Annotated in this window: 87 protein-coding genes, 2 pseudogenes and 1 riboswitch (1 of these 90 cut by a window edge); of the genes and pseudogenes, 37 read left to right on the forward strand and 52 right to left on the reverse strand. The window is 73.0% G+C overall.

The genetic code is table 11. The features are described from left to right. The 6 genes and pseudogenes from ACIG3E_RS26395 to pulA all read left to right on the forward strand — a co-directional run. Positions 1 to 429, forward strand: the end of a protein-coding gene (locus ACIG3E_RS26395) for a carbohydrate ABC transporter permease (RefSeq protein ID WP_399621121.1). 582 nt of this gene lie to the left of the window's left edge; the window shows 429 of its 1,011 coding nt (coding positions 583–1,011); its start codon lies off the left edge, out of view; its stop codon occupies positions 427 to 429. Then, positions 426 to 1,283 (forward strand): sugar ABC transporter permease, encoded by an 858-nt coding sequence (locus ACIG3E_RS26400; RefSeq protein ID WP_399621124.1) that lies wholly within the window; start codon positions 426 to 428, stop codon positions 1,281 to 1,283. Before ACIG3E_RS26395 ends, ACIG3E_RS26400 begins: the two co-directional genes overlap by 4 nt. A gap of 35 nt (positions 1,284 to 1,318) precedes the next feature. Then, complete coding sequence (locus ACIG3E_RS26405; RefSeq protein ID WP_399621126.1) at positions 1,319 to 2,974, forward strand: glycoside hydrolase family 13 protein; 1,656 nt, start codon at positions 1,319 to 1,321, stop codon at positions 2,972 to 2,974. After that, positions 2,962 to 4,032: a LacI family DNA-binding transcriptional regulator gene (locus ACIG3E_RS26410; RefSeq protein WP_399621130.1), complete on the forward strand. Its 1,071-nt coding sequence runs from the start codon at positions 2,962 to 2,964 to the stop codon at positions 4,030 to 4,032. Before ACIG3E_RS26405 ends, ACIG3E_RS26410 begins: the two co-directional genes overlap by 13 nt. A gap of 126 nt (positions 4,033 to 4,158) precedes the next feature. After that, a pseudogene (locus ACIG3E_RS26415) lies at positions 4,159 to 5,562 on the forward strand (alpha-amylase family protein); the annotation flags it as partial. Further along, a complete protein-coding gene (gene pulA, locus ACIG3E_RS26420) occupies positions 5,559 to 8,240 on the forward strand; it encodes a pullulanase-type alpha-1,6-glucosidase (protein WP_399621133.1) in 2,682 nt (893 codons plus the stop codon). The pseudogene ACIG3E_RS26415 and the gene pulA, both read left to right, overlap by 4 nt. Positions 8,241 to 8,275: 35 nt before the next feature. On the opposite strand, the gene ACIG3E_RS26425 is transcribed toward pulA, so the two are convergent. Next, positions 8,276 to 10,630, reverse strand: a complete 2,355-nt coding sequence (locus ACIG3E_RS26425; RefSeq protein WP_399621136.1) for a WD40/YVTN/BNR-like repeat-containing protein — start codon at positions 10,628 to 10,630, stop codon at positions 8,276 to 8,278. An 82-nt stretch (positions 10,631 to 10,712) separates the two neighbouring features. Beyond that, positions 10,713 to 12,605: pseudogene (locus tag ACIG3E_RS26430) on the reverse strand (glycoside hydrolase family 48 protein); the annotation flags it as partial. Between the two features lie 340 nt (positions 12,606 to 12,945). Here ACIG3E_RS26430 and ACIG3E_RS26435 point away from each other — a divergent pair. From ACIG3E_RS26435 to ACIG3E_RS26445, 3 genes are all read left to right on the forward strand, one after another. Next, a complete protein-coding gene (locus ACIG3E_RS26435) occupies positions 12,946 to 14,127 on the forward strand; it encodes a glycoside hydrolase family 5 protein (protein WP_399621139.1) in 1,182 nt (393 codons plus the stop codon). 48 nt (positions 14,128 to 14,175) lie between these two features. After that, a complete protein-coding gene (locus tag ACIG3E_RS26440; RefSeq protein WP_399621142.1) occupies positions 14,176 to 15,543 on the forward strand; it encodes a glycoside hydrolase family 6 protein in 1,368 nt (455 codons plus the stop codon). Between the two features lie 176 nt (positions 15,544 to 15,719). Continuing rightward, positions 15,720 to 16,727 (forward strand): LacI family DNA-binding transcriptional regulator, encoded by a 1,008-nt coding sequence (locus ACIG3E_RS26445; protein ID WP_399621145.1) that lies wholly within the window; start codon positions 15,720 to 15,722, stop codon positions 16,725 to 16,727. Between the two features lie 13 nt (positions 16,728 to 16,740). Here ACIG3E_RS26445 and ACIG3E_RS26450 read toward each other — a convergent pair whose 3' ends face one another. From ACIG3E_RS26450 to ACIG3E_RS26470, 5 genes are read right to left on the reverse strand one after another with little or no spacing between them, the layout of a single operon-like run. Beyond that, complete coding sequence (locus ACIG3E_RS26450; RefSeq protein WP_399621149.1) at positions 16,741 to 17,475, reverse strand: hypothetical protein; 735 nt, start codon at positions 17,473 to 17,475, stop codon at positions 16,741 to 16,743. A 51-nt stretch (positions 17,476 to 17,526) separates the two neighbouring features. Continuing rightward, entirely contained in the window at positions 17,527 to 19,539 is a 2,013-nt protein-coding gene (locus tag ACIG3E_RS26455) for a beta-galactosidase (protein WP_399621152.1), read from the reverse strand. A gap of 7 nt (positions 19,540 to 19,546) precedes the next feature. Continuing rightward, the gene (locus ACIG3E_RS26460; RefSeq protein WP_399621154.1) at positions 19,547 to 20,473 is read right to left on the reverse strand and encodes a carbohydrate ABC transporter permease; all 927 of its coding nucleotides are present in this window, start codon (positions 20,471 to 20,473) and stop codon (positions 19,547 to 19,549) included. Continuing rightward, positions 20,470 to 21,519, reverse strand: coding sequence for an ABC transporter permease (locus ACIG3E_RS26465; RefSeq protein WP_399621157.1), 1,050 nt, complete (start codon positions 21,517 to 21,519; stop codon positions 20,470 to 20,472). The genes ACIG3E_RS26460 and ACIG3E_RS26465 overlap by 4 nt, the downstream gene beginning before the upstream one ends. Before the next feature lie 2 nt (positions 21,520 to 21,521). Then, the gene (locus ACIG3E_RS26470; RefSeq protein WP_399621160.1) at positions 21,522 to 23,198 is read right to left on the reverse strand and encodes an extracellular solute-binding protein; all 1,677 of its coding nucleotides are present in this window, start codon (positions 23,196 to 23,198) and stop codon (positions 21,522 to 21,524) included. A gap of 382 nt (positions 23,199 to 23,580) precedes the next feature. Between ACIG3E_RS26470 and ACIG3E_RS26475 the strand changes: the two genes are divergently transcribed. Genes ACIG3E_RS26475 through ACIG3E_RS26490 form a run of 4 tightly spaced genes read left to right on the forward strand, consistent with a single transcriptional unit; the run spans position 23,581 to position 30,324 of the window. Continuing rightward, entirely contained in the window at positions 23,581 to 26,544 is a 2,964-nt protein-coding gene (locus tag ACIG3E_RS26475; protein WP_399621163.1) for a glycoside hydrolase family 3 C-terminal domain-containing protein, read from the forward strand. Further along, positions 26,541 to 28,811 carry an alpha-xylosidase gene (gene yicI / locus ACIG3E_RS26480; protein ID WP_399621165.1) on the forward strand — a complete coding sequence of 757 codons (2,271 nt, stop codon included), beginning with the start codon at positions 26,541 to 26,543 and terminating at the stop codon, positions 28,809 to 28,811. Before ACIG3E_RS26475 ends, yicI begins: the two co-directional genes overlap by 4 nt. After that, entirely contained in the window at positions 28,808 to 29,374 is a 567-nt protein-coding gene (locus ACIG3E_RS26485; RefSeq protein ID WP_399621169.1) for a SigE family RNA polymerase sigma factor, read from the forward strand. Before yicI ends, ACIG3E_RS26485 begins: the two co-directional genes overlap by 4 nt. 44 nt (positions 29,375 to 29,418) lie before the next feature. Continuing rightward, complete coding sequence (locus ACIG3E_RS26490; RefSeq protein WP_399621172.1) at positions 29,419 to 30,324, forward strand: hypothetical protein; 906 nt, start codon at positions 29,419 to 29,421, stop codon at positions 30,322 to 30,324. A gap of 22 nt (positions 30,325 to 30,346) precedes the next feature. On the opposite strand, the gene ACIG3E_RS26495 is transcribed toward ACIG3E_RS26490, so the two are convergent. The 8 genes from ACIG3E_RS26495 to ACIG3E_RS26530 form a co-directional block, all read right to left on the reverse strand. Next, on the reverse strand, positions 30,347 to 32,179 hold the full coding sequence (locus tag ACIG3E_RS26495) for an FAD-dependent oxidoreductase (protein WP_399621174.1): 1,833 nt from the start codon (positions 32,177 to 32,179) through the stop codon (positions 30,347 to 30,349). Positions 32,180 to 32,277: 98 nt separating this feature from the next. After that, positions 32,278 to 33,189: a dihydrodipicolinate synthase family protein gene (locus ACIG3E_RS26500; protein ID WP_399621178.1), complete on the reverse strand. Its 912-nt coding sequence runs from the start codon at positions 33,187 to 33,189 to the stop codon at positions 32,278 to 32,280. 61 nt (positions 33,190 to 33,250) lie between these two features. Beyond that, complete coding sequence (locus ACIG3E_RS26505; RefSeq protein WP_399621181.1) at positions 33,251 to 34,570, reverse strand: aminotransferase class I/II-fold pyridoxal phosphate-dependent enzyme; 1,320 nt, start codon at positions 34,568 to 34,570, stop codon at positions 33,251 to 33,253. Between the two features lie 96 nt (positions 34,571 to 34,666). Next, positions 34,667 to 36,124: a flavin-containing monooxygenase gene (locus ACIG3E_RS26510; protein ID WP_399621184.1), complete on the reverse strand. Its 1,458-nt coding sequence runs from the start codon at positions 36,122 to 36,124 to the stop codon at positions 34,667 to 34,669. 55 nt (positions 36,125 to 36,179) lie between these two features. After that, positions 36,180 to 36,947: an enoyl-CoA hydratase-related protein gene (locus tag ACIG3E_RS26515; protein ID WP_399621187.1), complete on the reverse strand. Its 768-nt coding sequence runs from the start codon at positions 36,945 to 36,947 to the stop codon at positions 36,180 to 36,182. A gap of 81 nt (positions 36,948 to 37,028) precedes the next feature. Next, on the reverse strand, positions 37,029 to 38,312 hold the full coding sequence (locus ACIG3E_RS26520) for a hypothetical protein (RefSeq protein WP_399621446.1): 1,284 nt from the start codon (positions 38,310 to 38,312) through the stop codon (positions 37,029 to 37,031). Positions 38,313 to 38,344: 32 nt separating this feature from the next. Next, on the reverse strand, positions 38,345 to 39,889 hold the full coding sequence (locus tag ACIG3E_RS26525; protein WP_399621190.1) for an amino acid adenylation domain-containing protein: 1,545 nt from the start codon (positions 39,887 to 39,889) through the stop codon (positions 38,345 to 38,347). A gap of 293 nt (positions 39,890 to 40,182) precedes the next feature. Further along, positions 40,183 to 41,448, reverse strand: coding sequence for an FAD-binding protein (locus ACIG3E_RS26530; RefSeq protein WP_399621193.1), 1,266 nt, complete (start codon positions 41,446 to 41,448; stop codon positions 40,183 to 40,185). A 282-nt stretch (positions 41,449 to 41,730) separates the two neighbouring features. On the opposite strand from ACIG3E_RS26530, the gene ACIG3E_RS26535 reads away from it, so the two are divergent. Together ACIG3E_RS26535 and ACIG3E_RS26540 are read left to right on the forward strand one after the other, a co-directional pair. Then, positions 41,731 to 42,792: a family 43 glycosylhydrolase gene (locus tag ACIG3E_RS26535; RefSeq protein ID WP_399621448.1), complete on the forward strand. Its 1,062-nt coding sequence runs from the start codon at positions 41,731 to 41,733 to the stop codon at positions 42,790 to 42,792. Between the two features lie 63 nt (positions 42,793 to 42,855). Next, complete coding sequence (locus ACIG3E_RS26540; RefSeq protein WP_399621196.1) at positions 42,856 to 44,358, forward strand: alpha-N-arabinofuranosidase; 1,503 nt, start codon at positions 42,856 to 42,858, stop codon at positions 44,356 to 44,358. A gap of 132 nt (positions 44,359 to 44,490) precedes the next feature. On the opposite strand, the gene ACIG3E_RS26545 is transcribed toward ACIG3E_RS26540, so the two are convergent. Beyond that, a complete protein-coding gene (locus tag ACIG3E_RS26545) occupies positions 44,491 to 44,937 on the reverse strand; it encodes a protein-tyrosine phosphatase family protein (RefSeq protein ID WP_399621199.1) in 447 nt (148 codons plus the stop codon). Positions 44,938 to 45,042: 105 nt separating this feature from the next. Between ACIG3E_RS26545 and ACIG3E_RS26550 the strand changes: the two genes are divergently transcribed. Further along, positions 45,043 to 45,219 carry a hypothetical protein gene (locus ACIG3E_RS26550; protein ID WP_399621202.1) on the forward strand — a complete coding sequence of 59 codons (177 nt, stop codon included), beginning with the start codon at positions 45,043 to 45,045 and terminating at the stop codon, positions 45,217 to 45,219. Positions 45,220 to 45,260: 41 nt separating this feature from the next. Here the strand turns inward: ACIG3E_RS26550 and ACIG3E_RS26555 are convergent, their stop codons facing one another. From ACIG3E_RS26555 to ACIG3E_RS26585, 7 genes are all read right to left on the reverse strand, one after another. Beyond that, a complete protein-coding gene (locus tag ACIG3E_RS26555; protein WP_399621204.1) occupies positions 45,261 to 46,409 on the reverse strand; it encodes an aldose epimerase family protein in 1,149 nt (382 codons plus the stop codon). A gap of 235 nt (positions 46,410 to 46,644) precedes the next feature. Beyond that, positions 46,645 to 47,874 carry a multiple monosaccharide ABC transporter permease gene (gene mmsB / locus ACIG3E_RS26560; protein ID WP_399621207.1) on the reverse strand — a complete coding sequence of 410 codons (1,230 nt, stop codon included), beginning with the start codon at positions 47,872 to 47,874 and terminating at the stop codon, positions 46,645 to 46,647. A 31-nt stretch (positions 47,875 to 47,905) separates the two neighbouring features. After that, entirely contained in the window at positions 47,906 to 49,450 is a 1,545-nt protein-coding gene (mmsA, locus tag ACIG3E_RS26565) for a multiple monosaccharide ABC transporter ATP-binding protein (protein WP_399621451.1), read from the reverse strand. A gap of 17 nt (positions 49,451 to 49,467) precedes the next feature. Next, the gene (chvE, locus tag ACIG3E_RS26570; RefSeq protein ID WP_399621209.1) at positions 49,468 to 50,574 is read right to left on the reverse strand and encodes a multiple monosaccharide ABC transporter substrate-binding protein; all 1,107 of its coding nucleotides are present in this window, start codon (positions 50,572 to 50,574) and stop codon (positions 49,468 to 49,470) included. Positions 50,575 to 50,577: 3 nt separating this feature from the next. Continuing rightward, positions 50,578 to 51,555, reverse strand: a complete 978-nt coding sequence (locus ACIG3E_RS26575) for a hypothetical protein (RefSeq protein WP_399621211.1) — start codon at positions 51,553 to 51,555, stop codon at positions 50,578 to 50,580. Between the two features lie 114 nt (positions 51,556 to 51,669). Next, entirely contained in the window at positions 51,670 to 52,698 is a 1,029-nt protein-coding gene (locus ACIG3E_RS26580) for a zinc-binding dehydrogenase (protein ID WP_399621213.1), read from the reverse strand. Then, positions 52,695 to 53,849: a mandelate racemase/muconate lactonizing enzyme family protein gene (locus tag ACIG3E_RS26585; protein ID WP_399621215.1), complete on the reverse strand. Its 1,155-nt coding sequence runs from the start codon at positions 53,847 to 53,849 to the stop codon at positions 52,695 to 52,697. Before ACIG3E_RS26585 ends, ACIG3E_RS26580 begins: the two co-directional genes overlap by 4 nt. Positions 53,850 to 54,085: 236 nt before the next feature. Between ACIG3E_RS26585 and ACIG3E_RS26590 the strand changes: the two genes are divergently transcribed. Together ACIG3E_RS26590 and ACIG3E_RS26595 are read left to right on the forward strand one after the other, a co-directional pair. Continuing rightward, positions 54,086 to 54,856 carry an IclR family transcriptional regulator gene (locus ACIG3E_RS26590; RefSeq protein WP_399621217.1) on the forward strand — a complete coding sequence of 257 codons (771 nt, stop codon included), beginning with the start codon at positions 54,086 to 54,088 and terminating at the stop codon, positions 54,854 to 54,856. Next, complete coding sequence (locus ACIG3E_RS26595; RefSeq protein WP_399621220.1) at positions 54,853 to 55,704, forward strand: SMP-30/gluconolactonase/LRE family protein; 852 nt, start codon at positions 54,853 to 54,855, stop codon at positions 55,702 to 55,704. Before ACIG3E_RS26590 ends, ACIG3E_RS26595 begins: the two co-directional genes overlap by 4 nt. A gap of 42 nt (positions 55,705 to 55,746) precedes the next feature. Here the strand turns inward: ACIG3E_RS26595 and ACIG3E_RS26600 are convergent, their stop codons facing one another. Next, a complete protein-coding gene (locus ACIG3E_RS26600; RefSeq protein ID WP_399621222.1) occupies positions 55,747 to 56,187 on the reverse strand; it encodes a MarR family winged helix-turn-helix transcriptional regulator in 441 nt (146 codons plus the stop codon). A gap of 112 nt (positions 56,188 to 56,299) precedes the next feature. Here ACIG3E_RS26600 and ACIG3E_RS26605 point away from each other — a divergent pair, with 112 nt between their 5' ends. Then, entirely contained in the window at positions 56,300 to 57,784 is a 1,485-nt protein-coding gene (locus tag ACIG3E_RS26605; protein ID WP_399621224.1) for an MFS transporter, read from the forward strand. Positions 57,785 to 57,819: 35 nt separating this feature from the next. Here ACIG3E_RS26605 and ACIG3E_RS26610 read toward each other — a convergent pair whose 3' ends face one another. The 8 genes from ACIG3E_RS26610 to ACIG3E_RS26645 form a co-directional block, all read right to left on the reverse strand. Then, the gene (locus ACIG3E_RS26610) at positions 57,820 to 58,623 is read right to left on the reverse strand and encodes a thioesterase II family protein (protein WP_399621226.1); all 804 of its coding nucleotides are present in this window, start codon (positions 58,621 to 58,623) and stop codon (positions 57,820 to 57,822) included. A gap of 193 nt (positions 58,624 to 58,816) precedes the next feature. Further along, the gene (locus ACIG3E_RS26615) at positions 58,817 to 59,344 is read right to left on the reverse strand and encodes a PadR family transcriptional regulator (RefSeq protein WP_399621228.1); all 528 of its coding nucleotides are present in this window, start codon (positions 59,342 to 59,344) and stop codon (positions 58,817 to 58,819) included. A 276-nt stretch (positions 59,345 to 59,620) separates the two neighbouring features. Continuing rightward, complete coding sequence (locus ACIG3E_RS26620) at positions 59,621 to 60,637, reverse strand: DUF5954 family protein (RefSeq protein ID WP_399621230.1); 1,017 nt, start codon at positions 60,635 to 60,637, stop codon at positions 59,621 to 59,623. Positions 60,638 to 60,798: 161 nt separating this feature from the next. Further along, positions 60,799 to 61,551: a class I SAM-dependent methyltransferase gene (locus ACIG3E_RS26625; RefSeq protein ID WP_399621232.1), complete on the reverse strand. Its 753-nt coding sequence runs from the start codon at positions 61,549 to 61,551 to the stop codon at positions 60,799 to 60,801. A gap of 170 nt (positions 61,552 to 61,721) precedes the next feature. Next, entirely contained in the window at positions 61,722 to 63,017 is a 1,296-nt protein-coding gene (locus tag ACIG3E_RS26630; RefSeq protein ID WP_399621234.1) for a cation:proton antiporter, read from the reverse strand. Positions 63,018 to 63,081: 64 nt separating this feature from the next. Further along, positions 63,082 to 64,500: a cytochrome P450 gene (locus ACIG3E_RS26635; RefSeq protein ID WP_399621237.1), complete on the reverse strand. Its 1,419-nt coding sequence runs from the start codon at positions 64,498 to 64,500 to the stop codon at positions 63,082 to 63,084. Next, entirely contained in the window at positions 64,497 to 65,606 is a 1,110-nt protein-coding gene (locus tag ACIG3E_RS26640) for an alpha-hydroxy acid oxidase (RefSeq protein WP_399621239.1), read from the reverse strand. The genes ACIG3E_RS26635 and ACIG3E_RS26640 overlap by 4 nt, the downstream gene beginning before the upstream one ends. Further along, a complete protein-coding gene (locus ACIG3E_RS26645) occupies positions 65,606 to 67,213 on the reverse strand; it encodes an NAD(P)-binding domain-containing protein (RefSeq protein WP_399621242.1) in 1,608 nt (535 codons plus the stop codon). Before ACIG3E_RS26645 ends, ACIG3E_RS26640 begins: the two co-directional genes overlap by 1 nt. A gap of 277 nt (positions 67,214 to 67,490) precedes the next feature. Between ACIG3E_RS26645 and ACIG3E_RS26650 the strand changes: the two genes are divergently transcribed. Further along, a complete protein-coding gene (locus ACIG3E_RS26650; protein WP_399621245.1) occupies positions 67,491 to 69,068 on the forward strand; it encodes a class I adenylate-forming enzyme family protein in 1,578 nt (525 codons plus the stop codon). Here ACIG3E_RS26650 and ACIG3E_RS26655 read toward each other — a convergent pair. Beyond that, complete coding sequence (locus ACIG3E_RS26655; protein WP_399621248.1) at positions 69,061 to 70,083, reverse strand: GlxA family transcriptional regulator; 1,023 nt, start codon at positions 70,081 to 70,083, stop codon at positions 69,061 to 69,063. The genes ACIG3E_RS26650 and ACIG3E_RS26655 overlap by 8 nt on opposite strands. A gap of 179 nt (positions 70,084 to 70,262) precedes the next feature. Here ACIG3E_RS26655 and ACIG3E_RS26660 point away from each other — a divergent pair, with 179 nt between their 5' ends. Together ACIG3E_RS26660 and ACIG3E_RS26665 are read left to right on the forward strand one after the other, a co-directional pair. Beyond that, positions 70,263 to 71,141 (forward strand): NAD(P)-dependent oxidoreductase, encoded by an 879-nt coding sequence (locus ACIG3E_RS26660; RefSeq protein ID WP_399621251.1) that lies wholly within the window; start codon positions 70,263 to 70,265, stop codon positions 71,139 to 71,141. Between the two features lie 516 nt (positions 71,142 to 71,657). Continuing rightward, a complete protein-coding gene (locus ACIG3E_RS26665; protein WP_399621254.1) occupies positions 71,658 to 73,880 on the forward strand; it encodes an MMPL family transporter in 2,223 nt (740 codons plus the stop codon). Positions 73,881 to 74,047: 167 nt separating this feature from the next. Here the strand turns inward: ACIG3E_RS26665 and ACIG3E_RS26670 are convergent, their stop codons facing one another. After that, a complete protein-coding gene (locus ACIG3E_RS26670; RefSeq protein ID WP_399621256.1) occupies positions 74,048 to 74,782 on the reverse strand; it encodes a class I SAM-dependent methyltransferase in 735 nt (244 codons plus the stop codon). Positions 74,783 to 75,143: 361 nt separating this feature from the next. Between ACIG3E_RS26670 and ACIG3E_RS26675 the strand changes: the two genes are divergently transcribed. From ACIG3E_RS26675 to ACIG3E_RS26685, 3 genes are all read left to right on the forward strand, one after another. Then, the gene (locus tag ACIG3E_RS26675; protein WP_399621258.1) at positions 75,144 to 77,468 is read left to right on the forward strand and encodes a PEP/pyruvate-binding domain-containing protein; all 2,325 of its coding nucleotides are present in this window, start codon (positions 75,144 to 75,146) and stop codon (positions 77,466 to 77,468) included. Further along, a complete protein-coding gene (locus ACIG3E_RS26680) occupies positions 77,465 to 78,373 on the forward strand; it encodes a hypothetical protein (protein WP_399621260.1) in 909 nt (302 codons plus the stop codon). Before ACIG3E_RS26675 ends, ACIG3E_RS26680 begins: the two co-directional genes overlap by 4 nt. Positions 78,374 to 78,562: 189 nt before the next feature. Continuing rightward, the gene (locus tag ACIG3E_RS26685) at positions 78,563 to 79,324 is read left to right on the forward strand and encodes a tyrosine-protein phosphatase (protein WP_399621263.1); all 762 of its coding nucleotides are present in this window, start codon (positions 78,563 to 78,565) and stop codon (positions 79,322 to 79,324) included. Here the strand turns inward: ACIG3E_RS26685 and ACIG3E_RS26690 are convergent. Continuing rightward, a complete protein-coding gene (locus ACIG3E_RS26690; RefSeq protein ID WP_399621265.1) occupies positions 79,308 to 80,573 on the reverse strand; it encodes a tyrosine-protein phosphatase in 1,266 nt (421 codons plus the stop codon). The two genes, ACIG3E_RS26685 and ACIG3E_RS26690, sit on opposite strands and share 17 nt — an antisense overlap. 165 nt (positions 80,574 to 80,738) lie before the next feature. Next, the gene (locus ACIG3E_RS26695; RefSeq protein WP_399621268.1) at positions 80,739 to 81,536 is read right to left on the reverse strand and encodes an arylamine N-acetyltransferase; all 798 of its coding nucleotides are present in this window, start codon (positions 81,534 to 81,536) and stop codon (positions 80,739 to 80,741) included. A 242-nt stretch (positions 81,537 to 81,778) separates the two neighbouring features. Between ACIG3E_RS26695 and ACIG3E_RS26700 the strand changes: the two genes are divergently transcribed. After that, a complete protein-coding gene (locus tag ACIG3E_RS26700; protein WP_399621271.1) occupies positions 81,779 to 82,939 on the forward strand; it encodes a hypothetical protein in 1,161 nt (386 codons plus the stop codon). Positions 82,940 to 82,979: 40 nt separating this feature from the next. On the opposite strand, the gene ACIG3E_RS26705 is transcribed toward ACIG3E_RS26700, so the two are convergent. Beyond that, positions 82,980 to 83,534 carry a TetR/AcrR family transcriptional regulator gene (locus tag ACIG3E_RS26705; RefSeq protein WP_399621274.1) on the reverse strand — a complete coding sequence of 185 codons (555 nt, stop codon included), beginning with the start codon at positions 83,532 to 83,534 and terminating at the stop codon, positions 82,980 to 82,982. A gap of 101 nt (positions 83,535 to 83,635) precedes the next feature. On the opposite strand from ACIG3E_RS26705, the gene ACIG3E_RS26710 reads away from it, so the two are divergent. Then, complete coding sequence (locus tag ACIG3E_RS26710) at positions 83,636 to 84,094, forward strand: nuclear transport factor 2 family protein (protein WP_399621277.1); 459 nt, start codon at positions 83,636 to 83,638, stop codon at positions 84,092 to 84,094. A 10-nt stretch (positions 84,095 to 84,104) separates the two neighbouring features. Here ACIG3E_RS26710 and ACIG3E_RS26715 read toward each other — a convergent pair whose 3' ends face one another. The 4 genes from ACIG3E_RS26715 to ACIG3E_RS26730 all read right to left on the reverse strand — a co-directional run bounded on the left by ACIG3E_RS26715 (position 84,105) and on the right by ACIG3E_RS26730 (position 88,063). Continuing rightward, positions 84,105 to 85,094 carry an ABC transporter substrate-binding protein gene (locus ACIG3E_RS26715; protein WP_399621280.1) on the reverse strand — a complete coding sequence of 330 codons (990 nt, stop codon included), beginning with the start codon at positions 85,092 to 85,094 and terminating at the stop codon, positions 84,105 to 84,107. Between the two features lie 76 nt (positions 85,095 to 85,170). After that, positions 85,171 to 85,941 (reverse strand): amino acid ABC transporter ATP-binding protein, encoded by a 771-nt coding sequence (locus tag ACIG3E_RS26720; RefSeq protein ID WP_399621283.1) that lies wholly within the window; start codon positions 85,939 to 85,941, stop codon positions 85,171 to 85,173. Continuing rightward, positions 85,938 to 86,915, reverse strand: coding sequence for an amino acid ABC transporter permease (locus tag ACIG3E_RS26725; protein WP_399621286.1), 978 nt, complete (start codon positions 86,913 to 86,915; stop codon positions 85,938 to 85,940). Before ACIG3E_RS26725 ends, ACIG3E_RS26720 begins: the two co-directional genes overlap by 4 nt. Beyond that, on the reverse strand, positions 86,912 to 88,063 hold the full coding sequence (locus ACIG3E_RS26730) for an LLM class flavin-dependent oxidoreductase (RefSeq protein WP_399621289.1): 1,152 nt from the start codon (positions 88,061 to 88,063) through the stop codon (positions 86,912 to 86,914). Before ACIG3E_RS26730 ends, ACIG3E_RS26725 begins: the two co-directional genes overlap by 4 nt. A 534-nt stretch (positions 88,064 to 88,597) precedes the next feature. On the opposite strand from ACIG3E_RS26730, the gene ACIG3E_RS26735 reads away from it, so the two are divergent. Then, complete coding sequence (locus tag ACIG3E_RS26735) at positions 88,598 to 89,590, forward strand: GlxA family transcriptional regulator (protein WP_399621292.1); 993 nt, start codon at positions 88,598 to 88,600, stop codon at positions 89,588 to 89,590. A gap of 99 nt (positions 89,591 to 89,689) precedes the next feature. Continuing rightward, positions 89,690 to 90,313 (forward strand): cysteine hydrolase family protein, encoded by a 624-nt coding sequence (locus ACIG3E_RS26740; RefSeq protein ID WP_399621295.1) that lies wholly within the window; start codon positions 89,690 to 89,692, stop codon positions 90,311 to 90,313. A gap of 87 nt (positions 90,314 to 90,400) precedes the next feature. Here the strand turns inward: ACIG3E_RS26740 and ACIG3E_RS26745 are convergent, their stop codons facing one another. Both ACIG3E_RS26745 and ACIG3E_RS26750 read right to left on the reverse strand, forming a co-directional pair. Then, positions 90,401 to 91,792 carry an SLC13 family permease gene (locus ACIG3E_RS26745; protein ID WP_399621298.1) on the reverse strand — a complete coding sequence of 464 codons (1,392 nt, stop codon included), beginning with the start codon at positions 91,790 to 91,792 and terminating at the stop codon, positions 90,401 to 90,403. A 299-nt stretch (positions 91,793 to 92,091) separates the two neighbouring features. Beyond that, positions 92,092 to 92,850, reverse strand: coding sequence for an IclR family transcriptional regulator (locus ACIG3E_RS26750; RefSeq protein ID WP_399621300.1), 759 nt, complete (start codon positions 92,848 to 92,850; stop codon positions 92,092 to 92,094). Between the two features lie 202 nt (positions 92,851 to 93,052). On the opposite strand from ACIG3E_RS26750, the gene ACIG3E_RS26755 reads away from it, so the two are divergent. After that, the gene (locus ACIG3E_RS26755) at positions 93,053 to 94,219 is read left to right on the forward strand and encodes a pyridoxal-phosphate-dependent aminotransferase family protein (protein WP_399621302.1); all 1,167 of its coding nucleotides are present in this window, start codon (positions 93,053 to 93,055) and stop codon (positions 94,217 to 94,219) included. An 81-nt stretch (positions 94,220 to 94,300) separates the two neighbouring features. Next, complete coding sequence (locus ACIG3E_RS26760; protein ID WP_399621305.1) at positions 94,301 to 97,222, forward strand: FAD-binding and (Fe-S)-binding domain-containing protein; 2,922 nt, start codon at positions 94,301 to 94,303, stop codon at positions 97,220 to 97,222. A gap of 18 nt (positions 97,223 to 97,240) precedes the next feature. On the opposite strand, the gene ACIG3E_RS26765 is transcribed toward ACIG3E_RS26760, so the two are convergent. The 4 genes from ACIG3E_RS26765 to ACIG3E_RS26780 all read right to left on the reverse strand — a co-directional run bounded on the left by ACIG3E_RS26765 (position 97,241) and on the right by ACIG3E_RS26780 (position 102,186). Next, positions 97,241 to 98,419, reverse strand: coding sequence for a trypsin-like serine protease (locus tag ACIG3E_RS26765; protein WP_399621308.1), 1,179 nt, complete (start codon positions 98,417 to 98,419; stop codon positions 97,241 to 97,243). A 133-nt stretch (positions 98,420 to 98,552) separates the two neighbouring features. Beyond that, a complete protein-coding gene (locus tag ACIG3E_RS26770) occupies positions 98,553 to 99,431 on the reverse strand; it encodes a bifunctional 5,10-methylenetetrahydrofolate dehydrogenase/5,10-methenyltetrahydrofolate cyclohydrolase (protein WP_242715052.1) in 879 nt (292 codons plus the stop codon). 21 nt (positions 99,432 to 99,452) lie between these two features. Next, positions 99,453 to 99,539, reverse strand: a riboswitch (ZMP/ZTP riboswitch). 76 nt (positions 99,540 to 99,615) lie between these two features. Continuing rightward, positions 99,616 to 100,212: a TetR/AcrR family transcriptional regulator gene (locus tag ACIG3E_RS26775; protein ID WP_399621454.1), complete on the reverse strand. Its 597-nt coding sequence runs from the start codon at positions 100,210 to 100,212 to the stop codon at positions 99,616 to 99,618. Positions 100,213 to 100,329: 117 nt separating this feature from the next. Continuing rightward, positions 100,330 to 102,186 (reverse strand): trypsin-like serine peptidase, encoded by a 1,857-nt coding sequence (locus ACIG3E_RS26780; RefSeq protein ID WP_399621311.1) that lies wholly within the window; start codon positions 102,184 to 102,186, stop codon positions 100,330 to 100,332. Between the two features lie 206 nt (positions 102,187 to 102,392). Between ACIG3E_RS26780 and ACIG3E_RS26785 the strand changes: the two genes are divergently transcribed. Further along, positions 102,393 to 102,866 (forward strand): hypothetical protein, encoded by a 474-nt coding sequence (locus ACIG3E_RS26785; protein WP_399621313.1) that lies wholly within the window; start codon positions 102,393 to 102,395, stop codon positions 102,864 to 102,866. 65 nt (positions 102,867 to 102,931) lie between these two features. Here ACIG3E_RS26785 and ACIG3E_RS26790 read toward each other — a convergent pair whose 3' ends face one another. Further along, positions 102,932 to 103,360: a nuclear transport factor 2 family protein gene (locus ACIG3E_RS26790; RefSeq protein WP_399621316.1), complete on the reverse strand. Its 429-nt coding sequence runs from the start codon at positions 103,358 to 103,360 to the stop codon at positions 102,932 to 102,934. Between the two features lie 281 nt (positions 103,361 to 103,641). Here ACIG3E_RS26790 and ACIG3E_RS26795 point away from each other — a divergent pair, with 281 nt between their 5' ends. After that, positions 103,642 to 104,559: an alpha/beta hydrolase gene (locus ACIG3E_RS26795; RefSeq protein WP_399621318.1), complete on the forward strand. Its 918-nt coding sequence runs from the start codon at positions 103,642 to 103,644 to the stop codon at positions 104,557 to 104,559. 155 nt (positions 104,560 to 104,714) lie between these two features. After that, positions 104,715 to 105,965 carry an MFS transporter gene (locus ACIG3E_RS26800; RefSeq protein WP_399621321.1) on the forward strand — a complete coding sequence of 417 codons (1,251 nt, stop codon included), beginning with the start codon at positions 104,715 to 104,717 and terminating at the stop codon, positions 105,963 to 105,965. Between the two features lie 49 nt (positions 105,966 to 106,014). Here the strand turns inward: ACIG3E_RS26800 and ACIG3E_RS26805 are convergent, their stop codons facing one another. After that, positions 106,015 to 106,692, reverse strand: coding sequence for an AIM24 family protein (locus ACIG3E_RS26805; protein ID WP_399621323.1), 678 nt, complete (start codon positions 106,690 to 106,692; stop codon positions 106,015 to 106,017). 315 nt (positions 106,693 to 107,007) lie between these two features. Further along, on the reverse strand, positions 107,008 to 108,501 hold the full coding sequence (locus ACIG3E_RS26810; protein WP_399621326.1) for an FG-GAP repeat protein: 1,494 nt from the start codon (positions 108,499 to 108,501) through the stop codon (positions 107,008 to 107,010). Positions 108,502 to 108,770: 269 nt separating this feature from the next. Between ACIG3E_RS26810 and prcB the strand changes: the two genes are divergently transcribed. Then, positions 108,771 to 109,616, forward strand: a complete 846-nt coding sequence (gene prcB / locus ACIG3E_RS26815) for a proteasome subunit beta (protein WP_399621329.1) — start codon at positions 108,771 to 108,773, stop codon at positions 109,614 to 109,616. A gap of 198 nt (positions 109,617 to 109,814) precedes the next feature. Next, positions 109,815 to 110,459 (forward strand): dihydrofolate reductase family protein, encoded by a 645-nt coding sequence (locus ACIG3E_RS26820; RefSeq protein ID WP_399621331.1) that lies wholly within the window; start codon positions 109,815 to 109,817, stop codon positions 110,457 to 110,459. Positions 110,460 to 110,524: 65 nt separating this feature from the next. Here ACIG3E_RS26820 and ACIG3E_RS26825 read toward each other — a convergent pair whose 3' ends face one another. Together ACIG3E_RS26825 and ACIG3E_RS26830 are read right to left on the reverse strand one after the other, a co-directional pair. Beyond that, positions 110,525 to 110,881, reverse strand: a complete 357-nt coding sequence (locus ACIG3E_RS26825) for a MerR family transcriptional regulator (protein ID WP_399621333.1) — start codon at positions 110,879 to 110,881, stop codon at positions 110,525 to 110,527. A gap of 156 nt (positions 110,882 to 111,037) precedes the next feature. Continuing rightward, the gene (locus tag ACIG3E_RS26830) at positions 111,038 to 112,060 is read right to left on the reverse strand and encodes a proline racemase family protein (RefSeq protein ID WP_399621336.1); all 1,023 of its coding nucleotides are present in this window, start codon (positions 112,058 to 112,060) and stop codon (positions 111,038 to 111,040) included. Positions 112,061 to 112,278: 218 nt separating this feature from the next. Between ACIG3E_RS26830 and ACIG3E_RS26835 the strand changes: the two genes are divergently transcribed. Next, positions 112,279 to 115,011: a discoidin domain-containing protein gene (locus ACIG3E_RS26835; RefSeq protein ID WP_399621339.1), complete on the forward strand. Its 2,733-nt coding sequence runs from the start codon at positions 112,279 to 112,281 to the stop codon at positions 115,009 to 115,011. The last annotated feature ends 332 nt before the right edge of the window (positions 115,012 to 115,343 follow it).

Here is a 115,343-nt window from a genome sequence, read left to right on the forward strand (position 1 = left end):
ACCTGGGCGAAGCTCTCGGTGATCGCCGTGAACGTCTGGCTCGGCGTGCCGTTCATGCTCGTCGCCATGCTCGGCGGACTCCAGTCCATCCCCGGCGAGCTGTACGAGGCCGCCGAGATGGACGGCGCGAGCGCCTGGCAGCGCTTCCGTTACGTCACCCTGCCGGGGCTGCGGTCCGTCGCCACCACCGTGGTCCTCATCAGCGCCATCTGGACCTTCAACATGTTCCCGGTGATCTTCCTGCTCACCCGGGGCGGACCGGGGGACGCCACCGAGATCCTGGTGACGTACGCCTACCGCCTGTCGTTCGTCGTCAGCCCGCGCGACTTCGCCGGGTCCGCGGCCTGGGGCGTGCTCATCCTGCTGCTCCTTTCGCTCTTCGCGGTGGTCTACCGCCGCGCGCTCCGCAAGCAAGGAGAGGTGTGGTGACGTCACAGACCCCGAAGAAGGTCAGGGCGCGCGGCGAGCGCGGCCCGCTCGCCTCCGTCGCGCTGCACGCCACCCTGCTGATCGCCAGCCTCATCGCGGTGCTCCCGCCGCTGTGGCTGCTCGTCACCTCGTTCAAACCGGAGAGCGAGGCGTTCTCGACCGCCCTGGTCAAGGACTTCACCTTCGGCAACTACGACCACGTCCTGAACGAGACCAAGTTCCTCGACTGGGTCGGCAACTCGCTGTTCGTCGTCGGCCTGACCACGGTCATCGGCGTGTTCATCGCCGCGACCACCGGGTACGCGGTCAGCCGGTTCAAGTTCCCCGGCATGCGGCCCCTGATGTGGCTGCTGCTCATCACCCAGATGTTCCCGGTCGCGGTGCTCATCGTGCCGCTGTACAACCTGCTCGCCCGCCTGGAGCTGCTGAACCAGCCCATGGGCCTGGTCCTCACGTACCTGACCATCGCGGTGCCGTTCAGCGCCTGGATGATGAAGGGGTACTTCGACACCATCCCCGTGGAGATCGACGAGGCGGGACGCGTCGACGGGCTCAACCCGTTCGGCACCTTCTGGCGGCTCATCCTGCCGCTCGCCAAGCCCGGCCTGGCCGTCACCGGCTTCTACAGCTTCATCACGGGGTGGGCCGAGGTCGCCTACGCCTCCGCGTTCATGACCGGCGAGGAGAACCTCACCCTCGCGGGCGGCCTGCAGACCTTCGTGAACCAGTACACCAGCGACTGGGGTTCGCTGACGGCCGCCGCCGTGATCGTGGCCGTGCCCGCCGCCGTGATCTTCGGCCTCGTCCAGCGGCACCTCGTCTCCGGGCTCACGGCCGGCGCGACGAAGTCCTGACACCCCAGCACCCGCCACCACTCCTCAGGGAAGACATGACCCAGCATCTCGCTGCCCCCGCCGCCGACCACACCTCCGGTACGCGTACGGACTGGTGGCGCGAAGCGGTGATCTACCAGGTCTATCCGCGCAGCTTCGCCGACGGCGACGGCGACGGCATGGGCGACCTCACGGGCGTCCGCGCCCGCCTGCCGTATCTGAAGGACCTCGGTGTCGACGCCGTCTGGCTCAGCCCGTTCTACGCGTCGCCGCAGGCCGACGCGGGCTACGACGTCGCCGACTACCGGGCCATCGACCCCATGTTCGGCACCCTGGACGACGCCGACGCCCTGCTCCGCGAGGCGCACGACCTGGACCTGCGCGTCATCGTCGACCTGGTGCCGAACCATTCCTCCGACCGGCACGACTGGTTCCGGCGCGCCCTGGCGGAGGGCCCGGGATCCCCCCTCAGGGAGCGCTACCACTTCCGGCCGGGCAAGGGCGCCGACGGTGAACTGCCGCCCAACGACTGGGAGTCCATCTTCGGCGGACCCGCCTGGACCCGCACCGAGGACGGCGCGTGGTACCTCCACCTGTTCGCCCCCGAGCAGCCCGACTTCAACTGGGACCACCCGGCCGTCCGCGACGAGTTCCGCTCCATCCTGCGCTTCTGGCTCGACAAGGGCGTCGACGGCTTCCGCGTCGACGTCGCCCACGGCCTGGTCAAGGCCGCGGGCCTGCCCGACATCGGCCACCACGACCAGCTCAAGCTCCTCGGCAACGACAGCATGCCGTTCTTCGACCAGGACGGCGTGCACGCGATCTACCGCAGCTGGCGGCAGGTCCTCGCCGAGTACGCGGGCGACAAGGTGCTGGTCGCCGAGGCCTGGACCCCCACCGTCGAGCGCACCGCCCTGTACGTGCGCCCCGACGAAATGCACCAGGCCTTCAACTTCCAGTACCTGGGCACCCACTGGGACGCCGCCGAGCTGCGGGCGGTCATCGACTCCTCGCTCGCCGCGATGCGGCCCGTCGGCGCCCCGGCCACCTGGGTCCTCTCCAACCACGACGTCACCCGGCACGCCACCCGGTTCGCCAACCCGCCGGGCCTCGGCACCCAGCTGCGCACCCCCGGCGACCGCGCGCTCGGCCTGCGCCGGGCCCGCGCCGCCACCCTCCTGATGCTGGCCCTGCCCGGCTCCGCCTATCTCTACCAGGGCGAGGAGCTCGGCCTGCCCGACGTCACCGACCTGCCCGACGAGGCGCGCCAGGACCCGTCGTTCCACCGCGCCCAGGGCCAGGACGGCTTCCGCGACGGCTGCCGGGTGCCCCTGCCGTGGACCAAGGACGGCTCGTCGTACGGCTTCGGCGCGGGCGGCAGCTGGCTGCCGCAGCCCGAGGGCTGGGGCGAGCTGAGCGTCCAGGCGCAGACCGGCGACCCGGCGTCGACCCTGGAGCTGTACCGCGAGGCCCTGCGGGTGCGCCGCGCCCGTCCCGAACTCGGCGCGGGCGACGCCCTGCGGTGGCTGGACGCGCCCGAGGGCGTGCTCGCCTTCCGCCGCGAGGGGTTCGTGTGCACCGCCAACACCACGGGCGCCGCCGTACGCCTGCCCGCGCCCGGCCGGGCGCTCCTCGCCAGCGCGGACGTGGAGACGGCGGACGGCGGCGTGGTCGAGCTGCCCGCCGACACCACCGTCTGGTGGGCGGTGTGACGACCTCCCCGCCGCGGGGCCCACGGGACGTGGACCGCGGTGCCCCGCGGCTCGCGGACATCGCCGCGCAGGCCGAGGTCAGCGAGGCCACCGCGAGCCGTGTCCTCAACGGCAAGGCGGGTGTCGCCGCGGCGACCCGGCGGCGGGTGCTCGCCGCCCTCGACGTGCTCGGCTACGAGCGCCCGGTGCGCCTCAAGCGCCGCAGCGCGGGCCTGGTGGGCCTGGTCATCCCCGAGCTCACCAACCCGATCTTCCCGGCGTTCGCGCAGGTCGTCGAGCAGGTGCTCGCCGGGCACGGCTACACGCCCATGCTCTGCACCCAGCTGCCGGGCGGCGCCACCGAGGACGAGCTGGTCGAGCAGCTGGAGGCGCGCGGCGTCAGCGGCATCGTCTTCCTGTCCGGGCTGCACGCCGACACCACGGCCGACCCCGGGCGCTACCTCGAACTGGCGGGCCGGGGCGTGCCGTTCGTGCTCATCAACGGCTACAACCCGCACGTGCCCGTCTCCTTCGTCTCGCCCGACGACCGGGCCGCCGTACGGATGGCCGTGCGCCATCTGGCGGAGCTGGGCCACGAGCGCATCGGCCTCGCCATCGGCCCGAGCCGCTACGTGCCCTCGCGCCGCAAGGCGGAGGGCTTCACCGCGGCCCTGCACGAGCACGTCGGCCTGGCGCGGGGGGAGGCCGAACTGCTCGTGCGGAACACGCTGTTCACCGTCGAGGGCGGCCACGCGGCGGCCAGCGCGCTCCTGGACGCGGGCTGCACGGCGGTGGTGTGCGGCAGCGACATGATGGCGCTCGGCGCGGTGCGGGCCGCCCGGCAGCGGGGGCTCGCGGTGCCCGGTGACGTGTCGGTGGTCGGCTTCGACGACTCGCCGCTCATCGCCTTCACGGACCCGCCGCTGACCACGGTGCGCCAGCCCGTGCAGGCGATGGCGTCGGCGGCCGTCGGCGCCCTCCTGGAGGAGATCGACGGAAACCCCGTGCAGCGCACGGAGTTCGTCTTCCAGCCCGAGCTGGTCGTGCGCGGCTCCACGGCGGCCGCGCCCCGCGCCTGAGCTGTTTCCGCCCGGTGACGGGAGTGTGTCCGAAGGGTTGACCGGGGTTGTTGAGCGCCGTACGGTCACGGCGCAAACGGTGTTGCAAGTTTTCTGCAACAACCTTCAACCCCCCCAGGAGGACCCGTGACATCCCCGAGCAGCGGCGCGCGCCGCGGACGGCCACGCACCGCGACCCTGGCGCTCCTCGCGGCCGTCGTCGGCGGCGTCGTGGGCGCCGCCCCGCAGGCCCAGGCGGCCCCGCCCGGCGGCAAGGACGTCACCGCGGTGCTCTTCGAGTGGACGTTCGACGCGGTCGCCAGGGAGTGCACCGGCCGCCTCGGCCCCGACGGCTACGGCTTCGTCCAGGTCTCGCCGCCGCAGGAGCACATCCAGGGCCCGCAGTGGTGGACCTCCTACCAGCCCGTCAGCTACCGGATCGCCGGGCGCCTCGGGGACCGCGCCGCCTTCAAGAAGATGATCGACACCTGCCACGGCGCGGGCGTCAAGGTCGTCGTGGACACCGTCATCAACCACATGGCGGCGGGCAACGGCACCGGCACCGGCGGCTCGTCCTACACGAAGTACGACTACCCGGGCGTCTACGCGCGCCCCGACTTCGACAACTGCACCGCGCAGATCAGCAACTACCAGGACCGCTTCAACGTCCAGGAGTGCGAGCTCGTCGGCCTCGCCGACCTGGACACCGGCGAGGACCACGTGCGCGGCCGCATCGCCGCGTACCTGAACGACCTGCTCTCCCTGGGCGTCGACGGCTTCCGCGTGGACGCGGCCAAGCACATGGCCGCCGCCGACCTGAAGGACATCAAGTCGCGCCTCAGCGACCCGCACGCGTACTGGAAGCAGGAGGTCATCCACGGCGCGGGCGAGGCCGTCTCGCCGGACGAGTACCTGGGCACCGGCGACGTGCAGGAGTTCCGCTACGCCCGTGACCTCAAGCGCGTGTTCCAGAGCGAGAAGCTCGCCTACCTGAAGAACTACGGCGAGGGCTGGGCCTACCTGCCCTCCGACAAGGCAGCCGTGTTCGTCGCCAACCACGACACCGAGCGCGGCGGCGACACGCTCACCTACCAGGACGGCGCCGACCACACCCTGGCGCACGTGTTCATGCTCGCCTGGCCCTACGGATCGCCGGACGTGCACTCCGGCTACGAGTTCACCGACCGCGACGCGGGCCCGCCGAACGGCGGCCAGGTGACCGCCTGTTACCGCGACGGCTGGAAGTGCCAGCACGCCTGGCCCGAGATCCGCGGCATGGTCAAGCTGCGCAACACCGCCCGGGGCACGGGGGTGACCGACTGGTGGGACAACGGCGACGACGCCATCGCCTTCGGCCGCGGCGACAAGGCGTACGTCGTCGTCAACCACGAGGGGGCGGAGCTGAACCGCACCTTCCAGACCTCGCTGCCCGCGGGCGGCTACTGCGACGTGCAGAGCGGCCGGAACGTCACCGTGAACGGCTCGGGCCAGTTCACCGCGTCCGTCGCGCCGAACACCGCCCTCGCGCTGCACACGGGGGCGAGGAAGTGCTGACCTCCCGCTCCTCGCTGACGGCGGCCGTGGCCCTCGCGCTGCTCGCCGCCGCCGTGCCCGTCACTACCTCCTCCGCTTCGGTGGCACCCGGCGCCGCCGACCTCGACCTCACGAAGTCAACGGCGCAGTGGATAGAGCGTTCTACTCTCGCCTGGGACATCTCCGGCCAGGACGCCGAGGTCCTGTACGCGCGCGACGGCGGCCTCACCACCGACGGCGACGACGTGCGCGGCCCGGCCCACCGGATCCGCCTGACCCGGGTCCCCGGCGGCCTCACCGCCACCCAGCGGGCCGCGTATCCGCACCTGAAGGACTACGCCGCCTTCCGCGTCGACCCGCGCGACCGGGGCCGCGTGCGCACGGCCCTCACCGGGCAGCTCGCCGCCGTCGTGCGCGACGCCGACGGCACCGCGCGCGCCGCGACGGGCGTCCAGATCCAGGGCGTCCTCGACGACCTCTACAGCCGCGCGGCCACCAGGGCCGACCTCGGCCCGGTCTTCAGAGGCGGCCGCCCCCGGCTCGCCGTGTGGGCGCCCACCGCCCAGGACGTCCGCCTCGACATCGGCGGCCGCAGCGTCCCGATGCGCCGCGACGCGGCCTCCGGCGTGTGGTCGGCCGCGGGCCCGAAGAGCTGGACGGGCAAGCCGTACCGGTACGCCGTGAAGGTCTGGGCGCCCAGCGTGCGCGAGGTGGTCACGAACAAGGTCACCGACCCGTACGCCACCGCCCTCACCGCCGACTCCCGGCAGGCCCTGGCCGTCGACCTGGACGACCCGAAGCTCGCGCCCGAGGGCTGGAAGGACCTGCGCAAGCCGGCCCCCGTTCCGCTGCGCTCCGCGCGCATCCAGGAGCTGCACGTGCGGGACTTCTCCGTCGCCGACCGCACGGCCGAGCACCCGGGAAAGTACCGGGCGTTCACCGACACGCGCTCCGCCGGGATGCGGCACTTGCGCGACCTGGCCCGCGCCGGGACGTCGTACGTCCATCTGCTGCCCGTCTTCGACTTCGGCACGGTCCCCGAGCGCCCGGGCGACCAGGCGGACCCCGGCTGCGACCTGCCCGCCGCCGCGCCCGACTCCGAGACCCAGCAGGCCTGCGTGGCACGGACCGCCGCGAAGGACGCCTACAACTGGGGCTACGACCCGCTGCACTACACGGTGCCCGAGGGGAGCTACGCCGAGGACCCCGAAGGGCCCGGGCGCACGGTCGAGTTCCGAGAGATGGTCCAGGGCCTCAATCGCGCCGGACTGCGCACCGTGATGGACGTGGTCTACAACCACAGCGTGGCGAGCGGTCAGGCCCCCACGTCCGTGCTCGACAGGATCGTGCCCGGCTACTACCAGCGGCTGCTGGCCGACGGCTCGGTGGCCACGTCCACGTGCTGCGCCAACACCGCGCCCGAGAACGCCATGATGGGCAAGCTCGTCGTCGACTCCGTCGTCACCTGGGCCCGCGCGTACAAGGTCGACGGCTTCCGCTTCGACCTCATGGGCCACCACCCGAAGGCCAACATCCTCGCCGTCCGCAAGGCCCTGGACGCCCTGACGGTCGCGAAGGACGGCGTCGACGGCAAGAAGGTCGTCCTGTACGGGGAGGGCTGGAACTTCGGCGAGGTCGCCGACGACGCCCGCTTCGTGCAGGCCACGCAGAAGAACATGGCGGGCACGGGCATCGCGACGTTCTCCGACCGGGCCCGTGACGCCGTGCGCGGCGGCGGCCCCTTCGACGCGGACCCGCGCGTGCAGGGCTTCGCCAGCGGCCTGTACACCGACCCGAACTCCTCGCCCGCGGGCGGCGACCGGGCCGCGCAGAAGGCCCGCCTCCTGCACTACCAGGACCTCATCAAGGTCGGCCTCACCGGCAATCTGGCGGCGTACTCCTTCACCGACTCCTCGGGCCGCGCGGTCAAGGGAGCGGACGTCGACTACAACGGGGCCCCTGCGGGCTACGCGGCCGCCCCGGGCGACGCCCTCGCCTACGTCGACGCCCACGACAACGAGACCCTGTACGACGCCCTCGCCTTCAAGCTCCCGCCGTCCACGTCCGCCGCGGACCGGGCCCGCGCCCAGGTCCTCGCGATGGCCACGGCCACCCTGGCGCAGGGACCCGAGCTCTCCCAGGCGGGCAGCGACCTGCTGCGGTCCAAGTCCCTGGACCGCAACTCCTACGACAGCGGCGACTGGTTCAACGCCATCCACTGGGACTGCCGCGACGGCAACGGCTTCGGCCGCGGCCTGCCCCCGGCCGCCGACAACAAGGACAAGTGGCCCTACGCGAAGCCGCTGCTCGCCGACCGGGCCCTGGCGCCCGGCTGCGCGGAGATCAGCGGCGCCTCGGCCGCCTACCGCGACCTGCTGCGGCTGCGCACCACAGAGCCGGTGTTCTCCCTCGCGACGAGCGCGCAGGTCCAGGCGCGGCTGGCCTTCCCGCTGTCCGGCACGGCGGAGGAGACACCCGGGGTGATCACCATGCGCCTCGGCGACCTGGTGGTGGTCTTCAACGCGACACCCCAGGAGCAGGCGCAGCGCGTCACCGGCCTCACGGGCACGCCGTACGCCCTGCACCCCGTACAGGCGCACGGCGCGGATCCGGTCGTCAAGTCCTCCACGTACGCGCGGACGTCGGGCACCTTCCAGGTTCCGGCCCGCACGGTCGCGGTCTTCCGGCGCGGCTGAGATCCGTACGCGGCGGGGCTCTCGCTCGTGTACGGCTATTCGGCCGCGGTGTCGCCATAGACGATGCCGCGGCCGTTCGTCGAGACGTACACCCGCCCGTACACCTTGGGGTCACCGGTGATCGCCGCGCCGGTCCAGCCCCACTGGTGCGCCGCGTCGTTGACGCGCACCCAGCTCGCCCCGGCGTCCGTGGAGCGGAAGATCCCGCGCACGCCGCCGATCCTCGCGCTGGTGTAGAGCGCCTGGTACGAGGCGCCGGGAGCCGCCTTGCCGAAGCCGATGGTGTCGGCCTCCTGGACCCCGGTCACCTTGGTGAAGCTCGTACCGCCGTCGGTGGAGTGCCACAGGCCGTACGTGCCGCCCGCCTTGCCGCCCGCGAGCCAGATGTCGCCCTTCCTGCCCGGCACGGCCTGGAAGCGCACCTCGCCCTCGGCGGGCAGCCCGGACGACGCCTTCGCGGTGAAGGTCGCGCCGCCGTCCGTGCTGACGTAGAAGGTGCCCGACCTGAAGCCGTAGAACGTCTTCGGATCGGCCCGGTCGGCCTCCACGGTGGCGCCCTTCGGGATGCCGGACGAGGCCACCCACGACGAGCCGAACCCGGACGCCGTGTGCACGCCCGCGCCCTCGGGGCTCCACACGAAGCGGCTGCCGTCGGCGGCCGCCGCGACCGTCCCGCCGCCCGTGACGCCCGCCGGTTCCTGCCCGCCCCACCAGTGCGCCCCGTTGTCCGTGGAGAAGGCGATGCGTGGCGCGGCGTCCGCGGTGCCGACCCGCACCACGGTGTTCGGGTCGGACGCGGCGTAGTCCAGGCTCGTGGTCGTGGTGAGGTTCGGCGAGGTGTACATCAGCGGCGGGACCTTGGCGAGGTCGGTGTGCCGGAAGCCGCCGATGTCGCCGAGCGCGCTGAGCAGCGGCGCCCCGGACGGGGGAGCGGCGAGGTCGTTGACCGCCGTCTCCTCCAGGCCCTTCACCATCGGCCTGATGCTGATCTTGGCCCCCGCCTTGTCCCAGTCGGTGAGGTTCTCCGTGCCGAAGACGGTCGCTCCGGTGCCGTACATCATCCGGTCGGAGTCGAACGGGTCGATCTCCAGGGCCTCCGTCATCCACCCGAGCTTCGGGGTCTGTTCGGGCGGCTGCGGGTGTGCGCCCCAGGACAGCCAGGGCACGGACGAGACGTCCATGGTGTAGCGGTTCTCGCGGGTCGGGTACGAGGAGTAGCTCCAGGCCCGCGTCCAGGCGGCGCCGCTGTCCGTGGAGCGGAAGATCTGCGTGTCCGGCCACCAGGAGCTGTAGCCGGTGACCATGACGGTGCCCGGGTGCTGCCGGTCGACGGTGAGCCCGCTGAAGCCGTAGGGGGCGTCGGCCTCGGCGACCGGGCTGATGTTCTTCCACGCGCCGGTCTTCGTCGCGTACCGCCACACCTGGCCCTTGCCGCCGTCGTACGGGCCGCCCTTGTCGCTGTAGGCGAGGTACAGATAGCCGTTCTCGGCGTCCAGGACGCCCTTGTGGGCGAGGTAGCCGGTGGGCTGGCCCGCGACGCGGGACCAACTGGCGCCCGCGTCCGTCGACTTGTAGACGGCGTTGTCCTTGTCGGCGACGCCCACGTAGATCGTCCGTGTCTTCCGCTTGCCGCCCGCGCCCGTCCCGGTGGACTCGTCGAAGGTGACCCAGACGATGCCCTGGTTGTCGGAGGCGTAGCCGCTGGAGTCGTTCGGGTTCTCTTTGTAGGTGCCGACGTTGGGGAAGTTCGCGACCTGCGACCAGGTGGCGCCGGAGTCGGTGGAGCGCCACAGGCCCTTGCCGCTGGGCGCGCCCAGGTACAGGACGCGGTTGTCGTGCGGGTCGACGGCGAGGCGCTCGCCCATGCCGCGGCCGGGCATGTTGCCGCCGAGCTTGAACGGCAGGTCCGCCTTCTTCCAGGTCGCGCCGCGGTCGAAGGAGCGGAGCACGGCGCCGTTGCCGGGGTCCCAGTCGTTGGTGTACGTGCCGACGGCCGCGTACACCTTGTCCGGGTCGACGGAGTCGGAGGCGAGGCTGACCACGCCGGTGTGTCCCCAGTCGTCCCAGCCGATCGAGTCGAGCAGGGGCGTCCAGGACGCGGTGGACCGCTGCCAGCGGTAGGCGCCGCCGATGTCGGTGCGGGCGTAGGCCAGGTCGCGCTCGGTGCGGTTGAAGACGATGCCGGGGACGAAGCCACCGCCGTCGACGCGCACGTTCTTCCACGTGTACGGCGCGGCGGCGGTGGCGGATGCGGCGGTGGCGGTGAGCGGTCGGGCGGCGGCCCGCTCGGGGGAGGAGAGCGGGCCGCCCGCGATCAGCCCGGCCAGGAGGCCGAGGAGGGCCGGGACGGCACGCGCTCTGTGCGCGCGGGGCACGGGCACTTCAGGCATGGGGGGTCCTTGAGGGTGTGGGGGTGCGCGGGGAGCCCCGGCCCGTGGCGGGGCCGGGGTTCCCCGCGCGGTGCGGGGCGCCTCAGCGGGTGCCTTCGAGGAGTTCCGCGTACGCGCCCAGGGCGAGGGCGATGTCCACCTGCGCCCAGAACCGGTGGTAGGTGAGCGTGGGGGCGGCGCCGCCGGCCAGATAGGCCTCGACCTTCGGCCAGTCGGGGTCCTTCTTGTAGAAGGAGCGGATGGAGGTGAAGGTCGACGACGGGCTGATCGGGTCGCCGTTCGGCATCCGTCCGCTCCAGCCGCCCGGTACGTACACGCCGTCGTCGAACCGGTCGTAGTCGGCGCGCCGCTCCGGCACCGCGATGCCCTTGGCGTCCTGGTGGTGCGTCCACATGCCGTCGAGCAGCGCCTTGGCGGTGGTCTTCGCCCGGGTGTGGCCGGACTTCGCCGCGTAGTAGACCAGGGTGCGCGCGAACGCGCCCGCCACGCCCACGTCGTTGGTGCGGTCCACGACCGAGACGTGCAGGTTCGGGTTGGCACCCGGGTTCGACGGGTTCCAGGTGTCGGGCTTGCCGGACCAGCTGAGCGTGGAGGGGACGGCGTACGTGCCGTCGGCGGCGATGGTGGTGTTCGCCAGCGCCCAGTTCACCCACCTGTCGAGGACGGCCTTGGCGTCACCGGAGCCCGTCTGGTGGTAGTACGCGGCGACCCGCTCCATCGACCAGGCCTGGAAGCCGAACCACTGGTTCGACGGCGGGTCGTGGTAGACGGGCTTCTCGTCGTAGTACATGCCGTAGAACGTGGGCGTGCCGGACGGCGGCGTCGCGTAGCGGCCCTGCCAGCTGTTGGTGGCGCCGCCCGCGATCGCGCCTTCGGCGGACTGCAGCCAGCGGTAGAACTCCAGCTGGCGCTTGAGGCTCAGCGCCCAGTCCGCCTTGCCCGTGGCCGACTTGGGCGTCAGGGCCGCGTACGAGCTGAGCGCGTGGGCGGCGAGCGGGTTCTGGTAGCCGCCGTGGCTGTGGCTGCAGCCGATGCGCCACGCCCAGCCCGACGAGGTGTCGAGGGCGCCGCCCCACGCGTAGTACCAGGACAGCAGGTAGTGCGCGCTGTTCTTGCCGCTGCCCGGCGCGCAGCCGGAGGCGCCCACGCAGTCGCCGATCTTCTTGAAGTACTTGTCGAACATGGCGTAGCGCAGGTAGTCGCCCATCTTCGCGGCCTTCGCCACGGTCGCGGCGACCTGCGCCTGCTTGCCCTGCGCGGTGGCCCACTTGTGCGCCCAGTAGGCGGCCTGGATGGCGCGCGCGTCGGCGTCGGGGGCGTTGGTGTACTTCCACTGCTTGGCATAGGAGTTGTCGCCGGTGAACAGGTCGAGGTAGCCGTTCGTGCCGCCGTGTGTGAAGTCGTCATGGCACGGCTGCGTGATCGTCTCCCAGACCGACTCCTGAGAGCCGCGCTGGAAGGTGTTGATGTACGTCGGTGTCTGCCCGGAGCCGCCGAAGCCGTAGGTGTTGTCGACGTCCTGGAGCCAGTGCATGCCGTAGATGTCGTCGGTGCCGTACGTGCTCTTCAGCTCGGCGGCGAGGGGGTCGGAGCCTACGCTGACGCCGGGGTCGAGGCGGGCGGGGTACTGCGACGGCTGGTCCCATTCGGGGGCGTACGTGGCGGGCTTCGAGGCATTGTAGAAACTGTTCGTCGGCTGCTGGTCACGCGTGGGGATCATGTATTTCTCCATGGTTTCCCACGCCTGGTTGAACCGGGACCAGTCGCCCGTCACCCTGCCGTACATGGCCTGCAGCCAGATCAGATAGCTGTACGTCTCCGAGGTCGACTCATGGCCGTGATCGGGCGCTTCCACGATGAGGGTTTCCACGGAGTGGTACGGAATGCCCGCCGGGGAGAAATAGCCGTTCGCCGGGTTGGTGATCTTCGCGTGCAGATCGAGGAAGCGCTGTTCGTACGGTGTCGCCGCAGCCGCCCCTGGAGCAGCGTAGGCGCTGTGACCTGGAGTCATCAGCGAATCCACGACGGGGGACGTGATCGCTGCGGCGCTGAGCGCGAGGAGGTGACGGCGGCTCAGTCGTGATCTGGATTCGTGGTGATCAGGTAAAGCGCACATACGAGTGCCCTTCTTGCAGGCGAGTGGGAGCGCTCCCAAAGTCGTTGGACGGCATGGACTTGTCAAGGGTTCCCGCGTGAAGTGAGTTGTCGAATCAATTCGACGCAGAAATCTCCTGTTAACGCGGCAACCCTTTCCGCGCACGGCGGCGACTGCACTCCACAAGCCCGGACTTGAGCCGATCTCGAAGGAGTCGCTCATGCGGCAACCCCCACGGCCCGGACCGTCTCCGAAGCCGCGACGGCGGCCTTCCCGCGCGCTCGCCGTACTGGCCGGTTTCCTGCTGGCCGCCGCCGGTCTCGCGGCCCCCGGCGCCCTGTCGACGGCGGGCGCGACACCGCCCCCGAAGGCCGACGCGCGGGCGGCCTCGCCACCCGTCCTGACCGTCAAGGGCAACCAGCTCGTGACGGCGGACGGCACTCCCCACCGGCTGCTCGGAGTCAACCGCTCCGGCGGCGAGTTCGCCTGCGTCCAGGGCTGGGGCATCTTCGACGGGCCCGTCGACGACGCCGCCGTCAAGGCCATCGCGGACTGGAAGGCCAACGCCGTACGCATCCCGCTCAACGAGGAGTGCTGGCTCGGCACCGCCAACATCGAGCCCGAGTACGCGGGCGCCCCCTACCGCTCGGCCGTGGACGCGCTCGTGCGGCGCGTCAAGAGCCACGGCATGACGCCCGTGCTCGAACTGCACTGGACCCACGGCCAGTACACCGGGAACTCCTCCGGCTGCGCGGACGTCCACGCCAGCTGCCAGAAGCCGATGCCGAACACCCGGTACACCCCCGCGTTCTGGTCCTCGGTCGCCCAGACCTACAAGAGCGATCCCACCGTCGTCTTCGACCTCTTCAACGAGCCCTACCCCGACCGCGCGACACCCACCAACGACCAGGCCTGGGCCTGCTGGCGCGACGGCGGCACCTGCCCCGGCATCGGCTACGACGTCGCCGGGATGCAGGACCTGGTGGACGCCGTGCGGGCCGCCGGAGCGAAGAACCTCGTCCTGGTGCCCGGCGTCGCCTACGCCAACGACCTGAGCCGCTGGCTGGAACACGCGCCCAAGGACCCGGCGGGCCGTCTCGCCGCCGCCTGGCACGTATACAACTTCAACGCCTGCGCGAACGACGACTGCTGGAACCGCACCCTCGCTCCCGTCGCCGCGAAGGTCCCGCTCGTCGCGGGTGAGATCGGCGAGAACACCTGCGCGCACGCCTTCATCGACCGCGTCATGAAGTGGTTCGACGACCGCGCGCTCTCGTACCTCGGCTGGACCTGGAACGCCTGGGACTGCTCCTCAGGTCCGGCCCTGATCAGCGACTACGACGGCACACCCACCGCGTTCGGCATCGGTCTGCGCGACCACCTGCGCGCCCTTGACGGCTGAGACACAGCTGACCACCCCGTCCCTCCACACCTGAGAGGCCCTTCCAGTATGAGCCGCACCCATCGCAGCCCACGCACGCTCCTGCTCGCCCTGTCCACCCTGCTCGCGGTCAGCGGCGGCACCGCCGTCGCCTTCGCCGGTGACAGCGGCGACAGCGGCGCCAAGGCCGCCGTCGCCCGCGTCGACAACCCCTACGCGGGCGCCAAGGTCTATGTGAACCCCCAGTGGTCGAAGAACGCCGCCGCCGAGCCGGGCGGCAGCGCCGTCGCCAACCAGCCCACCGGCGTCTGGCTCGACCGGATCGCCGCCATCGCGGGCAGCGGCGGCAAGATGGGCCTGCGCGCCCACCTCGACGCGGCCCTCCAGCAGCACGCGGACGTCGTCCAACTGGTGATCTACAACCTGCCCGGCCGCGACTGCTCCGCCCTCGCCTCCAACGGCGAACTGGGCCCGACCGAGATCGACAAGTACAAGACGGACTACATCGACCCGATCGCGCGGATCCTCGCCGACCCCAAGTACGCGAACCTGCGCATCGTCAACGCGGTCGAGATCGACTCGCTGCCCAACCTCGTCACCAACACCGGCGGCCGCCCCACCGCGACCCCCCAGTGCGACGTGATGAAGGCCAACGGCAACTACGTCAGGGGCGTCGGCTACGCCCTGAACAAGCTGGGCGCCGTGCCCAACGTCTACAACTACGTCGACGCGGGCCACCACGGCTGGCTCGGCTGGGACGACAACTTCGCCCCCTCCGCGCAGGTGATGTACCAGGCCGCGACCGCCGAGGGCAGCACCGCCGACAAGGTGCACGGCTTCATCACCAACACCGCCAACTACAGCGCCCTGAAGGAGGAGAACTTCAAGATCGGCGACACGGTCGGCGGACGCTCCGTGCGCGAGTCGAAGTGGGTTGACTGGAACCGCTACACCGATGAGCTGTCCTACGCGCAGGCGTTCCGCAACCAGCTGGTGTCCACCGGCTTCAGGTCCGACATCGGCATGCTCATCGACACCTCCCGCAACGGCTGGGGCGGCACCGCCCGGCCCACGGGCCCCGGCCCCACCACCGACGTCAACACCTACGTGAACGGCGGCCGCTACGACCGCCGCATCCACATCGGCAACTGGTGCAACCAGTCCGGCGCGGGCCTCGGCGAACGCCCCAAGGCCGCACCCGAGCCCGGCATCGACGCCTACGTGTGGATGAAGCCGCCGGGCGAGTCCGACGGCGCCAGCAAGGAGATCCCGAACGACGAGGGCAAGGGCTTCGACCGGATGTGCGACCCGACGTACACGGGCAACCCGCGCAACGGCTACAGCATGTCCGGCGCGCTGGCGAACGCCCCGCTGGCCGGGCAGTGGTTCTCCGCCCAGTTCCAGGAGCTCCTGAAGAACGCGTACCCGAAGCTGTAGGGCCTGGCGCCGCATGCCCTGAGCAGCCCACGGCTCGCCCCGCGGCCCCAGGGGCACCGCCTCCTCGGGCCGTGGGGTCCCGTGTCTTTCGAAGCGCTTCGACACTTCTTCTGGACAGGCCGGAGATGCCCCCATAGGGTCCCTTCAGGATGCAGCGCCGAGTCCGGGAGAACTGAATGGTCACCCTCGCCGAGGTCGCCAAGCACGCCGGAGTCTCGGCCAGCACGGTGAGCTACGTCCTCAGCGGCAAGCGCTCGATATCCGCGGGCACCCGCGAGCGCGTCGAGCGCAGCATCCAGGAGCTCGGCTACCACCCGAACGCGGGCGCCCGCGCGCTGGCGAGCAGCAAGTCCAACGTGATCGCCCTGATGATGCCGCTGCGCACCGACATGTACGTCCCCGTGATGATGGAGATCGCCGTCGCGGTCGCCACCACGGCCCGCGGCCACGGCTACGACGTCCTGCTCCTGACCCGCGAGGAGGGCCCGGCGGCCGTGCGCCGCGTCACCGGCAGCGGGCTCGCCGACGCCATGATCCTGATGGACGTCGAGCTGGCGGACGAACGCCTTCCGTTGCTCCGCGAGGCCCTCCAGCCCGCCGTGCTCATCGGTCTGCCCGCCGACACGACCGGGCTCACCTGCGTGGACCTCGACTTCGTGGCGACCGGTGCGCTGTGCGTCGAGCATCTGGCCGCGCTCGGGCACCGTGAGATCGCCGTCATCGGCGAGGCGCCCGCCGTCTACGAACGGCACACCGGCTTCGCCGAGCGCACCCTGGAGGGACTGCGGGCCAGCGCCCGTGAGCTGGACGTACGCCTTCTGCACCGGCCGTGCGAGGTGGGCTACGGCGCAGCAGCGGCCACGCTCGCCCGGATCTTCGACGAGCGCCCCGGCACGACGGGGTTCGTGGTGCAGAACGAGTCCGCCGTGGAGCCGCTGCTCGGCCTGCTGCGCCAGCGCGGCCGCGCGGTGCCCGAGGACGTCTCGGTGGTCGCGATCTGCCCGGACCAGGTGGCGCTCCAGGCGTCCGTGCGGCTCACCTCCGTGTCCTTGCCGGCCGAGGAGATGGGCCGCAGGGCGGTGGAGCGGGTCGTGGCCAAGCTGGCGGGGCACGGCGCGGACGAGGTGGTGCTGCTTCCGCCCGAGCTGACCGTGCGGGCCAGTTCGGGACCGGCTCCGAACTGACCCGCGCGTCTCCTCAGCCGCCGGACACCGTCAGGGAGTTGGTCCTGAAGCCGAGCCCGCCCGCCGAGCCGCTGATCTCGTAGCCGAACTGCACGTCGCCGATGGTCTCGTTGCCCATCCAGCCCTGGGTGTTCTTGATCCACTTCAGGATGGGCAGGATGTCGACGCTACCGGCCGACGAGTCGGAGGTGCGCAGGAACGAGAAGACCTCGTTGCTGCCGTTGGTGCCCTTGTGGACGTCCCAGCTGTGCCCGCCGAGGCTGACGCGGCCCTGCGGGGTGCCGAGCGGCCCCACGTTGCCGTGGTGGTTGACCCACAGCATGATCTCGTAGTCGTGGTCGGTGTCCCAGATGTCGTACGAGGAGTTGTAGTCGCCCGCCGCCGGAACGGTGACGTCGTACGAGCTCTTGAGGGAGGACAGCGAGTCGACGGGCTTGCCGATCACCTTCGTGGCGTTGGGGTAGGACTTGATGCCGCTGGTGTTCGGGTGGTCGGCGTCGACGCTCCACCGGGTGCCCGAGTCGGCGGAGACGCACTGGCGGCCCGCGCCCGAGCCCCAGACGTTGTTGTAGAGGGTGTAGCCGTTCAGGCTGGTGTTGCCCCAGCGGTCACAGGAGCTCCAGACAGCGCCGGAGGCGGCCGCGGCGGGGGTGGCGCCGAGGGCCAGCGCGAGGGCGGCGCCCCCGGCGGCGACGGGCGCCGCCAGGCGGCGGGTCGGGGTGTGGGGGGTGCGGTGCTTGTCTGCCATGCGGGTTTCTCTCCTCGGTGAGGTGGGGGGATGTGGGGGGATGTGGAGGGATCACCCGGGGCTCAGGGTGAGCTCGCGCGCCTCCGGCCGGTGCGGCGTCGCCTCCAGGACGGCCGCGCCGTAGCGGCCGAGGGTGAGCCAGCCCCCGACACGCTCGCCGGTGAGCACGTCGCGGTGGTGCCCCGGCACCGGCACGGCCACCGCGGTGCGGCGATGGTTGAGGACGAAGAGCAACGCGCCGCGGCGCACCGCCTCCACCCCCTGGGGCAGGCCGTCGAGCACGGGCCGCACCCCCGCCTCCGTGGCGACCCGGGAGAGCAGGTCGCGCAGGGCCTCGGGGCGCGGCAGCGTCGACACGTACCAGGCGCGGCCGCGGCGCAGTACGGCGGGCAGCCCGTCGAGCTCGCCGCCGCGGTAGGCGGCGCACACCGTGGCGCTCTCGGCCGCCGCCAGCTCCTCCGACCAGAGCGTGCCGGTGAACGTGGAGCAGTCCACGGTCTCGTCGGCGTCCAGCGGCCACCACTCGTGGAGGGTGTGGATGCCGAGGAGCTCCCGCAGGCGGGCGTCCATCGTGCCGGGCCGCACCCGGCCGACCTCGTCGGCCACGCCCGTCAGGAAACCGGCGACGAGCGTGCCGCCCCGCTCCACGTACCCGAGGAGGTTGTCGATCGCCGCGTCGGTGAGGAGATACAGCTGGGGGACGACCACGAGGCGGTAGCCGGACAGATCGTGTTCGGGGTGGGCGAAGTCGACGGTGGTGTGCGCCTCCCACAGGCCGCGGTGCCAGGCGCGCAGGATCCGCGGACAGTCGACGAGGCCGGAGGGGCGGCCGTCCTGCTCGCTCGCCCACCAGGAGTGCCAGTCGTGCAGGACGGCGGCGTCGGCCCGCACCCGGGTGCCGCTCACCTTGGGGCCGAGTGCGGCGAGTTCGGCGCCGACCTCCTTGACCTCCTGGAACGTGCGGCCGTGCTCGCCCGCGTGGGAGAGCATCCCCGAGTGGAACGACTCGGCGCCCTGCCGGGACTGGCGCCACTGGAAGTAGCAGACGGCGTCCGCGCCGCGTGCCACGGCTTGCAGGGACCACAGCCGGTTCAGGCCGCGCGGCTTGGGGTGGTTGACGCCGCGCCAGTTGACCGGGCCCGCCGCCTGTTCCATCAGGACCCAGGGGCCGCGGGCCTGGGAGCGCGTCAGGTCCTGCACGAGCGCGCCGTACTGGCCGCCCAGCGGGTCCTTGGGGTCCGGGTAGAGGTCGACGGAGACGACGTCCTCGTGGGCCGCCCACTCCCACGCGTCCACCCCGCTGAACAGCGGCAGGAAGTTCGTGGTGACGGGGACGTGCGGGCTGTGCGCCGCGACGATGGCCCGTTCGGCCAGGTAGCACTCCTTGAGCGCGTCGGACGTGAACCGCTTGAAGTCGAGGACCTGCGCGGGGTTCTTCAGGTAGGGGGCGCGGCGCGGCGGCAGGATCTCGTCCCAGGCGTCGTAGCCCTGTCCCCAGAAGGCCGTGCCCCAGGCGGAGTTGAGGGCGTCCAGGGTGGCGTACCTGATCTGGAGCCAGCGGCGGAACGCGGCCGCCGTCTCGTCGCCCCAGTCGTAGGTGCGGTACTCGTTGTTGATGTGCCACATCATCAGCGCGGGGTGGCGGCCGTAGCGGGCGGCCAGGTCCTCGGTGATGGCGGCGGCATAGCGCCGGTAGGCGGCGCTGGAGTGCGCGAAGTGCTGGCGCGAGCCCCACCACTCGGTGCGCCCGTCCTCGTCGCGCGGCAGCGTCTCGGGGTGCAGCTTGCCGAGCCAGGGCGGGGGAGCGGCGGTCGGCGTGGCGAGGACGACGCCGATGCCGTTCTCGTGCATCAGGTCCATCAGGCGGTCGAGCCAGCCGAACTCCCGGGCTCCGGGCCGCGGTTCGAGCCGGGCCCAGGCGAACACGCCGAGCGTGACGGAGGTGACCGATGCCTCTTTCATCAGCCGTACGTCGTCGGGCCAGACCTCCTCGGGCCACTGCTCGGGGTTGTAGTCGCCGCCGAAGAGGACGCGGCCGCGGGTGCTGTCGTCGAGTGTGGGCATGGGGGTGTCATCCCTTGACGGCGCCGGTGAGCATGCCTTGTTTGAAGTGCCGCTGGACGAACGGGGCGAGGACGGCGACCGGGAGCAGCGCGAGGACCATCACCGCCATCTGGATGGCCAGGGGCGAGAGATGGCCGGTGTTGATGGCCTGCGCCAGGCCCGTCGGCCGCTGCTGCTTGATCACCAGCTGCTGCATCACGTTCTGCAGCGGCAGCATGTCCGGGTCGGTGAGGTAGATCGAGGCGTTGAACCAGGCGCTCCAGTAGCCCACCGCGTAGAAGAGCGTGATCACCGCGATGACGGCGCGGGACAGCGGCATCACGATCTGCCACAGGATGCGGAAGTCGCCCGCGCCGTCGATCCGCGCGCTCTCGACCAGCTCCCGCGCCGTGCTCATGAAGAACGCCCGCAGGACGAGGATGTTGAAGACGTTCACGGCGCTCGGCAGGATCAGCGCGAGGTAGGTGTCGGTGAGACCGAGGCCCTGCACCACCAGGTACGTGGGGATGAGACCGGCGCCGAAGAACATCGTGGCGATCAGGAGCAGCAGGATCGGCCGGTGCAGGACGGAGCCCGGGCGCGAGAGTCCGTACGCGCACAGGATCGACACGGCCATGCTGAACAGCGTCCCGAAGAAGGTGACTCCGGTGCTGACCAGGGCGGCCCTGCTGACCTGGCCGCCGCTGAGCAGCTCCCGGTAGTGGATGAAGGTGATGTCGCGGGGAAGCACCACGAGACCGCCGGTGTCGGTGATCGTCTCCACCGTGGACAGGCTGGTGACGACCACCACCCAGAGCGGGAAGAGCACCGCGAGGCACACCAGGACCAGCGTGACGCCCTTGACGGCGAGCCCGGCGCGACTCGGCTCCTCGTCCCAGGCCGGGCGCAGGCCGGTGCGGCTGCCGGGCTTGAGCCCGAAGGTGAGCAGGCTCATTTCTTGTACACCCCCTGCTCGCCCATGAGATGGGCGACCTTGTTGGCCGCGAGTACGAGCACGAGTCCGAAGATCCCCTTCACGATGCCGACGGCGGCCGCGTAGCTGAAGTTGCCGTTGTCCAGGCCGACGTTCCACACATAGGTGTCCAGGACCTCGGAGGTCGACGGCCCCACGGCCGTGCGCTGGAGCAGGATCTGCTCGAAGCCGACGGTGAGCGCGTTGCCGACCTGGAGGACGAGCAGCAGGGCGAGCACCGGGCGCAGCGCGGGCAGCTGGATGTGCCACATGCGCCGCCAGCGGCCCGCGCCGTCCATGGCGGCGGCCTCGTACAGGTCCGAGCTGATCGCGGACAGGGCGGCGAGGAAGACGATGACGCCCCAGCCCGCGTCCTTCCAGATCAGCTCGAAGGTGATCAGGAACTTGAAGAAGGCGGGGTCGGTCATCAGGTCGAAGCCGTCATGGCCGTGGTCCCGCAGGACCTGCGCGACCAGGCCCGCGCCGCCGAACATCTGCTGGAAGACGGTGATGACGAGCACCCAGGAGAAGAAGTGCGGCAGGTACAGGATGGCCTGGGCCACCGCCCGCACCCGGGGCCGCACGAAGCTGTGCAGGAACAGCGCGAGCAGGATCGGCACCGGGAAGAACAGCGTCAGCTGGATCAGGAAGATCGCGAGGGTGTTCCTGACGGCCTGCCAGAACAGCCGGTCCTCGGCCATGTGCCGGAAGTGCTCGAAGCCGACCCAGGGGCTCTGGGAGATCGCCCGGAAGGCGTTGTCGGCGATGTAGGGGTCGTAGTCCTGGAAGGCGACGACGTTGCCGATCAGCGGTACGTAGTGGAAGACCACCAGCAGCAGGAGGGCGGGCAGCACCATCAGGAGGACGGCGCGGTCGCGGCGCAGCCGGTGCCGCAGCGGGACGCCGTCCGGTGCCTTCGCCCTGCGGGCCCTTCCGGTGCGCTTCGTTGAGCCGGGTGCTGTGCGGGGGGCGGCTGCCTCGGGCTCCGGGGCCGTGGCGCCGCGCGCGTCCGTCGTGCTGTGGGCCATGGTCAGGACACCGAGCCGCCGGTCTCGTCGAGCAGCTTCTTGTACCAGTCGCGCAGCTTGTCGCCGCCGCCCGACCTCCAGTCGGCTGCCGCCCGCCGCATGTCGCTGACCTTCTTGCGGCCGCGCACGATGTCCTTCTCCAGGTCCTCCATCTCGGCGTCCAGCTCGGTGTAGCGGTTGGGCTCCTGGATCTGCATGCCGTGGAAGAGCGGCTTGCGGACGTGCACGCCCTGGCGCTGCTGCCACGCGACCATGCCCTTGACGACGTCCGGGTAGTCGGGCTGGGCGACGTAGGGCGCGGCCGACGCGATGTACTCGTACGTTCCGAAGACCTCGTTGTTGCCCTTGCCGTTCTTGACGAGGACGCCGTCCTCGAACGTGTGGTGGACGCCCTCGACGCCGTACTGGCGAAGGCGCTGCTCCTTCGTGCCGTACGGCGCCGCGCAGAAGTTGGCGAGGGCGAGGATGTCGCGGACCTTCTCCTCGCCCGCCTTCTCGCTGACGAAGGTCCACATGTCGGAGGGCGGGCGCGCGTACAGGGTGGGCGCGCCGCCGTCGGGCGCGAAGTAGTCGATGGCGCCCATCGTGAACTTCTTGTCGTCCACGCGCTGGACGGCGGTCTTGCCGTACCAGTCGGACAGGTCGGCGTTGTAGATGAAGAGCTTGCCGGAGGCGCAGAGGTCGCCCGCGTTGCCGGACTCGGCCTTCACGTCCGGGTGCACGAATCCCGCCGAGTACAGCGTGCGCGACCACTCCAGGGCTTCCAGGTGCTCGTCGGTCTCGTAGCGGTTGACGAGCTTGCCGTCGACGAGCTTCCAGTAGAACGGCTTCTCGGGCAGCACCCCGAAGATCCCCCACGCCGCCCACGACATGTCGCCGCACGCCCACACCCCGCTCCTGGGGGCGTTGAGCTCCTTGCACAGGTCGAAGAACTCCCGCGTGGTCGTCGGCGCTTCGATGTGCTCCCTCTCGAAGAGGTCGGCGCGGTAGAGCATCGCGATGTTCGGGGTGGTGGCCGCGGGCATCGGGAGGCCGCGCAGCTTGCCGCCGAAGACCGCGCGCTGCCAGGCGCCGGTCGGGATCGCGGCGAGATTCGGATACTTCCTGGCCTTGTCGCCGCTCAGATAGGGGCCGAGGTCGGCCATCTTGTTGGCGATGGCGCTCGGTATCCTGCCGTTCAGCTCCCAGCCGGGGATGACCACGGCGTCCGGGATCGAGCTGGAGGCGAGGACCGCGCCGAGCTTCTGGCCGTAGGTGTCGCCCTGCTGGTTCTGCCAGCGGACGCGGACGCCCGCGGCCTTGTCCATCGCCGACCAGTACGGGTTGCCGCGCTGGGGCACGTTCCCCCAGATCGGCGCCATGACGGAGAACTCGGTGCCCCGGCCGAGCCGGCGTGGCACGGACACCTTCAGAGCGGCCGCGGGGAGCGCCTTCGTGTAGCCCGCCGCCGAGCCGTTCTTCGCCGGGATGTCTGGTTTTGCCAGATCTGACGCCACGTACGCGGGCAGCAGGTCCTTGAGCTTCCTGCCCGTGGTGGTCCCCTCGTTCTTCGCACCGCTGCCGCCGCAGGCCGCGAGCAGCGGGGCCCCGCCGGCGACCGCGAGCGCGGCCGCGGCGGTGGACGACAGCAGGCTTCTCCGGCTCAGTGAGCCCTGGGAGGAGGGGGAGTTCGGCGTCATTGCGTCAACCCTTCGTGGCGCGCCGCCCGGCCGCTCGGCGGACATCGCCGATGCGTTGTCGAAGCGCTTCGATGTCGCGGTGAGGTTAGGACGAAGACGCGGGCGTAACAAGGTGTGCATCCGAATTCATGGGCGGTTTCCACGCAGGTGATCGCTGGCTGAGATCCCTGGCAGGCAACGAAGTTTGTGTCCTGGACGCTTGACATGGGCATTCTTGTGGACGAGCATCGAAGCGCTTCGAATCCGAACGAACTCGCGGGGCGCGCTCCGTATCCGAAGCATCCGAAGCGTCGGAAGCGTCGGAAGACCGGAGCGTCCGCGCCACCGGGCACCCGCCGTGCCCCCCACACCGTCGCCACCACCGCACCGAGGGAAGGCTCACGTGACCGAACGTCACCCGCCGTTCCGCGACCCCGGACTGCCCCTGGGCAAGCGGGTGGAGGACCTGCTGTCCCGGCTGACGCTCACCGAACGGATCTCCCTGCTGCACCAGTACGCGCCGGACATCCCGAGGCTCGGCGTCGCCGCCTTCCGCACCGGACAGGAGGCCCTGCACGGCGTCGCCTGGATGGGGCCCGCCACCGTCTTCCCCCAGGCGGTCGGGCTCGGCGCCACCTGGAACGACGAGCTGGTGCGCCGCGTCGGCGAAGCGGTCGGCACCGAGGCGCGCGCCATGCGCTCCCGCGACGACCGCGTCGGCCTCAACGTCTGGGCGCCGACCGTGAACCTGCTGCGCCACCCGCTGTGGGGCAGGAACGAAGAGGGCTACGCGGAGGACCCGAAGCTGACCGCCGCGCTCGCCACCGCCTTCACCCGCGGCCTGCGCGGCGACCACCCGGTGTACTGGCGCACCGCCCCCGTCCTCAAGCACTGGCTCGCCCACAACAACGAGACCGCCAGGGACACCTCCTCCGCCTCCGTCCGCCCGCGCGTGCTGCACGAGTACGACCTGCGCGCCTTCCGGGCGCCCGTCGAGGCGGGCGCGGTCGCCGGGGTGATGCCCGCCTACAACCTGGTCAACGGCCGACCGAACCACCTCTCGCCGCACCTGGCCGGGCACCTGCGCCACTGGACCGAGGAGGAGCTCCTGGTCTGCTCCGACGCCGGTGCGCCCAGCAACCTCGTCCTGTCCCAGCGGTACTTCTCCACGTACGAGGAAGCCCTCGCCGCCGCGCTCGTGGCGGGCGTGGACAGCTTCACCGACCACGGCACGGACCCCTCGCCCACCACCGCGTGCCTGCGGCGCGCCTTGGACCGGGGCCTGGTGAGCGAGGCCGACATCGACCGTGCGGCGCGCCGCCACCTGTCCGTCCGCTTCCGGCTCGGCGAATTCGACCAGGACCCCGCCCCGTACGCCGACCCCGACGCGCGGGGCTTCGACACCCCCACCCACCGGGCGCTCGCCCAGGAGGCCGCCGAGCAGGCCGTCGTGCTGCTCAAGAACGACGGCCTGCTGCCGCTCGCCGACGGCACCCGGATCGCCGTGGTCGGGCCGCTCGCCGACGAGTGCAAGACCGACTGGTACAGCGGTGCCCTGCTCCGCCGCGTCACGCCCCTCGACGGCCTGCGCACCCGCTTCGGCGCCGAGCACGTGACCTTCGCCGAGGGCGCCGACCGCATCCGCCTGAAGTGCGCGGGCGGCTGGCTCCAGGCGCCCACGAGCGACGCGGGTGACGCGCCGCGCAGTGCCGAGGCGGCGCTCGACCCGGCGCTGCTCACGGGCCGCACCGACCTGCCGCCGCTGACCGTCACCGCCGACGCGGCCCACGCCACCGAGTTCGCCCTGACCGACTGGGGCCAGGGAGTCTGCACGCTGCGGGCGCCCGACGGCCGCTACCTGTCGGTCGCCGACGACCGGTTCGTGCGCGCGTCGGCGGACCGGCCGGGCGGCTGGGTGGTCCAGGAGACGTTCACATGGGTCAGCCACGACGACGGGTTCCTCCTTCGGCACAGCGGGACAGGTGGGTACGTCTCTGTCGCCGCCGAGGGCGTGAAGGTTGCCGCGACCGGCGAACTCTTCGAGGTCGAGTACGTCGAGCGCGGCGAGTGGGCGGTGGCGCGCGCCGCGGCCGCCGCGGACGTGGTGGTCGTCGTGGCCGGGAACGACCCGCACGTGGGCGGCCGCGAGACCCAGGACCGCACCACCCTCGCCCTGCCCCCGCACCAGCGGCGGCTGTGGCGCGCGGCCCGCGGCGCCAACCCGCGCACCGCCCTCGCCCTGGTGTCCTCGTATCCGTACGCGGTCGCCGACGCGGACGACGAGCTGCCCGCCCTGCTGTGGACCGCGCACGGCGGCCAGGCGGCGGGCACCGCGCTCGCTCGCGTCCTGGCCGGAGACGTGTCCCCGGCCGGGCGCCTGCCGCAGACCTGGTACGCCCGCGACACGGACCTGCCGGGCCTGCTCGACTACGACATCATCGGCTCCCGGCAGACCTACCAGTACTTCGACGGCACCCCGCTCTACCCGTTCGGGCACGGCCTGAGCTACTCCTCGTTCGCGTACGAGGCGCTCGCCGTCGAACGCGAAGGGGACCTGCTCAAGGTCGCGTTCACCGTCACCAACACCGGCCCGGTCGCCGCCGACGAGGTGGCGCAGCTGTACGCCCGGTCCCTCGGCGTCTCGCCGGTCGCCCGGCCGCGGCGCCAGCTCGTCGGCCACCGCCGCGTGCACCTGGCGCCCGGGGCCTCGCGCCGCGTCGAACTGGACGTGCCGGTCGCCGAGTTGGGCCTGTGGGACGTCGCCCACGACCGGTGGACCGTGCCGCCGGGCACCTACGGAATCCTGGCGGGCGCCTCCAGCGAGGACATCCGCCTCACCACGGCCGTCGGCATCGACGGCGCGCCGCCCGCCGCGAGGCCCGTTCGGGGTGCGGGCCTCGCGGCGGTCGCGTACGACGAGCAGCGCGGCACCGAGATCGTCGACCGGACCAGGACGCACGGGGACGCGGTCACGGCCGCCCGCGGCGGCGAGGGCGAACTGCTCTTCCGGGACTGCGACTTCGGCGCCGCGACCGTGCTCGCCACCGGGACCGCGACAGCGGTCGCCACCAGGACCTCGACCGACACCGCCCCCGGCGCCGAGAGCGGCTCGGGCACCGCCTCCGTGACCGTCGAAGCCGCACTCGGCGGCAGCGTCCACCTCACGGCGGGCCACACCACCGCGACCCTCACCTTCCCGTCCGGCGGCGGCGCCTACGACTACACCACGCGCACCGCCGACCTTCCCGTCACCGGCGTCCGCGACCTGCGCGTCCACCTGCGCGGGCCCGTCCGCCTCGCCCGGCTCACCTTCCACGAGACCGCCACGCCGCCGTCCGTACCGACCCGGAGGACCCCCACGCGATGAAGTTCACCGACGGCTTCTGGCTCATGCGCGACGGCGTGCGGGCCTCCTACGCGACCGAGGTACGCGACCTGCGCGCGGGCGACGACCACTTCACGGCGTACGCGGCCGTCCAGCGCGTGCGCGGCCGCGGCGACACCCTCAACGCCCCGCTCATCACCGTCGAGTGCTTCTCCCCGGCCGAGGGCGTCATCGGGGTGCGCGCCACCCACCACGCGGGCCGCGCCGAGCGCCGCCCCGGCTTCGAGTTGTTCGGCACCGGGCCCGGCACGGCGAAGGTCCGCCAGGAGGGCACCGTCACCGAGCTGAGCAGCGGGCCGCTCACGCTGCGCCTGGACACGGCCGAGCCCTGGTGCCTTCGGTTCCTCGACGCCGAGGGGCGCACCCTGACCTCCGTCGGCCGCCGGGGCACCGGCTTCGCCACCCTGCCGGACGGCACGCACCACATGATCGGCCAACTGGCCCTCGGCGTCGGCGAGTACGTCTACGGCCTCGGTGAGCGCTTCACCCCGTACGTCAAGAACGGGCAGAGCGTCGACATCTGGCAGGCCGACGGCGGCACCAGCAGCGAGCAGGCGTACAAGAACATCCCCTTCCACCTCTCCTCGCGCGGCTACGGCGTCTTCGTCAACCACCCCGGGAAGGTCGCGTACGAGGTCGGCTCGGAGTCCGTCGGGCAGGTCCAGTTCAGCGTCGAGGACCAGACCCTGGAGTTCCTCGTGATCGCCGGGCCGACGCCGAAGGACGTGCTGCGCCGCTACACCGCCCTGACCGGCAGACCCGCACTCCCGCCCGCCTGGTCCTTCGGCCTGTGGCTGACGACGTCGTTCTGCACGCCCTACGACGAGGAGTCCGTCACGGCCTTCGTCGACGGCATGGCCGAGCACGACATCCCGCTGAGCGTCTTCCACTTCGACTGCTTCTGGATGCGCGAGTACCAGTGGACGGACTTCGCGTGGGACCCGGACGTCTTCCCCGACCCCGAGGGCATGCTGCGCAGGCTCCGCGAGCGCGGGCTGCGGGTCAGCGTGTGGATCAATCCGTACATCGCCCAGAAGTCACCGGCGTTCGCCGAGGCCGCGGCCCGCGGCCACCTCGTCAGGCGCCCGAACGGCGACGTCTGGCAGTGGGACCTGTGGCAGCCCGGCATGGCCCTGGTGGACTTCACCCGCCCCGAGGCGCGCGCCTGGTACGCGGACAAGTTGCGCGCCCTCCTCGCCCAGGGCGTCGACTGCTTCAAGACCGACTTCGGCGAGCGCGTGCCCACCGACGTGGTCTGGCACGACGGCTCCGACCCGGAGCGCATGCACAACCACTACACGCAGCTGTACAACCGCACCGTCTTCGACGTCCTGGAGCAGGAGCGCGGCACGGGGGACGCCGTGGTCTTCGCCCGCTCGGCGACCGCGGGCGGGCAGCGGTTCCCGGTGCACTGGGGCGGCGACTGCTCCGCGACCCTGGAAGCCATGGCCGAGTCGCTGCGCGGCGGCCTCTCCCTTGCCCTGAGCGGCTTCGGCTTCTGGAGCCACGACATCGGCGGCTTCGAGGGCACCCCGGACCCGGCGGTCTTCAAGCGCTGGCTCGCCTTCGGCCTGCTGTCCTCGCACAGCCGCCTGCACGGCAACGTGTCGTACCGGGTGCCGTGGGCCTTCGGCGCCGAGGCGGTCACCGTCGCCCGGACGTTCACCCGGCTCAAGCACCGACTGATGCCGTATCTGTACGCCGCGGCCGTCGAGGCCCACCGCACCGGCGTGCCCGTGCTGCGCCCCATGGTCCTGGAGTTCCCCGACGACCCGGCCTGCCGCACGCTCGACCGGCAGTACCTGCTCGGCCCCGACCTGCTCGTCGCGCCCGTCTTCACCGAGGAGGGAGACGTCGAGTTCTACCTCCCCGCGGGCACCTGGACCCACCTGCTCACCGGCGAGCGGGTCACCGGGCCCGGCTGGCGGCGCGAGCGCCACGGCTTCGAGAGCCTGCCCCTCTACGTGCGCCCCGGCGCGCTGCTCCCGTTGGGTGCCGAGGAGCAGCGGCCCGACGGCGACTGGCTCGACGGCCTCACGCTCCTGGTCACCGCGGACACCGACGGCGCCGAGACGACGGTGCCGACGCTCGACGGCCGCGTCGCCGCCACGTTCCGCGCGACGCGCCACGCGGACGGCGTGCGGGTGGTGGCCGAGGGCAGCGAGCGGCCCTTCCGGGTCCGGACCGTCGACGGGAGCGGCGAGGCGGCGGGCCCGCGCGAGGTGCTGCTGCCGAGAGGAGGTGGATGAGCGTGCCTCCGCAAGCGGACGCCGGTGACGCGGCCACCGAGTTCCACGCCTTCTTCGAGCGGCACTACGCCGAACTCTCCCGCCTCGCCCACCTGCTGACCGGCGAGTACGACGGCGCCGACGACCTGGCGGCCGACGCGCTGCTCGCGCTCTGGCACCGCTGGGACCGCGTGCGCGCCGCCGAGCACCCCGTCGCGTACGCGCGCGGCGTCGTCGCCAACATGGCGCGCAGCCACATCCGCAGCACGGTCCGCGAGCGCCGCCGCATCACGCTGTTCTGGTCGGGCCGCGGCGACGAGACGCAGGACCCGGACATACCCGCCGTGCTCGACGTGCAGGACGCGCTGCGCGGGCTGCCCTTCCGCAAGCGTGCCTGCGTCGTGCTCCGGCACGCCTTCGACCTCTCCGAGAAGGACACGGCGAACGCCCTCGGGATATCGGTGGGTACGGTGAAGAGCCAGACCTCGAAGGGCATGGCCGAGCTCCAGCGCCGGCTGGGGCCGCTCGCCACGCCGGAACGGGTACACGTCGCCGCCGTACAGGCCCGTGGGGGGACCGCGTGAGGAGGCGGGGACTTGATGAAGCGGCTGACGCCTGTGGGGGCCCGATGACGGACGACGACGTGACGGACGGCGAGACCACGGGCCGCGAGACCCGGGACGCGGACCTGCGCAGGCGGCTGCGCAGCGCGGCGCACGCCCACCGGCCCGACCGGGAGCGGATGCTCGCGCGCGTCGAACGGGGCATGGCCGCCCGTGACGGCGCGCGGGCGCCCCGGCCGCGGCTGGCCCGCCGCGTGCGCGGCGGTGGCGCGTCCTGGCTGCGCGTGGCCGGGACGACCGCCGCCGTGGCCGGGGTCTTCGCCGCCGGCGGCTACGGCGTGGCCACCGCCGTGCGCGGCGACGACCCGGTCGCGCGGACCGTGGCGACGACGCCCACCGCCCCGCCCGCCGCGAGCGCGCCCGCGCCGCCGACCGGCCCGCCCGCCGCGAGCGCGCCGCCGCCCGCCGCACCGGACCGCACCAAGCGCCCGCCCCGGCGCCCGGCGAGCGGCTCGCCGCCCACGACCCGGCCGCCCCGGCCCCCCGCGTCCGCCACACCGCCGCGCACCGCCTCCCGCGGCGTCCTGGTGCGGGCGAGCGGCAGGATCGACCCGGGCTCCAACCCGTACTGGTCGCAGAGCGACCTCACCGTCCACGCGCGCAGGCCGCTGACGACGCTCACCGTCGAGCTGCGCGTGGCCCGCTCCGACGAGGTCGCCGACACCGGCAGCTGGCGCTCGCTGCCCGCCGAGGACTTCACCGTCTCCGTCCACGAGCGGGACGGCTTCCTCGTCTACCGCTGGACGCTGCGCGCGGGGCGGACCGTACCGGCCGGGCGGCACGTGTTCGCCGGGCAGTACAACCACCCGGCGGGGGAGCGCGACGCCCGGGACGACACCTATGTGATCAGCTCGGGCGCGGCGGGCCAACGGGAAACCTGGAAGGGTGACGTCGAGCCCGCGGCGAAGTGAGGTGATCTAGCCAGGGCGGGAGCTAGAGCGTGTCCAGGATGTGGGGCAGGCCGAGGCGGTAGCGGGTCGCGTCGAGGCGCTTGGCCGCCTCGAACTCCGGCGGGCGGTGGCCGGTGAAGAGGCGGACGCGGTCCGCGGTGGAACCGGCGGCCTTCAACAGCGCGTTCGCGGCACGTCGCCCCGCCTCGTTGGCCGTCTCCATCGACGTGAAGTCGACGTTGCTGTAGGTGCGCACGTAGTCGGCGGCCAGGAACAGGTTCGAGATCGCGGTCGCCGCGTCGGGCCGGTGGTCCCAGGAACCGGCGTCGTTGAGCAAGTACGGTTCGTCGTTGGCCAGTTCGGCCCCGCCGCCCGGCTCGGTGACCGCCGGGTCGAGGAACCACGAGTGCCGCACGTCGTCGGGAAGGTAGCGGCGGCCGGTGTCCTCCAGGGCCGCCTTCAGCTGCGCCCACACCTCGTCCGCGACCTGCTGGCGGGTGCACCGCTTGGCGGGCTTGCCGTACACCAGGCCGGGCTTCTCCCAGTCGGAGATCACCACGGAGAACGAGTCCCGCGCCTCTCCGTCGCCCCAGGTGCGGGCGAAGTCCCGGCGCCAGAACTGGGACTGGCTGATCGACACCAGGGCCCAGGGGGAGTCGATGTAGGCCACGTGCCCCTGCACCACGGGCACCGGGCGGCGCAGGTAGTACTGGATGCCCTGTGACCACGTGGTGCGGAGCCGGTCCATGGCGGCGAGGCGCCGGTCGGCCGCGCGGATCTGCGGGCTCCACAGCCGGGTGGCGCGTTCGGCGGGAACCGCCGCGACGAACCAGTCCGCCTCGACGCGGACGGGTCCGTCGGCCGTCGCCGCCCGCGCGGCGGTGATCCGCCCGCCGCTCAGCTCCAGGGCCTCGACGGTGTGGCCCATCGCGAAGCGCACGCCCAGGGAGCGCAGATGGCGAGCCCAGGGTTCGATCCAGACCTCGCTCGTCGGGCCGTTGAAGATCCGGTCGCTCGGGCCGTCGACCCCGCGCTGGAGCAGGGAGAAGAGGATGGCCTCAAGGCCCTGCCCGCAGGTGCGGGTGCTCGCGTCCCGCGGCTTGAGCGCCTGGATCACCTGGGCCCCGCCGCCGAAGATCTTGGTGTAGTCCTCGGACTTCCCCTCGGCGGCCAGGAAGTCCAGCCACTTGACGTGCTCCCACTGCCCGTAGGACCGCTCGGGGCTGCTGGTCATCAGGATCGCAAGGCGCCGGGCGAAGTAGGCGGCCTCGTGCGCGGGCAGGTGGAAGAGCTGGTCGACGGCTCCCGTCACCAGGCGGAGGAGCGCGTCCACGTCGAGGGTCCGGTCCTCGAACGGCGTGGTGGGAATCGGCAGGTCGGGTCGGCCTCCCGCGCGGGCGAGGGCGATCCAGGGCACGGACGTGAGGTTGTCGTGAACGCCATGGGCGTTGCCGGGGTGGGGAATGCGTCGCAGGGTGTCGGGGAGGTTGTGGTAGAAGCCGAAGACACCGCGGTGCCCGTGCTCGCCCGGCAGATCCGCGCGGCCCTCGGTGCCGGTGCCGGGCACGGGGATGCTGCGGGCCTTGCCGCCCAGCGCCTTGCGCTCGTACACGGTGACGTCGAAGCCCCGCTCGGCCAGCTCGTGGGCGGCGGTGAGACCGCCGACGCCCGCGCCGAGCACCGCGACCCTGCCGCCCCGACGGGGTGCCGCCGGGGTGGTACGGGACGCCGCCGCGGAGGGGCGGGTGCCGGTGAGCGCCGTGACGCCCAGGGCGCCCGCCGCGGCGGTCCCGTAGCGCAGCAGCTGTCTGCGGCCGGGGTCAGGGGCGCTCGCCCCGTTCGGGTCCGCGTGCCCGTGCTGGCCTGCGTGCGGCATGCGTGCCACCTCCGCCCTTCCCGTCTCCTCGGGTGAACGCGGGCGACGGTAGCCGCAGGCGCGGCACAAGCGAACAACACGCTCTGGAGCACCGGCCGTTACGCGCCATGGTCAGCGGCGGACCCGAGCCCCAGGCCGTCGAGGACGGCGGCGAGCCGGTCGCGGTCCTCGGCGGCGAGGCCGCGCAGCGGCCTGGGCAGGTTCGGCTCCGACGCGAGGCCCAGGTGGGCGGCCGCGGCCGACATGACGCGCAGGCCGCCGTGGCGCCGGAACAGCTCCCACAGCGGTTCGAGGCGCTCGGAGCGGGCCGCTGCCCCGGCCGCGTCCCCGCCGCGGGCCGCCCGGGTGAGGGCGAGGGCGACGGTGGGGAAGAGCCCGCCGAGGACCGAGTACCACACGTCGCACCCCGCGGTCAGACCGGTGGCCGCCGACCAGTCGCCGCTGACGCCGAGGGAGACCGTGTCCGGGACGAGCGCCCGCAGCGCGGCGACGCGCTCGCGGGCCGCGGCCGGATCACCGGGCACCGGCGGGATCTTGATCGCGGCCACGTTCGGCAACCGCGCGATGCGGCCGTGGAGTTCGTCGCTGAAGTCCACGTGGGTGGTGCGCGGGTTGTCGTACACGCACAGCGGCACGGACAGCTCGCGCGTCACGTCCTCGTAGAGCCCGAACACCTCGTCGTCGCCGAGCGGCTGATACGTCATCGGGGCGAGCAGGACCGCCGCCGCGCCCGCCTTCTGCGCGTCCTCGGCGAGCGCCAGGACCTGCGCGGTGCGCAGGGCGCCGATCCCGACGAGCACCGGGGTGTCCCCGGCCGCCTCGACGGCGACGCGCGTGGCGCGGGCGCGCTCCTCGCGGGTCAGATAGGCGTAGCCGCCGGTGGAGCCGAGCGCGCCGATCGAGTCGACGCCCGCGGCGGCGAGGCGCCCGACGAGCCGGGCGTAGGCCCGCTCGTCGATGCCCGACTCGTCGGTGGGGGTCAGCGGGAAGGCGCTGAGGCCGGTGAACATGACGGGGTGTCCCTTCTGCGGAGGGTGTGCGGGAGCGGAGGGCGTGCGGGCCCGGGGCGGGTCACGCGGCGTGCGGGCGGTCGAGGACGGCGGCCAGATCGGCGGCGAACCGCCGGGCGAGCGGCTCGGTGAGCGCGGCGGTCGTGACCCGCAGCGCCTGCCGGTCGGCGGGACCCGCGGCGAAGAGGTCGCCGGGGCGCACGGCCCAGCCGCGGTGCGCGAGGGCCTCGACGACGGGCCGGGCCCGCTGGTCCAGGTCCACCCAGACGTTCAGGCCGTCGGGCCGCTGGGCTGCGGGGACACCGATGCCGTGCGCGGCCAGCTCCTCGACCAGGAGCGCCGAGCGCGCGGCGTAGGCGCGGCGCGCCCGGTCGTGCAGGGCCCGCACCTCCGGGTCGCCCAGGAGCTCGCGGGCGGTGTGCTGGAGCAGCAGGCTCACCCACATCGTGCCCGCGCTCAGCCGGGTCTCAAGGCGCCGGGCGGTCTCCCGGTCGGCGGCGACGAGGGCCAGGCGCAGGTCCGGGCCGAGGAACTTCGACACCGAGCGCACCAGCGCCCAGGTGGCGGTCCCCGTCGGCGTGACGCGGCGGTACGGCACGGCGGAGACGGCCGAGAAGTGGTCGTCCTCGACGACCAGGACCCCGGGGTGCGCGGCCAGGACGGCGCGCAGCTCGGCGGCCCGCCCCACGGTCAGGCTCGCTCCGGTCGGATTGTGGGCGCGAGGGGTGCACACCACCGCGCGCGCCCCCGACTCCAGGGCGACGCGCAGGGCCTGCGGGCGCATCCCGGCGTGGTCGACGGCGACCGGGGCGGTGCGGTAGCCGTTCAGGCGCAGCGTGCCGATGCTCGCGAGGAAGCACGGGTCCTCGACGGCCACGGCGTCGCCGCGCGTGAGGTGGGCGTTGAGGAGGCGCTCCGTGGCGTCCGCCGCGCCGTTCGTCACCAGGACCCGGAACGGGCGGTCCGGCAGGTCCTCGGCGAACCGCGCGGTCGCCCACTCCAGGAGGCCGGGGTCGACGGCAGGCGCGCCGTACAGCTGCGGCCGGTAGCCGCCGCGCCCGGCCGCCGCGAGGACGTCGGGCAGCAGCAGGGGATCGGGGTTGCCGCTGGCCAGGTCGGTGAGGCCGCCGCCGAACCCGGTGCCCTCGCGGGCCAGTTGGGGCGTCCCCGCGACCACGGTCCCGCCGCGCCCGTGGGTCTCGGCCACCCCGGCGACCACCAGCTGGCGGTACGCCGCCGCCACCGTGTTGCGGTTCACGCCGAGGTCGGCCGCGAGGGCCCGTACCGGCGGCAGCGGATCCGCGGGCGCCAGCTCTCCGGTCGTGATCAGGTCCCGCACGCTGTCCGCGATCTCCACGGCCGTCGCCCCGCGGATGCCCACGCCCATCACCTCCATCGCCCGGCCAGGCTTTGTCCTGTGCCAAACATAGGATTGTCCTATGTCAAACGCAATGGGTGGGGGAGGGGCGGTTCCCCGTCACTCCTCCGGCGCCGGGCGTGCGGCTGCCCGTCCGGAGCGGCGGGTCAGGGTGCGGTAACGGGCGGCGCGGTAGGGCCAGTTGTTGGTGATCCTCCCGGTCGCGGTCTTGTACCAGCTGTCGCAGCCCGCCTGCCACACGGTCTCGCCCAGGGCCTCCTGGACGTGGTCCTGGAAGGCGGCGAAGGCCCGTGGGGACACCTCCCACGTGTCCCGGCCGTCGCGGTCGAGCGTGGCCAGGCAGTCGAGGACGTAGCGGACCTGGGCCTCGATCATGAGGACCACGGAGTTGTTGCCGAGGTTGGTGTTCGGGCCGTAGAGGAAGAAGAGGTTGGGGAAGCCGGGCACGGTCATGCCGAGGAAGGCGGCAGCCCCGTCCGCCCAGGCCTCCTCGCGAAGGAGCTGCCCGCCCCGCCCGGTGACGGTCATGGGCGCGAGGAACTCGGTGGCGGTGAACCCCGTGCCGTAGATGAGGGTGTCGAGCACGTGCTCGGTGCCGTCGGCGGTCACCACGCCGCGCGGGGTGATCCGGGTGACCCGCTCGGTGATCAGCTCGACGTTGTCCCGCCCGAGCGCCGGAAGGTAGTCGTCCGAGATGAGGACGCGCTTGCAGCCGAGGGGGAAGTCCGGGGTGAGCTTGGCCCGCAGCACCGGATCCGGCACCTGCGTGCGCAGCTGGCGGCGGCAGAGGTACGCGACGGCCTCGCCGAGCCGCCCGCCCCGCACGGCCGAGTACAGCACGGTGTCGCAGAAGGCGAACCAGCCGCCCCGGAAGGCGAGACGGCCCGGCGCCGTGCGGAACAGGGCTTGGTGGACGGGCCCGTAGCGGTAGTCCCACTGGGGCATGACCCAGTTCGCCGAGCGCTGGAACACCCGCAGGGTGCGGGCCTGTCGCGCGACGCGCGGCACGAACTGCACCGCGCTCGGGCCGGTCCCGATCACCCCGACGGCCTTCCCGGTCAGGTCGTGCCGGTGGTTCCAGCGGGCCGAGTGGAACGCGGTGCCCGCGAAGTCCTCGCGGCCGGGCACGTCGGGGAACCGGGGCCTGTTCAGCTGGCCGACGGCCGTCACCAGGACCCGGGCGCGGTGGACGCGGCCCGCGGCGGTGCGCAGCTCCCAGCGCCGGCGCGTCTCGTCGTACGAGGCCGCGACGATCTCCGTGCCGAAGCGGATGCGCGGGCGCAGGCCGTGCGCGTCGGCGCAGTCGTGCAGATAGCGCAGCAGCTCCGGCTGCCGGGGGTAGGCGCGGCTCCAGTCCTCGCGGGGCGCGAAGGAGTACGAGTACAGCTGCGAGGGGATGTCGCAGCCCGCGCCCGGGTAGGTGTTGTCCCGCCACACCCCGCCGAGGTCGTCGGCCTTCTCGTACACGGTGAACGAGGTGACACCGGCCCGGGTCAGCCGCATGGCCATGCACAGCCCGGCGAACCCGGCGCCGATGACGGCGACGTGATCTGTCATCCCTTTTCCTCCGTCTCCGGCGGTGGCGAGGCCCCCCGTCGCCCGCGAGTCGGCGCTACCGGTCCGTGAACCGAGGCTCCCGCTTCTCCAGGAAGGCCCGCATCCCTTCCCGCTGATCCTCCGTGGCGAACAAGCCGTGGAACACCCGCCGTTCGAAGAGGATGCCGTCGCGCAGGCCCGTCTCCAGGGCCCGGTCGACGGCCTCCCGGGCGGCGCGGACGGCGGCCCGGCCGTAGGAGGCGATGACCGCGGCCGCCTCGGTGGCCTCGGCCAGGACGTGGGCGTCCGGCACGACGCGGGAGACCAGACCGCAGCGCTCCGCCTCCGCCGCGCCCATCCGGCGGCCGGTGAGGACGAGGTCCATGGCCTTGGCCTTCCCGACCAGGCGCGGCAGGCGCTGGGTGCCGCCGATGCCGGGGATCACGCCCAGCGTGACCTCCGGCTGCCCGAAGACGGCGGACTCGCCCGCGATGACGAGGTCGCACATCATCGCCAGCTCGCAGCCCCCGCCCAGCGCGTAGCCGTTGACCGCCGCGACCTTCGGGGTGCGCAGGGCCGCGAACTCCTCCCAGCCCGCGAAGTAGTCCTCCGCCGCCATCCACGCCGCGCTCTTGTCGGCCATCTCCTTGATGTCGGCGCCCGCCGCGAAGACCCGGTCGGAGCCGGTGACGACGACGCACCCGATGTCGGGGTCGCGATCCAACGGGCGCAGCTCGTCGAGGAGTTCGGTCATCAGGTCGTGGTTGAGCGCGTTGCGCACGTCGGGGCGGTGCAGCCGGACCGTGACCACTCGGCCGTCCCGCTCGATCTTGAGGTTCCGCACAGGTCTTCCTCCCGGTCGACACGTATCCGTTGGGCGGCCGCGGACTCACGGCCGCGGACTCGTGGGCGCGTACGGCGGGGGCTACGAGTCCCAGATCGCCCCGTACGCGGGGACACCGCGACGTTCCAGGCCGTGCACCACCTGCCAGGTGAGCTTCTTGTTGGAGATGCAGATGACCGCGTCGGCGCCGAACTCCGCGTACGCGGCGTACGCGAGCCGCACCATGTCCGGCTTGCCGTGCCGCCCCGTGTCCCAGACGACCGCGTCCGGCTGCACCGCGAGGATCTCGTCGACCAGCCCGTCCCCGTACGTCGTCCGCGGGTCGCGCGTCGCCCACACCAGGCGCGAGGGCACCTCGGCGGCGAGCAGGTGCGGCAGGCACGGGCCGATGCCGCTGCCGGTGGCGACGTAGACGACCTTCCGGAAGAGCGTCTCGACGTTGGCGACGCCCGCCGTCGTGATGCCCTTGACCCACACCCGGGCGGGCGCGTCGTCGATGAAGGAGCCCGTCCAGTCGCCCGCCCGCGAGATGGTCAGACGGAAGCCGGACTGGCCGGGAGCGGGCACGTTGGCGAAGGAGTGCCACTCCTTGAGGGGGCTGCGGCTGATCGCCGTCGACGACCCGGCGAAGGGGGTCACGCCGTGGTCGAAGCGGGCGATGGCGACGTGGGGCGACGGCCGTTCGATCCGTACGTCGACCTTGCGCAGGCGCAGCCACGGCAGCGCCACGCTGAACGTCACCAGGGCCAGGACCCAGATGCCCGGCTCGCCGGGGCCGCGCGCGAGCAACAGCGTGTGCGCCCAGAACAGGAGCAGCGCCGCCCAGCCTCCGAAGCGGTGGATCTTCTCGAAGCAGTCGTGGAAGCGGGACCGGAAGGGCGGCAGCGCGGTCGCCACGATGACGGCGAGCAGGGCGATCAGCGCGTACGAGACGGCGAGGACCGCGCCGGAGCCGTCCCCCACTGTCAGGGCGACGGTCAGCGCGAGGAACCAGGCTGTCCCCGCCAGCGCTCCGCCCACGTGCAGGCCGCCGAAGTGGTACACCTTGGCGAGCGTCCAGCGGACCTTCAGCGGCCAGGTCACCGGGGCCGAAGTCGCCACGCGGAAGAGGAAGTTGATGACGTACTGCTGGCGCACGACGACGGCGAGCGCGAGGTTCGCGAGCGCGGGACCGAGGGCGCTCTCGTCGTGCGGGAGGTCCCCCGCCGTGGCGGCGAAGGCGAGGTTGGCGGTGACGACGAGGGCGGCGAGGCGGTAGTAGTGCATGAGGCGCGGGTGCTTGAGGATCCGCCGCGGCCAGGAGGTCAGCGGCGGCAGCACCACGTCGTCGCCGAAGCGGGGAGTGGGCGGGACCGGGTGCCGCAGGGGAGGAGACGAAGGGGACGAAGGAGACGCCGTCACCGGGCCGCCCCCTCCGCGAGCCGCAGCAGGGCACCCTTGTCGATCTTCCCCCGGTCGGTCTCCGGCAGGGTCGCGAGGGGGAACACGGCCGCGGGCACGCAGTAGTAGGGCAGCGCGGCGGCGACCGCGCCGCGCGCCGCCTCCGCGTCCACCTCCTGCGGGCAGACGAAGGAGACCAGGCTGTGCGCGTCCCGCCGCAGGGTCACCGCGCGGCGGCAGCCGGGCACGGACTCCAGGACGGCGGAGACCGCGTCCGGCTCGACGCGAAAGCCCCGGATCTTCACCTGGTCGTCGGTCCTGCCCAGGTGTTCGAGCTCACCCTCGGCCGTCCAGCGGCCCAGGTCGCGGGTGCGGAACATGCGGCGGCCGCCACCGAGGAACGGGTCGGGCGCGTACCGCTCGCGCGTCAGGGCCGGGGCGCCGAGGTATCCGGCGGACACGCAGTCGCCGCCCGCCCACATCTCGCCCGTCCGCCCGATGGGGAGCGGCCTGCGGTGCTCGTCGAGGACGTAGACGGTGTTGTTGGGAGTAGGGCGGCCGATCGTGAGCTGGGGCGCGGTGGGGGAGTGGCGCCGCATCGTGTTCACGATCGTGGTCTCCGTCGGGCCGCAGCAGTTGTAGAAGGCACAGGTGGCGGCCCACAGGTCGGCGAGCGGCCGGGGGCAGGGCTCACCGGCCACGGCCACGGTCCGCACGCGCGGGCACGTGCGCGGATCGATGCCCGAAAGGACGGTCGGTGTGGCGATCAGGACGTCCGCCCGGCGCGCGGTCTCGGCGATGTCCTTGCCCCGGATGAGGAGCGTCCCGCCGTGCGTCAGCGCGCCGAGGATCTCCCAGGCGGCCATGTCGAAGGCGATGTTGAGGAGTTGGGCGACGCGCTGCCCGGGGCCGATGCCGAGGCCGCCCGGCTCGGTGAGCAGGATGTTGCAGACGTTGCGGTGGGTGACGGTCACGCCGTTGGGCGTGCCGGTGGTGCCGGAGGTGAACAGGACGTAGCAGCCGTCGTCGGGGCGGGTGGCGCGGGTGAGCTGTCGCGGGCGGCACGCGGAGGAGGTGGGGGAGGTGGAGACGGGGTCGGGCTCCTGGTCGAGGGCGATCCGCACGGCGCCCGGGGACGGCGGCACGCGGTCCGCGTAGCGGATCTGGGTGAGCACCACCCGGATGCCCGCGGCGCGCAGGACGTGCCGCAGTTGGGCGTCCGGGGTGAGCCCGATGTCCTGCGGGACGTACGCGGCCCCGGCCTTCAGGGCGGCGAGCAGCCCGACCAGCATCGGGATGGACCGGCGTACGAAGAGGCCGACGCGGTCGCCGGGCCGCACGCCTTCGCGCACGAGGCGGGCGGCGAGCCGGTCCGCCCGGAGGTTCAGCTCGCCGTAGGTGACCCGCGCGCCCTCGTGCTCGGCGGCGACGGTGCCCGGGGCGGTCCTGGCGCGGTGCTCGAAGGCCTCGTGGACGAGGCTGTGGGGGAGAGGGGTGACGGGGCCGTACCCGAACTCCGTGAAGAGTCGGCGATCGCGGGGCGTGAGGTGGCTCAGCAGCATGTGCGGGAGACCTCCTGGCTGTCGCGCATGACGGATCGTGGGCGGATCGGTCGTGATGTCGAACGCCTTGCGGTCTTTCGGACAGATGACTTTAGCCCCACTGCTCGAAGCTTCAACTAGGCCTGTTCGGCCAGGAAGTGATGCGTAATCAGTCACAGGTGGCGACCCGCGTCACGGCGGCAACCTGCCTCGGTGCGGTGGCGACCAAGGGGTGGGGACGTGCGTGCCCGGCGCGCGGGCGCGCGGGCACGGCGAGGCCGTGGCCGCGCGCCGACCTGGTGAAGGGGCGTCGGCTAGCCGGTGAGGACCTCGCGTACGAAGGCGTTGCGGAACTTCCCCCTCGGGTCCAGCGTGTCGGCGAGCGCCACGAAGGCGGCCCAGCACGGGTAGCGGGACCGGATCTCGGCAGGCGCCAGGGTGAACACCTTGCCCCAGTGCGGGCGCGGCGCGAAGGGCGCCAGGCGCTCCTCGACGAGGGACACCACGGGCAGCACGGCCGCCGGGTCCGGCACCCAGGTGAAGTGGAAGGCGACGGTGTCGCGGCCGTACGCCGGGCTCAGCCACTGACGGTCGGCGGCGACCGTACGGACCTCGCAGACCTGGAGGGCGGGCGCGATCGCGGCGCGGACCGCGTCGAGGGAGCGCAGCGCGTCGAGCGCGTGCTCGCGCGGCAGGAGGTACTCCGACTGCAGCTCGGCGCCGTTGCTGGGCGTGAACTCGGCCCGGAAGTGGGGCAGCCGCTCGTGCCAGGGGCCCGGTTCCCCCAGCTGCGGGGTGCAGTGAGTGGCGGGCATCCCCGGCACGGGGTGCCGGGGTGTGTCGGCGGGCTTCGCCCAGGGGAAGTCCACCGGGCGGTCCGCGCGCTGCTTGAGCCACACCTGCGTGAAGCGCGGACCGTGCCAGTCGGTGAAGAGACTCACGCTGTACGCGGCCGCGGAGACCGCCGCGAAGTCAACCCCGGCGAGGGGCAGTTCGGTGAAGACGTGCTGGCTCACCGCGAAGTCGGGCACCAGGTCGAGCGTGAGCGCCGTGACGACGCCGAGCGCGCCGAGCGCGACCACCGCACCGTCGAATCCGTCGTCGCCCCGGCGCAGGACGAGGGGAGTGCCGTCTGCCGTGACGAGCTCCACGGCGCGCACGGCCGCGGACAGGGGCTGGTTGGCGTCGCCCGAGCCGTGGGTGCCGGTGGCGACGGAGCCCGCTACCGAAATGTGCGGCAGCGAAGCCATGTTGGGCAGCGCGAGCCCGTGTGCGTGGACGTGGCGGGCCAGTTCGGCGTACCGCACCCCGCCCGCGACGCGCACGGTGCGGGCCGCCGTGTCGACGTCCACGGCGGGCGGCAGCGCGGCCAGGGAGAGCAGCGTGCCGCCCGGGTCGGTGTCGGCGACCCGGTTGAACGAGTGCCCGCTGCCGAGGACCCGCACCTGACGGCTGTCCGCGACCAGCGCGCGCAGCTCGTCGAGGGAGCCGGGGCGGTGCGGCTCGCCCGCCGAGAAGGTGATGTTCCCCGCCCAGTTGGTCACGGTCCCGCGCGCGGGCCCAAGGTCTGTACCGCTCATCGTGCCGCCCCTCTTCCGTGGTCCGTCGTCCGGGGCCCGTCGTGCCTCACCCGTCACGAGCCGTACGTCGTCCCGTCGCGAGGCGTGCCGGTGTGCGGCCCGTGGAGACGGGCGCCGCGGAAGTCCGGCCCGACCCGTTGACCTCCCCGTAGCGCGACCTTACCGTTTCGGCGTTCGGAATAGCAGATGGCGTTCGAAATGGCGAACATTTCTGACGGGCACCTCCCTCCCGGAAAGGCGGACCGCACCGTGAGCAGCAAGGAACTCCGCAGCCGCAGAACGATGTTGAAGGGTGCGCTGGCCGTCGGCGCCGCGGCCGCGGGCGCGCTGACCGTGGCGCCGGGTGCCGCCCACGCGGCCTCGCCCACTGACGTCACGCCCGACGCCGCCAAGGCGGCCCCCTTCGCCAACCCCCTGGTCCGCAACCGCGCCGACCCGCACGTCCACCGCCACACCGACGGCAGCTACTACTTCACCGCCACCGCGCCCGAGTACGACCGCATCATCCTGCGCCGCTCCCGCACCCTGCGGGGCATCGCCACCGCCGAGGAGGCCGTCGTGTGGCGGCGGCACACCAGCGGCGACATGGGCGCGCACATCTGGGCGCCGGAGATCCACCACATCGACGGCAAGTGGTACCTCTACTTCGCCGCCGCGCCCGCGCACGACGTGTGGAAGATCCGCATGTGGGTCCTGGAGAACGCCAGCCGCGACCCCTTCACGGGCACGTGGGTCGAGAAGGGCCGCATCGCCACCGCCTGGGACACCTTCTCGCTGGACGCCACCACCTTCACGTACCGCGGCTCGCGCTACCTCGCCTGGGCGCAGAAGGAGCCCGGCGTGGACCACAACAGCGCCATCTTCCTCTCCAGGATGGCGAACCCCTGGACCCTGACGGGCCCGCAAGCCCGGCTCACCACCCCCGAGTACGACTGGGAGTGCGTGGGCTTCAAGGTGAACGAGGGCGCCTCGTTCCTCCAGCGCAACGGGCGCGTCTTCATGACGTACTCCGCGAGCGCCACCGACGCCAACTACCGCATGGGGCTGCTCACCGCCGAGGCGGGCAGCGACCTGCTCGACCCCACGTCCTGGACCAAGGCGCCGAGACCGGTCTTCACGAGCAACGACACGACCAAGCAGTACGGGCCCGGCCACAACTCCTTCACCGTCGCCGAGGACGGCCGCACCGACGTGCTCGTCTACCACGCCCGCCCGTACAAGGAGATCGTCGGCGACCCGCTGAACGACCCCAACCGCCACACCCGCGTCCAGCGCCTGGGCTGGAAGCCGGACGGCACCCCGGACTTCGGCGTCCCCGTGGCGGACGGGCCGATTCAGCTCTGACCCGCGTCCGCTGCCGTCCCGCAAGCGCCTCGACGGGAATCCGCCCTCCACGGAAGGAACCGCATGACCGACCGCCTCGCCCGCTTCACCCTCGACCCCGCGTTCACCGTCGGCACGGTCGACCCGCGCCTCTTCGGTGCCTTGGTCGAGCACCTCGGCCGCTGCGTCCACACGGGCATCCACGAGCCCGGGCATCCGGCCGCCGATGCCGACGGGCTGCGCACGGACGTACGGGAGTTGGTCCGCGAGCTCGGCGTGAGCGTGATCCGGTACCCGGGCGGGAACTTCGTCTCCGGATACCGGTGGGAGGACGGCGTCGGGCCGGTGGCCGACCGGCCTAGGCGGCTCGACCTGGCCTGGCGCTCGACGGAGAGCAACCGCTTCGGACTGAGCGAGTTCGCGGCCTTCACCCGCGAGACGGGCACCGAGCCGATGATGGCGCTCAACCTCGGGACGCGCGGCGTGGCCGAGGCGCTCGACCTCGTGGAGTACGCCAACCACCCCGGCGGCACGGAACTGTCCGAGCGGCGCGTCGCGCACGGCGACAAGGAGCCGTTCGGCATCCGCCTGTGGTGCCTCGGCAACGAGATGGACGCCCCGTGGCAGACCGGCCGCAAGACGGCGGAGGAATACGGCAGGCTGGCCGCCGAAACCGCCCGCGCCCTGCGCCAGTTCGACCCCGGACTCACCCTCGTCGCCTGCGGCAGCTCGCACCGGGGCATGCCCACGTTCGCGGCCTGGGAGGCCACCGTCCTCGCCGAGACGTACGACCTCGTCGACCTGGTCTCCCTGCACGCCTACTACGAGGAGGCGGACGGTGACCGCGACTCCTTCCTCGCCTCCGCCGTCGACATGGAGAGCGCCATCGACGCCGCCGTCGCCACCTGCGACCACGTCGGCGCCCGCCTGAAGTCCAAGAAGAGGATCAACCTCTCCTTCGACGAGTGGAACGTCTGGTACCAGCGCCGCTCCCCCGCGCACGCGGTCGAGGACTGGCAGGAGGCGCCCCGGCACCTGGAGGACGTCTACACCGTCACCGACGCCGTCGTCGTCGGCTCGCTCCTCATCGCCCTGCTGCGGCACGCGGACCGGGTGGCCGTCGCCTGCCTCGCGCAACTCGTCAACGTCATCGCCCCGATCATGACGGAGCCCGGCGGTCCCGCCTGGCGGCAGACCACGTTCTACCCCTTCGCCCAGGCCTCGCGGTACGGCCGCGGCGAGGTCCTCGACGTCCGGGTGGACGCCCCGACGTACCCGACGGAGCGGTTCGGCGAGGTGCCGCTGCTGCACGCGACCGCCGTACGCGGCGAGGACGGCACCGTCACGGTCTTCGCGGTCAACCGCGACCAGCGGGCGCCGCTGCCCCTCGATGTCGCCCTGCGCGGCCTCGACCTCACGCGGGTGGTCGAGCACACCGCCCTCGCCGACCCGGACCCCGACGCCAGGAACACGCTCGACGACCCCGCGCGCGTGACCCCGCACCCGGTGACCGGGGCGAAGATCGCGGACGGGACGCTGCACGCCGTCCTGGAACCGCTCTCCTGGAACGTGATCCGGCTGGCCTGACCCGCACGCGCGCCCTTCGCGGTCGATCCGCCACGCGCCATCGGCCCGGCCGACGCCTCCGCGCGCATTCCCCGGAGCGTTCCCTTCCGGACATCTGCCCGGTGCTCACGACGTGCCCGCGCGGGGCCCGTCTCACTCCGCCGGGCCGGTGGCCGTGAAGTGGCGGACGAAGCGGCGCTGCCAGGGCGTCTCCACCGCGCGGCGGTGGTAGCGCGCGCGGACGTAGGCGACGGCCTCGTCGGCGGGTACACCGTCGCACACGGCCAGGCACGCGAGCGCCGTCCCGGTCCGGCCGACACCGCCGCCGCACGCGACCTCGACGCGCTCGGTGGCGGCCCGCGCCCACGCCTCGCCGAGCAGCCGCCGTGCCTCCTCGCGGTCCGACGGCAGCCGGAAGTCGGGCCAGCGCAGCCAGCGCGCGTCCCAGGCGACCGGGGGCGCGGGCTTGCCGAGGAGGTAGACGGCGAACACCGGCTCGGGCCCCTCGGGCAGCGGTCTGCGCAGCCCACGTCCGCGTACGAGCCGCCCCGAGGGCAGCCGGAGCACGCCCGGTTCGGTGTCACGCCATGTCTCGGCCATGTGATCACCGTAGCCGTCCCGCGCGGAGCCGGTGTCCACTGTGAGCTAGCCGATAATCACCGGGTTCTAACGGAATCTTGACTTCAGCAGGGCATAGTGCATGGCATGACAACCATGGTTCCTGTCTGCCCGTACTGCGGGCGGGTCGAGTGCATATGCCCGGCGGCGGGCGGCGGCCCCGCCCCGGTGCTCGCGGTGAGCGTCACCACTTGTGTGTCCGTGGCCGAAACGCCCGGCGTCGTCCGCGTCAGGAGGTCGACGGCCGCGCCGCCGCCGTCGTAGCGGGACCCTGAGGTGAGCCGTCCGCCGCCGTCGCGCTCGCCTCAGTCCGCCGAAAAGCTGTGCACCGTAGCCGACTTGTACACCTCTCCGGGCCGCAGCACCGTGGAGGGGAACGACGCCTGGTTCGGAGAGTCGGGGAAGTGCTGCGTCTCCAGGCACAGCCCGTCCCCTTGGCGGTAGGTGCGGCCGGAGGTGCCGGTCAGCGTGCCGTCCAGGAAGTTGCCCGAGTAGAACTGCACGCCCGGCTCCGTGGTGGCGACGCGCAGCGCGCGGCCCGACTCCGGGTCGCGCAGCGTCGCGAAGTGCCGCGGGCGCTGCGTGATCCCCTTGTCGAGGACCCAGTTGTGGTCGTAGCCCTTGGCCGTCACCAGTTGCTCGTGCCCGGCGCGGATGTCCTGCCCGATCGGCTTCGGCCGCCGGAAGTCGAAGGGCGTGCCCCGCACGGCGGCCAGCTCACCGGTGGGGATGAGCGTCGCGTCCGTGGGGGTGTAGCGGGAGGCGGCGAGCCGCAGTTCGTGGCCGAGGACGTCACCGCTGCCCTCGCCCGCGAGGTTGTAGTAGGTGTGGTTGGTGAGGTTCACGACCGTGGCCTTGTCGGTGGTCGCCTCGTACGCGATGTGCCAGTCGCCCCGCGCGGTCAGCGTGTACGTCACCTTCGTGCGCAGCGTGCCCGGATAGCCCATCTCGCCGTCGGCGCTGACGTAGCGCAGGACCAGGCCGACGCCGGATCGGTCCGCGAACGGCTCGACGTCCCACACGCGTTTGTCGAAGCCCTTGGCGCCGCCGTGCAGGCTGTTCTCTCCGTCGTTGACGGAGAGCTGGTGGCTCTTGCCGTCGAGCGTGAAGCGGCCCCCCGCGATGCGGTTGCCGTAGCGGCCGATCAGCGCGCCGAAGAAGGTCGTGGCGGTCAGGTAGTCGGCGAGGTTGTCGAAGCCGAGCGACACGTTCGCGTACCGGCCGCGGTGGTCCGGGAGTTCGAGGGACTGCACGATGCCGCCGTAGGAGAGCACCTTCATGCGGGTGCCGCCGTACTCCAGGCTCCAGCGGTACACCTTCGTGCCGTCGGGCAGGGTGCCGAAGAGCTCCTTCGACGGCTTGGCCGGGCGGGCCGCGTGCGCGCTGCCCGCGGCGGCCATGGTGAGGCCCGTCGCCGCGGCCGCTGTCAGGACGGTTCGTCTACTGGTTTCCATGTGTGGCTCCAGGAACGGGATGGTGAGGGGGTGTCAGCTGGAAGCTAAGCGGTCTTGTGGAAGTGTGGTGGGGTTCGGCAGCGCCCTGAAGGGGCGCGGGGCTGTGCCGATATGCGGCTCCGCCGCGAAGGGGGTCCCCCCCCTGTTCGAGCGAAGCCGAGAACTTGGGGGAGCGCCCAGCCACGACGGTCCCGCAGGCGATCGACGGCCCATCGCGGCAGTTCCAGCGAAGCGCTTAGCGGCCGACCTTGCGCTTGTTCCAGACGTCGAAGCCGACGGCGGCGAGCAGGACCAGGCCCTTGATGACCTGCTGGTAGTCCGTGCCGATGTTGACCAGGGACATGCCGTTGTTGAGGACGCCGAGGACCAGGCCGCCGATGACGGCGCCCATGACCGTGCCGACGCCGCCGCTCATCGACGCGCCGCCGATGAACGAGGCGGCGATCGCCTCCAGTTCGAAGTTGAGGCCCGCCTGCGGGGTGCCCGCGTTGAGGCGTGCGGCGTACACACAGCCCGCGAGGGCCGCGAGGACCCCCATGTTCACGAAGATCAGGAAGGTGACGCGCTTGTCCTTGACGCCGGACAGCTTGGCGGCGGCCTTGTTGCCGCCGAGCGCGTACACGTGCCGTCCGATCACCGCGTTGCGCATCACATAGCCGAGGCTGATCAGGAGCCCGCACATGATGAGCAGCACCACGGGCACGCCGTGGAAGCTGGCGAGGGTCAGCGTGAACGCCACCACCGCGGCCGACATCGCCACGCACTTGGCCACCCACAGGCCGGTCGGCGTCACGTCGAGGTCGTAGGCGAGCTGCTGCTTGCGGTGGCGCCACTCGCGAAGCAGCAGGAACGCGATCGTCGCGGCGCCGATCACCAGGGTCGGGTTGTGGTACTGGGTGTAGGGGCCCATCTCCGGGATGAAGCCCTTGGCGATGTTCTGGAAGCCGTCGGGGAACGGCGACAGCGACTGGCCCTCCAGGACGATCTGCGTGAGCCCGCGGAACAGCAGCATGCCGGCCAGCGTCACGATGAACGACGGGATGCCGACGTACGCGATGAAGAAGCCCTGCCACGCGCCCGCGACCGCGCCGATGAGGAGCGACAGGATGAGCGCGAGCACCCAGGGCATGTCGTGTTTGACCATCATCACCGCCGACATGGCGCCGACGAAGGCCACCAGGGAGCCGACGGACAGGTCGATGTGACCGGCGATGATGACGATCATCATGCCGATGGCGAGGATGAGGATGTAGCCGTTCTGCTGGATCAGGTTGGAGACGTTGCTGGGCAGCAGCAGCGTGCCGTCCGTCCAGATCTGGAACAGGACGACGATGAACGCCAGGGCGACGAGCATGCCGTACTGGCGCATGTTGGCGCGCATCAGCTCGATGAGCAGCGCACCGGTCGACCGCTGTGCGGGCGGCGCTTCGGACGCGTCCTTCGGCGGTGTGGTCGTGGTGGTCATGGCGGGGCCTCAGCTTCTGTTCTCGGGCGCGTCAGTTGCGGTGTGCCGTCATGTGGCGCATCAGGACTTCCTGGGTGGCCTGGGCCCGGGGGACCTCACCGGTCAGGCGGCCCTGGGCCATCGTGTAGATCCGGTCGCACATGCCGATCAGCTCCGGCAGTTCGGAGGAGATGAAGAGCACGGCCTTGCCCTGGGCGGCGAGCTGGTCGATGACGGTGTAGATCTCGTACTTGGCGCCGACGTCGATGCCCCGCGTCGGCTCGTCGAGGATCAGCACCTCGGGGTCGGCGTGGATCCACTTGCTCAGGACGACCTTCTGCTGGTTGCCGCCGGACAGGCGGCCCACCTGCTCGAAGACGGTGGGGGCCTTGATGTTCATCGTCCTGCGGTAGCGCTCGGCGACGGACCGCTCGTGGTGGGCGTCCACGAGACCCGCGACCCCGCGACGCCGCATGCCCGGCAGCGAGGCCAGGGAGATGTTGCGGTTGATGTTGTCGATGAGGTTCAGGCCGTACTGCTTGCGGTCCTCGGTGACGTACGCGATGCCCGCGTCGACGGCGGCGGGCACCGTCTTCGTGGAGACCTCACGCCCGCCGACGCTGACGGTCCCGGCGACGTAACTCCCGTAGGAGCGGCCGAATACGGACATCGCCAGCTCGGTGCGGCCAGCGCCCATCAGACCGGCGATGCCGACGATCTCGCCGCGCCGCACGGTCAGGGACACGTCGTCGACCACCGTGCGCTGGTGGTCGACGGGGTGCCGGACCGTCCAGCCCTCGACGGAGAGCGCGAGGGTGCCCGCGTCCTCGCCCGCGTAGACGGTGCGGTCGGGGAAGCGGTGGTCGAGGTCGCGGCCGACCATGCCGCGGATGATGCGGTCCTCGGACAGCCGCGGTTCGGCGTCCGGCGTCTCCCGGACCGTCAGGGTCTCGATCGTCTGGCCGTCGCGCAGGATCGTCACCGAGTCGGCGATGTGCCGGATCTCGTTCAGCTTGTGCGAGATGATGATGCTGGCGATGCCCTGCTCGCGCAGCTCCAGGATGAGATCGAGGAGCTTGGCGCTGTCCTCGTCGTTGAGCGCGGCCGTCGGCTCGTCGAGGATGAGCAGCTTCACCTCCTTGGACAGGGCCTTGGCGATCTCCACCAGCTGCTGCTTGCCCACGCCGATGTCGGCGACCGGCGTCGACGGCTTCTCGCTCAGGCCGACCCGCTTGAGCAGGGCGCTCGCCCGGCGCAGCGTGCCGTTCCAGTCGATGAGGCCGCGCGTGGCCTGCTCGTTGCCGAGGAAGATGTTCTCCGCGATCGACAGATACGGGACGAGCGCCAGCTCCTGATGGATGATCACGATGCCGTGCCGCTCGCTGGCGCGGATGTCCTTGAAGGCCACCGGCTCGCCCTCGAAGCGGATCTCGCCGTCGTAGCTGCCGTGCTCGTGCACGCCGCTGAGGACCTTCATCAGCGTCGACTTGCCCGCGCCGTTCTCGCCGCAGACGGCGTGGATCTCCCCGGGGCGCACGGTCAGATGCACGTCTGAGAGCGCCTTGACCCCGGGGAAGGTCTTGGTGATCCCGCGCATCTCCAGGACGGGCCGCGTCACTTGAGCTGTCCCGCCTTGAAGTACCCCTCGTCGACGAGGAGCTGGGTGTTGGACTTGTCGACGCTGACCGGGTCCAGGAGGAAGGACGGCACGGTCTTCTTGCCGTTGTCGTAGTCCGTGGTGTTGTTGACCTTCACCTTCTTGTCGTTCAGGACGGCGTCGCCCATCGCCACGGTCCGCTTGGCGAGCTTGCGGGTGTCCTTGAAGACGGTCTGCGTCTGCTCGCCGCGGTTGATGGACTTCACCGACGCCAGCTCCGCGTCCTGCCCGGTGATGACCGGCAGCGGCTGGTCCTTGGAGCCGTACCCGGCGCTCTTCAGCGCGGAGATGATGCCGATCGAGATCCCGTCGTAGGGAGAGAGGACCGCGTCGACCCGGGCCGAGCCGTAGTTCTTGCTGATCAGGTCGTCCATGCGCTTCTGCGCGGTGCCGCCGTCCCAGTCCAGCGTGGTGGCCTGGTTCATCCTCGTCTGCTTGCTGCGGACGACCAGCTGGCCGGTCCTGAAGTACGGCTGGAGCACCTTCATGGCGCCGTTCCAGAAGTACTTGGTGTTGTTGTCGTTCGGCGAGCCCGCGAACAGCTCGATGTTGTGCTTGTCGCCGCCCTTCTCGGGCTTGCCGAGCCGGAGCTTCTTGACGATGTACTGGGCCTGGAGGCGGCCGACGCGCTCGTTGTCGAACGACGCGTAGTAGTCGACGTTCTCCGTGCCGAGGATGAGGCGGTCGTACGAGATCACGGGGATGCCCGCGTCGTGCGCGCGGCGCAGGACCTCGGTGAGCGCCGAGCCGTCGATGGCGGCGACCACCAGGAGGCTGCGCCCCTTGGTGATCATGTTCTCCAGCTGGGCGATCTGGTTCTCGACCTTGTTGTCGCCGTACTGCAGATCGGTCTTGTAACCGGCCTTGTGGAACTGCTTGGCCATGTTCTCGCCGTCGGCTATCCACCGCTCGGAGGCCTTGGTGGGCATGGCCAGGCCGATGGTGGCGCCCTTGCCCGTGTCCGGCTTGTAGCGGCTGCCGCCCTCGGCCTCCTGGCCGCAGGCGGTGAGGCTGAGGGCGAGCAGCGCGGCGCTCGCCGTGGTGAGGAGTGTGCGGGTGCGCATGGGTCAGTTCCCTTCCGGGACGGGGAAGCGCTCCAGGTCGCCCGGGAGGCGCGAGCCGAGCGGCGACAGGCCGCCGTCCGCGCCGTGCCGGGCGAGCAGGTCGAGGACGAGCCGCCCGCGCCGCACCCGCTCGCGGGCGGTGGCGAGGGTGTGCTCGCGCAGGTGGGCGCCGTACGGGTAGATGCCGGGCGACTTGCTGAGGCCGAACTTCACGTACAGCGGGGCGCCGCGCCGGATCAGCTCGGCGACCTCGTACATGCGGACGTAGCCGCCGAGGTCGTCGGGCGCCTCGACGTACATGTCCATCGGCGCCCGGCTCACCCGGCGGATCTCGGTGAGGTGATCGAGCGTCAGGTCCGAGGGCACGTTGAGGGAGTCGGCGCCGAGCCGCTCGTACACCGCGAACGAGGCCGGGTTCACCGGGCCCGTCAGGGCCGACAGTTTGAACGTGGTGTCGGCGGGCAGCAGGCCCGCCGCGCGCAGCCGGTGCAGCGTCCACAGCACGCCCTCGTCGGCGACGAGCAGGCAGCGCACGCCGAGCTCGGTGGCGCGCAGGGCGTCCTCGACGCATCCGGCGAGCGCGTCGTGGCCCCGGGCGCGCAGGCCCGCGCCGCCGGAGTCGGTGCGCGTGGAGGCGCCGGTGTCCCAGGTGCCGCGCGGCCCGGTGAACAGGCACAGCTCGATCTCACGCGCGGCGCAGGACTCCACCATCTCCGTGATCTCGGTGTCGGTGAGCATCCACACGCCGCTGCCCTGGCTGACCCGGTGCACGGGCACGTCGAGGCGCGCGCTCTCCTTCAGCACGACGGCCAGGGCCTCGGGGCCCTCCACGGAGGGGATCTCGGTGCGCCAGGTGCCGCCGTCGGGGAACGCGTACGGCGACGCGTCGGCCGGGTCGAGCGCCGGAACGGCGTGCCCGATGCGGGCGAGGGTGTCGACGCCGGGGCGCCGGGGGGCCGATGGGGTGGACGGGGTGGCCAACTGGGCTCCTCGGTTCAGTTCATTCGATATGTCGAACGTTGTGCGGAGTGGTGGGTGTGCGCCGGTACGGGGCCCTCAAGTGCGCCCGTACCGGCGCACGGTCAATGGACCCGGCTAGGGGTGGAGCAGGACCTTCCCGGTCTTCGGGTCGCCGCCGCCGACCAGCGCCACCGCCTCGCCGAACTCCTCCAGGGGGAATTCGTGGGTGATGAGGGCCGCCGGGTCGAGCAGGCCCGCGCCGAAGGCGCGTACCGCGTCCGACCAGGCCGCCGACGGCGCGCCGAAGATACTGCGGATCTCCAGCTGACTCAGGGACAGATGCACCGGGTCGATGCCCGCGGCACCGGGCGTGAACATCCCGGTGAGGACCACGCGGCCGCCGCGGCGCGCGAGCAGGCAGGACGACGCCGCGGTGGGCGGCGCGCCCGCGGTCTCCACCACCAGGTCGTAGCGCCCCTGGACGGCCTGGGCGTCCTCGGGGGTGAGGGCCGCGGTCGCGCCGAAGTCCCGCGCCTGCTCGCCACGTGCCGCCCGGGGGTCGACGACCGCCAGCTCGGCGGGGGACGACGCGGCGAGCAGCTGCACGGCGAGCATCCCGAGGGTGCCCGCGCCGACCACGGCGATCCGCTCGCCGGAGCGGGGCCGGGCCGCCCGGGTGGCGGCCGCGACGACGGCGGCGGGCTCCAGGAGGGCCGCGGCCCGCAGGTCCGCGTCGTCCGCCAGCGGGTGCAGGAGCCGCGCGGGGACGGTGAGGTGGTCGGCGAACGCGCCCGGCTCGGTGAAGCCCGTCTCCGCGTACCCGCTGGTGCACAGGCTGGTCTCCCCGCACCGGCAGCGCTCGCACGTCCCGCAGGCCCGGAAGCCCTCGGCCACGGTCTTCCGCCCGAGGAGCCCGGTGTCGACGCCGTCGCCGACGGCCACGACGGTCCCGGCCCACTCGTGCCCGGGCGTCACCGGGTACCGCACGTACGCGGCGTCGCGGTGGCCGTCGTACACCTCGCGGTCACTCATGCAGATCCCGGCGGCGGCGACGCGCACCAGGACCTCGCCGGGGCCGGGCTCGGGCACGTCGCGGCGCACCAGGCGGTGCTGTCCGGGCCGGTCGACGACGACGGCGCGGCTTGAGCCTTCCGGGCCGCTCACTTCGGAGCCCTCTTCTCCCAGCCCTCGGCCCACAGGTCGAACCGCGCCCGCTGCTGCGGGAACTCCGCCGCCGCGTCGACGTCGAGCTCGACGCCGAGGCCGGGGGCGTGCGAGATCTCGAAGCAGCCGGTCTCCGGGTCGACGCGCGGGGCGCCCCGGACCACCTTCTTGATCTCCGCGTCCGCGAAGTCGTTGAAGTGTTCCAGGACCTTGAAGTTGGGCGTGCAGGCGGCGAGTTGGAGGGATGCCGCGGTGAGCACCGAGCCGCCGACGTTGTGCGGCGCGACCAGCGTGTAGTGCGTCTCGGCGGTGGCGGCCAGCTTGCGGGCCTCCAGGATGCCGCCGATGTGGCCGAGGTCCGGCTGGATGATGTCGGCGGCCTGCGACTCGAAGAGCTCGCGGAACTCGATCCGGTCGTGGATGCGCTCGCCCGTCGCGACGGGCACGTCCACCTTCTCCGCCACCTTCGCGAGCGCCTTGAGGTTCTCCGGCGGCACCGGCTCCTCCAGCCACGCGGGCCGGAAGGGCGCGAGCTCCCGGGCGAGCCGGACCGCCGTGGACGGCGAGAACCGGCCGTGCATCTCCAGCATCAGCTCGGCGTCGGGACCGATGGCGTCGCGCACCGCCTCGATCAGGGACACCGCGTACCGGCTCTGCTCGGCGTCGAGTTCGAAGTGCCCGGTCCCGAACGGGTCGATCTTCAGGGCGCGGTAGCCGCGCGCCATGACCTCCTGGGCGGCCTTGTGGTAGGCCTCCGGGGTGCGCTCGGTGGTGTACCAGCCGTTGGCGTACGCCTTGACGCGGTCGGTCACCTTCCCGCCGAGCAGCTGCCACACCGGCACGCCGAGGGCCTTGCCCTTGATGTCCCAGCAGGCCATCTCCACGACCGCGATGCCGGACATCACGATCTCCCCGGCCCGCCCGTAGTCGCCGTACTTCATCCTGCGGACGAGGTCCTCCACCGCGAACGGGTCCGACCCCGCGATGTGGTTGGCCTCCGCTTCGCGCAGATAGCCGAGCAGGGCGTCGGTGTGGCCCAGCATGCGGGTCTCACCGACCCCCGTGAGGCCCTCGTCCGTGTGGACGAGCACATAGGTGAGGTTGCGCCAGGGGGTCCCGACGACATGAGTGCTGATTCCCGTGATGCGCACGGCAGTTGCCCCTAAAGTGCGTGGGTTTCGGAGGAGGACAGGCCGATGATGTTCGAAATTTCGTGGTGCGTTCGAAATCGTGGCGTGACCGTAAAGGGCCACTCTCGGAGGTGTCAATGGGTCGCGCACGGAGCCGTGCGGCGAGACCATTGCCTGACCAATACCGCTACGCATAGCCTATGTTCGCCATACCGGCCATTGGTCGGAGTACCGAACGTAGAAGGTGGGTGGACGGCATGGGACGCCTTGTCCCCGCGGTGACCAGGGCTTTCGACATACTGGAACTGTTCCTGGACGGCGACGGCACCCTGTCCGCGCCGGAGGTCACCCGCAAGCTCCAACTGCCGCGCACCACCGTGCACGAGCTGCTCACGACGCTCGCCGCGCGCTCCTATCTGGCGCCGGTCCCCGAGCAGCCGGGGCGCTACCGCCTCGGCGTGCGCACCTACCAACTGGGCAGCCGGTACGCGGAGCAGCTCGACCTCGCCGCCGAGGGGCAGCGCGTCGCGCGGGAGGTCGCCGAGGCCTGCGACGAGACGGTGCACGTGGCGATCCTGGAGGACGCGGACGTCATCTACATCGCGAAGGCCGACTCCACGCACGCCGTCCGCATGGTCTCCGCCGCGGGCCGCCGCCTGCCCGCGCACTGCACGGCGGTCGGCAAGATGCTGCTCGCCTCGCTGCCCCCGGCCGAGCTCGACGCCCGGATCGCGGACCACGAGCTGACGGCGATGACCCCCGACAGCCTCACCGAGCACAGCGCGCTGCGCGCCGACCTGGCCGCGATCCGCGAGCGCGGCATCGCCACCGAGCACCGCGAGTCCAACCCGGACGTCAGCTGTGTGGCCGCGCCCGTGCGCGACCGTGCGGGACGCGTGGTCGCCGCGCTCTCCGTCTCCGTACCGATGATCCGCTGGAGCGAGGGCCGTGAGGCGGACCTCGCCGAGCTCGCCGCGAAGGGCGCGGGTGACCTCTCCGCGCGCCTCGGCCACCGGGGCGCGCGATGAGCCGCCCGGCGGCCGACGTCGCCGTCCCCGCGGCGGCGGAGCTCGGCGAGGGCCCCACCTGGGACGCGGCCACGGAACGGCTGCTCTGGGTGGACATCCTCGGCTCGCGCGTGCACACGTACGACCCCTCGTCCGGCCGCCGTACGGTCCTGGCCACCGAGCAGCACGTCGGCGCGGCCAAGCCGCGCGCGGGCGGCGGACTCGTGGTGAACCTGCGCGACGGCGTGGGCCGCTACACCCCCGACGGCGCCTTCTCCTGGCTCGTCCACGACCCCGTGCCCGGCCGCAGGGGCAACGACGCGGCGATCGCGCCCGACGGCTCCCTGTGGGCGGGCACCATGCGCTACGACGAGGCGCCCGGCGGCGGCCACCTCGTCCGCGTCGCACCCGACGGCTCCACGACCGAGCTGTTCGCCGAGGTGGCCGTCAGCAACGGCATCGGGTGGAGCCCGGACGGCACGCTCGCGTACTACGTGGACAGCCCCACCCGGCGGATCGACGTCTGCCGCATGCGGGGACACCTCCCCGGCCCGCGACGGGAGTTCATCACCATCGAACAGCGCGGGGGCTTCCCCGACGGCCTGACCGTCGACGCCGAGGGCTGTGTCTGGGTGGCGCTCTGGGACGGCGCCCAGATCCGCCGCTACACCCCCGCCGGCACCCTCGACCGGGTCATCGACCTCCCCGTACCCCGCCCCACGGCCTGCGCCTTCGGCGGCCCCGGCCTGCGCGACCTGTACATCACCACGGCCCGCGTCGGCCACCACCGCCCCCACCCACTGGCAGGCTCGGTCCTCGTGGTGCCCGGGGCGGGGGAGGGCTTGGCGGGGACGCCGTTCGCGGGCTAGCGGGCCGGGTCGGCGCTTAGGACGCTTCTCCCGGCCCGGCGCTTACGACGCGTCGCCCGGCCCGGCGGCGAAGACGCGGCTCAGGAGGTCGTGCAGGGCGGCGCGCTCCGCGTCGTCGAGGGTGTCCAGGCCCGCGAGCGTGGTGCGCATGTTGGCGCGGATCGCGTCGATGACGCGCTCGCCCTCGGCGGTCAGGACGACGTTCTTGACGCGCCGGTCTCCGGGGCTTGGCTCGCGGCGCACCAGGTCACGCTTCTCCAGGCGGTCGACGATCCCCGTCATGTTCGAAGCGTCGCAGGCCAGGATCCCGGCGAGGACGCGCATCGCGGCCGGGCCGCGGCGCAGCACGCTCAGGGTCTTGCCCTGGCTGGCCGTGAGGTGCTCGCGGGCGGCCGCGGCCGTGAAGTCGCCGTAGTAGGCGCCGAGCGACACCGAGAGCAGCTCCATCAGCTGGCCGGTGCCGACGCGTGGAGATTCTGGCATGGGCCCATCTTACGCCCTAAAACTTGACCATCTCAAACAATGGCCCTTACAGTGATGTGGTTGCTTGAGGTTCTCAAGTTTCTAGGTTCTTAAGCAGTTGGGAAGAGATTCCGTGTCTCACGCACATCACACGGGGACGTCACGCCCCTCGGGGCAGACCTCGATCATCCTGGTCCTGGGGCTCGCCGCCATGGTCGTATCGATGATGCAGACCCTGGTCGTCCCGATCCTGTCGATCATCCAGAACGATCTCGGTGCCACCACGGCCAACGTCAGCTGGGTGACCACGGCCACGCTCCTGTCCGCCGCCGTCTTCACCCCGCTCCTCGGCCGCTTCGGCGACCAGCACGGCAAGAAGCCCACGCTCGTCGGCGTGCTCCTGGTGATGATCGCGGGCTCGGTGCTCGCCGCCACCACGACCTCGCTGACCTGGCTGATCGTCGGCCGCGTGATGCAGGGAGCGGCGACCGCGATCTTCCCGCTCGCCCTGTCCGTGCTGCGTGAGGAGATCAAGCCGGAGAAGCTGCACGGGGCGATGGCCCTGGTCAGCGGCACGCTCGCGTTCGGCAGCGGTCTCGCCCTGGTCGGTGCGGGCCTCCTCACCCAGGGTGACGACCCCGACTACCACCGGGTCTTCTGGCTCGCGGTCGTGCTCGCCGTGGTGGCGCTCGTCGGTGTGATCTTCGTCGTGCCCGCCTCCCGCTCCAAGACGGGCGGCAGGACCGACTGGCTGGGCGCGCTCACCCTGGCGCTGCTCCTCGTCCTGCTGCTCCTGCCGATCTCGCAGGGCCACGAGTGGGGCTGGACGTCGGGCCGTACGCTCGGCTCCTTCGCCGGGGCGGTCGTGATGGCGGGCGTGTGGGTCCTCACCGAGAACCGGGTCAAGGAGCCGATGGTGGACATGAAGATGTTCACGCACCGCCCCGTGCTCTTCACCAACCTGGCGGGCCTGCTGCTCGGCTTCGCGATGTTCGCCCAGTTCATCGGCGTCTCGTACCTCGTGCAGATGCCCGAGGACGTGGCCGGGTACGGCTTCGGCGCCTCGGTGCTCGGCGCCTCCGTCGTCTATCTGCTGCCGACCACGCTCGTCTCCCTGGTCGGCGCCCAGTTCGGCGGCGTCCTGGTGCGCCGGATCGGGGCGCGCGTCACGCTCGCCGTCGGCGCGGCCTTCGGCGTCCTCGGCTTCGCCTGGCTGACCCTGGCCCACGACACCACCGCCTCCGTGATCGGCGCGGGCATGGTCGTCGGCCTGGCGATCAGCTTCGGCTACGCCTCCATGCCCGCGCTCATCGTCGCCAGCGTCCCGGCCCACCAGACCGGCATCGCCAACGGCATCAACTCGATCTCCCGCTCGGTGGGCAGCGCCATCGCGAGCGCGATGATCACCACCCTCCTCGCGTCGAAGACCATCAAGCTGCCCGCCGGGATGCCCGCGCTGCCCGAGGAGAGCCAGTTCACCCTGAGCTTCGCCATCGCGGGCGGGGCGTTCCTCCTGGTGGTGGCGGTCGCCCTGGTCGGCCTGCGGGCGGCGCACGCGCCGCGTGCGCAGGCGCTCACGAAGGTGGCGGAGCCGGAGCCGGAGCGCGCCGCGGTCTGAACCGCCTTACGCCCCTCGCCGTGTCCGGCGCCCGCTCAGACCTGGCCGTGTCCGGCGTCCGAGCGGGCGCCGAACATCTCGGCGACGATGCGGGCGGCGTGGTCCGCGAGGTAGAAGTGGTCACCGGGGAACACCCGGGTGAAGAAGTCGCCGCCGAGGCTCGCCTCGCGCCACGCCTCCGCGTCCCGCGTGGTCACCTCGGAGTCCTGGTCGCCGGTGAACACCCCGATCGGGCAGCGGAGCCGGGCGCCGAGGTCCGGGCGGTAGGTCTCGATGAGGCGGTAGTCGGCGCGGACCGCGGGCAGCACCATCTCGCGCAGCTCCGGCTCGTCCAGGAGGCGCGGGTCGGTGCCGCCCAGCTCCTTCATCTTCCCGACGAACTGCTCCTCGGGCAGCAGGTGCACCGTGCCGCGGCGCTTGCGGCTCGGGCCCTCGTGCCCGGAGACGAAGAGCCGCCGCGGCGCGGGCCCCGTCCCGGCCTCCAGGCGCAACGCGGTCTCCCAGGCGAGCGCGGCGCCCATGCTGTGCCCGAAGAGGATCAGCTCGCGGTCGGCGCGTATGCCGGTGCGCAGCACCTCCGCGACGGCGTTGGCCAGGTCGGCCATCGTGGCGATCGGCCGCTCCCCGAGCCGGTCCTGGCGGCCCGGGTACTGCAGCGCGACCAGCTCCACGTGCTGCGGCAGCAGCGGGGCCCAGGGCGTGAAGAAGGACGCGGTCCCGCCCGCGTGCGGGAAGCACACCAGGGTGGTCCGCGCGGCAGGGCGCGGCTGCGGGCGCCGCAGCCAGCGGGCCGCGGTGTCCTCGGCGCGGGGGGTCGTCGTCCTCGGTTCGATGGTCATCAGCACTCCGTCAGGGCGGGAATCGGTCGGGCCGCGGTTCTCGTGGTCGCCCGCGTGACGCAACCAGAACCGGGGCGGACGCCGCAACCTCGATGTGCGCCGCACGTCGGGCCGGGTTCCCTACCCGGCTCGGCCGCCGGATATCCGCGGCGGTCTGTCCGGTTGCCCGGACGGTCGGCGGGCGCGGGCCCGCTCAGGCGTCGGGGGCGCCGTCCAGGGCCTCCCGCAGCCAGGCGACCTCGGCGCGGTTGGCGGCCCGCGCGGTGAGGAGCATGCCGCGGCGGTAGGGGTCCTCGACCTCCTCGGCGCGCAGCGGGCGGTCGCCGTCGTAGAAGAAGCTGGCGGGGGTCTCCAGGAACTCCAGGCGCCGCCGCAGGACCGCGTGCTGCTGCGCGGTGTCGGGCAGCAGCGAGAGGAACGCCAGGACGGTGAAGAACCGCGTGGAGTCGGTGATCTCGTGCGGCGCGGGGTCGCGCAGCCACGCCAGGAGCCGCTCGCGCCCGGCGTCGTTGAGCGTCAGCACCTGCCGCCTGGTGGCCGCCGCGCCCGGCTCGCTGTGCCGCCCGAGCAGCCCGCGCCCGACGAGCCGGTTGATCGCCGGATACAGACTCCCGTCACTCACCGGCCGCGTGTGCCCGGAGAGCCGCTCGACCCGACGCCGCAGCTCATACCCGTGCAACGGCCCTTCGGCGAGGCTTCCCAGGATCGCTAGCTCCAACACGGGGTCATGGTCGCACAGGAGTGGGCTATACCTCGAACCGAGGGAGTGCGCTGGGTGATTATTGGTCAGGTTTGCTCGATGGTTCCGCGTCTGGGCCGTATCGGCAGAATGCCTGATGCCTCGGCACCAACGGTCACAGCGCCGCTTCGGGCGGCAAGTACGACCTGTGCACCAACGCCTACTTCAACCGCAGCTCCGACGTCGCGGACTGGAAGGTCCACAAGGCCCAGAGCTGACCCCCGCAAGGGCGAACACCCCCGCGGCCGCGAGGGTGCGTCAGTCGTCGTAGTGGATGGCCCCGTCCTCGTCCATCGTCGGGTGCAGCTTCATCGGGTCGGTCGTCTCCACGTCCGAGGGGCGGGCGGGCTCGGGGCCGTCGGGGCCGAAGCGGACCATGCGTTCCACGCGGCAGATGCGGAAGCACTGGTCGCGGACGACGACCTCGTTGGCGCGGCCCGCCGACTTGAAGCGTTCGGCGGCGTGGGCGAACGCGGCGCGGTCGGCCTCGTCGAGGTCGTACAGGAGCGGCCAGAACTCGGTCAGACCGTGCACGAGCAGGCGGCGGGCGTCGTGCGGGGTCGGCATGAGGGCGCCGCGCGGCCGCCAGCGTTCGCCGCGGCGCTCCGCGACCCCGAAGCTGACGGGCAGGAGCACCACCTCCGGATAGTCCCGCACGGCCCGACGCGCCTCCTCGCGGATCGCCGGGGGACAGTCGTCGCCCGCGTACGTGAAGCCGCGCAGCGCCAGTCTCAGCGCGCCCGCCATGACGCCGCTGTCGCGGCCGGGGGCGAGGGCGAAGCCCGCGTCGTGGGAGGGCGGCGAGGGCCGCTGGTCCCACGAGGGGACGGTGGGTTCCGGGTCGGTGGGGCGCGGGGGTTCGAGGCCGTCGTCACCGGCGCGCGCGAACTCCTCGCCGCGCACGACGCGGTAGCGGGTGCCGAGGACGGTGACCTCGTTCACCCGCTCCCGCTCCAGGCGGGCCACGGCGGCGAGCAGGGCCCGGCGCTCGGCCCGGCTGTCCGCGTCGTCCTTCGCCCTGAACCACAGCAGGGAGTTGAGCCCGTCCCGGGCCTGCTGCGGCGTGCCGTCCATCACGTCGTTGAGGAGCCGCCAGTCCGTCTCGTCGCCCGGCTCGCGCGCGGCGAGCCCGAACACCGGGCCGCGCACGGCGAGATGGGGATAGAGGTACGAGGCGTCCAGGGCGTCGGCCTCGCTGACCCACGCGGCCGGGTCGTCGCGGCGTACCAACTCGGAGTGGAGCGCGTCGATCTGCCGCTTCCAGTCGTCAGACATGGGCGCCATTGTTCCGGGTGACGGCCCGTCGGGTGGGCGGTGTCACGCGAGAGCATGATGAATCCGTCGATCGCTTGGCAGCGGGGCGGCTGTGCCCTATAGGGGTCCGCCGCCCCTGCCCCGGCGGTCGCGTGCGGACCGGCACCTCGGCGGGCTGCCCGCTAGGCGTCCCGGCGGAACAGGCCCGCCCACAGGAAGGGCTCGCCGAAGTGCGGCGACTCGGGCGGCTCGGCGCGCATCCGGCGCAGCTCGACCTCCGTCAGGTCGGCGAAGATCCAGCGCAGCGACTCGGCGGAGTACGCGAGGCCGCCGTGCAGCCGCGCCTGCCGGTAGAAGTCGGTGTCGGACAGCTCCGAGCCCATGCCGCCCACCGCGAAGCAGGTCAGCGCCAGATGGCCGCCGGGCGCAAGCACCCGGTCGAGCAGCGCGAGATAGCTGACGCGCCGGTGCGGCGGCAGATGGTGGAAGCAGCCCGAGTCGACGACCAGGTCGTAGGGGCCGGGCAGGACGTCCGGGCCGAGCGCGAAGGCGTCGCCGTGGTGGAAGCGCACGTCGGCCCCGGCCTCGCGGGCCCGCTCCCCGGCCCAGGCGAGCGCTGCCGGTGACAGGTCGACGGCGTCCACCGTGAAGCCGCGCGCGGCCAGGTGGAGCGCGTTGCGGCCCGGGCCGCAGCCGAGGTCGAGGGCGCGGCCGGGCTGGATGAGCCCGGAGTCCAGGTGCGCGGCCAGGTGTGCGTCGGGCTTGTCCACGAAGAACGGCACCGGCTTGGACCGGTCGGTGTAGAACCCGTCCCACCAGTCGGCCGCGCCCGCCGTCCAGCGGTCGGCCTCCGGCGCGAACAGGCCGTCCATGAGCTCCAGTACGTCCTCGACACTGCGGAGGTGCCGCTCGGCCGCACGTGCGTTCCGGTCCATCCGATCCCCTTTCGCGATGTCCCTGGACAGTACCGTCGAGCGCTACGAAATCCCAGGTCAGACGGCATGAGGCGAACGCGCGTACGGGCGTGTGCGGGGCGTGGACGGACCGGGCGGCGGGGGCTGTGCGGTCCGCCCCGGACGCCCGGGGGCGGCCCCGCACAGGGCCGTCACGGGCCTGTTTCGGCCGCCTTCGGAGCCAGTTCCTGAACGGGTTCGCGGGCGTCGGCCGCGGGGGCCCGTACCGTGCGGTCGCGACGGTCCCAGAGGCTCAGGACGGGAGTGGCCATCAGCGTCGTGACGAGCGCGACGACCACGAGCATCGAGAACATCCGCTGCGTCACGATGCCCGCGGAGAGCCCGACGTTGATGGCGATGAGCTGCATCAGGCCGCGCGCGTTCATCAGGGTGCCCACGCGCAGCGCGACCCCCCGCTCCTCGCCGACGGCCCGTGCGGCCAGCCAGCACGCGCCGAACTTGCCCAGGACGGCGGCGGCCACGCACGCGGCCGTGACGAGCAGCAGCGTCGGACCGGTGAGCAGGCCGAAGTCGGTGTTGAGGCCCGAGTACGTGAAGAACAGCGGCAGGAAGACGATCTGGCCCGCGGGCGCGAGCGCGCCGACCGCGCGGTCCACCGCGGCGCAGCGCGGGAAGACCACGCCGAGGCTGAACGCCCCGAAGACGGCGTACAGGCCGATCGTGTCCGTGTACCAGGCGGCGAGGAACAGCGTGAGGACGACGAGCAGCAGCGCCCGCTCGGGGGCGAGCCGCTCCAGGCGGCGCGCGATCGGCTCCCGGGCGCGCAGCAGCAGCGCGAGCATCAGGAACAGGCCGAGCGTCCCGGCCACCGCCTTGGCGAACGGCCCCGCGCTGTCCTGCGACAGGCTCAGGACACCGGCGAGCAGCACCCACGCGACGGCGTCGTCGACGGCGCCCGCGGCCAGCGAGATGGAGCCGAACCTGGTACCCGTCAGGCCGCGTTCGGTGATGATCCGGGCCAGCATCGGGAACGCCGTGATGGCCAGGGCGACCCCCACGAACAGACAGGAGACCGGCACCGGGGCGCCACCGGGCAGGATGTCGACGGAACGGTGCACGGCCCACGCCAGACCGGTGCCGAGCGCGAGCGGTACGACCATGCCCGCGGCCGAGATCACCCCGGCCGCCCGGGCCACCGGCCGCAGCCGGTCGGCGCGCAGCTCGTACCCGGCCTGGAACATGAAGACGACCAAGCCGATCTGCCCGGCCACGAAGAGCACCGGGCGCAGCGCGTCGGGGAACAGCTCCTCCTCGACGCCGGGCGCGACAAGGCCGAGCAGGGACGGCCCGAGCAGCACCCCGGCGACCATCTCGCCGACGACGGGCGGCTGCCCCAGGCCGCGCAGCGCGAGCGCGGTGATCCGGCAGGTCACGAGGATCACCACGACGGCGAGGAAGAAGGCGGGGCCGAGCTCGGTGGTGGACATGGTCCGCGCCCTTCGGCTCGGGACGGCTGGGGACGGTGGGCCTCACGTGGGCCCCGGTCAGGCCTCAGTCAGGCGGATGGGGACACCCGGGAGCGCCCGGGCCGGGGTGCGCGGCGAGCGGTCGCCCCTCGGTGTCGTGGGTCGCGAAGTACGTCGTGGCGAGCCGGTGGCGGCGGGCGTCGAGCACCATCCAGGTGCCGAGCACGAGCTGTGCCGGTGCCCGCCCGACGTCCTCGAGGCGGTCCCTGACCCGCAGGAACGCGCGGGCGCCGCGCGCCCACGGCCGGGGCAGCGGCCGCCCGCGCCGCACCAGGAGGCAAGGCGCCCGGTGCGGGATGGACCGTGTGTGGGAGACCGCCGAGTCGAGCGCGTAGCGGCGCAGCACCTCCCGCGCGGCCGCGCGCATCACGAGAGGCGCGAGCCGCCAGGCCGGGCACGGCCGGTTGGCGGCGACGCCGAAGGGGATGTGGTGGGCCTCCTTGGCCGTGCGCGTCTCCCAGCGGTGCGGCGCGAAGACGTCCGGGTCCGCGTACCCGGTGGCGTGGTAGGCGGGGTAGCTGAAGCAGAGCACCGATCCGGCGGGCAGCGTGGGGCCGTCGCCGAGCGTGATGTCGGCCGTGGTGACGCGGTGGGCGACGCCGAAGAGGGGGTAGAGCCGGAACGTCTCGTCGATGACGTGGTCCAGATAGCGGTCGTCGTCCGGCGCGCGCGCCACGCGGTCCTGTACGTCGTGGTGTTCGGCGAGGGCGAGCAGCAGATGGGCCATCGCCTCGGAGAGCTGCACCACGGCCGTGTTGAAGAACGTGCCCTGGAGGTAGTACGCCCGCTCGCGCGCGGTCAGGGAGCGCGGCAGCGCGTGCGGCACGGCTCCGGCGGCGACGCGGCGCGCCAGGTACCGGGTGAGGCGGTGCCTGCGCCGCATGTGGCGCGGGCGGGTGCACTTGAGCGCGCTCACCACGTCGTCGGCGTGGTCGGTGATCAGGCGGCGCACCCCGGGCGGGCACGGCTCGTGGAAGACGCGCTCGTGGAAGAACTCCGCCCACACGGGCATCATCAGGTCGCGCAGCCGCACGAGGGTGGCCCGGCCCGTCCCCAGTTCGTCGAGGACGGCGGCGGTGCAGCGGGTCGCGGCGCGCGAGAGGTCCGCGGCGGGCCCGGCGAGGATCGCCAGCGTGGTGCGGGCCACCTCGTCGTAGCGCGGACCGGCCTCCAGGTGCTCCTGGTGGACGTCGGAGCCGGGCGCGAGCCAGTACCAGAACAGGTCGGACAGGGCGGCTCCCCGGCTGCGGCCGCCCGCCGCCGGATGCCCGTACAGCTCCTCGAACCGGTCGGGCCCCACCTGCTCGCCCGGGACCGTGACCCCCTCGCCGCCCCCGAGCCGCGCGAAGATCCGCATCCGCAGCGCGACGACCGCGGACGGCAGCCAGTACGGCGACGACAGCGCGGCGAGCCCGGCGGCGGCCGCCCCGGCGCGGAACCTCATCGCCCCTGCCCCGCCCGCTCGCCCGGCCCCGTCGGCGGCGGCCACGCCCTGGTGACGACCATGTCGGCGGTCAGGTCGGCAGGACCGCGCCCGCCGCACAGGGTGAGGACGTGGTCGAAGTCCGCGCGCAGCAGCTCGATGACCTCCCGCACGCCCGCCTCGCCGTCCGCCGCGAGGCCCCACAGCACGGGCCTGCCCACCCCGACCGCCGTGGCGCCGAGCGCGAGCGCGGCCGCGACGTCGGCTCCGGAGCGGACCCCGCCGTCGAGCAGCACGGGCACGCGCCCCGCGACCGCCGCGGCGACGCGCGGCAGCGCGCGGACGGCTCCCGGCGCCGCGTCGAGCTGGCGGCCGCCGTGGTTGGACACCCAGATGGCGTCCACACCTTCGTCGACGGCGGTACGCGCGTCCAGCGGGTGCAGCACTCCCTTGAGGACCACGGGCAGGTGCGTGAGGTCGCGCAGTCGGCGCAGGTGCCGCCAGGTGAACTCCGGTGACATGGCGATGGGCAGGGTGCCGCCCGGCGGTGTGCCGGGCAGGTCGCGCAGGTTCTCGGGCGCCAGGTCCGGCGGCAGGTCGTGGAAGCCGTTGCGCTCGTCGCGGGCGCGGCGGCCGAAGACCGGGGTGTCCACGGTGACCACCAGGGCCGTGCAGCCCGCCTTCTCGGCGCGGCGCACGAGGGCGGTCGTGACGTCGTCGTCCGGGTGGAAGGAGACCTGGAACCACACGGCGGCGTCCGCGCGCACGGCCCGCGCCGCGGCCACCACGTCGGCGACGGCCACCGTGGCCGCCATGCTGGTCACCAGGACGGTCCCGGCCCGCGCGGCGGCGCGGGCGGTGGCGCGCTCGCCGTCGGGGTGGGCCAGGCGGTGGAAGGCGGTGGGGGAGACGACGACCGGCAGCGAGGCCCGGTCGCCGAGCAGTGCGACGCCGGTGTCCCTCCGGTCGTTGCCGCGCAGGACCCGGGGCAGCAGGGCCAGTTCGGCGAAGGCGCGTTCGTTGTCGGCGAGGGCGGTCTCGGCTCCGCAGCCCCCGGCGTAGTAGTCGTAGTGGACGGGGTCGAGCGCGGCGCGGGCGCGGTCGTGGAGCTCGTCGATGCGGGACATCAGGCGCGGCCCGCGCTCTCCCGCGCGAGGTGGTCGCGCAGGAAGGCCAGGAGCGGGGCGCGGTGGACCTCCTCGCTGTCCCACTCGTTCTCCAGGTTCTCGGTGAGGTGGTGCTCGGCCTGGAGCTCCCCGGCGCGAAAGGCCCGGACGACGGGGTGCAGATAGCGGCCGTCGAGTCCCGTGGTGTCGCGCTGCCCGACGCGGCCTGTCCCGATGTCGAACGGGTCGACGCGGTCGTGGTCGGCGCCGTACTCCAAGGTGATGGCGTAGTACTCCGTCACCTCGCCGAAGTGCCCCTGCGCGACCGCGCGGTGGAGGTGGTCGACCGGCACTTCCTCGCGGTAGCGCAGGCCGCCGTCGGTGCCGACGAGCAGGGCGTCGGCCAGGAAGCCGAACTGCTGCCACAGCGCGGAGGTGCGGTTGACGCGCGCGAGCACGGCGTCCGCGGCCGCCGCCGCGGTGGCCGGAAGCTCCCTGCCCGGCCAGGGGACGCCGTGGTAGCGGTGTTCCAGGATGCGGTGCAACGCCCGGACGCCGTAGCGGAATCCGTGGATGAATCCGCTGGTCGATTTCTTGAAGTCCCGCACCTGCGTGAGCGTCCCCGCGAAGAACAGGTCCGGCACGTCGACGGATTCCCAGGCGTCGGTCTGCGCCGGAAACCGGTCGTTGACGGTAAGGCGTGGACGGCATTCCGGGGCGAAGAGGGACGCGTCGAAGCGGAATCCAGTGGCGAGAATGACGCGGTCGTACGGAATCTCCTTGACCACTTCGTCGACCCGGGCGAAGCTCACCGCGGCCAGGTACGTGCCGTCGGGCTGCTTGCGCAGGGACAGGACCCGGCCGTCGAGGAGCGCGTTCTGCGATTTGAGCTGGTAGGTGTCCAGGAAATTGTTGTTCACCGCCCGCAGATGTCCCACGAAGTGCGTCTGCCACGCCATGCGCAGCGAACCGGGCCCGGCGAGATGGATGACCGCGGCCGTCTCGATCAGGTTGTCCGCCGTCTCGAAGCCGGAATTGCCGCGCCCGATGATCAGCACCCGCTGGCCCGTGAAGTCATCCGGGTCGACCGACACCTCGTCGTACCGCTCGGCGGTCTCGACGCCCTCGATGTCCCGAGGGATGTAAGGCTGGCTCACGCCGGTGGCCACGATCAGGCGCCGGGCGCGCAGGACGCCGCCGTCGGCCGTGCGGACGGTGAAGGCGCCGGTCCCCACGGGCGGCCCTGGCCTGCTGATCTCGGTGACCCGGGTGGCGTACCGGACGTTCAGGCGGTGCGTCGCGGCGAAGTCCGCCAGGTAGCCGACCATGTCGTCGGCGGCCGGGAAGTAGCGCGGGGTGCGCTCGGTGAACAGCGGAGCGCCCTCGTCCGTCAGGAGCGAGTTCCAGTCGGTGCGCAGCCTGAGCTCGGGGTCGTCCCAGCCGGTGTGCACCTTGTTGATCGAAATGAGTTTCCGGTGGCGCGGGAAACGCGTGAAGAACGTTCCCGGAGCCGTTCCGGACTCGACGACGAGATAGTTGCGGCCGGAGCGGTCAAGGAAATATCCGGCCTGGAGTCCCGCGGGTCCCGCGCCGACTATCAAGTAGTCAATCAAGCCACCGTCAGACACGCCTTGCTCCCGTCTCCGGTGAGCGTCGCCGACGTCCCCGGTGAGAGGCTTGAACGAGCGGATACATCACGGTAGTTGATACTTCAAGTGGGCCGCCAGATCGCTTCAGTGTGGCGTGCGTCACAGGGAATGGGGGCTTGTGGGAAGAGGATCGAGCGATACCGTGACCCTGGCCGCTCGGCCCCCGGGCGAAAATCGGCCAGAGATCGTACGCCGCTTTCCTGTTCTGCACCCTCATTCCCGCTGCCGCTGTTTCATCCTGCGAAACGGATGCCCCGTGGAAAACGGACGCAAAGCGAGCAATTCGACGGAACCGCCCTTCCCGCAGGCCCTGATCGACGCGTTCCGCCGCCATCCCGCCTCCGTGGCCTTCGAGCACCGCTCCCGCGCCGTCACGCGCGGCGAGGTGCTCGCGCTCATCACCCGGTGCGCGGCCGGGCTGCGCGCGGCGGGACTCGGCCCGGGGCGCGCCGTCGCCCTCGCCACGGAGGTCACCCCCGAGGGCTTCGCCGTGCAGATCGCGGCCCATCTGCTGGGCTGCCGGGTGACCGGCCTGCGACCGGGCCTGACGCCGTACCAGCTCGCCCACGTCCTCGCCGCCGACGTCGACGTGGTCGTCACCGACGCCGCCCCGCCGCCGCCCGCACTGCTCCGCGCCGCCGGTGACCTCCCCGTCCTGCGGCTCGACAGCGACCTGCTCGCGGCGCATCCGCACGCCGACCCGCTGCCCGGCGACGGCCTCGTCGCGCGCGGCCGCCCCGACGACGCCGCCCTGGTGCACCTCACCAGCGGCAGCACGGGCCACCCCAAGGGCTGTGTCCTCGACTACCGCGCGCTCACCGCGTACTGGTCCTGGCGGCCCGTCCACGGGGACGAGCGGATCGCGCGCCTCGCGGCCGGATACCGGCGCTTCCTGCTGTTCGGCACCCTCACCAGCGCCGTCATGTTCGAGCACCTGGGCCTGTGCCTCCTCAGCGGCGGCACCGCCGTGATCCCCGCGCCCCCGCTGGAGTTCCCCCGGCTCGTCGAGCGCCTGCGGATCACCGCCCTGCTGATGACCGTGCCCCGGCTGCACCACGTGCTCGACGCGCTGCGCACCGGGCCCGGCCGCGCCACCGACCTCAGCGGCCTGCGGGTCCTGATCGTGGCTGGCTCCCCGCTGGCCCCGCACTCGCTCGCCGAGGCCGTGCGGCGCATCGGCCCCGCCGTGCACCAGGCGTACGGCCAGACCGAGACGGGCATGCTCACGCTCCTGACGCCCGACGACCTCGCGCACGGGCCCGAGGGGGCCGCCAGCTCCGTCGGCCGCCCCTGGGCGCGCACCGAGCTGAGCGTGCGCGACGCCGAGGGCCTGCCGGTCCCGACCGGCACCACCGGCGAGATCTGGGCGCGCACGCCCTGCGCCATGACCGACTACTGGCGCGACGAGGCGGAGACCGCCCAGGCGCTCCGCGACGGCTGGGTGCGCACCCGCGACGTGGGGCACCTGGACGCGCACGGCTTTCTGCATCTGACGGGCCGCAGCCGCGACATCGTCATCGTCAACGCGGTCGTGCACTACTGCGGCGCCCTGGAGCGGGCCGTCGCCGCCCACCCCGACGTCGACCGGGCCTACGTCGTGGCGGCTCCGGACCGGCGCACGGGCGAGGCCGCCCACGCCTTCGTCGTCGCGGCGCCGGGCCGCACGCCCGCCCTCGACGCCGTACGGGAGCACGTCGAGGCGGAACTGGGCGTCGCGGGCCTGCCGTCCACGCTGACCGTCCTCACCGACGTGCCCGTGGCGCCGAGCGGCAAGCCGGACAAGGCGGCGCTGCTCGCCCGGGTCCGCGCCGGGGCTCCGGGAGCGGTCACCTAGCCAGCGGCTCCGGCGCCCGGCCCGGCTGCGAGAACGCCCGGCGGTAGTCGCTGGGCGGCACCCCCACGTGCTTGAGGAAGTGGTGGCGCAGGTTGTTCGCCGTGCCGAGGCCGCTGAGTTCGCCGACCTTCTCGACCGGCAGGTCCGTCGCCTCCAGGAGGCTCTGCGCCCGCGCCAGGCGCTGGTTCAGGAGCCACTGCAGGGGCGTGGTGCCGGTGGCCGCCTGGAGCCGCCGGTAGAACGTGCGCGGGCTCATCGCCGCGCGGCGCGCCAAGTCGTCGACGGTCAGCGGCTCGTCGAGGCGCCCGCGCGCCCACTCCAGGACGGGGCTCAGGCTCGCGTCGTCGGCCGCGGGCACCGACAGGTCGATGAACTGCGCCTGCCCGCCCGGCCGGTGCGCGGGCACCACCATGCGCCGCGCGAGCTGGTTGGCGACGTGCGCGCCCAGGTCGCGGCGGACGAGGTGCAGGCACAGGTCGAGCCCCGCCGTCAGGCCCGCGCTGGTGAGCACGTCCCCCTCGTCGACGTACAGGACCGAGTCGTCGACCTCGACCTTCGGGTAGCGCGCCGCCAGCTGGGCGGTGTGCTGCCAGTGCGCCGTGGCGCGGCGGCCGTCGAGCAGCCCCGCCTCGGCGAGCGCGAAGGCGCCGTTGCACAGCGACACCATCCGCGCGCCCGCCGCGTGGGCGCGGCGCAGCGCGTCGACGAGCCCGTCCGGCAGGGGCGCGCCCTCCTCGACGCAGGCGTCCGGCACCGAAGGGACGATCACCGTGTCCGCGTCGACCAGGTCGTCGAGGCCGTACGGCGTGCGCACCGAGACGCCGAAGGGGTGCGCGGCGGCGTCCCGCGCGCCGGAGCCGGTGTCCGTGCCGCACAGCCTCAGGTCGTACCAGTGCGCGGAGAGGTCCGGCTGGGGCTTGCCGAACACCGTGCACGGGATGCTCAGTTCGTACAGGTCCCAGGAGGGGACCCCGATCTCCTCGGTCACGACCACCGCGACGGAACCAGCGCTCATGCGGCGAGCGTACGGCCGCTTCGAGGGGTGGCAGGAATTTGGTGACCGACGTCACCGCTGTCACTGTCCGGCTCCCCGGCCCGCTGCGAGGGTTCTCGTACCGGATCACCACGGACGCCGCCGCAGGCGGTCGTCCGGACACGACCGCGTCCGGTGGACGCGCAAGGAGCAAGCACGCAATGAACGCCGAACACCGCAGCCCCGTCACCGTCATCGGCCTGGGCAACATGGGCGCCGCCCTCGCCGCCGCCCTCCTGGAGCGCGGCCACGAGACCACGGTGTGGAACCGCACACCGGCGAAAGCGGAGGCGCTCGCCGCGCGCGGCGCCCGGGTCGCGGCGACCCCCACGGAGGCCGTGGCGGCGAGCGGCCTCGTGATCGCCTGCGTCCTCGACTACGACGCGCTGCACGCGGTCGTCGACCCGGCCGCGGCCACGCTCGCGGGCCGCACGCTCGTCAACCTCACCACCGGCTCGCCCGAGCAGGCCAGGGAGTTCGCCGCCTGGGCCGCCGAGCGCGGCGTCGACTACCTGGACGGCGCGGTCATGACCACCCCGCCCGGCGTCGGCAGCCCCGAGATGATGTTCCTCTACAGCGGCCCGCGGACCGCCTTCGACGCCCACAGGCCCGCCCTCGAAGCGCTCGGCGACCCGCTGTTCCTCGGCGAGGACGCGGGCTTCGCCCCGCTGTACGACGTGGCGCTGCTCGGCCTGATGTGGGCGGCCTTCGGCGGCTGGCTGCACGGGACCGCGCTGGTGGGCGCCGACGGGGCGAAGGCGACGGAGTTCGCGCCGCTCGCGCTGCGCTGGCTCGGCGGCGCCGTCAACGGCTTCATCACCCGGTACGCGACCCAGGTGGAGGAGGGAAGGTACCCGGGCGACGACGCCACCGTCGACGTGCAGATCGCGGCGGTCGACCACCTCATCCACGCGGCGGCCGACCGCGGCGTGGACAGCGCCCTGCCCGAGCTCCTGAAGGCCTTCATGGAGCGGACGCACGCCGCGGGCCACGGCGGGGACAGCTTCGCCAGCGTCATCGAGGTCCTGCGCACGGCCTGACGGCACCCCGAGGCCGACCCTTAGGGGGTCCGGAGGGCGGCGGGCGGCCCCGCCGCGGGCCGCCCGCCACCCCCTTGGAACACGCCAGCGCGCCGCGTCGTTGGAGGGGGTGGGAGCGGGCCGCTGCGACGCACGTCATGCGGTGGTGGCCGGGCGCCCCTGGCGCGTCGGCGCAGGTGTCTCCTGGCACTCCTGGTGTCCGAAACAGCACCTGTCCAAAAGGTTCGGTATTCGACCTGAATGCCCGATGCCGAGGGCGGGTTGTTGACCAAGAGACGCAGGTCACACCCCTGGTACATGAGATCTACATGTAGTCGGCGCGTCTCCTACCCGAGGATGAGTCGGCCGACTTCCGACTACGACGGACGTGGGCGCGGACTCCGGCCCGCAGTCTGACTTCCGTGCGCTTCGGTGCCGTCACGATGGAGTGGATCCTGCCGACCAACCCTGTCGCGCGGCGCCCGCCGCCGAACGGGTCGGTCCTGCCTGCCAATCCCGACGGGAGTCTCGTTCGCCGTGGCTACGTTCCTCTACAAACTGGGCCGTCTCGCCTTCAGACGGCGCTGGTGGATGGCGCTCATATGGGTGCTGCTCTTCATCGGCGCGGGCGTCGCAGCGTCCTCGGCTCCCAAGGCTCCGGCCGACGTCTTCTCCATGCCCGGCACGGAGTCGCAGAAGGCCTTCGACCTGCTCGACGAGAAGTTCCCCGAGACGAGCGCCGACGGCGCCACGGCCCGTGTGGTGCTCCGCGCCCCCAAGGGCGAGAAGATCACCGACGCCGAGAACAAGGCGAAGGTCAACAAGGCCGTCGAGCGGCTGGGCAAGGGCGCGCAGGTCTCGAAGGTCGACGACCCGTTCAAGACGGGCGCGGTCAGCAAGGACTCGACCACCGTCTACGCGACCGTGTCGTACAAGGTCCCCGGACCCGAGCTGACCGACAAGGTCAAGGACAAGCTCACCGACACGCTCAAGGACACCCGCAAGGACGGCCTGACCGTCGAGGCGGGCGGTGACGCGGTCCCGACCGAGCAGGAGCTGGGCGGCAGCGCCGAGCTGATCGGCATCGGCATCTCCGCGGTCGTGCTGCTCATCACCTTCGGCTCGCTGATCGCCGCGGGCATGCCCATCCTGACCGCGCTCATCGGCGTCGGCATCGGCATCTCCGGCATCACCGCGCTCGCCAGCACGCTCGAGCTGTCCAGCACCACCTCGACGCTCGCCACGATGATCGGCCTCGCGGTCGGCATCGACTACGCCCTGTTCATCGTCTCGCGCTACCGCGCCGAGCGGGCGGAGGGCCGCACTCCCGAGGACGCCGCGGGACGCGCCGTCGGCACCGCGGGCTCCGCGGTGGTGTTCGCGGGCCTCACCGTCATCGTCGCCCTCTCCGGCCTCGCCGTGGTGAACATCCCGCTGCTCACCAAGATGGGCCTCGCCGCGGCCGGTACGGTCGTGATCGCCGTCCTGATCGCGCTGACCCTCATCCCGGCGCTGCTCGGCATCGCGCCCCGCAGGACGCTGCGCCGCAAGGACCGCAAGAAGCCCGTCGGCGTTCCCTTCACCGACCCCCACGCCAAGCCGAAGCTCGGCACGCGCTGGGCCCGGTTCGTGCTGCGCCGCCCGCTGATCGTCCTGCTCGTCGCCATCGCCGGTCTCGGCGCGGTGGCGGCTCCGGCCGCCAACCTGCAGCTCGGCCTGCCCGACGAGGGCACCTTCGCGCCGGACACCACGCAGCGCAAGGCGTACGACATGCTGTCGGACTCCTTCGGCAAGGGCTTCAACGGCCCGCTGACGATCGTCGTCGACAAGGACAAGGGCGCCGGTGCCGCGGCGAAGGACGTCGGCGCGGAGCTCAAGAAGGTCAAGGGCATCGTGTCCGTCAGCCCGGCGACGCCGAACAAGGCGGACGACCTGGCGATCCTGTCCGCGACGCCGAAGTCCGGACCGAGTGACCACGACACCGAGACGCTGGTCAAGAAGATCCGCTCCGACATCGGCACGATCGAGTCCAAGACCGGCGCCGAGGTCCTGATCACCGGCCAGACGGCCTCGGTCATCGACTTCTCGCAGACCCTCGACGACGCGCTGATCCCGTATCTGGCCCTGGTCGTCGGCCTGGCCTTCCTGCTCCTGATGCTGGTGTTCCGCTCGATCCTGGTGCCGCTGAAGGCGGCGCTCGGCTTCCTCCTCTCGGTGCTCGCGGCGCTCGGCGCGGTCGTGGCGGTCTTCCAGGAGGGCCACCTCGCGAACGTGTTCGGCGTCGACCAGCCCGGCCCGATCATGAGCATGATGCCGATCTTCATGATCGGTGTGGTGTTCGGTCTGGCGATGGACTACGAGGTGTTCCTCGTGACCCGCATGCGGGAGGCGTACGTCCACGGATCGCGTCCGGGCGAGGCCATCGTGACCGGCTTCACCCACGGCGGGCGCGTCGTCGCCGCGGCCGCGGTCATCATGATCAGCGTCTTCTCCGGCTTCATCCTGGAGGACGACGACATCATCAAGACCATGGGCTTCGGCCTCGCCGCCGCCGTCCTGTTCGACGCCTTCGTCGTCCGCATGGCGATCGTCCCGGCGGTGCTCGCCCTGCTCGGCAAGTCCGCCTGGTGGCTGCCGGGCTGGCTGAACAAGATCCTGCCGAACGTCGACGTGGAGGGCGAGAAGCTCTACAAGCGGCTCGGCGACAACGGCGGCGCCCCCTACTCCGACCCGGAGCGGGAACTGCAGCCGACGCGCTGACGGCACGTACGCGTACCGCACCCGCGGCACCCACGCAGTGCACGGCCCGGTGGCCCGGTGACCTCAACGGTCACCGGGCCACCGGCCGTTTTCCCGACTCCGCCGCCTCCGCCGACCCCGCGGGGGCCCGCGCCTGCCGCACCGGTACCGCGTGCCCGGGCCGTGCCTCAGGCCTTGCGCGCGTCCAGGACCGCCGCGTGCGGGGTCGTGAGGTAGGGGGCCCAGAAGTCGTCCGAGGGGCCGGGCTCGGCGGTCTCGGACACCTGGTGCGCGCGCCACCGGGGCGCGCTGAAGCCCGCGTCGCGCAGGGCTCCCTCCAGGGACGCGGCGGTCCAGTAGCGGGCGGTGAACCGCGCGCTGTGCTCGCCCACGGTGAACCCGAAGTCCACCGGGGCGCCGTCCTCGCGGGCGCTGACGTCCAGGCGGAAGCCGTAGCGGGCGTAGTGGTCCGGGTCCGGGTGCACGTCCGGGTGGATGGGCAGGGTCAGGAAGCGCCCACCGGGCCGCAGCGCCGCCGCCACCGCCCGGCACATCGCGACGAGCCCGTCGTACGTCTCGGCGTGCGGCAGCACGTACACGCCGAGCACGGTGTCGAAGGCGCCGCGCAGCCGCTCCGGGAGCTCCCCCGCGACGTACTCGACGCCGAGGGGCTCGTCCTCCTCCCGGCGGCGGCAGTGGTCGACCATGCCCTCGGACGCGTCGAGGCCGACGGTCCGCCGGGCGCCGCGGCGCGCGAGCAGCCGGGTGTAGACCCCGCTGCCGCAGCCGAAGTCGAGTATGTCCTGGCTCCTGATGTCGCCGAGGTGCCCGAGCACGGTGGGGAACTCCAGGCCCTGCCTGAAGGCCATGCCCGAGGACTCCTCGTAGACCTGCCCGAGCTCGTCGAACTGACTGCCTGTCACGTCTTCGCCTCTCTGCGTCTGCTGACAGCGTGCGGCGCACGCGGGGCCAAGGGCCGTGCCCCCCCGCCGCACAGCCCCCGCGAAGAAGCCTTAGCACACGCCGCACGGCCGCCGGACCGCCCCTCCCGTGCCGTCGCCGCCCTCGACGGGCTTGGCCGAATTCGGGTGGGCTTGTGCTCAACTTCATGGCGCGGCCACGCGTCCGTGCTAAGGGCTGGATGATTTTTCGGTCCGGCTTCGTGGCCTGGCGTTTCGCCCCAGCGGTGCGGTGGGCGCGCAGGGCCTCACCTCGGAGGGAGCGGCGCCGGGTACGGGATGTGCGGGCGGGACGGGGCGCGCGGTCGGGCGAAGGAGGCAGGCCATGATCGGGGTGGAGACGGACCGGCTGGTGGTGGTGGGGCTGGAGGCGCGGCGCGCCCGCGACCCGCGCCTCGCGGGCGCGAAGGCGGCCCATCTGGCACGGGCGGCGGCCGTGGGCCTTCCCGTGCTGCCGGGGTTCGTGCTGGTGCCCGCGGATGCGGTGGACACCGCGGGTGCGGCGTGTGCTGTGACGCCCACCGCGGGTGCGGCGCGTGCCGTGAAGCCCACCGTGGACACCGCGAGCGCCGCGCACGCCGTGAGGCCCACCGTGGACACCGCGCGTGCCGCGCGTGCCGCGACGCCCACCACGGGCACCGCGGGCCCCGCCCGTGCCGTGGCGACCGCCGCTGACACCGCGGGCATCTCGTCCCGAGAGGGGCCCGCCCATGGTGAGCCGGAACTGCGGCGTGCCTGGCGGGAGTTGAGTGGTGACGGGGCGCGGCCCCTCGTCGTGCGCTCCTCGTCCGCGTGGGAGGACGCCGCCGACTCGTCGCTCGCGGGGCTCTTCGAGACCGTGCTCGACGTGCGCGGGTGGAGCGACTTCACCGACGCCGTGCGACGGGTGCTGCGCTCGGCGAGGCGCACGCCCACGGGCGCCGCGCACGGCGGTGTCGACCCGCACGCGGGCATGGCGGTGCTCGTGCAGCCGATGGTGCGCGCGACCGTGGGCGGCGTGATGTTCGGGGCCGACCCGATGGCGGGCCGCCGCGACCGAGTCGTCATCAGCGCCGTCGACGGCGGCCCCGACCGCCTCGTGAACGGCAGCGTCCAGGGCGTGCGGTACCACCTGACCCGGCACGGCCGCCAGGTCCACACCGAGCCCGCCGAGCCCCGCGACGCGCGCCTCCTCACACGCGGTCGGCAGCTGCGCCTGCTGCGCCTGGCCCGGGACGCGCAGCGGGAGTTCGGCGGCCCGCAGGACATCGAGTTCGCCTTCGACGCCGACGACCGGCTATGGCTGTTCCAGACCCGCCCCATCACCGCGATGCCCCCGCGCCCCGCCCGCCGCGCCCGACTGCTCGGGCCGGGCCCCGTCGCCGAGACCTTCCCCGGGGTCCTGCAACCCCTGGAGGAGGACCTGTGGCTGGTGCCCATGGCGCACGGGCTCTCGGTCGCCCTGGACATCGCGGGTGCCGCGCCCCGCCGCAGGCTGCGCAGGCTGCCGCCCGTCACCACCGTCGACGGCCGCGCGGCCGCCGACCTCCGGCTGCTCGGTGCCGCCCCGCCCACCCACCGCCTGCTCGGCTTCCTCAACCCGGCGCCCGCCGCCCGCCGGGCCACCGCCGCCTGGCGGATGGGCCGGGTGCGCACGACGCTCCCGGCGCTCGCGCTCGACCTCACGGCCGACGTCGACCGGTATCTGAGCGAACTGCCCGCCCCCGCCGAGATGTTGAGCGGGCGGCTGCTCGCCGCCGTCTCCTGGGGGCGTACGGTCCTCTCCGCGCTGCACGCCCAGGAGTCCCTGGCCGGGGCGGTGCTCGGGCAGGGTTCGGGCGCCACGGCCGTGGGGGAGGCGCTCGCCGTCCTCGCCGAGGCGCGCGCGGACGAACCCGACGACGCCCGGCTCATCGCCCGCCACCCGGTGCTCCTCTCGCTCCTGCCGCCCGCGCTCGGCCCGCGCCCGCCGCTGCCCGGGCGCCCCGCCCTGACCGGCGTGCCGCGCGGCACGGCCGTGCTGCCCACCCGCGAGGGGCTGCGCCTTCGCGTGCGCTGGGTGCAGGAGATGCAGACCAGCATGGTGCGCGAGCTGGCCCGCAGGCTGACCGCCGTGGAACTCCTCGACGACCCGGACCGCATCGCCCTGCTGCGCTGGGCCGAACTGACCGCGGCGGGCGACGGCAAGGGCCTCCCCGCCGATCTGCCCGAGCGCCTGCCGAGGCCGCAGCGCTCGGAGCTGCCCGCCGCGTTCCGCCTCGCGGACGGCCAGCCGGTGGCCGAGCCGGGCAGGCGCCGCGCGGCGGCCGACGGGCAGGGCGCGGGCGGCGGCTTCGGCTCCGGCACGGCCTGGCACGGCGGCGGCGAACGCCCCCGCTTCGCGGTCCTCGTCGTCCGCGCCCTGGACCCGGCGCTCGCCCCGCTCCTGCCCGGCCTCACCGGGCTCGTCGCGGAGACCGGCAGCGTGCTCTCCCACCTCGCCGTGCTCGCCCGCGAGTACCGGGTGCCGACGGCCGTGGGCGTCCCCGACGCCCTGGAGCGGTTCCCCGCCGGGACCCGGCTCACCGTGGACGGCGGCACGGGCGCCGTGGAAGTGGTGCGCATGTCCGCCGTCGCACCCCCGGCCGCGCCCCCGGACGGCGCCGACCACACGGAGGGCATGGCGTCATGAAGTACGTGAGCTATCTCCTCGGCGGCCTCAGCGCCGCCGCGGCCGCCACCTACAGCGTCGTCTACCTCACCCGCTGGGAGTGGCAGCGCGCCCTCATCTGCGGGGTGCTCCTGCTGGTCATCGAGGGCCTCCTGGTGGGCACGGTGCTCCTGAGCCGACTGGGCCGCCTGGAGCGGCAGCTGGCCGACTCCGGGCGGCGCACCGAGGAGGTGTGGCGGCGCCTCCAGGAGTCCCGGGCCGAGGACGGCGCCCGGTTCCGCTGGCTGGAGCAGGGCACCGCGGACGGCACCCACCGCACGTACGTCTTCGTACCGGTCCTGATGGCGGCCGGGGCGCTGCTCTCGGGCGTCGCCTGGGTCGTGCAGCGGATCTCGGCGGCCACCGTGCGGCCCGGCGCCGAGCGCAGGCTCGCCGGACGCCTCGCGGGCCTCGCCGCTCCCGGCGACGAACGGCACGGCCGCGTCCCGGAGTTGGAGGACCGCGAGGCCGTGCCCCGGCCGCGCGCCCTGCGCACCGCCGTGGTGAGCGCCGCCGCCGTGGCCGCCGCCCTGCTACTCGCGCTGCTCGTGGACACCCTCTCCGACGCCACCCAGACCCGCCCCGCCAAGGCCACGGGCGCGGCCGCGACCACCGTGGTGTACGAGGTGCGGGTGCGCGGCAGCGACGGCGCGTCGGCCCGCGCGCTGGCCGCCCGGGAGCTGTGGGAGAGCTGCCGCAGGTCCACCGCCGCCCTGAACGTGCACGCGCCGCTGACCCGCCTGGACGGCGACGTGTGGGCCGGAGTGATCCGCCCCGCGCTCTCCGCGCACGACGTGATGCGGCTGCGCGGCTGCCTCGCCGACGCGACGGCCCACCGCACGAGCGCGAAGGTCCTGGGCGAGAGCCAGGTGCGGCAGGCCCACTGAGTCCGGGCCTGCCGCTCCGTAAGGATCAACAGGGGTGATGAATACGGGAGTTGACGTGCTCAGAGGGGTGCGTGGGGCGCCTGGACCGGGTCGCCGGGCCCCTCGGGTGCCGGTAACCTGGGCGAGGCTTGTGCCTTCCTCCCGTGCAGTCCGGTGTGCGCGACGCGTACGCCCTCTGGTGGTGACCTGTTGTCCCGTACTTCCTCCGTCCGTGCCGCCTCCACCCGTGCCGTCGCCCGCTTCGGCGCGGCCACCGCCACCGCGAGCGCCGCGTGCGCGCACGCGGGCCGCAGGCTCAGCGCGAGGCGGCCGACGCCCCGGCGCGCGCTGAAGCTGATCGGCCTGTGCGCGCTCGGCTACACGCTCTTCTGGGGCGCCACCTCGCTCGGCGTGCTCGCCGTGTCGGCCTGGGCGGGCGAACACGTCCGCGCCGACCGGGAGATCACCGGCGTCCGCCACTTCCAGCGCGTCGACGACCGGCTGTGGCGCGGCTCCGCGCCCACCGAGGCCGGGTACCGCGCGCTCGCGGCCCACGGCATCCGCACCGTGGTGGACCTGCGGGCCGAGGACCTGAGCGCGGCGGAGCTCGCGCGGCCCGGGCGCGCGGGCCTTGCCGTCGTACGGCTGCCCGTGCGCGACGGGCAGACGCCCGACGGCGGGCAGGTCGACCGGTTCCTGCGCGTCGTCGCCGAGGCGAAGGGCCCGGTCTTCGTGCACTGCGGCGCGGGCGTCGGCCGCACCGGCTCGATGGCGGCCGCCTATCTGGTCCGCACGGGCCAGGCCACGCCCGGCCAGGCGGCCCTGCGCACCGTCGCGGTCGGCCCGCCGTCCCTGGAGCAGATCTACTACGTGCTCAGCGCCGACCGGGACGCCAGCCGCCAGCCCCCGGAGGTGGTCTCCCTGATCAGCCGCCTGGCCGACGCGCCGCGCCGCATCAAGGCCTCGCTGTAGGGCCGCCGCCGCGCAGCCGCTTCTCCATGAGCGTGACGGCGTACCGGCCCGCGACCCCGCCGTCCTTCGACGCCAGCTCGCCGACCTCCCGGTAGCCCGCCGCCGCGTAGTACTCCCGCAGCCGCGGGTTGTTGGAGCGGCAGTCGAGGCGGCTCAGGCCGCGTCCGGCGGCGCGGACGCGCTGCTCGGCGTGCGCGAGCAGGAGGAGCCCGGTGCCCGGGGGCGCGGTGCGCCGATCGGTCATCAGGCGGTGCACATAGCCCGCGGTCGGCGGCTGCGGGCCCCACGGGACGGGGTCGTCCCACCACAGTTCGAACGCCCCGGCGACGGGCCCGTCGGGCCCCAGGGTCGCGAGCCACACCTCGCTGTCCGCGAGGCGGGCGCGGAAGTGGTCCTCGCCCAGCTCCCCGGGCTTCCACTGGGCGATGCCCCGGTCGATCTGCCAGCGCGCGGCCTGGTCGCGCAGCCGCACGAGCTCGGTGAGGTCGGCCGGTCCGGCCCGCCGGAAGGTGAGCTCGGGCCCCTCCAGGAGGGCGGCGCGGAGCGCGGCCACCAACTCCTCGTCAACGTCCAGGAGGTGGGTGGCGTAGCCGCGCAGGGAGCCGTACCGCTCGGCGATGGCGGCGAGGAAGAGGCGCATCACCTCCGCGGGCGCCCGGCCGTAGTCGGGCCAGGTCAGCTCGCGGTCCGGGTGGGCCGCGCGCCAGTCGGCGACGAGCCGGTCGGTGGCGAGCCCGGTGAGGGTGAAGTCCTCGACCACGTCGGCCTCGGGCACGCCGAGCAGCGTCAGGACGAGCGCGGCGAGCAGCCCCGTGCGGTCCTTGCCGGACGCGCAGTGGAACACCAGGGGCCCCGAGCCGTCCTCGGCGATCAGCTCCAGGGCCCGGCGCAGCTCCTTGACGCCGTCCTCGGCGACCTCCACGTACCGGTCGGCGAGATAGCGTCCGGCGTCCACGTCGGGGCCCAACGCGGCCTGGTCGTAGGGGCGGTGCTCGACGCTCAGGTTGTGGTAGGCGAAGGACGCGTGGTCCGGCACCCGGCCCTTCGCCTCGATCTCCCAGGGGTAGCGCAGATCGATGACCGTGCGGACACCCAGGCCGAGGAAGCGCTCCCAGTCGGCGCCCCGCAGCTTGCTCAGCGAGTCCGACCGGTACACCGTCCCCCACCGCACCGTACGGCCGTCCTCAGTGACGTAGCCCCCCAGGTCACGGAAGTTGTGCAGCCGGTCGAAAGGTATGTGTCTCTTCACAGTGCGGCAGCCTACGTCCGGGCGCGCCGCGCACGCCGCGACGAACGTCACCGCCCTCGGCGGGTGCGGCACGGGGCCGGGAAGCCTGGACAAAGGAGCGGGCGTGCGGCAAGGTGTCCGCCCCCGTGTGTCATGTCGCAGGGACACCGCCCCCGGGGCGTGCGGCTACCGGCCCCCGACCCGGACCGGCTCCGCGAGCCGGGGCACCTCGTCGAGCACGATGCCGAAGTGGGTGGCGTACGCCTCCAGGACCTCGGCGTCCGTGCCGAGTTCGGTGACCCGAGGCTCGCCGTCGAGCGGGGTGACGGTGAGCTTGCTGCCGCTGAGCGTGGTCCGCCCGGTGTCGGTGAGGATCGAGCACACCAGGGACCGGGTGAAGTGGGACTTCGGCGAGGTGCGGTGGTACCAGGCACCGCCGGTGAAGTCGGCGAGGGCGCGCGGCCGCGGGTCGAGCAGGTACTGCGGCTCGCCGCCCATCAGGACGCGCAGGTCGCCCGCGGGCGTCTCGGCGACGCGGAAGGTCCCGGCGGGGTCGCTCTGGTCGCCGCGCTCGGCGGCGGCGAGCGGGTGGTGGCTGTGCTTGCCGAAGCCCACGTCGGCCAGCCAGTCGCCGCCGTCGACGGTGCGCACGCGCAGCGCCATGTGGTCGTACGGGATCCCGAGGCGGTCCCCTTGGTAGACGCTGGCCTGGAGCAGGTCGACCTCGAACCCGAGGGCGGTGAGCAGGGCGGCGAAGGCCCCGTTGAGTTCGTAGCAGAACCCGCCGCGGCGGTCGTCGACGACCTTGGCGACGAGGTCCTCCTCGACGAGGTCGACCTCGACGCCCGCGTGGATCGCGAGGTTCTCGAAGGGGACGGTGCGCAGCTGCGCCAGGTGCAGGTCGCGCAGGGCCGCCGAGGTGGGGGCGGCGGGGCGCTCCGCGCCGATGCGGAGCAGATAGGCGTCGGTCCGTGAGGTGTCCATGGGACAAGTCTCACGGGGCGTGACCGTCCGGGCCACCGCCCGGGGGACAGACCCCGGCTGTCCCTCCGCCCTAGGCCTCCGGCTCGCGGAGTCCTAGGTCCGCGGACCCCTTCCTCTCGCCGCGCGGCCGCGCCGACGCGCCGTAGGGGTGTCACGGACGGATACGGAAAGCCGGAGCAACGGGGCGATATAGGCTGTACGTTCTGTTTCTTATCGCTCACGACGTACTCGGAGAGTTATCTGTGACCGCAGTGATCGCCCCGTCCGCCCCGGCTGACCCGTCGGCCGCGTCCGCCCCGGCCACCGACGCGCCCCAGGACGTACGCGATGACGTGCAGGAGACCGCGCGGACCGCACCGGAGGCCGGGCGGGACGGCACCGCACCGGAGGCCGGGCAGGACGGCGCGTACGAGGCCGCGCGCGAGCTCGTCGCGCGCGACGCCCGTGAGTTCGGGGTGTACGCGCGCACCGGCGGCTGGACGTTCGGCCTGAAGGTGGCGCGCAGCGTGCGGCCCGGCGGGCAGTCGGCGGCTCAGACGCCGAAGGCGTCCGCGAAGGAGTTCGGCGAGCTCGCCGGGTGCTCCGCCGAGCGCGTCATGCGCTTCTACAAGGCCTGGGACCGGGCCGCCGACGACGGGCTCGTGCCGCACTTCGAGGAGCTGGAGCCGGGTCAGGAGGTCGAGCTGCCGGACGCCGACGTCTGGCTCACCTACTACGTGCCGCGCTCCAGCGCGTCCTCCGCGCGCGGCACCGCGATCATGGCGGCCGCCGAGGCCGAGGGCATCCGCCCGACCAAGGCCCTGGAGGTCGCCGAGAACCCCACGGCGCTGCGCGCCGCGATCCTCGCCGACCCCTCCACGGCGCAGGCCGCCCGGCACGCGCTGCTCGACCGGATCAAGGAGGACCCGGTCCTCCAGGTCGACCTGGCCCGTGACATCGCCCGCACCGACGACCTGAAGAAGGCCGTCGCGGGCGAGGCCAGGGCCGCCGACCGCATCGAGTACGTCCGCAAGATCGCCGAGGAGGGCCAGGTCAGGACCCCCGCGGGGCAGACCATCGACGCACCGGCCGAGCTGCGCGAGGAAGCCGAGCGGCATCTGTCCCTGATCGACGAGCTGGAGCCCGAGGAGGCCGGGGAGTGGGCCTCGGAGGCCTACGACACGGTGAAGACGCTCGTCGCCGAGACCGTCGAGGCGGACCCCGAGCTGCGTGTCCAGGAGCGGCGGACGAAGTTCTACAGCAGCCTCCAGAAGGCGACGAAGGTCTTCGAGGAGCTGACCCTCGACGACGCCGTCGACTTCGGTGACATCTACGAGGACGACATGGTCCAGCGCCTCGAAGAGCTCCAGGAGGCCATCGGCACCTGTCTGACGGCGCTGCGCAAGGCCTCGCAGACGGCCTGACGCACCACCTTGCGGGGCCCGGCGAGGCCGGGCCCCGTGCTCATCGCGCGGCGCTGACCAGCGCCTTCGCCGCGCGGGCCGCGTGCGCGGCGGGGCCGGGCGCGCGGTCGATCCCCGCGCTCACCATCGCGCCCTCGGCCAGCAGGAACAGCTGCTCGGCCAGCTCGCCGGGCAGCCCCGCGCCCGCCACGAGCGCGGCCAGATACTCCTTGAACGCCCCCTTGTGCAGGCGCACTTGGCGGGCCACAGGATCGGACGTCGCGCCGAGCTCCCCGTACGAGTTGATCCAGGCGCAGCCGTGGAAGCCGGGCTCGGCGAACCACTCGCCCAGCCAGTCGAACACCGCGAGCAGTCGCCGCTCGGGATCCTCGTGCCGCTCCACGTGCGCGGCGAGCCGCTGGCGCCAGCGCACGTCCCGTCGCTCCAGATAGGCCTCGACGAGCCGCTCCTTGGAGGGGAAGAGCTGGTAGAGGCGCTTCAGCGAGACGCCCGAAGCGGAGCGGATGTCGTCCATCCCGACGGTCTGGACGCCGCGCCGATAGAAGAGCTCTTCGGCCGCGTCCAACGCCTTTTCCCTGGCGACGGTGGTGTCCATTGGCCACAGACTACCGCTGAGAACCATCGTTCTCTATGCTGGCGTACGTCGCCGGAGAACGAACGTTCTCCATGGGGTGGCGACGACGAGAGGAGCCCGCCATGACGGCACGTCCGCCGTTCCCGCCGTTCGACGAGGAGACGGCCCGGCAGAAGGTCCAGGCCGCCGAGGACGCGTGGAACACCCGCGACCCCGAGCGCGTCGCGCTCGCCTACACCGAGGACTCGGTCTGGCGCAACCGCGACCGGTTCGTCACCGGCCGCGCCGAGATCGTGGAGTTCCTGCGCGACAAGTGGACCCGGGAGCGGGAGTACGCGCTGCGCAAGGAGCTGTGGGACTTCCACGGCAACCGCATCGCGGTCCGCTTCCAGTACGAGTCCCAGGACGCGAGCGGCCAGTGGTGGCGCGCCTACGGCAACGAGCTGTGGGAGTTCACCGCGGAGGGCCTGATGTCCCGCCGCGAGGCCAGCATCAACGACGTGCCGATCACCGCGCCGGAGCGCCGCATCTTCGGCCCCCGGGGAGAGGCGGAGCGCGGCGCCCCGCTCCCCGTCCGGTAGTGCGGGGGCCTCACGCGCCCTTGGGCAGCCCCTTCGGATTGAGCTCCGAGGTGCGCACGGCCTCGTCGGCGAGCCCCCAGTGGGCGAGCACCTTGCCGTAGGAGCCGTCCTCGATGAGGTGCTGGAGCGCCTTGTGGAGGGCCTCGACGAGGCCGTTGTCCTTCTTCGTGGTGGCGGCGATCTTGCCCTGGAGGCGGTCGCCCGCGCCCGAGAAGGTGCCGATGACCTCGGACCTGCCGGTGCTCGCCGCGTGGTAGGCGGCGACCGGGTTGGGGCCGAGGTAGGCGTCGATGCGGCCGGAGCCGAGCGCCAGGTAGTAGTCGCTGGTGTTCTGGAAGTACTTGATCTCGGTGGCCTTCCGGCCCGCCTTCACGTTCTGCCTGCTCCAGTCGACGAGCAGCTTCTCCTGGTTGGTGCCGGACGAGACCCCGATGACGCGGCCCGCCACGTCCTTCGGCCCCGTGACCTTCCAGCCGCGGCCCTTCCTGGCCTCGAAGGCGATGGTGTCCAGGCGGTAGGTGGCGAAGTCGTACTTCTCCTTGCGCTCCTCGGTGACGGTGATGTTGCTGAAGCCGACGTCGTACTTGCCGCTGTCCAGGCCGACGAATATGTTCGCCCAGTCGACCGCGTGCGCACGCACCTTCAGGCCGAGCACGTCGGCGACCAGGTGGGCGATGTCGGTCTCCACGCCGATGACGGTCTTGTCGTCGGTGGCGTAGAACGTCAGCGGCGGTACGGAGCCCGCGGACGCCACCACTTCCAGCGTGCCGCGGGAGCGGACGCGGTCGGGCACGAGGCGGGCGATCGCGTCGACCTTCTCGGCTCTGACGCGCTTCTGATCGGGGCTCAGATCGATCTTCGCGCCCTTGGCGCCGGGCTGTGCGCGGGCGGCCGGGCCCGTCTCCTCGTCGGCGGAGGCGCCGCAGGCGGCGGTGGTCAGGGCGAGGGCGGAGGCGAGCGCGAAGGTGAGCGTGGCGCGGCGGGTGACGGGCGCGGGCATGGTGGTGCTCCTCGGGGCGGTAGGGGGAGGGGGGACCGCGGCCCTGGGGCCGGGGCGGGAACGGGGAGTGCGGAGGTCACAGGACCTTGGAGAGGAACGCCTTGGTGCGCTCGTGCCGCGGGTGGTCGAGGACGTCCTGGGGCGGGCCCTGCTCGACGACCACGCCCTCGTCCATGAAGACCACGGTGTCGGCGACCTCGCGGGCGAAGCCGATCTCGTGTGTGACGACGATCATGGTCGTACCGGCCCGGGCCACGTCCTTGATGACGTCCAGGACCTCCCCGACGAGCTCCGGGTCGAGCGCGGACGTCGGCTCGTCGAAGAGCAGCACCCGCGGGTCGAGGGCGAGCGCGCGGGCGATCGCCACGCGCTGCTGCTGGCCGCCCGACAACTGCCGGGGGTAGGCGTCGGCCCGGTCGCCGAGCCCCACCCGGTCGAGCAGCGCCCGCGCCCGGTCCTTCGCCTCCGCGCTCGGGCGGCGCAGCGCCGAGACGGGCGCCTCGGTGATGTTCTCCAGGACGGTCAGGTGCGGGAAGAGGTTGAAGTTCTGGAAGACGAAGCCGATCCGGGTGCGCTGGCGCAGGATCTCCCGCTCCTTCAGCTCGTACAGCTTGTCGCCGCGCCGCCGGTAGCCGATCAGCTCGCCGTCGATGCTGACCGAGCCCCGGCTGAGCTTCTCCAGGTGGTTGATGGCGCGCAGGAGCGTGGACTTGCCGGAGCCGGAGGGCCCGATGACCACGGTGACCTCACCGGCGCGCACTTGGAGGTCGATGCCGCGCAGCACCTCGTGCGCGCCGAAGCTCTTGTGGACGCCGCGGACGTCGACCATCACGGGGGCGGTGCTCATCGGTTCTCCCGGAGGGGTGTGGGGCGTTGCGCGGCCTTGCGGGCGAAGGCGCGGGCGCGCTGGAGCGGCGTGGGCGGGGGAGTGCGGTCGGCGCCGCGCGCGAAGTGCCGCTCCACGTAGTACTGGACGATCGACAGGAGCGTGGTCAGGACGATGTACCAGACCGTGGCGACCATCAGGAGCGGCACCACCCGGCCGTTGCGGCCGTAGATCACCTGTACCTGGTAGAAGAGCTCGCCGATCGCCATCACCGAGACGATGGACGTGCCCTTGAACAGGGAGACGATCTCGTTGGCGGCGTTCGGCAGGACCGAGCGCATCGCCTGCGGAAGCACGATCCGGCGCAGCTGCCGCAGGCGGGGGACGCCGAGCGCGGCGGCCGCCTCCAACTGGCCAGGATCGACGGCCAGGAAGCCGCCGCGCAGGATCTCGGCGGCGTACGCGGCCTGGTGCAGCGCGAGCCCGATGACGGCGGCGGACATCGCCCCGACCAGGTGCATCGTGCCGAAGCTCCACACGACGGGCCCGAAGGGGACGCCGATCCCCAACTCCTCGTACAGATACGCCAGGTTGAACCAGAACAGCAGCTGCACGATCAGCGGGATGGAGCGGAACGCCCAGACGTACAGCCAGGCCACGCCGGAGAGCAGCGGGCTGCGCGAGAGGCGCATCAGGGCGACGACCAGACCGAGCGCGAAGCCGAGGGCCGTGCCGTACACGGTCAGTTGGAGGGTCACCCAGACCGCGCGGAGCACGCTGTCGGCGGTCAGATAGCGGAAGAAGACCTCCCACTCCCAGGCGGGGTTGGTGAGCAGCCCGTGGGCGAACTGGACGGCCACGACCAGGACGGCGGCCCCGGCGGCCCAGCGCCAGTAGTGCCGGGCCGGGACGACCGTCGGCTCGGGTGGCGACTGTGGCCCGGCGTCGTCCGGGAGCGCGGGGGCCGCGGCTGAGGGCGGCGCGGCGGACGTCATCCCGCCACCGCCAGCTCGCGCAGGGTGCGCTCCAGGGTCTGCGGCCCGCGCGCGGCGCCCTCGCGGTCGCGCTTGGCGACCTCCTCGCGGACGATCGGGATGACGTACCGGCCGAAGTCGATCGCGTCGTCGAGCAGGTCGTAGCCGCGCGCGGACAGGATGTCCACGCCGAGGTCGTAGTAGTCGAGCAGCGCCTGGGCGACGGTCTCTGGGGTGCCGACCAGGGCGTTGGAGTTGCCCGCGCCCCCGGTGGCGGCCGCGGTCGGCGTCCACAGCGCCCGGTCGAAGCGCTCGCCCTGCTCGGCGATGGCGACGAGCCGCTGCGAGCCGGTGTTCTCCGGCGCGTCGGGGGAGCGGCGCCGCGTCAGGGTCTGCCCGCCCGCGCGGCGCTCCCGGATCGCGCCCACCGTGCGGTGCGCCTTCTCCCAGGCCAGGTCCTCGGTCGGCGCGATGATGGGCCGGAACGCCACCTGGACGCGCGGCACGTCGGCGCGCCCCGCCGCGCGCGCCGCCCGGGTGACCTCCTCGATCTGCTGGGCGGTCTCGGCCAGCGGCTCGCCCCAGAGGCAGTAGACGTCGGCCTCGGCCCCGCCCGCGGCGTACGCGGCGGGCGACGAACCGCCGAACGACACGCCCGGGTGCGGCTGTTGGACGGGGAAGACATCGCTGACGAAGTCCTGGAAGCGGTAGTGCGCGCCCTCGTGGTCGAAGGGCTCGTGCCGCGTCCACACCTTCTTGACGATCTCGATGTACTCGCGGGTGCGGGCGTAGCGCTCGTCCTTGCTCAGCGTGTCGCCCTCGCGGCGCTGCTCGTGGTCGTTGCCCCCGGTGATGAAGTGGACGGTCAGCCGACCGTCGCTGACCTGGTCGAGCGTGGCGAACGTCCGTGCCGCGTACGTCGGGTACGACACGTTCGGCCGGTGCGCGAGCAGGATCTGCAGCGACTCGACCTTCGCCGCGAGGTACCCGGCGGCGGCCGCGGGGATCGGCGATCCGGAGCCGTAGGCGAAGAGCACCCGGTCCCAGCCGTGGTCCTCGTGGGCCCGGGCGAGCCGCAGCGTGTACTGCTTGTCGAAGGCGGCACCGGAGCGGGGCCGGGTCTCCGAGCCGTCGTTGGTCGCGGCGATACCGAGGAACTCCACGGGCATGGCAAGCCTTTCGTACGGGGGGATGAGCAGAAGGAGCCCGTCCGGCGCTTGAGGACAAGGCCCGAAGGGCCGGTCAACACCCGACGAGGGTCAGGGAAGGAAAGGGCGTCAGGCGACCGATGGAGCCCGTCCGGCGCTTGAGGACGAGGCCCGAAGGGCCGATTACCTGCGCAGGGCGCCCACGCCAGGACACGCGGTGGAACACACCCGACAGAGGTCGATGTGCTCGCGTGAGACCAGCGGCTGCGAGGACGGCATGCGAACAGTTGAGCACCGGACTTTCGACGTCGTCAACGGGCACCGGGACGCTGTCGGAGCGCCGCCACACGCTGTTCACACGGGCGTAGCGCCGGGACGGGCCCTTTCGGCCGGGTGTCCGGATCCTCGGCCGGGTGTCCGGATCCTCGGCCGGGTGTCCGGATCCTCGGCCGGGTGTCCGGATCCTCGGCCCGGTGTCCGGATCCTCGGCCCGGTGTCCGGATGTGACAGGGAATCGTCATTGCGGTCACCGGTGGCGCGGGTGAGCATGGGGACATGCCCCTTCCCCACCGGGTCGTCATCGCGGTCTTCCCCGATGTCGACCTCCTCGACGTCACCGGCCCGGCCGAGGTGTTCGCCCTGGCCAACCGGGAGACGGCGGGCCGTGCCGGATACGAGGTCCGCCTCGCGGGACCGGCCGCCGGAGCGGTCCGGACGTCGGCCGGGGTGCGGCTGCTCACCGACGTGGCCTTCGACGACGTCGGCGACCAGGTGGACACCCTGCTGGTGCCGGGCGCGGTCGACATGACCGACGACGGCCCGGTGGCCCGCGTCGACACCACCGTCGTGGAGTGGGTGAGGGCCACCGCCCCGCACGCCCGGCGGGTGGCGTCCGTGTGCGTGGGCGCCCATCTGCTGGCCGCGGCGGGGCTCCTGGACGGTCTGACGGCGACCACCCACTGGTCGACCGCCGCCCAGCTCGCCGCCGAACACCCGGACGTCACGGTCGACCCGGACCCCATCTTCGTCCGGGCCGACCGCGGGCGGCTGTGGACCGGGGCGGGCATCAGCGCCTGCCTGGACCTGGCGCTCGCCCTGGTCGCGGAGGACCAGGGCGAGCAGGCCGCCCTCGCGGTGGCCCGCCAGCTCGTGGTCTACCTCAAACGGCAGGGCGGCCAGAGCCAGTTCTCGGTGCCGCTGCGCCGCTCCGGCGGCAGCCGCAGGGACATCGACGAGCTGCGCCTGTGGATCGCCGACCACCTCGACGAGGACCTGTCGGCGGGGGCCCTGGCCGCTCGCATGTGCCTGAGCGAGCGGCACTTCGCCCGCGTCTTCGCCCAGGAGACGGGCGCCAGCCCCGCCGCCTACGTCGAGGGCGTCCGCATCGAGGTCGCCCGGGGGCTCCTCGAAACCACGGACTGCCCGCTCGACCAGGTCGCGGCCGCCGCGGGGCTCGGCTCGGTGGAGACCCTGCACCGGGCCTTCCGGCGGCAGGTGGCCACCACCCCGGCGGCCTACCGCCGCCGCTTCCGGACCCGGACCGCCTGACCGCTTCCTTCCCTCTTCCCTCCCAACCACCGGCACGGACGCCGGGCCGCGGCCTCGGCCTGCCGTGCCCTGCCCGAAAACCCTGAGAGAGGTTCCCTGATGAGCACCAGCCACCCCGCCACGACCCTGCGCGACGTGATCGGCCTGGACAACCAGCCGCCCCGCCTCGGCGAGTCCGCCCTGATAATGATCGACTTCCAGAACACCTACCGCACCGGCGTCATGACCCTGGACGGCGCCGAGAAGGCCCTCGCGGCGGGCGCCCGGCTCCTGGAACGCGCCCGTGCCGCGGGCATCCCGGTCGTCCACATCGTCAACGACGGCGGCGAGGGCACTCCGTACGACATCCGCGCCCACATCGGGTCGATCAGCGACGAGGTCGCCCCCGTGGCCGGGGAGCCGGTCGTGGTCAAGCAGGTCCCCAACGCCTTCTACGCCACCGACCTGGAGCAGGCCCTGCGTGCCGCGGGTGTCGTGCCGGGCGAGGGCCGCGACCTCGTGCTGGCCGGGTTCATGACCCACATGTGCGTCACGTTCACCGCCCAGGGCGCCTTCCACCTCGGCTACCGGCCCACCGTGGTCGCCGAGGCGACCGCCACCCGGGCGCTCGCCGCACCGGACGGCACGGTCCTGCCCGCCGCCGCCCTTCAGGCGGCCGCCCTGACCACCGTCACCGATCTGTTCGGCGTCGTCGTGCCCACCGTGGAGGATCTCCGCGACTGAGCCCGCCGCCCCGCACCGGGCGGCGCCGCGGCCCCGGACCGCCGGATGTTCCCCCGGCGGCCCGGGGCCGCTCCGGCGCTGCTCCCTTCAGACCTGCCCGGGGATCACGAACAGCGCCCACGTCGCGAGCGGGGCGACGAGCGCCATCGACATGCCCCAGCGCATCAGGGCGCTGAAGACCTGGGGGCGCTGTTCCTCGGGGGCGTTGGCGGTGACCAGGGCCCCGCTGGTGGAGAGCGGGGAGGAGTCGACCACCGAGGACGAGATGGCCAGGGCGATGATCAGGCCGATGGCGCTGACCTGACCATCCATCAGGAACGGGACGGCGAGGGGGATGAGGGCGCCGAGGATGCCGGTGGTCGAGGCGAAGGCGGAGACCACGGCGCCGACGACGCAGATCAACAGGGCGCCCAGGAGCGGAGAGTCGATCGTGGCGACGCTGTCGCCGAGCCACTCGATGGTGCCCATGCGCTCCATGACGCCGACGAAGGTGACGACGCCGCAGACGAGCAGCACGGTGGACCAGGCGCAGCGGTCGACGGCCCCCTGGGCGGCGTCGGGGTCGACCAGCGTGAGGACGACCACGACGGTCAGGGCCATGAGCCCGACGTTCCACTCCAGGAAGAGCGCGCCCGCGACCATGCCGAGCAGCCCGAGCAGGGTCAGGGAGCGGGAGACGTCGAGGCCGGGCGCCACGACCGACTTCGCGAGTGCGACGGTCGCGGTGGCGGTGCCGCCCGCGGGTGCCGTACCCGGGGCCGCGGCGCCGACGGGGCCTGGGGAGGCGCCCCCGGGCCCGGCGGGACCGGCGGGGTCGGCCGACCTGGCGGCCGCGGTGGCGTCCGCCGCCGTCTCGGTGTCCTGTGCGCGCCGCCCGAGCAGCTGCCGCCCGCCGAACATGAAGTACGCGACGACGCTGAGCGCCACGCTGAACAGGAACGTCATGGCGAACAGGAGCCCCGGACCGCTCGGCAGGTGGTTGCGCTCGACCACGCCGTTGGTGATGGAGCCGTAGACGCTGGCGGGCGAGAAGCCGCCCGCGCAGCCTCCGTTGGCCACGAGCAGGCCCATGAGCAGCGGGCGGATGCGGTACCGGGCGCACAGGCTCATGCCGATGGGGGCGATGACGCCGACCGCCGCGGGCACCACGGCGCCGACCGCGGTGAGTGCGGCGGTGATGAGGAACATGACCCAGGGGATGAGGGCGATGCGGCCGCCCACGGCCTTGGTCGCGGCGTGCACGAGCCATTCGATGGTGCCGTTGTTCTTGGCGACGGCGAACAGGAAAGTGACGCCCACGAGGACGACGAAGAGGTCCCCGGGGAAGCCTCCGAAGACGTCGTCGGCACTCTCACCGGCGACGCTGGAGCCGACGGCGAACGCCGCGACGAGCGCGAGCGCTCCCATGTGGACGGAGGTGAAGGTGGCGACGGCGAAGACAAGCACCAAGGCGCCGATCGCGATGAGATGGTCTGTCATGACACGTCCTCGCCTTCGGACTGCGGCCGAGTAGCGGATGGAGGGTCACGTGCGGGGGCGTGCGGATGCGACTCCGGGGCGCCGTGGGGCGGAGCGGGGCGGGCTGGGGCGTTGTAGGGCGTGGGAGATGACGGGCACACCGAGCCTGAGTATCCGCAGCACGGACTCTGAGTTCCGCTATGCGGAACTCGCGGGGCGACGTTGGCGAGTATGTGACGGGTGTCACGGCCCGTCAAGGGGGTGCGCGGACATCGCTCGCGAGGCGCTCGGGCGGTGCGGGCGCGCCGTCCTCGTGGCGCTCAGGCGGTGCGCGGCTCCTCGTATCCGAGTGCCGCGCTGATCTCACGGGCCGCGGCCCGCACGTGAACGCCCAGGTCGTCGAGGCGCTTCCGGTCGCAGCGGCTGGCGGGCACGTTGATGCTCATGCTGGCCACGGGCGTGCCGTCCGGGCCGAGGATCGCCGCGGCCACCGCCGCGACGTCGGCGCGCCACTCGCCCTCGTTGAGCGCGTAGCCGCGGGCGCGGACCGCGGCCAGTTCGGCGCGCAGTGCCTCCGGATCCCCGATCGTGGCCTCGGTGAACCGGGTCAGGCCGTCCGCCACGTACCGGTCGACGGCCTCGGGGGAGCGGGCCGCGAGGATGGCCTTGCCGTTGGCGGACGCGTGGCCCGACAGGTGCTGGCCGAGCGGGAGCACGATCCGCACCGGCTGGGCCGTCTCCAGGCGCTCGACCAGGATGACCCGGTCGCCCTCCGGCACCGCCAGGTGCACGGTCTCGTCGACGGCGCGGCGCAGCTCCTCCATGACCGGCACCGCCACGTCCCGCAGCCCCAGCTCGCCCGTGGCCTGCCGCCCGACGAGCAGCGCCTTCGTGGTGAGGGTCCAGCGGGTGGGCGGGGTGCCCGTCTGTCTGATCCAGCCCGCGGTGCGCAGCGTGCCGAGCGCGCGCTGCACCGTGCTCTTCGGCAGCTCCATGGCCCGCGCGAGCTCGGCGACCCCGACGGGCTGGCGCGCCGCCAACTCCTCCAGGGCGCGCAGGGTGTTGAGGACGTTCTGCATGGGTTCCCCCCGAAGGTCTGGTGTCGGTGCGCCCGGTGGGCTCCGCGTCGGCCCGCCCCCAGGGTGGCGCATGGTCCGGCCTCAACGGCGGCCTGCGGCAGCGCCGTTGACCGTCGTCAGCCGTCGCCCCTATGCTCCATCGTGCCGCATCACGATACGCTGTGCCGTTTCGCGGCACAAGCGTGGAGGGGAGATCCGCGCGATGACCGTCAGGACCGGCCGTCACTTCCTGCAGATTCCCGGACCCACCAACGTTCCCGACCGCGTTCTGCGCGCCATGGCCGCACCCACCCTCGACCACCGGGGGCCCGAGTTCGCCGAGCTCACCCGCCGGGTGCTCGACGGCCTCAAGCCCGTGTTCGGCACGACGTCCCCGGTGGTCGTCTATCCGTCGTCGGGCACCGGCGCCTGGGAGGCGGCCCTGGTCAACACGCTCAGCCCGGGCGACCGCGTGCTGTGCTTCGAGACCGGCCACTTCGCCACCCTGTGGCGGGACATGGCCGAATCCCTCGGTCTGGAGGTGGAGTTCGTGCCCGGCGACTGGCGGCACGGCGCCTCGCCCGAGGCCGCCGCCGACCTCCTCACCGCCGACACGGCCCACCGGATCAAGGCCGTCTGCGTGGTGCACAACGAGACCTCGACCGGCGTCACGAGCCGCGTGCCGGAGATCCGCGCCGCCCTGGACGCGGCCGGACACCCCGCCCTGTTCCTGGTCGACACCGTCTCCTCGCTCGCCTCGATCGAGTACCGCCACGAGGCGTGGGGCGTCGACGTGACCGTGACCGGCTCGCAGAAGGGCCTCATGCTGCCGCCGGGCCTCGGCTTCAACGCGGTCAGCCCCAAGGCGATCGAGGCGGCCCGCACCGCCCGGCTGCCCAAGGCGTACTGGGACTGGGCGCCGATCCTCGACGCCAACGCCGCCGGGTTCTTCCCGTACACGCCCGCCACCAACCTCCTCTACGGCCTGGAGGAATCCCTGCGCATGCTCGCGGAGGAGGGCATCGAACAGGTCTGGGCCCGCCACGCCCGGCACGCCGCCGCCACCCGGGCCGCCGTGCGCGGCTGGGGACTCGACGTGCTGTGCGCCGACGACCGGGAGTACTCCGGCTCGCTGACCGCCGTGCTCCTGCCGGACGGCCAGGACGCCGACGCCGTACGGAAGATCGTCCTGGAGCGGTTCGACATGTCGCTCGGCACGGGCCTCGGGCGGCTCGCGGGCAAGGTCTTCCGCATCGGCCACCTCGGCCACTTCAACGACCTCACCCTCGCCGGGACCCTCGCCGGGGTGCAGATGGGCCTGGAGCTCGCCGGGATCGCGGTCGGTTCCGAGGGGCTCGCCGCGGCGCTCGACCACCTCCGCACGGCCTGAGCCCCCCCCGGGCGCGGTTCCGACCCGCGCCGCCTCCTCTCCGGCAAGTCCCCGTACTCCCTTCGCCCCGGAGCGTGTCGCATGACATCCAGCATCGAGAGCACGGAGGCCGAGCGTGACGAGCTCGGCGGCGAACTCGCCCGGCGGCTCAGCGCCGACCTCGACGGCGAGGTCCGCTTCGACTCCGTGAGCCGCCATCTGTTCGCCCGTGACGCCAGCATGTACGCCATCACCCCGCTCGGCGTCGTCTTCCCCCGGCACGCCGACGACGTGCGGGCCGCCGTCGCCGCGGCCGTCGAGCACGGCGTGTCCGTCGTGCCGCGCGGCGCCGGGACGAGCCTCGCCGGGCAGACCACCGGGCCCGGCCTCGTCCTCGACCTCTCCCGCCACATGCGCCGCATCGTCGCGCTCGAACCGGAGGGCCGGACCGCCCTCGTCGAACCGGGCGTCGTCCAGGACCAGTTGAACCGCGCCGCCGCCCCGCACGGCCTGATGTTCGGGCCCGACACCTCCACCAGCAACCGCGCCACCGTCGGCGGCATGATCGGCAACAACTCGGCGGGCAGCGGCTCCCTGCGCTACGGCATGACCATCGACCACGTGCGCGCCCTGGACGTGGTGCTCTCCGACGCGTCGCGCACGCATCTGGCGCCGCTCACCGCCGCGGAACACGCGAGCCGCGCCGGGCTCGACACCCTGGACGGGCGCATCCACCGCGAACTGCCCCGGCTCGTCGCCGCCCACGCCGACGCCATCGCCGACGGCTTCCCGCGGCACTGGCGGCGCGCGGGCGGCTACCGCCTCGACCGGCTCGCCCGCGAGGACACCCCCTTCGACCTGGCGAAGTTCGTCGTCGGCTCCGAAGGCACCCTGGCCGTCACCACCCGGGCGCTCGTGGACCTCGTACCGAAACCGGCGCACACCGTCTTCGCCGTCGGCCACTTCACCTCGGTCGCCGGGGCCATCGAAGCCACCCAGGACGCGCTCGCCTGCGACCCGGCGGCCGTCGAGCTGATGGACCGGACGATCCTCGACCTGTCCCGGCAGAAGATCGAGTACGCCTCCCTCTCCACGGTCCTCGAAGGCGACCCGGACGCGCTGCTCTTCGTGTCGTTCACCGGCGACGACGAGCGCGAACTCCGCGGCAGCCTGGACCGGTTGACCACCCTGTGGAAGCGGCACGGCCACGGCTACCACACCCTCAGGGCTGTCACCCCCGCCGACCAGGCGGCCCTGCTGAAGGTCCGCAAGTCGAGCCTCGGGCTGCTCATGGCCGCGAGCGAGGGCACCAAGCGGCCGCTGGCGTTCATCGAGGACACCGCCGTCGACCCCGTCCACCTGCCCGCGTACACCGCCCGGCTGAAGAAGGTCCTCGACCGGCACGGCCTCACCGCGGGCTTCTACGGGCACTGCTCGGTGGGCTGTCTGCACATCCGCCCGTTCCTCGACGTCACCGACCCCGAGCAGCGCAGGACGATGCGCGAGGTCGCCGAGGAGATCAAGGACCTCGTCACCGAGTACGGCGGCGTCAACTCCAGCGAGCACGGCGACGGCCTGGCCCGCAGCGAGTTCAACCGCGAGCTGTTCGGCGACGCGCTGTACGAGGCCATGCGGCAGGTCAAGGGCCTCTTCGACCCGGACGACCGGCTCAACCCCGGCAAGATCGTCGACGCCCCCGCCATGACCGAGCACCTGCGCGACGCGGCGCTGCCGCCCGCGCCGGGGCTGCGCACCCGGCTCGACTTCGAGGTGGCCGGGGGGATGCGCGCGGCCGCCGACCGCTGCATGAACATCGGCCTGTGCCGCAAGTCCGGCACCGGCGCCATGTGCCCCTCCTACATGGCGACGCGCAACGAGGAGGACTCCACGCGCGGTCGCGCGGGCGCCCTCGTCCAGGCCCTCTCGGCGCCCGACCCGCACGCCGCGCTCGGCGACGAGCGGCTGCACGAGGTCCTCGACCTGTGCCTGATGTGCAAGGCGTGCAAGAGCGAGTGCCCCCTCGGCGTGGACATGGCCTCACTGAAGGCGGAGGCCCTCGCCCACCACCACGACGCGCACGGGATCCCGCTGCGCTCCCGGATCTTCGGGGCGATCCGCACCCTCAACCGGCTCGGCTCGGCCACCGCCCCGCTCTCCAACCTGCCCGGCCGCCTCCCGCTCCTGCGCCGCCTGCTCGACCGCACCCTCGGCATCACCCGCCACCGCCCGCTGCCGCGCTACGCCCGCCGCAACCTGGTGCGCTGGTTCGGCCGCCGCACGCCCGCCGCGACGACCACCCGGGGCACGGTCGTGCTGCTCGCCGACTCCTTCACCACGTACACCGAGCCGGAGATCGGACAGGCGGCCGTGGAACTCCTCGAACACGCCGGGTGGAACGTGCACCTGGAGAGCGGCGGCTGCTGCGGCCGGGCCAGCCTGTCCAAGGGCCTCCTGGACGACGCGGGCGACAAGGCCTTCCAACTGGTCCACCGCCTCACCGAGACCACCCCGGCCGACGCCCCCATCACCGGCTGCGAACCGTCCTGCCTGATGACCCTGCGCGACGAGCACAAGGCGCTGCTGCCCCGCGACTGGGCCCGCGAGGCCGTCACGGCCCGCGTGCGGCAGCTGGAAGAACTGCTCGGCGACGCCATCGACGACGGCCGCCTCACGCTGCGCCCCGACTCCTGGCTGAGCGGGCGCACCCTCCTCTACCACGGCCACTGCCACCAGAAGGCGGAGGTCGGCACGGCGGCCACCATGGCGCTGCTGCGCCGCATCCCCGGAGTGGAGGTCACCGAACTGGACGCGGGCTGCTGCGGCATGGCCGGCTCCTTCGGCTTCGAGTCCGAGCACTACGACCTCTCGATGGCCGTGGGAGCCGACCGCCTCTTCCCCGCCGTGCGGGCGTCCGCCGCCGACACCGTCGTGGTCGCCACGGGTGCCTCGTGCCGCCAGCAGATCTTCCACGGCACGGAGCGCACCGCGTGGCACCCGGTGCAGCTGCTGCGCGAGGCGCTGTGAACGCCCCGGGCGCCGGGCCTACTTGTCGATCCACACCCCGAAGTCGCGCCAGGCGGTGCCGAAGTCCTGGAAGCCGAGGCCGGGGCCGAGCGAGCGCGTCACCGTGCCCTTGGCGATCACGCCCCCATTGGCGGCGGCCGCGTATACGGGACCGCCGCTGTCACCGCCCCGCGCGGCCTCCTGGCCGTTCATCTGCTCGGCCTCCACCAGGTCCTCGGTGTCGTTGTAGAAGAACTTCACCTTCAGGTTGCAGACCGGACCGCCGGTCTCCGCGGCGCTGGTGACCCCGGACTGGCACAGGTACTCGCCGGTGTACACCCAGTCCCAGCCCTCGACCCGTACGCCGCGCTCGTCGCCCCAGCCGCCCGTGTACATGAAGTTGTCCACGTCGGACGTCGGGACCAGCATGACGTCGTGGGGCTGGTGGCGCGGTCCGACCGTGCCGATGTACTGGTCGGCGCCGTTCGTGGTCCGTGCGCCCTGCTGGCCGCAGTGCGCGGCGGTGAGGACGTACTGTGCGCCCGACCCGTTGCGCACGCCGAACCCGGACGAGCAGGGCACGCCGTTGATCTTGATGAGCGCGCCGCCCGACCACGGGTGGGAGTCGTTGTCACGGCTGCGCTCCTTCATCCTCCCCTCGCGGACGGTGCGCACCGGCACGCCCAGGTCCTCCGTGAGGGCGGCGGCCCCGCGCGGTGCGGCGGCCGCCGCACCGCGGCCCGGGTCGGCGGCGACGACGAGTCCGCTGCCGTCCGCGGGGATCTTCACGCTGTGGCCGAGCGACGGCTCGGCCCGCAGCCGCTCCTGGAGCCGGGCCGAAGCGGTCTTGAGCTCCTTGAGCGAGTGCGGGGCCGCCACGATCCGCACCCGTGCCGTGCCGCGCGCCTCGGCGACGGCCTCGCGCATCCGCGCGGGCAGCTCGCCCTTCCAGTACAGGGCGACGCGGCCGCGTTCGAGGGCGATGCCGGTGAAGCCCTCGTACCGGCCGCGTTCCTGCGCCCATCTGATGACGTCGGCCGCCGCGACCAGCGGCCGCTGCTCGGCCATCTTGCGCGCGGCGTCCTTGCCCACGACCTGCGAGACGGCCACCGCGTCGCGGCCGTCCTCGTCGGCGCTCGCGCCCTGCCCCGCCATACCGAGTAACGCCGTGCTGAACACTGCCGCGCCCGTGGCGAGGAGAGCCTTCTTGCGACGCATCGAACCCCCTGGTGACCGTGCGGCGACGGGGTGTCCCCGCAACTGCAGGGAAAGTAGGGGGAGTTGGTCAACGGCGGGTCAACACCCGTTGAAACAGCAGCTGGTGGTACGGGCCGGAGCGGGACGCGGCTCGTCACCGTGCGGCGCGCGCCCCCAGCTGCCGCTCCGCGGCGGTCACCGTCTGCTCCAGCAGCACCGCGATCGTCATGGGACCCACGCCGCCCGGGACCGGCGTGATGAGGCGGGCCCGGCTCAGGGCGCCGTCGAAGTCGACGTCGCCCACGTTGCCCGCGTTGTACCCGGCGTCGATGACGACCGCGCCCGGCTTGATGTCCTCGCCGCGGATCAGCTCGGGCCTGCCCACGGCCGCCACGACGACGTCCGCCTCGCGCAGGTGCGCGGACAGCTCCGCGGTGCGCGAGTGGCAGTAGGTGACGGTCGCGTCCCGGGCGAGGAGGAGCATGCCCACCGGCTTGCCGAGGATCGCGCTGCGGCCCACGACGACGGCCCGCTTCCCGGCGAGGTCGACGTCGTACGCGTCGAGGAGGCGCATGATCCCGCCCGGGGTGCAGGACACGAAGCCGGGCCGCCCGAAGCTCATCGCGGCGAACGAGCTCAGCGTGACGCCGTCGACGTCCTTGTGCGGCGCGATCGCCTCGAAGGCGGCGCGCTCGTCGATGTGGTCCCCGACGGGGTGCTGGAGCAGGATGCCGTGCACGGTCGGGTCCTCGGAGAGGGCACCGAGGGTGGCGACGAGCTCCTCGGTGGTGGTCGCGGCGGGCAGCGCCACGTGCCGCGAGACGATGCCCGCCTTCGCGCAGCGGTTCCGCTTCATCCGTACGTACGTGACCGACGCGGGGTCCTCGCCCACGAGCACGGTCGCGAGACAGGGCGCCGCGCCCGTGCGCCGGGTCAGCTCGGCGGCGCGGGCCGCGGTCTCCTCGCCCACGCGGCGGGCGAGGGCGGTGCCGTCCATGAGCTGGGCAGGGACCGTCGAAGTGGTCGGGGACATGGCCGCCTCCAGGCGTGGTTGACCAGTCGCCCAGGCGCACGGCATCGACATCTGCGTCAGGCCGCTCCCCGGTGGTGCTCCACCTCAGCGCCAGTCACGGCCCGCCCCCACTGTAGTCGAGGGCGTGTCGGACCTTGACGGCGCGGTCACCGGCAGGGGCGGACGCGCGGCCCGGCCCCGTCGGCTACGGCGCGCCCGGGCCGGGCTCCGGCAGGAGCTCCCGCAGCAGTTCCTCGAACTCGTCGGGCGTGGGGGGCTTGTCCGCGAGCAGGCCCTGGAGCAGCAGCCCGTCGTAGGCGTGGGTGAAGAGCTTGACGCGCAGCGGCTCGTGCGTGAAGCGGCGGGCGAACGCGGCGAGCGCCTCGTGCCAGCGCCGCGTCGCCGCCCGCTGCTCCGGGCGGCGCGCCGCGAGCAGGCACAGCTCGAACTCCGCGAGCAGGTGCCCGGGCGGGCTGAGGAGCTGCGCCATGAGCTCCGCGAGCGCCCGGAGCGTGGCGCCGCCGGGCGCCTCCACGAGGGCCTCGATGCGCGCGGAGTCCTCCTCCATGCACTGGGTGAGCGCCGCGGTGAGGAGGGCGTCGATGCTGCTGAAGTAGTACGTCGTGGCGGTCGTGGGCAGCTGTGCCTCGCGGGCCACCGTGCGGTGGGTGACGCCCGCGGCGCCGTCGCGCGCGATGACGCGCACGGTGGCCTCGATGAGGGCCCGGCGCCGCCGCTCGCCCTTGGCGCGGCGGCCGTCGGTGACGGGCGGTGTGGTCGGCCCGGTGGTCGGCTCGTTCAGGGTGGCTCTCCCGCGGTCGTGCGCGCGGACCTGTGCTGCCGCGTACGTGCGCCGTTCCCGCCGACGTTACCCGGTCCGCGCGCGGGGGCGCCGCCGGTCGCGGTGGCGGCGCGGGTGTCAGGCCGTCTTCGGCGGTACGAGGTTGCGCTCGGTGCCCAGCCTGGTCGTGGTGTCGGCGTAGAGGCTGACCTCGCCGTCGCTCCAGCGGACGACGAGGTCGTCGGGGCGGCCGTTCGCGGTGTAGCCGCCCGCGGTCGCCACCGTGGCGTGCTTCCACAGCGCGCTGGCCCCGCCGAGCTGCGTCTTCCTGCCCAGGCCGCCCGTGCCCACGTCCTGGTGCAGGGTGAGCTTGCCGTCCGACCAGCGCACGACGACGTCCCAGCGGTCGCCGCCGGTGAAGTCGCCGCCGACGAGGAGGGCGGCGCGCTTCCAGGTGGCGTTGGGCTTCTTGAGCCTGGTCTCCTTCGTGAAGCCCCGGCCCGCCTCGCGGTAGAGGGTGAGTTCGCCGTCGCTCCAGCGGACGACCAGGTCGTCGGCGCGGGCGTTGCCGCTGAAGCGGCCCGCGGTGATCCGGGTGGCGTGCTTCCAGGTGGACCCGGCCTTGGCGAGCCGGACCTCCCGGCCGAAGCCCGCGGCGGACACGTCGGGGTACAGCGTGACCTCGCCGTCGGACCAGCGCACGACCAGGTCGGAGCGGGTGCCGCCGGCGAAGTCGCCGCCGGTGATCGCGGCGGCGTGCTTCCAGGTGCCGTTGGGCGCCTTGAGGCGCCGCTGGGCGCTGAAGCCGCCCTTGCCGTCGCCGGTGTGCAGGGTGACCTCGCCGCTGGCCCACACGGCGAGCAGGTCGGCCTTGCCGTCACCGGTGTAGTCGCCCGCGGCGAGCTGCTTGGCCTGCTGCCAGGTCTCGCCGGTGCCGAGCGCGTAGGGCAGCGGCGGGCGCCGGACCGTGGCGACGTCCGCGACGGCGTCGTCGTAGAGCTTGAACACCTCGTCGTCGTAGAAGGGCGCGTACGAGACGGAGCTGCTCGACCCGCCGCCGCCCGCGCCGCCGAGGTTCCCGACGACCTGGCCGCGCTGGGTCCGCTCGTCGAAGTTCATCAGCCAGGGGCTGCCGGAGGTGCCGCCGTGGAAACCGGCGCATTTCATCCGCAGCTGCTTGTAGCCGGGCAGCCGGTCCGTCGTCGTGCGGCACTTGATCGCCCGGTCCTTGGGGGCGTACTTCGCCTTCGGATAGCCGATGACGGTGACCGGTACGCGGTAACCGGGGGTGCGCGTCAGGGTGTTGGCGCCGGTGCGCTGCTCGATGTGGCGGCCGTTCCTGTCGGGCTTGAGCGTGGCGAAGCCGAAGTCGAGGTTGGAGCCGGGGCCCGTGTCGGTGTGCCGGGGGTCCTTGAAGAACCGGTCGACGGCCCAGATGCCGTAGGGCTGTTGGGCCGCGGGCTTGCCCGTGCGGTACTGGGGCACGAAGGCGTGCTTCTTGCCGGGGCCGCAGTGCCCGGCGGTGAGGATCAGATTGCCCTTGGGGCTGTGCACGACGCTGGCCGTGCAGCTGTGCGCCTTCATGCCGCTGTCGACGTAGTACAGCACGCCGATGGTCTTGGCGCCCTTGTAGGCCGTGGCGGCGGGGGCGGCGGCCGCGGCGCGCACGCGCGGGGCGGACATGGTGCTCGCGGTGGCCTTCGTGGCGCTGCCCGGGCGCGCGTCTTTTGGCGCGGCGTCCTTGGCGGGCGGCGGCGGGGTCGCCGCCGCCATGCGTCCCGAGGTCCAGAAGTCCTCGGCGTCCTCGACCGTCCAGCCGGGGCCGCTCTTCGGCGGGGCGGACGCGCTGACGCCGCCGGGCGCCCCGTCCGATCCGGGCCGGGGCGTGCCCGGCCCGGCTATGGATTCCTGCGCCGACGCGGTGGTCGCCAGGGCGGCGAGAACGACGCCGCCCGTCCCCACGGCGACGGACCGGGACCAACGGGAAATGCGCACGGCTCCCCTTCAGTTGCGTGCTGGTGGAAGAACTCGGTGTTCACCCGTGAGGGCATGCCGAAGGGCGAGCGGCGGTAGTCCGTGCACTGCTCGCAAATCCCCCGGTAAGATCGCTGAAAACGGACCCGTCACCAGAATCGACCCTGGCTATCCGAACCCAAGGACTGCATCTTATGTCACGTGTACGCGCCGCTTTTGTGGGGGCTTTGCTGCTCGGGGCCGCGTCGGTGGCCGTGCCGAGCGCCTTCGCGGACGCGAGTGGCAGTGGTGAGGTGACGGTCACGCCGGGCGCCGCGCGGCCCGGTGAGCGCGTCACGTTGTCCTTGGTGAATCCGGAACTCGACGAGGGCGCGACCTTGCGTTCCGAAGTATTCCGGAAGCCGGTGGAGTTGAAGTCCGCGGGCAAGGTGTCGTTCGCGGGGCGTGCTCAGGTTCGCTGTGACGCCGAGCCCGGTACGTATGCCGTGCGTTTCGCCGAGCCGGTGCATCCGGGGGAGAGTACGCGAGCGGGCGAAGTAACCGTCGAAAAGGGCGGGCCAATTGACGACCCGCAGTGTGCGGCTAAAGCCGAAGGCGACGACGGGGGCAAGGGTGTGCCGATCCTCCCCGTCGCCGGGGGAGCGGTCGCCGTGGTGGCCGTCGGCGCCGCCCTCGTCGTGCTGCGCAGGCGCCGCTCCTAGGCGCCCGCGCGGCACGACGAGGTGCCCGCGCGGCAGGACAGGGACGGCCCCGGCCGTCTCCCGCCTTACAAGTTGTCTCCCCAACCGCCCTGGATCATGGTCTGGAACGCCCAGGTCCCGTCCTTCTTGAGCAGGATGTCGGCGTACCGGAGCTGCTGGGTGTGGCCGTCCGCCGTCATCGTCGAGTCGGTGAAGACCACGGCCATCGACGCGGAGAGGAACACCGGGGTCCGGGTGGACTCGAAGGTGATGTCCTGGCTGCCGTCGCCCATCACCTGCGTCATGGTGGCGACGAACTGCTGCCGGTCCCACTGCGCCGACCGGCCGTCCCCCTGGGAGTCGTCGCTCACCAGGTTGAGCGGAAACACCGCCATGTCGGCCATGCGCTCCACGTCACGCTTGCCGCTCGCCGCGTCGTACGCGGCGAACCAGGCGTCCAGGCTCGCGCGGTCCTCGGCGGTCGGGGTGTATCCGGTGTCGGGCAGATGAGTCATACGGGCTCCCTTGCTGATGAGGCTCTGGCGCATCCTCGTAGTCAAACTTGACCACGCAGAGAAAGGTATACCGTGAAGGCGCACTAGTCAAACTTGAATAATGAAATCCGTGGGTGTCAAGTCCGGCCGGTCGTGCGCCGGGCCCCGTGCTGGGCCCGCCGCGACGGTCCGGCAGGCGCGACCCCGGGCCGGGGGTGGGCGCCGATCGGCGCGTGCAGCGCGGGAGTTGCCCGACGGTTGGCGGCTGCTTCCCGGTGGTCGCGGCCGTGAGGATGACCGTCATGGACTCCGAACTCGAAGCATTCATCCCGCTGCTCCCCCGGGCCGACCTGTCCGACCCCGTCACCGCCCGCAAGAACCTCGCCGAGCTGGCCGCCTCCGTACCGGCGCCGGACACCTCGGACATGGAGATCGAGGACCGCACGGTGCCCGGCGATCCGGCGGTGCCCGTACGCGTCTACCGCCCGCGGGGCGCGCGGGGCGCCGTCGTCTGGATGCACGGCGGCGGCTGGGTCATGGGCGACGTGGACACCGAGCACCCGTGGGCCTCCCGCATCGCGGAGAGCTCCGGCGAGGTCGTGATCTCGGTGGGCTACCGCTTGGCCCCCGAGCACCCGTACCCCGCCGCCCTCGACGACACGTACACGGTGCTGACCTGGGCGGTCGAGCACGCGGCCGAGTGGGGCGTCGACCCGGAGCGGATCGCGGTCGGCGGCCACAGCGCCGGGGCCGGGCTCGCCGCGGCCGTGGCGCTGCGGGCGCGCGACCGGCAGGGCCCGCCCGTCCGCTTCCAGCTGCTCAACCAGCCGGGGCTCGACGACCGCCAGGACACCTGGTCGGCGCGGCAGTTCACGGACACGCCCTGGATGACCCGCGACAAGCTCACCGCGGCCTGGCGGCACTACTTGGGCGGCGCGCCGGCCACGCCGTACGCCGCGCCGGCCACGCCGTACGCCGCCCCCTCGCGCGCCGACGACCTGTCCGGGCTGCCGCCCGCCTACATCGCCACCGCCGAGTTCTGCCCGAACCGCGACGAGGGCATCGCGTACGCGCTGCGCCTGCTCCAGGCGGGCGTGTCGGTCGAACTGCACCAGTGGGCCGGTACGTTCCACGGCTCGCAGGCGCTCCTGAGTGCCGACGTGTCCCGGCGGCAGCACGCCGAACTCGGCGCGGCCCTGCGCCGCGGCCTGGCCGGCTGAGGCGGCAGCGGCGGCCCGCGCGCCGCCGCTGACGACCGGCGAGGGGCGTGATAGAAAGTGGAACGATAGTCCCGATTGTTGCTCGTGGGGGTGCGCGCGCCGGGTGCCGCGCGTGCGCCCACGGGCCGAGGGCCGATTCCACGACAGGACACGCAATGCCCCACGCATACCGCGAGATCTTCACCGCCCCGGGCACGAAGGCGTTCAGCTCCGCCGGGCTCGTCGCCCGCCTCCCGCTGCCCCTGACCCATATGGGCATCCTCACGATGCTGTCCGAAACGACCGGTGAGTACGCCCTGTCCGGCCTGGTCGCGGGCGCCTTCACCCTCTCCATGGCCGTCCTCGGGCCGCAGGTGTCCAGGGCGGTGGACCGGCGCGGCCAGAGCCGGGTGCTGCCCGTCGCCGCCGGCGTCAGCGTGCTCGGCCTCGCGGGCCTGCTGCTGTGCGCCACCTCCGGCGCGCCCAGCTGGACGCTGTTCCTCTGCGCGCTGCTCTCCGGCCTGATGCCCAGCATGAGCGCGATGGTCAGGGCCCGCTGGACCGAGCTCTACCGGGGCACGCCCCGGCTGACCACCGCGTACTCCATGGAGTCCGTCGTCGACGAGCTGACGTACGTCATCGGCCCGGCGCTCGCCGTGGTGCTCTCCACGGCGCTGTTCCCGCAGGCCGCACCCCTGGCGGCGGGGCTGCTCCTGGTCGTCGGGGTCGCGCTGTTCGTCCCGCAGAAGGGCACCGAGCCGCCGGTCAAGCCGCGCACCGCCGACGGTGGCGGCGCCTCGGCCCTCTCCTCGCCGCCGGTGCTCGTCCTCGCCCTCGTCCTGCTGTGCGGGGGCGCGATCCCGGGCATGGTCGACACGATGGGCCTCGTGTTCGCCGAGGACGCGGGCGACAAGTCGCTCGCCGGGCTCGTCTTCGCCGTGTACGCGATCGGCTCCGGCGTCTCCGGGCTGCTCTTCGGCGCCCGTCGCATCGGCGTGCCGCTGCCGCGCCTGCTCCTGATCGGTGTGACCGGGACGGCCCTGACGACCCTGCCGTTCCTCTTCGTCGACGGCGTCGGCGGGATGGTCGTGGTGGTGTTCCTCGCCGGTGTCTTCTTCGCGCCCACGATGGTCGTGGTCATGGGCATCGTGGAGCGCACCACCCCGGAGCACAAGCTCACGGAGGCCATGACCTGGATGATCGCGGGCCTCCAGAGCGGCGTCGCGATCGGCGCGGCCGTCACCGGCGTCGTCCACGACCACCTCGGCGCCACCGCGGGCGTCTCGGTGGCGGTCGTCGCGGGCGCCCTCGCGCTGCTGCTCACCCTGTGCGGCCTGCCGATGCTGCGCGCGCGGCTCGCCCACGCGGAGCGCGGGACCGCGACGGCGAGCGCGCCGGACCGGGGCGAGCCCGCGCTCTGCCGCTGACCGGACGGAGGGCGGCCGGTCGCTCCCCGGTGGTGACCGGCCGCCCGGCTCAGTGCTGTTGCGGCTTGGCGGGGGTGGCTTCGCTGGGGCGGACGATGACGTAGCCGTCGCCCTGGAGCTTCAGCTGTACGGCTTCGCCGGAGCCGCCGCGCAGCATCGAGCCGATGGACTGCGAGCGGTGCAGCGACGTCTCCAGGTGGGCGGTCCAGCCGACCACGGCGTCGGTGTCCACGTACACCGGGTCCTTCGGCGAGACCGGGATGACCAGCGGCTCGCCGTCGCACATGAGGCCGAGCCTGCCGTGGCCGGAGAACACGGTGTTGAACAGGCCGCCGCCGGAGATGCCCGAGCCCTTCACGGTCTTGATCTCGTACGACAGGCTCGTGTCGAAGCACAGGACGTTGCGGCCGTTGATGGTGAGCAGGTCGCCCGGTTCGAGGTCGACGAGGAAGCAGGTGTGCGCCTCGTGCGCGAACCACGCCTCGCCCTGGCCGCGCACCGTCATCAGCGGCAGCCCCTCCCCGGTGACGGCGCGCTTGAGCATGCCGCCCACGCCCTGGCCCTTGCGCTCGAACTGCAGGTTTCCGCGGTAGGCGATCATCGCCCCCTGCCGGGCCAGCATCTCGCCGTTCACCGCGTACTTGAGGGACTTGGAGTTCTGCACGCTCATGCCGGGGGCCGTCGCGGGCTGCGCCAGGTGCCGCTCGGAGAAAAGGTCGCTCTTCATGCTGGGCATCCTGCCCGGGTACGGGTGTTTCGCCAAGTCACTGGGGGTTTGGGCCCTTGTGGACGAAGGTCGCGCGCCGCGGGCCCGGCGCGCGACCTTCGTCTCGTACGGGGGGCGACTTCGGTCGGCCCCGGCGCGGGGGTCAGCCGCGCCGACGCCGGTGCCGGGCGTCCAGAACGCGGGCCGCATCCCCTGGCCCCGGGGCACCCTCATCCGGGCCTCGGCGTGCCCACAGGACTGGGTGAACCTCCCCGCCGTGTTCAGGCGCGCGGAGGTGTAGTCGCACCGGCCGTACCAGCACGGGGCAGGGGGGCGCTACTCGTCGATCGCCGTGCCGAACGCGGACCCGTCGACCGGCACGCCGAGCGTCTTCACGCCGAACGTCCAGGACCCGGAGGCGGTGACGCCGCCCCGCGCGGCCGGGAGGAACCACGCGACCCCGTCACCGGCGTTCTCGCCCGGCGCCGAGGCGATCAGATCGAAGCGGCGGTCGCGGTTCGGGTCCGCGAGCCGCACCTGCGCGCCCCACTTGTCGCCCTTCTCGGCCACGCCGGGAACGCCCTCGCTGTTCTGCGTCCAGGAGGCGACGCCGCGCGTGGTCAGGCCGCCGCGCGCGCCACGGAGCACCCACACCGCGCCCGCGTCCGCGACCCGCCCGACGTCCTCGCCGGGCGCGCCGATCGCCACGTCCGCGTAGCCGTCGTGGTTGGTGTCGTCCACGGACAGGTCGGCGCCCCAGCGGTCGCCCTTCTCCACGACGCCGGGGACGCCCGCGGTGCCCTGGCTCCACCACTCCACCGCCGCCGAGGGGCCGTTCGGGCTGCCGTAGCGGACGCCGACCAGGCCGCCGGTCAGCGTCTGGCCGCCGTCGTCGGGGGAGTCGGGCTCGCCGGTCACCAGGTCGTCGAAGCCGTCGCCGTCGATGTCCCCGGTCGCGGCGACGGGCCCGCCGCGCAGCGCGCGCTCCTTGGTGAGGCCCTCGGCGTGGCCGGAGTAGTACGTCGACCAGCCGTGCCCGGGTTCGCCGCCCGTCGTCACGCCGGAGACCACGAGGTCGGCGAAGCCGTTGTCGTCGTAGTCCCCGGTGGTCAGCGAGGTGGGCAGCACGACGCGGCGCGCGGCGGCCCGCGCTCCGCCGGTCCCGGCCAGGCGCTGGGACGACGTCCGCAGGAACGGCCGGTCGGTGGGTATGTGCGGCTGGTCGCCGTAGGTATAGGTGTCCAGCTCGTCGCGGTCGGTGATCGCGAGGACGTCGCCCTCGGTCGCGCCGCTGAAGCGGGCCGCGGCGACGCCGGTGCCGAACCGCTCGCCCGCGCGCGGCTCCTCGGCCTCGATCCAGTCGCTGAGGCCGGGCTTGAGGCCCTGCCGGGTGCCCCAGAAGATCGTCACGCGGCCCGCGTCGCGCTGTCCGTCGACGTCCTCGCCGGGCGCGGCGATCACGGCGTCGTCGTAGCCGTCGGAGTTCAGGTCGCCGCTCGCGACGGTGGTGCCGAAGCCGTCGCCCGCCTCGGGGGTGCCGTCGCCGCCGGTGGAGGCCTCGCTGAGCCGGGCCACGCGCGCGGTGCCGATGCCCCGCGGCGAGCCGTACTGCACGGTGACGAGCCCGGCGCCCTTGTGGCCGTCCACGGTCGTGCCGGGCGCGCCGACCAGCAGGTCCTCGTAGCCGTCGCCGTTGTAGTCGCTGTTGCGGTCGTTGGCGTGGGTGCTGCCCGGCGTGCCCGCGAGCGCGGCGGGGGCGGCGGCCACACCCGCCCCGGTGAGCAGCAGGAAGGAGGCCGCGGTGAGCGCGGCCGAACGGTTCTTGCGCAAGAAAGGCTCCCGTTGAGGAAAGGTGGGGAAGGGCTGCCCGGGCGGCACGGGGGTGGTCCGGACAAGCCCGTTCCGTTCCTCCGGTGCCCTCTTCGACCAAGGATGGGGTCCGAGGGTTGTACGGGGCACGCGTTTCGCCCGCGCGTCGCGGTCCGGTCCGGGAGCGGACCAACTCGCCGCCGGGGTTACCCGATTGGGGGCGCGGGTAGGGTGCGCCAGAAGATCCGTCGGCGAGCACGGATCGGTCGGCGAGCACGGGAGGGACGCGCATGAACACCGGTCCGCACGGCACGGGTGGCCTGCCGCCCGCCTTCCTGGCCCCCGAGACGTCGTCCTTCGTGGACTTCCTCGCGGCGCACGCCCCCGACCTGCTGCCCGGCCGCCGTGCCCTGCCCGCGCCGCACGACGGCTTCGAGGCGCCGCACGGCACCACCATCGTCGCGGCCGCGTACGCGGACGGCGTCCTGGTCGCGGGCGACCGCCGGGTCACGCAGGGCAACGTCATCGCGCACCGCGAATACGACAAGGTCTTCCCCGCCGACGGGCACTCGGCGATAGCCATCGCGGGCACCGCGGGCCTCGCCGTCGAACTGGTCAAGCTCTTCCAGCTCGAACTGGAGCACCACGAGAAGATCGAGGGCACCGCCCTGTCCCTGCTCGGCAAGGCGAACCGCCTCACCACCCTGGTCCGCGGCAATCTCGCCCTGGCGATGCAGGGCCTCGCCGTCGTCCCGCTGTTCGCCGGGTTTGACCTGGACAGGGGCGTGGGCCGCGTCTTCTCGTACGACGTCACGGGCGGGCGCAGCGAGGAGCGGGACATCGCCGCCACCGGCTCGGGCTCGGTCTACGCCCGCGGCGCGCTGAAGAAGCTCTACCGCCCCGGGATGGCCGAGTCCGACATCGTCCTGGCCGCCGTGCAGGCGCTGTACGACGCGGCGGACGACGACTCGGCCACGGGCGGCCCCGACCTCACCCGCCAGCTCTTTCCGCGCGTGTGCCTGGTCACCGAGGACGGCTACCGGCAGCTGGCGCAGGACGAGGTCGCCGAGGTCGCCAGGGCCGTGGTCGACCGCCGCCTGGCGGAGCCGAACGGGCCGCGCGCGCCCGTGCTCTGAGCGGTGCCGCCCCTGAGGCCGGTCACCGAGGGCCGCCCCTGCGGCCGGTCACCGAGGGCCGCGCCGGACGCCGCCTTCGCACTCCTGAGGGGCGGCTGGGAGCCGCGTTAGTACACCAGGGAAAATCTGTTCGGCCGCGGCCGATGAGTTCTGCCGGGCCGGGGAGTCTCTCCCGTGTCGACAACATTGGAGGGACCCATGGGTCAGCTGTTGAGAGTGCAGAACTTCACCGTCTCGCGGGACGGATTCGGTGCGGGGGAGAACCAGACCCTGGAGCGGCCGTTCGGTGACGCCGACCCCGGGGAGATGTTCACCTGGGCCGGTGCCACGGCGAGCTGGCCGATGCGCACCGAGCCGGGCGGGAGCCGCGGCCTGGACGACTACTTGACGCGGGACTTCACGCGCAACATCGGCGCCGAGATCATGGGGCGCAACAAGTTCGGGCCCCAGCGCGGGCCCTGGGAGAACCTCGACTGGCGCGGCTGGTGGGGCGACGAACCCCCCTTCCGCACGCCGGTGTTCGTCATGACGCACCACCCGCGCCCTTCCTTCACCCTCTCCGACACCACGTTCCACTTCGTGGACGACGACCCGGCCGTCGTCCTGGAGCGGGCGAAGGAGGCGGCGGGCGGCAAGGACGTGCGGCTCGGCGGCGGGGCCACCACCATCAGGGAGTTCCTCGACGCGGACCTCGTCGACACCCTGCACGTGGCGGTCTCGCAGCGGGACCTCGGGTCCGGGGTGCGGCTCTGGAAGTCGCCCGACGAACTCCTCGACCGGTACCACCTCGACGTCGTGCCCAGCCCGAGCGGCGTGACGCACCACCTGTTCTGGCGCAGGTGACACGCGGTCCCTCGGGGCGGTGACCCCGGCGCCCGCCGAGGGCGCCGGGAACACCGGGCGGCGGCTCAGCCGGACGCCGCCTCGATCACCTCGTCCAGGACGTCGCGGGACCGCACCAAGTCGCCGATCATGCGGTTGATGCGGTCCCGCTCCGCGCTGAGCTGGCTCACCAGGAACGGCGTGGCCGTCTCGGAGGGCCCGCCGTCCTTGTCCCGGATGCACGGCAGCAGGTGCACGATCTTCGAGCTGCACAGGCCCGCGGCGAACAGCTCCTGGATGCGGATGACCCGGTCGACCGCGCTCTCCGCGTACTCGCGGTGGCCGCCGGGCGTGCGCTCGGCCGCGAGCAGCCCCTGCTTCTCGTAGTAGCGCAGGGAGCGTTCGCTCACCCCGGTGCGCCGGGACAGTTCGCCGATCCGCATCGTCCACCTCGCTCGCCGCCACCGGTTCGTGCGGCCGCACGAACCTGACATCGATGACACCTTCCATCCTACGGGGGCGCGGTCACCGCTGGCGTGGACGGCGACTGCGCCGCGGTGACCGGGGCCGGGCAGGCCGGGGCGGTCGCTGACGGGGGGCTACGGCAGGAACCCTTCCGGCAGTTCGTCGTGCGGGTCGAGCACGAAGCGGTGCTCGCCCGTGCGGAAGGCCCGCCCTGTGGTCTCGGTGACCGTGCCCCGGTCCGTACGGGACACCGCGCGGCCGGTGAAGACGGTGCCCGCGATCGACTCGTGGCGCAGCACCTCGTCCGGGGCGAGCAGGCCGTCCTCGGCGAGCAGGGCGAGCCGGGCCGAGGTGCCCGAGCCGCACGGGGAGCGGTCGAACTGCCCGTCGGCGAAGACCGTGACGTTGCGCTGGGCGGGTCCCTCGGGGCGGCGGGGCAGCTCTTCGTGGAGGATGACGCCGTACACGCCGGACAGGTCGGGGCGCAGGGGGTCGAGGCTGCCGGGGTGCCCGGCGAGGGCGGAGCGGATCTCCTGCCCCGCCGCGACGAGACGGGGCAGCGCCGCGCGGTCCACGGTGAGCCCGAGCGCGGCGGCGGGCACGGAGGCGTAACAGGCCCCGGCGTGCGCGAGATCGACGTCGACGGGGCCCGCCCCGGTGGCGACGCGCACGCCGCGCGCGGTGACCCGGGCGGGCACGTTGCGGAAGGTGACCCCCGTCGTGCGGCCGCCCTCCCGGTGCACGGTGGCGGTGACGCGCCCGGACGGCACGTCGACGCGGACCTGCGCGGAGCCGTCGGCGGGCGCGGCCACGATCCCCTCGTCGACGGCCCAGGCGCCGAGCGCCATCGTGCCGTGCCCGCAGGCCGTGGAGTACCCGTCCTTGTGCCAGAACAGGACGCCGAAGTGGGCGCCCTCGTCGTCGGCGGGGACCACGAAGCCGCCGTACATGCCGGAGTGGCCGCGCGGCTCGCGGACCAGCAGTCGGCGGATGGCGTCGAGCGGGCCGCGCCGCGGCGCGGTGGGGGCGCCGCCCGCGCCGACGGCGGTCGCGAAGCGTTCGGCGACGGTGTCGCCGGGGATCGGCAAAAGCCCCTCGCGCACGATGCGGAAGGGCTCGCCGGCGGCGTGGTAGTCGATGGTGCGCACGTCGGTCACAGGTGAACTCCGGGCGTCGGCTGGGGCGTCGGGAGATCCGGGCCCGGGGCAGGCTACCCGCCACGCGCCCGGAGCTGAACGGGTGCGGCAGGCGGGCCGGATGGCTCAATCTCCACCTCTTGCCTTAAGAACTTGACTGATGATGCGCGGATATTGACGTGCCTCGTTCACAAAATTTATGGTCCGTGGACCCTCACAGATCACCAAGACGGAGAACAATGACGTACTCCCTGGTCACGCGGCCCCGCGCCGCCCGTCTGTCCGCGGCGGCACTCGCCGGAGTGCTCCTCGCCGCCGCCCCGCCCACCGCAGGCGCCCAGCAGGAGCGGCGGGAGGCCTCCGCCACCACGCCCGCCAACTGCCGTACGGGCGGGGGCTGGTCCCTCGACAGCACCCGCATCGACCCCAAGGACTCCCACCACGCCTTCGTCGGCAACGGCTACCTGGGACAGCGCGTCGCCCCCCACGGCTCCGGGTACACCGCGTCTGAGGCCAAGACCGGCTGGCCGCTGTACACCCCGCGCTACGACGGCTCCTTCGTCTCCGGCCTGTACGCGCACAACCCGCGCACCGCCGCCGACCGCCAGGCCGTCGCCGCCCTGCCCACCTGGACCCCGCTGACCGTCACCACCGGCGGGGAGCGCGGCGAGACCTTCAACTCTTCGACGCCGCCCGGCCGCGTCTCCGCCTACCGCCAGCGCCTCCTGATGCACTGCGGCCTCGTGCGGACCACCCTCACCTGGACCGCCGCCGACGGCCGCAGGACCGACCTCGTCTACGAGGTGGTCGCCGACCGCGCCGACCCGCACGTCGGCGCCGTACGCCTGCGGATGCGACCGCACTGGAGCGGCGAGGCGACGGTCACCGACCTGGTCGACGGCCGGGGCGCGCGCCGGGTGCGGCAGACCGGCGGCGGCGACCGGACCGGCGGCGCCCGGCACGGCCGCCCCGGACCGGCCATGGACGTCACCTTCCGCACGGACGGCACCCGGGTCGACGGCGCCGTCGCCTCCACCCTGCGCGCCGGGCACGGCGTGCACGGCGCCCGGGAGCACAGGGCGTCCGGCGCCCGCGGGCTGACCGCGCGGCAGGGCCTCACCCTGCCGGTGCGCGACGGCCGGACCTACGAACTCACCAAGTACGTGGGCGTCGACACCGCCCTGACCTCGCGCGCCCCGCGCACGGCCGCCACCGCCGCGGCCCGCCGCGCCGCCGACCGGGGCTGGGACGCCCTGCTGCGCGCCCACACCGCCGCCTGGGCCCGGCTGTGGCGCAGCGACATCGAGGTGCCGGGCCGCCGCGACTGGCAGACGTGGGTGCGCTCCGCCCAGTACGGGCTGCTCTCCAGCACCCGCGAAGGCGCCGCGAACAGCATCGCCCCGGCGGGCCTGACCAGCGACGACTACGCGGGCCTCGTCTTCTGGGACGCCGAGACCTGGATGTACCCGGGGCTGCTCGCCACCCGGCCCGAGCTTGCGAGGTCCGTGGTCGACTACCGCTACCGCACCCGCGCGGCCGCCCGCGACAACGCCCGCGCCTTCGGCTACAAGGGGCTCTTCTACCCTTGGAGCAGCGGCAGTTCGGGCGACCTGGCCAAGGAGTGCCACAGCGTCGACCCGCCGCACTGCCGCACGCAGATCCACCTCCAGTCCGACGTCTCCCTGGCGACCTGGCAGTACTACCTGGCCACCAAGGACACCACCTGGCTGCGCGAGCGCGGCTGGCCGGTCCTGAAGGGCATCGCCGAGTTCTGGGCGGGCCGCGTGAGCCGCAACGCCGACCGCAGCTACTCGATCAAGGACACCGCGGGCCCCGACGAGTACAGCAACGGCGTCGACGACGCGGTGTTCACCAACGCGGGCGCCGCAACCGCCCTGCGCCACGCCACGCGCGCGGCCGCGCTCCTCGGCGAGCGGGCCCCCGCCGCCTGGACGCGGATCGCCGACAGGATCCGCATCCCGTACGACGCCCGGCGCAAGGTCTTCGAGCAGTACGACGGCTACCGGGGCAGCAAGATCAAGCAGGCCGACACGGTCCTGTTGATGTATCCGCTGGAGTGGCGGATGCCTAAGGGCGCGGCGGCCGCCACGCTCGACTACTACGCGCGGCGCACCGACCCCGAAGGACCCGCCATGACGGACTCGGTGCACGCCGTCGACGCCGCCGGGATCGGCGCGCCGGGCTGCGCCACGTACACGTACATGGAGCGCTCCATCAAGCCCTTCGTGCGCGGCCCGTTCGCGCAGTTCTCCGAGGCGCGCGGGGACAAGGCCGGTGCCGAGGACCCGCTGTCGGGCTCGCCCGCCCAGGACTTCCTCACCGGCAAGGGCGGCTTCCTGCAGACCTTCACCCAGGGCCTGACCGGCATGCGGATGCGCGAGGACGGGATTCGCCTCGACCCGACGCTGCCTCCGCAGTTCGGCGCGGGGGTCACGCTGCGCGGCCTGACCTGGCAGGGCCGTACGTTCGACATCGAGCTCGGGGCCCACCGCACGACGGTGCGGCTCACCGGAGGGAAGGCGATGACGCTCGACACGCCGCAGGGCGAGCGGGTCCTCAGCGCGGGCGCCCCGGCCGTCCTCACGACGCGCCGCCCCGACCTCGCGCCGACCGGCAACGCGGCCCGGTGCGCCGCCGCGAAGGCCTCGTCGGAGGAGCCCGGCAGGTACGCGGGGGCCGCGGTGGACGGCGACACGGCCACGGCCTGGGTCCCGGACGGGGCCACCGGCGCCCTCACGGCGGACCTCGGCGAGCCCGTCCGGGTCGGCGGCGCCACCCCGACGTGGACCGGCGCGACGCCCGTGTCGTACGACGTGGAGGTCTCCCTCGACGGGCGGCACTGGTACCGGACCGGCGACTCGCCGCGGCTCGCCCGCTACGTCCGGGTGACGGTGCACGGCGAGCCCGGGGCCAAGGAGCGCCCGGGCATCGCGGAGCTGACTGTGCGTTAGCCGCTGCCGCCTCCCGTCACGACGCGACCCCGGGCCCACGGCCCGGGGTCGCGTCGCGTCACGGGCCTCCTCGCTGGGCTGTTCGGCGTCCCCTTCTCACTCGTTCGCCTCCCTTGATCATCTCAAAGCGCGAAAAGTCGGATAAACAGATCTTGCGTTTCGGTCGGACCGGAACGGTGCCGCCATTCCGTGCCCGATGTGAAGGGGTCTCCCGATGCGACACAACCTCAGACGGCGCGCGGCCGCCCGCCGTTGGCCGCGCGGCGCGGTGGCGCTCGCGGCCGGTGCGGCGGCCCTGGTCGCGCCGCCCGCGGCGGCGGTCACGGCGGCCG

The sequence above is a fragment of the Streptomyces sp. NPDC053474 genome (genome assembly GCF_044544845.1).
GTDB lineage: Bacteria > Actinomycetota > Actinomycetes > Streptomycetales > Streptomycetaceae > Streptomyces.

Coding starts and splice junctions, on each gene's coding strand:
- ACIG3E_RS26405 (WP_399621126.1), top strand. CDS start 1,319: ATGACCCAGCATCTCGCTGCCCCCGCCGCCGACCACACCTCCGGTACG.
- ACIG3E_RS26425 (WP_399621136.1), bottom strand. CDS start 10,630: ATGCCTGAAGTGCCCGTGCCCCGCGCGCACAGAGCGCGTGCCGTCCCG.
- ACIG3E_RS26435 (WP_399621139.1), top strand. CDS start 12,946: ATGCGGCAACCCCCACGGCCCGGACCGTCTCCGAAGCCGCGACGGCGG.
- ACIG3E_RS26440 (WP_399621142.1), top strand. CDS start 14,176: ATGAGCCGCACCCATCGCAGCCCACGCACGCTCCTGCTCGCCCTGTCC.
- ACIG3E_RS26445 (WP_399621145.1), top strand. CDS start 15,720: ATGGTCACCCTCGCCGAGGTCGCCAAGCACGCCGGAGTCTCGGCCAGC.
- ACIG3E_RS26450 (WP_399621149.1), bottom strand. CDS start 17,475: ATGGCAGACAAGCACCGCACCCCCCACACCCCGACCCGCCGCCTGGCG.
- ACIG3E_RS26455 (WP_399621152.1), bottom strand. CDS start 19,539: ATGCCCACACTCGACGACAGCACCCGCGGCCGCGTCCTCTTCGGCGGC.
- ACIG3E_RS26460 (WP_399621154.1), bottom strand. CDS start 20,473: ATGAGCCTGCTCACCTTCGGGCTCAAGCCCGGCAGCCGCACCGGCCTG.
- ACIG3E_RS26465 (WP_399621157.1), bottom strand. CDS start 21,519: ATGGCCCACAGCACGACGGACGCGCGCGGCGCCACGGCCCCGGAGCCC.
- ACIG3E_RS26470 (WP_399621160.1), bottom strand. CDS start 23,198: ATGACGCCGAACTCCCCCTCCTCCCAGGGCTCACTGAGCCGGAGAAGC.
- yicI (WP_399621165.1), top strand. CDS start 26,541: ATGAAGTTCACCGACGGCTTCTGGCTCATGCGCGACGGCGTGCGGGCC.
- ACIG3E_RS26485 (WP_399621169.1), top strand. CDS start 28,808: ATGAGCGTGCCTCCGCAAGCGGACGCCGGTGACGCGGCCACCGAGTTC.
- ACIG3E_RS26490 (WP_399621172.1), top strand. CDS start 29,419: ATGACGGACGACGACGTGACGGACGGCGAGACCACGGGCCGCGAGACC.
- ACIG3E_RS26495 (WP_399621174.1), bottom strand. CDS start 32,179: ATGCCGCACGCAGGCCAGCACGGGCACGCGGACCCGAACGGGGCGAGC.
- ACIG3E_RS26500 (WP_399621178.1), bottom strand. CDS start 33,189: ATGTTCACCGGCCTCAGCGCCTTCCCGCTGACCCCCACCGACGAGTCG.
- ACIG3E_RS26510 (WP_399621184.1), bottom strand. CDS start 36,124: ATGACAGATCACGTCGCCGTCATCGGCGCCGGGTTCGCCGGGCTGTGC.
- ACIG3E_RS26525 (WP_399621190.1), bottom strand. CDS start 39,889: ATGCTGCTGAGCCACCTCACGCCCCGCGATCGCCGACTCTTCACGGAG.
- ACIG3E_RS26530 (WP_399621193.1), bottom strand. CDS start 41,448: ATGAGCGGTACAGACCTTGGGCCCGCGCGCGGGACCGTGACCAACTGG.
- ACIG3E_RS26535 (WP_399621448.1), top strand. CDS start 41,731: ATGTTGAAGGGTGCGCTGGCCGTCGGCGCCGCGGCCGCGGGCGCGCTG.
- ACIG3E_RS26540 (WP_399621196.1), top strand. CDS start 42,856: ATGACCGACCGCCTCGCCCGCTTCACCCTCGACCCCGCGTTCACCGTC.
- ACIG3E_RS26545 (WP_399621199.1), bottom strand. CDS start 44,937: ATGGCCGAGACATGGCGTGACACCGAACCGGGCGTGCTCCGGCTGCCC.
- ACIG3E_RS26550 (WP_399621202.1), top strand. CDS start 45,043: ATGACAACCATGGTTCCTGTCTGCCCGTACTGCGGGCGGGTCGAGTGC.
- ACIG3E_RS26555 (WP_399621204.1), bottom strand. CDS start 46,409: ATGGAAACCAGTAGACGAACCGTCCTGACAGCGGCCGCGGCGACGGGC.
- mmsB (WP_399621207.1), bottom strand. CDS start 47,874: ATGACCACCACGACCACACCGCCGAAGGACGCGTCCGAAGCGCCGCCC.
- mmsA (WP_399621451.1), bottom strand. CDS start 49,450: ATGCGCGGGATCACCAAGACCTTCCCCGGGGTCAAGGCGCTCTCAGAC.
- chvE (WP_399621209.1), bottom strand. CDS start 50,574: ATGCGCACCCGCACACTCCTCACCACGGCGAGCGCCGCGCTGCTCGCC.
- ACIG3E_RS26590 (WP_399621217.1), top strand. CDS start 54,086: ATGGGACGCCTTGTCCCCGCGGTGACCAGGGCTTTCGACATACTGGAA.
- ACIG3E_RS26595 (WP_399621220.1), top strand. CDS start 54,853: ATGAGCCGCCCGGCGGCCGACGTCGCCGTCCCCGCGGCGGCGGAGCTC.
- ACIG3E_RS26600 (WP_399621222.1), bottom strand. CDS start 56,187: ATGCCAGAATCTCCACGCGTCGGCACCGGCCAGCTGATGGAGCTGCTC.
- ACIG3E_RS26610 (WP_399621226.1), bottom strand. CDS start 58,623: ATGACCATCGAACCGAGGACGACGACCCCCCGCGCCGAGGACACCGCG.
- ACIG3E_RS26620 (WP_399621230.1), bottom strand. CDS start 60,637: ATGTCTGACGACTGGAAGCGGCAGATCGACGCGCTCCACTCCGAGTTG.
- ACIG3E_RS26625 (WP_399621232.1), bottom strand. CDS start 61,551: ATGGACCGGAACGCACGTGCGGCCGAGCGGCACCTCCGCAGTGTCGAG.
- ACIG3E_RS26630 (WP_399621234.1), bottom strand. CDS start 63,017: ATGTCCACCACCGAGCTCGGCCCCGCCTTCTTCCTCGCCGTCGTGGTG.
- ACIG3E_RS26635 (WP_399621237.1), bottom strand. CDS start 64,500: ATGAGGTTCCGCGCCGGGGCGGCCGCCGCCGGGCTCGCCGCGCTGTCG.
- ACIG3E_RS26640 (WP_399621239.1), bottom strand. CDS start 65,606: ATGTCCCGCATCGACGAGCTCCACGACCGCGCCCGCGCCGCGCTCGAC.
- ACIG3E_RS26655 (WP_399621248.1), bottom strand. CDS start 70,083: ATGAGCGCTGGTTCCGTCGCGGTGGTCGTGACCGAGGAGATCGGGGTC.
- ACIG3E_RS26660 (WP_399621251.1), top strand. CDS start 70,263: ATGAACGCCGAACACCGCAGCCCCGTCACCGTCATCGGCCTGGGCAAC.
- ACIG3E_RS26675 (WP_399621258.1), top strand. CDS start 75,144: ATGATCGGGGTGGAGACGGACCGGCTGGTGGTGGTGGGGCTGGAGGCG.
- ACIG3E_RS26680 (WP_399621260.1), top strand. CDS start 77,465: ATGAAGTACGTGAGCTATCTCCTCGGCGGCCTCAGCGCCGCCGCGGCC.
- ACIG3E_RS26695 (WP_399621268.1), bottom strand. CDS start 81,536: ATGGACACCTCACGGACCGACGCCTATCTGCTCCGCATCGGCGCGGAG.
- ACIG3E_RS26705 (WP_399621274.1), bottom strand. CDS start 83,534: ATGGACACCACCGTCGCCAGGGAAAAGGCGTTGGACGCGGCCGAAGAG.
- ACIG3E_RS26710 (WP_399621277.1), top strand. CDS start 83,636: ATGACGGCACGTCCGCCGTTCCCGCCGTTCGACGAGGAGACGGCCCGG.
- ACIG3E_RS26715 (WP_399621280.1), bottom strand. CDS start 85,094: ATGCCCGCGCCCGTCACCCGCCGCGCCACGCTCACCTTCGCGCTCGCC.
- ACIG3E_RS26720 (WP_399621283.1), bottom strand. CDS start 85,941: ATGAGCACCGCCCCCGTGATGGTCGACGTCCGCGGCGTCCACAAGAGC.
- ACIG3E_RS26725 (WP_399621286.1), bottom strand. CDS start 86,915: ATGACGTCCGCCGCGCCGCCCTCAGCCGCGGCCCCCGCGCTCCCGGAC.
- ACIG3E_RS26730 (WP_399621289.1), bottom strand. CDS start 88,063: ATGCCCGTGGAGTTCCTCGGTATCGCCGCGACCAACGACGGCTCGGAG.
- ACIG3E_RS26735 (WP_399621292.1), top strand. CDS start 88,598: ATGCCCCTTCCCCACCGGGTCGTCATCGCGGTCTTCCCCGATGTCGAC.
- ACIG3E_RS26740 (WP_399621295.1), top strand. CDS start 89,690: ATGAGCACCAGCCACCCCGCCACGACCCTGCGCGACGTGATCGGCCTG.
- ACIG3E_RS26745 (WP_399621298.1), bottom strand. CDS start 91,792: ATGACAGACCATCTCATCGCGATCGGCGCCTTGGTGCTTGTCTTCGCC.
- ACIG3E_RS26750 (WP_399621300.1), bottom strand. CDS start 92,850: ATGCAGAACGTCCTCAACACCCTGCGCGCCCTGGAGGAGTTGGCGGCG.
- ACIG3E_RS26755 (WP_399621302.1), top strand. CDS start 93,053: ATGACCGTCAGGACCGGCCGTCACTTCCTGCAGATTCCCGGACCCACC.
- ACIG3E_RS26760 (WP_399621305.1), top strand. CDS start 94,301: ATGACATCCAGCATCGAGAGCACGGAGGCCGAGCGTGACGAGCTCGGC.
- ACIG3E_RS26765 (WP_399621308.1), bottom strand. CDS start 98,419: ATGCGTCGCAAGAAGGCTCTCCTCGCCACGGGCGCGGCAGTGTTCAGC.
- ACIG3E_RS26770 (WP_242715052.1), bottom strand. CDS start 99,431: ATGTCCCCGACCACTTCGACGGTCCCTGCCCAGCTCATGGACGGCACC.
- ACIG3E_RS26790 (WP_399621316.1), bottom strand. CDS start 103,360: ATGACTCATCTGCCCGACACCGGATACACCCCGACCGCCGAGGACCGC.
- ACIG3E_RS26795 (WP_399621318.1), top strand. CDS start 103,642: ATGGACTCCGAACTCGAAGCATTCATCCCGCTGCTCCCCCGGGCCGAC.
- ACIG3E_RS26800 (WP_399621321.1), top strand. CDS start 104,715: ATGCCCCACGCATACCGCGAGATCTTCACCGCCCCGGGCACGAAGGCG.
- ACIG3E_RS26805 (WP_399621323.1), bottom strand. CDS start 106,692: ATGAAGAGCGACCTTTTCTCCGAGCGGCACCTGGCGCAGCCCGCGACG.
- prcB (WP_399621329.1), top strand. CDS start 108,771: ATGAACACCGGTCCGCACGGCACGGGTGGCCTGCCGCCCGCCTTCCTG.
- ACIG3E_RS26820 (WP_399621331.1), top strand. CDS start 109,815: ATGGGTCAGCTGTTGAGAGTGCAGAACTTCACCGTCTCGCGGGACGGA.
- ACIG3E_RS26825 (WP_399621333.1), bottom strand. CDS start 110,881: ATGCGGATCGGCGAACTGTCCCGGCGCACCGGGGTGAGCGAACGCTCC.
- ACIG3E_RS26835 (WP_399621339.1), top strand. CDS start 112,279: ATGACGTACTCCCTGGTCACGCGGCCCCGCGCCGCCCGTCTGTCCGCG.